Source organism: Synechococcus sp. MU1611 (genome assembly GCF_020514255.1).
GTDB lineage: Bacteria > Cyanobacteriota > Cyanobacteriia > PCC-6307 > Cyanobiaceae > Parasynechococcus.
Genome location: NZ_VTLC01000006.1, coordinates 1 through 111,008 on the forward strand (window position 1 = coordinate 1; position 111,008 = coordinate 111,008).

Genomic DNA, 111,008 nt, shown 5'->3' on the forward strand with positions numbered 1-111,008 from the left:
GCGCCGCCCCCCGCCGGCAAGCCCCCGCCATCGTGGCCGGGATGTCGTGAAATTTGAGGTCGAGGAACACCCGCAGACCCTGATCCCGAAGTTGCGCCACCACCTCAGGGCCGGCCTGCACGAACAGCTCCAGGCCCACCTTCACCCAGCGCAGCCCCGCCACCTGGGCGGCAAAGCGCAGCGCTTGATCAGGCGCCATGCCATCGAGGGCCACGATGATCCGATCGGCGGGGGCAGCGGAGAGCGACGGAGCCAAGGCAAGCGATTGATCCGGAGTCCATCCTGTCGCGCCGGCAGATGCATCTCAACCAGGGTTCAGACTGAGGGAGACAGCGTGAGGCCTGTCGTTTGCTCAATGAAACTCAGATAGTCGCGCTGCGATTCAGGCTTTCGCATGAATTCGAGGCCAACACCAGTGGCACCGGCAATGAAGACTCCGAAGAGGTGAAACACACGAAAGGCCTGGATGTGCTCGTGATTTAGAGGCCTGATGGATTGATAAGCCTTGAGAACCCCATCGATGATCTGATCCCAAAAATGAGGCGACATCGTCGGATCAATCTGGCGCGCGAAAACCAGATAAACATTCATTGTATGAGCCAGATCCACAGCGGGATCAGAAACAGAAAACCACCAGTCCAGAATCCCTGAAACAGAGCCATTATCAAACATCACATTATTCCCGTGATAGTCACCATGAATCACAGCGAGATCCCTCCCATCAAGAGGCAAATGAGTGCGCAACCAACCAATTCAGAAGCCCATGGGTGCGCCTCTTCCAAAGAATCCAACGCCTTTTGATGACTAATTGGACTCAAATACAGCTCATCCGGGACATCAGACTGCCTGCAGGCTTCAACGATGGGCCTCACATCCATCTCGTGCATGGTGGCCATCGACTCACCCAAGACCTTGGCATGAAGCTCTGGAGCCAGCTCAAACACAGTTCGGCCGGGCAAGAGATCCATGACCGCAAAGACCCCACCCAAAATAGATTTATCTCCACAAACATGATGAATCACAGGAGTCTTGAGACCCTGCTGATTCAGGGTCTGATACACAAACTGTTGATATAGAAGCCCCTCCTCTTTTCGCTCAGGACGCTCAATGCGGAGGACCCGTGGCTCCTGATCAACAAGCTGGTAGCGATACAACCGAGCATCGAAGCCTCCAGTCAGTCGCGTCGGCTCCACCTCATACGCGACAGGATCCTCAAATTGCGATTGCAGGTAAGATAAGAAATCAGCAGCAATTTGCTGATCGGATTTGCATTCAGCCTCAAGACATGGCGCTGTCATTGTTCGTCGCTCGGATGAACTCACCATCGCGCCAGTTCTCTCTTGGCGGATCCCCCAAAAGGGGGATTACTGGCAGCTCAAGCCGTCAGCCTCCGGAAGGTTTTCTTGCCCAGCTGCAGCACCTTGCCCTCCAGCTCCGCTGCCGACGCAAACTCCTGGTTGGGGTCGGTGATCTTCTCCCCATCCAGGCGCGCCGCACCCCCTTTGATCTGACGGCGGGCCTCACTGCTGCTGGCGCAGATGCCCACGGCACTGAACAGATAGAAGGCCTTGGCCGGGAAGTTCACCTCTGCAAGCGACGCCTCGGGCACATCGGCACCGGCATCACCGCTTCCGCCCACCAAGGTAGCGGCATCTCTCTGCGCCTTCTCCGCCGCCGCCAGACCATGGCGGCTGGCGGTCACCGCCAGGGCCATCGCCTTCTGCTTCTCGCGCGGGTTCTCCGGCAACGAGGCCAGATCGAGATCGGTGAGCAACGTCACGTAGTCGTTGATCGCCCCATCGCCGACTTTCTCCAGCTTGGAGTACATCGAGAGAGGATCCTCTTCCAGTCCCACCACGTTGCCCAGGCTCTTGCTCATCTTCTGAACCCCGTCGAGCCCCACCAGGATCGGCAGCAGCAGGCCGAACTGGGTGCCCTTGTCGAAATGGCGCTGCAGATCACGGCCCATGGCCACATTGAACTTCTGATCGGTGCCCCCCAGCTCCACATCAGCATTCACCGCCACCGAGTCATAGCCCTGCAGCAGCGGGTAGAGGAATTCATGCAGGGCGATAGGGGTGCCACTGCCATAACGCTTGGAGAAGTCGTCCTTGGCCAGCATCTGGCCCACGGTGCCGGTGCCGAGCAGCCCAATCACAGCCGGCAGGTCCATTCCCTCCAACCACTCGCTGTTGTATCGCACCTCTAGGCGTCCAGGCGTTTCGAAATCGAGCAGTGCCGTCTCCTTGGGCTGGTCCTGCCCAAGCTGGCGCAGATAGGTGGAGGCGTTGGCAGCCACCTGCTCTTTGCTGAGCTGCACCCGGGTGGCGCTCTTGCCCGTGGGATCGCCGATCCGCGCGGTGAAATCGCCGATGATCAACACCGCCGTATGGCCTGCGTCCTGGAAAGCCCGCAACTTGCGGAACAGGATGCTGTGACCGAGATGAATGTTGCTGCCGGTGGGGTCAATGCCCAGCTTCACCCTCAGCGGCCTGCCCTCCTTCTCGGCTTGCACCAGCCGTGCCGCCAGGGCCTGATCAGCATCGCTCGGGTCGCCGGCCGGGAACAAATCGGCCATGCCCCGAGACAGCCAATTCGGCAGCGACGGGGTTGAGTCCGACATGGGGTGCGCAACGAGCGGGCGCTGGCGATCGTACGAGTGCTGGTTCAGCTCGGCGAGGGAGGCTCGATCTGGGCCTTCATCCGCTCGAGGGTGGAATTCATCTGTTCGAACATTTGCTCGGGGGTGATCCCGAACTGACTGAGCTGGGTGCGCAGCTGCTCCACCGTGAGCTTGGCCTGGAAATCTTCCGAGAGCTCGAAGCGCTTCATGAACACCCGGTAGCGGCCCATCAGCTCTTCCATCGTCTCGATGAACTTCTTCTTGCCCTCTCGGTCGAACTTCCCGTACTCACTGCCCAGCTGCATCAGCTGCTGGTAATCGCTGAACAGCCGCTTTGCTTCGTCCTGAACGATGTCGGAATCGAAGAAGGCCATGTCGAGTCGCGCTGGGCACAGGCAATTCTGCCAAGAACAATCGACTTGCTTGAGGGGTAATCGCCGCACCTTGCCGAGGCCTGAGGCGGGATTTTTGTACGGTCTTCCTGACCAGCACCGCCCGCAGGCGGCATGGGATTCATGGTGAGTTTCGGGCTGCATTCAGGATGTGAACTTCACCGCTCAGCTGGCCGCGATGCGTGAGCTGCCCCAGCGCAACCGGCCCCTGCTGGAGGGGCGTCGTCTGGTGGTCGCTTCGGCCGATCGGGTTTTGGTCAGCGGCCTGCTGCACAGCCTCGATGGCATCGGCTCCATCGTGGGGGCTGCCAGCACCGAAGCGGAAGCCCTGGCCTGCCTCAGCAGTACGGCCGCCGATCTGCTGATCTGCAGCGACAGGCTCGAACGTGGCAGCGGCCCCTCCCTGGTGGCAGCAGCCAAGGCCCACCAGCCCTCGCTGCGCTGCCTGATGCTGATCCAACGCCCCTTGCTCAGCACCATTCGTGCCGCTGCAGCGGCTGATTGCGACGGTCTCTGCAGCCATGAGCGCATTGGCGACGGCGGCTTGCTCAGCGTCTTGCGCGCCATGGAAAGCGATGGCAGCCACATGGATCCGGTGATTGCCGGCGTGGCCCATCACGACCGCAGCTTGGCAGGGGTGGGGCATCCGATCAGCGACGTGCTGAGCCTGCGGGAAGAAGACGTACTGCGTGGCCTCTGCCGCGGCCTGAGCAATCAGGAGATTGCGGATCAACTCCACATCTCGATTGAAACCACCAAGCACTGCATCACAGGGCTGCTGCGCAAACTGAATGCCAGGAACCGCACCCAGGCTGTGCTGATGGCCTTTCAACACAATCTGGTGGATCCACCGATGCCGATTCCCCGCTGGACCCCTTAGCCCCAAAGGGACCATCCTGAGAGGAGTTGAACGGTCTTGACGCCATGGTCCGACGCGCCGCCACCGCAGCCCTGGTCGTTCTCAGCGTCAGCAGCCTCGGGATGCCAGCGGTGAATGCCGCAAGCGAGCGCACGACCGCCCTGGTGACCATCGCCGAGGCCAATGCCCGCTGTCTGATTGAAACCAAACGGATGAAAGCTGCCCAGGCCCGCGACATCGCCAACCGGTTTCTGCTCAGCAAAGGGGTCAGCGCCGCCGAGCGCGAGGAGGTGCAAAGCGCTCCCGGTTACGACGACCTGATGCGCCGCTACATCGACGAACAGGGGGGCTGCGAGGGTCTTGTGCGCGCCCTGCGCTGACGCAACCCCACCACCCTCGTTAATGTCGGCCCATCTCTGCTGAGCAGCATGCCCCGCAGCCACTGGTTGGATCCCCTGGCCAGGCGGGTGCTGCAGGCCACCGGGCAGCTGCCAACACCACCCCGTCCAGCGCCACTACAGCCATTAGCGATCGAGGCCGAGCCTCCAGCCTGGGTGATGGATGTGAATCGGGCCAGCCGCGATGAGTGGCTTCAACTGCCCGGCTGCAGCCAGGACATGGCCGATCTGCTGGTGCGCCTGCAACAGGGGGGCGTGCAATTCGCCTGCGCTGATGATTTGTTCCGGCTGCTAGAGCTGCCCATCGATCTGAGCAGGCTCTGGACACCGCATCTCGTCTTCCATTGGCATGGCGATGCTCCGTTGCAGCCGCAGGCCACTCCCCTTGACCTGAACAACGCCAGCGCCGATCAACTCGAGCTGCTCTGCTGGCCAGAGCAACGGCTGGCCAGCCTGCTGCGGGAGCGACGCAGCTGCGGTTTCAAAGATCTGGCTGACCTGCAGGAACGGCTCTGCCTTCCCGCCAGCACCGTGGAAAACCTGATCGGCCGGGTGAGTTTCGGCATCCGCCGCGCCGGACCCAGCCTGCCCCTTCACTGATGCAGGGAGATCTGTTCTCCACCGGTGCGCTGGCCTTCAGCAATGGGCCTGAGCTGCCCCTGCAACGGGAGCAGCTGATCGCCTGGCAACAGCGCCTGCATGACCATCAAGCGCCGCTGTTCCGCGGAGAAACAGCTCAGGCCGCCCAAGGGGATCTGTTCGGCTCCTCCCCTGATGACGCTGCCGCGGCCCTGGATCCGCTGACGCTGACCCCCCTGGCGATGAGTTTCTGGCGATGGCCGGAACCGTCCCATCGGGGTGCCGCGATCTACCTGGTCATGGATCGGCCGACCCAACTGGAGCAGCCGCTTCTGCTCTATGTGGGAGAAACGCTCGCCGCCGAGCGCCGCTGGAAAGGCGATCACGACTGCAAGGCCTACCTCGCCGCCTACGGCGAAGCCCTTCAGCGCTGCGAACTCAGTGCCCAGCTGAGCATCCGCTTCAGCTGCGATGTACCTCAGGCCACCCGCGCACGGAGGGCCCTGGAACAACAGCTGATTCAACGCTGGTGGCCGCCCTTCAATAAGGAAACCCGCCAACGATGGGCCACCCCCTTCAACGCCGACTTGTGACCGCAACCCAAACGGCCCTTGCTCTGCTGCTACTGGCCCTGCCGGCCACCGCTGCCGACCTCGCACAGCTGCAGCGAAGCCTGCTGCGGCATGGCTTCACGCTTGAAGAACGGCAGCCCCCGGGGCAGGCCTACGGACGCTTCATCCCGGCGGAGAAACGACTGGAGATTTCGCCCCTGGTGCGGGAGCTCGGCATCACCCGGGCCGTGCTGCTGCATGAAGCGGTGCATGCCGCCCAGAGCTGTCCCAACGGAGCGCTCTCGCTGATCGGTGTGCAACGCAAGGTTGATCCAGCGGTGGTGAGCCGGATCCGCTATCTGCTGCACAACCACTACAAGTCCAACAACACTGCACTCGAGCAGGAAGCCTTCGTAATCCAGAGCCAACCGGATGCCGAGCAGCTGATCATCACCGCCCTGAACCAGCGCTGTTCGCCCTGATCAGCAAGGTGCAAAGGCGTCGCGCAGGATCGCTACGCTCGTTCTTTGCCGATGCGTCCATCCATGCGCTTCTCCCTGTCCTCCAACGGTCTGCAGGAGTGGAACGGCAATGTGCTGGCGGTGGGGCTACCCCAGGGCGATGCCGATGCAACCGCAACGGCCTTGGAACAGCGCTTTGCGGGGATCACCGACGCCCTGAAACAGCAGGAGTTCAAGGGGAAGCCGGGTGATCAACTGGTGATCACGCCCCTGGGTGCTGGCCCAGAGCGCCTGGTGGTGCTGGGCCTGGGCGACGCCGATGGAATCGACATCGACCGCCTGCGCGGCGCCGCTGCCCGTGCAGCCAAGGCCGCGATCGGCTGTGGAGGCACTCTGGGACTGCAGTTGCCATGGCATGGAACCGATGCCACCGAAGCGGCCCGCATCAGTGCTGAAGCCGTGCGGCTCTGCCTTTACAAAGACCAGCGCTTCCGCAAGGAGGCGGAACCACGCCGGATCCCCGAAGCTCTTGAGCTGATCGACCTCGACCCGGCCGCCGCCAGCGGCTTTATGGCGGTCAACGCCACCTGTGCCGGCGTGGAGCTGGCCAGGGAGCTGGTGGCCGCCCCCCCCAATGTGGTTACCCCGGGCGCCCTGGCGGAAACAGCCGCCGGCATCGCCAGCGACCACGGCCTTGAGCTCAAGGTGCTGGAGCGCAGCGACTGCGAAGCCAAAGGCATGGGCGCCTTTCTGGCCGTGAGCCAGGGCTCCGATCTACCGCCCAAATTCATTCACCTGATTTACCGCCCAGAGGGCGAAGTGAAACGCCGCGTCGCCCTGGTGGGCAAGGGCCTCACCTTCGATTCCGGCGGTTACAACCTCAAGGTGGGCGCGGCGCAGATCGACATGATGAAGTTCGACATGGGCGGCAGCGCCGCTGTGCTGGGCGCCATGCGCAGCATCGCTGAACTCAAGCCAGCCGGCGTTGAGGTGCACATGGTGGTGGCCTCCTGCGAAAACATGGTGAACGGCTCTGCCGTCCACCCCGGTGACATCGTCACGGCCGCCAACGGCATGACGATCGAGATCAACAACACCGACGCTGAAGGCCGGTTGACCCTCGCCGATGCCCTGCTCTACGCCTGTGAGCAGGAGCCCGATGCCGTTGTGGATTTGGCAACCCTCACCGGAGCCTGCGTCATTGCCCTTGGCGATGAGATGGCCGGGTTGTGGTCCAACAACGACGACCTGGCGGAAGCCCTCGATGCCGCCGCCCATTCCGGCGGTGAAGGCCTGTGGCGCATGCCCCTGCGGCAGTCCTACAAGGATGGGCTGAAGTCATTGTTGGCCGACATGAAGAACACCGGTCCGCGGCCAGGGGGCTCGATCACCGCTGCCCTCTTCCTCAAGGAATTCGTGGCCAAGGAGACCGCCTGGGCCCACATCGACATCGCCGGGCCGGTCTGGAGTGACAAGGGCAAAGGCGTCAATCCAGCCGGTGCGACTGGCTACGGCGTGCGCACCCTGGTGAACTGGGTGCTGGCCCAGTCATGAGTCGATCCCCGGTGCGCTGGTACATCAAGGCTCAGCTGGGGGTGCTTCTGCTCCCGGTGGGCCTCTGCCTGTTCGGCGAAGCGCTCAGCCGCAAGGTCGTTCAAATGCTGGGCAATGACGGTGGCCCCTGGTTCTGGTACGGAACCCTCAGCCTGATCTGTATCAATGCCGGTATTGGACTGATGATTGACAGCGGTCTCACCCGTGGCTTTCCAGGGCGACGTCAGGGCTGATCAAGACGCAACTGCTCAAGACGCAACAGCTTGAAGTTCCAGGGAGCGGCTTGGTGTTTCGAGCGCGTGGATCTGCCACCGTGCTCGCTCAGAGCAAGTTTCCAACACACGATCAAGGTCGTCCGACGCATGCTTCGGCGACGGATAGGGACCGATGTGACGGGTGCCAAGACCATCCTTAATGGTCAGCAGATACATACATTCCTCCACTTACCGACTGATCGTAAGCATGGCCGCAAGCCTGGTCGATGGCTGGAAACCCGTCTGTTCACTGAGAACTTGCTGAATCAATCAGGTTGCGGCGCTTAATCTTTTCAACAGGTTGATTGTCTATTTCTTAAGGAAGTTGACCGAATTCAGTGGTTTAACGCCATGGCTGACCGGTTCGCGCCTCAGCACCCCACACCGCATCCAGACGCCGGTCGCGACCGCAACTGAACCGATAAAAGTTGTATTTGAGGGAATTGTTCTCTGCGTAGTTCTGGTGGTAGCCCTCGGCAGGCCAAAACCGAGCCGCTTCCCTGAGCTCCACTTTCAGCGCGGCCCGCGGTTGCGACAGCTCGCGGGCCGCCGCCTCGGCACTGGCTTCAGCAGCCTGGGCCTGATCGGCATCGGCCGTAAAGATCACCGGCCTGTAGGAATCGCCGCGGTCGCAGAACTGACCACCGTCATCGAGGGGGTCCACATTGCGCCAATAGCTGCGCAGTAACTCGGCGTAACTGATTTGCTCAGGATCAAAACGCACCTGCACCGCTTCTTGATGGCCAGTGGTCTCGCTGCTGACCTGGCGGTAGGTGGGTCGCTCCACATGCCCGCCGCTGTAGCCGCTCACGGCATCACGCACCCCGGGCAGGTCCTCCAGGTCGTGCTCCAAACACCAAAAGCAACCACCGGCGAAGACGGCTGTCTCCAGTTCGGCCATGGCGCTCTGGGGCCAGCAGAACAGCATCAAGCAGGTAGAGAGCAGCAGCAGCGTTCGTTTCATCCGATCACCTGATCAAAAATGGCCTTAGCAGCCCGTCCGGTCACTCCGGGTGCACCAAGGGTGGCCCGCAACCGCTCATACCCTTCCAGCATCGCCCGGCGCTGCGGGGTGGCGGTCAACAGGGGTAAAGCCCTCTCCACCAAAGCTTCTGCGGTGAGTTCGTCCTGCAGCAGCTCCGGCACCAACCGCTGCTTGAGCAACAGATTCACCGGCGAGATGTGGTCCACCTGGAACCGCAGAACATGGCGTGCGACCCACGCCGTCAGTCGGCTCACGCGATATCCCACCACCTGCGGAACCCCCTGCAAAGCCAGTTCCAGATTCACCGTGCCGGATTTTCCCAGGGCGAGATCCGCCGCCGCACAAAGGGTGGTCTTAAGAGCATCGGCTTCAGCGGCCGGAATTACCCGGGCATGACACACACCAGCCTCCTCAAGCGCAACAGCTAGGGGGTGTTCGAACTGCTCCAGCCCGGCGGGAAGCAACACCTGAAGATCAGGGTGGCGCTGCTGCAGCAGGGCCGCCGCCTGGGCCAACGGTGGCATCAGGTAGCGCAACTCCTGGGGCCGGGATGCCGGCAGCAGCAACAACACCGGCGCCTCAGGATCCAGGCCCAATTGGCGTCGGGAGCTGGCGCGGTCGGGCAAATTCTGGAAACTGTCCAACAGCGGATGACCCACCCAGCTCACATCCGCACCGCGGGCCGCATAGAACTCGGCCTCCGCCGGGAAGATCGCCAGGATTTTGTTAGTGAACTCCAGCAGACGGGTGGTGCTGCCATCGCCGAAGCGCCAGGCCCATTCCTGGGGGGCGATGTAATACGTGATCGGCAGGTGGGGCCGTTGCTTCCGCAGCCGTGTGCCCAGCCGCACATTGGCTCCGACGTAGTCGATGAGCACCACCCCATCGAGGGGCCGTTCCTCAAGCAGCGCATCCACCCGGGCCTGCAGCCGCAGCGTGGGAAGAATCAACGGGACGGCCTCCCACAGACCGATCGCCCCCATCGGCGCGGTATCAGCGATCAACGAAGCCCCCGCCGCCTCCATGCGCGGTCCACCAAGGGCAAGCACTTCGAGCTCAATGCCCCTCCGTTCCGCCTCCAACCGCAGGGCCCGAATCAACAGGCTGCCCTGAAGATCACCGGAGACTTCACCGGTGCTGATCAGCAGCCGAACCATCAGCGGCCCTGCAGTGGCATCGGACCCCGTCGCCCCTGACCAGTGGATGCCTCGAGGAATCGGCAGAGGTGCTCGGCGGCCGGCAGCAACGCCTGGACTCGAGCCTGCTTGAGCGCATCTGCAATCACCAGATCGGAGCGATACATCAGGGTCCAGATCTCCTGAAGCTGCTTGAGTTCAGCGCCGTCGTGATTGCCGGCCATGCCACTGCGACGCAGGCCCACCCGGTTCAGACCCCGCACACGACCCGGATGGCCTTCCACCAGGCAGTACGGCGGAACATCCCTATCCACGCGGGTCATCCCGCCCACCATCGCCATCCCACCGATATGGACGAACTGGTGAATGCCCAAACAGCCACCAATCACGGCACGGTCTTCGATCACAACGTGGCCCGCCACCTGAATGGCATTGGACATCACGATGTTGTTTCCGAGATCGCAGTTATGCCCCAGATGGCAGTAGGCCATCAACAGGTTGCCGTTGCCGATACGGGTCACCTCGCCCTCTTCGGTGGCCCGGTTGATCGTCACGCATTCCCTCAGCGTGTTTCCATCCCCAATCAGCACCTCGGTTTCGGCACCGCGGTACTTGAGATCCTGCGGCGGCAGTCCGAGGCAGGCACCCGGGAACACCTTGTTGTCACGCCCCAGGGTCAGCCGACCGTCCAACACGGCATGGGGACCGATCCAGGTGTTCTCTCCGATCACCACCTGAGGGCCGACCACTGCACCAGGACCAATGACCACCCCCGAGGCCAGCTCGGCCTTCGGGTCCACCACTGCCGTGGGGTGAATCTGCTGTGACGCCGTTTGCTGCGACATCGCGCTCAATCCACCAGGGAGAACATCAATTCGCCGGAGCAGGCCAGATCTCCGTCCACCGTGGCCTCTGCCTTGACCTTGCCGAAGCGCTTGCGCTTAAGGCTGAGCAGTTCACAGCGGATCACCAGCTGATCTCCAGGAACCACAGGGCGCCGGAAGCGTACCCCGTCGATGCCGGCAAAAACGAACAGTCCTTTGGGCAGATCGGGCATCTGGGTCACGATCAACCCGCCCACCTGCGCCATGGCTTCCACAATCAGCACCCCAGGCATCAGCGGGCGCTCTGGGAAATGCCCCTGGAACTGGGGCTCGTTCATCGTCACGTTCTTGATCGCCGTGGCCGAAACCCCGGGCTCATGGGCAATGACCCGATCCACCAGAGCAAAGGGGTAACGGTGCGGAAGCAAACCGGCGATCTGCTCGCTGGTAAGCACGATGTCTGGGGTGGTGGATTCAGTCACAAAGCGGCTGCGAGATCGGTGTGAAGACCATGGGATCCCCTGTACACAAGAACCTGTGCCTGGGGAAAACCGACGAGGGCCAGGTCGCCGATCAGATCCAAGAGCTTATGGCGCACCGGTTCATCCTCGAACCGCAGCGGAGGATTCATCCACTGATCGCCGTCACAGACCAGGGCGTTGTCCAGGGCTCCGCCCTGGATCAAGCCGGCAGCGCGCAGCTGCTCCACCTGCTCCCGGAAGCCAAAGGTGCGTGCCGGAGCAATCTCATCCACGAACCGCTGGGGCGTGAGGTCCAAGGCGAACTGCTGACGGCCGATGGCCTGCTGAGGAAAATCGATAATTCCCACGACAGCGAAGCGGTCCGCCGGGGTGGCCGTGATCACACTGCTGCCGCGATGACGCATGAGTGGTTGGTCCAACTGGGGTGGAGCCGGCCTGGGGGTTGCCGCAGACACCAAACCCGCCGCAGCGATGGCCTCCACCCAAACCAGCGCTGAGCCATCCAGCAGGGGGACTTCCTGACCGCTGACCACGATCTCGACATGACTGAGGCCGCAACCCGCCAGGGCCGCCAGCAGATGTTCAACGGTGGCCACCTTGCTGGGGCCAAGATCCAGCGTGGTGCACAACTGGCTGTCACGCACCTGATCCGGCCGTAGCTGGATCGATTGCTCCATCCCCGGCAAGCGCATGTGGAATCCCGGCTGATCCGTCGGGCAAAGCTGCACCGTGGCCTCAGCCCCACTGTGGAGACCGACGCCGGAGCATGTTGTCTCAGCCGCCAGGGTCCAGGCAGCTGAGTAGTCCTGAGGCCAGCTGGTCACTAAAACTTCCAGCCCACTCCCAGATTGAAGCGCCAGTCGGAGGCGAAGTCCTTGCTGGCCACCTCAAGTCGGATCGGACCGACCGGCGTGGTGACAATCACGCCGGTACCCAGCGAAACACCGGAGCCATCCTTATCGAGCAGCAGGCCCGGCTTGCCTGGCACATCCTTCTGAGTGCCGAAATCGGTACCGGCATCCATGAACACCTCACCAGAGAAGATGCTGATCAGCGGGAAGCGGTACTCGATTGTGAGTTCACTGAAGGCCTTGGACACAGCAAGGTCGCAGTCGTACCAACCCCGAATCGAGTTGGATCCACCCATGCAGAACGCTTCGTATGGAGGCGCTTCACCCATGATGGCGCCACCCTTGATCTGCACACCGATGGCTTGCGGGCAATCGGCCTCTTCGCCGGGCTTGGGACGGCAACCCTTGTGAAGCTTCAGCCAGTCCACCGGGAAGAACTGGGTGTAGCTGGCCCGTAGCCGGTTGAAGGTGGGCGAATCGTTATTGATGCCGACGAACTGCTCGGTTCCGGCGGTGAAGAAGTTTCCGCTAGTGGGATTGCGAGAATTGTTGAAATTGTTGTAGGTGGTGGCGACACGCACCCCCACAAGGGTGTTGCTGTCAGCGCAGTTGTACGACACGCAAATGATGTCGTCGTTTTTAACTTTCTTGCCCAAGTTATTTGTGGAGACGCCGTAGGGCCTTGAGTCACCGGCAAAGTTGATCGGCCGCACCTCAGCGAAGGACATGCCAGCAAGCACATTCCACTTGGCATCCTTGTAAGGATCACCACCGTTCAGGGGGCGGGCAAAGGAAAAGCTGCCGCCGGTCTTGCGCAGCACCACCGTGTCTCCCTCGTAGTCAAACCAACTGCGGTTGGGATATTCGTCCTCAGCCTTGTTGATGTTGCCCGGAGCATCACCATCAGTGAAGCCGTAATTGCGGCCTGTCCGGTAGGCCTTGTTGGTGTTGTTGTCGACGTAGTGCTTGGCCGTGCGGATGTTGCCGTTGTCTTCGCTCTGGAAGACCTGAGGCACCTGCTGGCTCAAGAACAAAGACGTTCGGAAGCTGGTGCGGTGGTTGTCGCCGTAGATCCAGGGATCCGAGAAGTTGAGGTTGGCCAGACCGCCGTACTGGCCGTAGGTGATGTTCGTACCCAGAGTCCAGGCACGTCCAAAGAGATTGGTCTCCTGGACCTGCACCTGACCGAACACGCCCTGGCTCTGGCTGTAGCCAAGGCCGCCAGAAAGCTGACCGGTGGACTGCTCAACGATGCCGAGAACAATGAACACATCCCCTGGCACCTCGGGCACAGGCCGCAGCGTCACCTTCACATCACTGAAGAGCTGGGTTCCGTATAACCGTTTGATATCCCTCTCAAGCTTGTTTCGGTTGAAGGGATCTCCAGGCTGAATCGAGATCTCCCGGGTGATCACCCACTCTTTGGTCTTACCGCCAATGGGATTTCCATTCTCATCGGTGTCATCCCCCTCCTTGTTGAGGAATTTGACTTCGACGCCAGCCACGCTGCCCTGAAGCAGTTTCAGTGTGACCACCCCATCGGGGCTGACCCGCTCAGGACCAGACACCCGAGCCAGGGAGTAGCCCTCACTGGCCATCCAGCTCTGCAGGGCCTTCATCCGCTGCTGCAGGTCGTTGAGGTTGAGCGTGCGGCCGTAATCCGACGCAAACGTCTCTTCCACCACCGCATCGGGCAGAAGAGCCTCGTCGTCGGCACTGATCTCGACAGCACTAAGGGAGGGGAAGGGAGCGACCTGCACAACCACCTGCACGCCGAGCGGTCCGTTCTGGGGAACGATCCGCACATCCGAGAACCAACCCGTGGCCTGAATTCCATTCAAATCGTTCTGCAGCTCCTCCCGTGTGACACGCATCCCCGGACGCACCTGCATCGCGTCGTAAGTGGAGATCTGAAGGCGTTCCTCCTCCGGGTGACCCTCGATGCCCTCAATCAGCACCTCGGAGATCAGAACCCTGGGCTGCTCGATAACTGTCTCTTCAACAACCGTTTCCTCAACAACCGTCTCCTCCACCTCGACCGTTTCGGCGGCAGACGGCGGAGACTCCTGGGCCAGCACCGGCTGGGCAACCAGGGGCATCCCCAGCATCAGACCCAACACCGTGCGACGAACAGCAACCGAGGAGCGGCGAGACGAACGGCGTGTCATCGAGGCGCAGGCTGGGCCGAAGCCACAAAAAGGTGCGCCGACCTTACAGGCAGTTGCGGGGGTTCGCGCAGGTGCCTTGGACCCGTTTGAGGACCTCCCCGTAGGCCTCCATCACCCCGCCGAGATCCTTGCGGAAGCGATCCTTGTCCAAAATCCGGTCCTCGGCGTTGCTGTTGCGGCGGTCCCAGAGCCTGCAGGTGTCAGGGCTGATCTCATCAGCAAGCAGGAGTGTTCCATCGGACGCGAGCCCCAACTCCAACTTGAAATCCACCAGCTGCAGATCAATTTCTTCAAAAAAAGGCCGCAGCACCCCATTCACCCTGCGGGCAAGTTGTTCAATTGCTGACAGTTGCGCTGGGTCCGCCACACCCAGCAGATGCACGCGGGCCTCGGTCAACAGCGGATCCCCAAGGGCGTCGTCCTTGTAATACAGATCCAACAGGGCTGGATCGATGGGTGTGCCCTCGGCGATTGGGGTCTGACGGCAGAGCGATCCTGTGGCGGTGTTGCGGAGAACCACCTCCAAGGGAATGATCTCCACCCGTCGCACCTGCATCCAGGTCTCCCCGGCCAGACCGCAGTAATGGGTCGGCACCCCCTCGCGCTCCAGCAGCTCGAACAACCTTGCCGAGATCTGACAATTCAGCCGACCTTTGTTCTCCAGCTGGGCTTTTTTCTGGGCATTGAAGGCCGTGGCGTCGTTTTTGAACTCCACCAGCACCCGGTCGGGATCCGCGCTCGCGAACACCCGCTTCGCCTTGCCCTCGTAAAGCAGCTCTCCGTGATCGGGCGTCATGGCGACGGTGCAACGGCAGAAGGACTTACATCAGCATGGCCTCCGGGGTCCCGCGGTGAACGCAGCAGGGGATCGGGGTCGTTCTCCGGCTGCAGTTGCTGGAGGGCATAGCGGTCGTCAAGGACAGTGGCCAACCGTTCCATCCGCTGCCGCGGCCGGGCGCCATCGCCCCCTGCAGCCAGCTGCAGTTGCAGCTGCTGATGCAACAGCTCCATCGCCAATCCCCAGGCCTCTGCCGCCGCCGCCTGATCCAAGGCGGTTTCCAGCAGTTGATCCGCTTGCTCAAACTGATCGGTATCGTGCCATTGCGCCGCTCGCGCCATTCGCCTCGCCCCCTGCACACCCGACAGATCCGCCATCAACTGCACCTCCACAGCCACAGCGTTTCGGCCCTGGGCTGCCTCGTGCAAAGCCAACTGATCCAGGCCATTGACCTGACCCGGCAACAGCGGGGCGTTCAGGGCGGTCAGGTTGCCGACCACCAAACGCCTTAGGGCCAAAGCCGCCTGGCGGTGATCCAGGGCTGCTGCTGCTGCTCGCCAGCGCAGCAACAGCCACCTCCGCCGTTCATCGCCAGCCCTTGGGCTGTAGCGATTGAGCACCACCGCCGCCGCTTCGGGTGCGCCACAGCTCATCAAGGCTTCGGCGTTCTCCAACACCAAGTCCAACGAATCGATGACGGGATGCAGCGCCAAAAGTCGATCGCGCAAGTCCTGGCGACGGCGATCGGTATCAGCGATCAGCGGGTCCAGACAGGCCTGCTCCGCAGCGGCCACATCCATCTCAACGAGAACGGTCTGAAAGCGTTCCTCGCGCATCACCTGCTGATCGGGTGCCGCCGTGACAGCAGCCAGAAGGGTGAGAGCGAAGGGGAAAAGGGGAGTCCCCATGACGGGCTGCGGTCTACAAAGGAAAACCTACGAGGCCCAAACCGTTCCTTCCGAAACCATGGCCATCTCGTCCACCCGTCCCAGCACGCTGCCCACGCTCCAACGTGCCCTCGTCGTCGGCAGCGGCGGCAGGGAACAGTCCCTGGCCTGGGCGCTGAGCCGTTGCCCCGGTCTGGAGACGGTCTGGATCACCCCAGGTAATGGAGGCGATGAAGGCAGCGCCCTGGCCGTGGCCGAAACCGATAGCGCTGGGTTGATTGCCCTCTGCCAGCAGAACGCCGTTGATCTGGTGGTGGTGGGGCCGGAAGCTCCTCTGGCCGCTGGCGTGGCCGATGCCCTGCGCGATGCAGGCTTCTCCGTGTTCGGCCCAGGAGCAGAGGGCGCCCAACTGGAGGCCAGCAAGGCCTGGGCCAAACAGCTGATGCAGGAGGCCGGGGTCCCCACGGCAGGCCACTGGGCGGTGGCCAATGAGGCGGAAGCGCTCGCGGTCTTGCGGGAGGTGCAACGTCCACTGGTGGTCAAAGCTGATGGCTTGGCCGCCGGCAAGGGCGTCACGGTGGCGAACACAGTGGAAGAGTCGGAAGTCGCCATCCGCGAGGCCTTCGAAGGGCGGTTCGGTGCTGCGGGCTCTCAGCTGGTGCTGGAAGAGCGGATGGAGGGTCCTGAAGTGTCGGTGTTCGCCCTGTGCGATGGGGAGCGGATGGTGATGTTGCCACCAGCGCAGGACCACAAGCGGCTCAATGAAGGCGATCGCGGTCCCAACACCGGTGGCATGGGCGCCTATGCCCCCGCCCCGCTTCTGGATGCCGACGGGCTCGACGCCGTGCGCCACCTCGTGCTCGAGCCCACATTGGAGGCCCTACGACGTCGAGGTATCGATTACCGCGGGGTGATCTATGCAGGCCTGATGCTCACGGCCGATGGCCCCCAGGTCATTGAATTCAACTGTCGCTTCGGTGATCCCGAATGCCAGACGTTGATGCCCCTACTGGGCCCCGAGATCGCCGCCGTGCTTCAGGCCTGTGCCCTGGGCCGCCTTGATCTGGCCCCGCAGCTGAGCATCACCGACCGTTGCAGTGCTTGCGTTGTGGCCGCAGCGGAGGGCTACCCAGAAGCACCCCGCAAAGGCGATGCCATCCGCATCGACCTCCCCCCAAGCCCCGACCATCAGCTGTTCCACGCCGGCACCCGCCGCGAAAGCACCGGGGAACTGCTCACCGCAGGGGGCCGGGTGCTGGCCGTGGTAGCCCAGGGCGATGACTTCGATGCGGCGTTTGCAGGGGCCTACAACGGTCTGAACCAACTGGATTACGCCGGAATCACCTACCGTCGCGATATAGGTCATCAAGTGCGCTCGGGCGGATGAGCAGCAGCAGCGGAGCCACGATCGCTGATTGGGCTCTTCCCCCCCACGGCAAACCCCCGGGGGAAGACCAGAACCTGTGGGACCGCATCACCGCCTGGTGGGCGGAATTCACCCTCCAGACCAAGCTGCTGGCGATCGCCACCCTGGTGGTGAGTTTGATGATGACGGGCATCACATTTTTCGCGCTGAATGGAATTCAGCGCGATGCAGTGATGAGCGACACGCGCTATGCCAGGGATCTTGGCTTGCTGCTGGCAGGAAATGTCACCGAACTGGTGGCCCAGGGCCAGGACCGTGAGCTCGCCAACGTCGCCGAAAAGTTCTGGCGCTCGAGTCGCAGCGTTCGCTACATCTTCTTCGCCGATCCCGAAGGCGTCGTTTATTTGGGGATCCCGATCAGCGCCACCCCCAGCAATGGCGATGGGGAACTGCGTCTGAATCGCCGGTTGGAACTGCCTGACGAGCTGCGCCGACGCCCACAGAACCCCTTGGTTCGGCAACACTTGACGCCCCAAGGGGCCGTCACAGACGTGTTTGTCCCCCTGATTCGGGGAGGTCAGTACTACGGCGTGCTCGGCCTCGGTGTGAACCCGAATGAAACCGCCCTGGCCAGTGCAGCCCTCACCCGCGAAGTCACGGTGGCGGTGTTCATCTCGATCTGGGTGCTGGTGATTCTTGGAGCCGTGTTCAATGCCCTCACCATCACCCGTCCAGTCAAGGAACTGCTGCGGGGGGTGCGCTCCGTCGCCTCAGGCAACTTCGGAACTCGTGTTGACCTGCCGGTGGGAGGGGAACTGGGAGAGTTACTGAACGGCTTCAACGCCATGGCCTCTCAACTCGAGGCCTATGACGAAGCCAACATCGAGGAACTCACGGCCGCCCAGGTCAAGCAGCAATCGTTGATCGCCACCATGGCGGACGGGGCGATGCTGCTGGATGCCGACGGAAGGATCGTGCTGGCGAATCCCACAGCGAGGCGCCTGTTCCGCTGGGAAGGGCGCAGCCTGGAAGGCCAGGAGCTGGTGGGAGAACTACCCGAACTGCTGGCGATCGAATTGCATAGTCCCCTTGATGCACTGCTGGGTGGTGCCTCTGACAGTGAAGATCTGCGCTGCAGCGTGGGGGAACCAGCCCGCACCCTGCGCATCGTTCTGCAGGCCGTGCGTGATGCCAGCGGAGAAAGCCTCAAAGGCATCGCCGTCACCATCCAGGACCTCACCCGCGAGGTGGAGCTGAATGCAGCCCAGAGCCGTTTCATCAGCAACGTCTCCCACGAATTGCGCACCCCGCTGTTCAACATCAAGAGCTACGTCGAAACCCTGCACGACCTCGGCGATCAGCTCAGCCCTGAAGAACACAAGGAGTTTCTCGGGGTTGCCAACGACGAAACCGATCGACTCACCCGATTGGTTAACGATGTGCTGGATCTCTCCCGGTTGGAGTCGGGTCGAACACTGCAGTTCGAACCGATCAGCATGCGCCCGGCCATGGAGCAGACCTTGCGTACCTACAGGCTGAATGCCGAGGATCGCCAGGTTGAGCTGGTGCTGGATGTTCCGGAAGACTTGCCTGAAGTGCTGGGCAACTGGGACCTTCTGCTCCAGGTGCTCGACAACCTGATGGGCAATGCCCTCAAGTTCAGCCGCCCCGGTGGCCCCCTCGCGCTGAGGGCCTATGCCTGGCCCGACACCTGTTCTGTGGAGGGAACAGCGATCACGGGAAGTGATGGACCCACCTGCGCCCTCACCTCACCGCTGCCCAAGCTCAGGGTGGAAATCGCCGACACGGGATGCGGAATCAGTAATGCCGATCAGGAACGCATCTTCGATCGCTTCTTCCGGGTCGAAAATGCCGTTCACACTGAAGTGGGCACCGGGCTGGGCCTCTCAATCGTGCAGGGCATCCTCGAGAAACACGGGGCTCAAATTCAGATGGTGAGTGAGCCTGAAGTCGGAACGACCTTCTGGTTCGAGCTGCCGTTAGCGGTAGCCGACAAAGATGAGTTGCAACTACAAGCAGAGCGTCGCAGTCGCAACTCCATCGCCGAGGCCGTCGAGCTTTAGATCAATCCTCGCTGGAGACGCCCCGGGCGATGCGCGACAACTCGCTGCGCTCATCCGATGTCACCCGATGAGGCACACCGGAGATGATCCGCTCGAAGTTGGAGAAGGAGTCCTTGATCTGTGGACCATTGCCCGTGATCACAAATTCACGGATGCCCTTGTCGTGCCAGGAACCACGCATCTTGAACACGTTCAAGGCACGGGCCATCTCACCGCGGATCTCGACGTACTGCAGCAGCAGGATCGTGTCGGTGATGGTGGAGATGTGGGAATCAGTGATCGAGTGGCTGCCCATGAACTCCTCGGAGGTGTTCGTGAAGAAGCCAGCGATCTCCTCCTGCTTCGCATATCCGGTCACCCCGATCACGAACTGACGGAAGGCGTTATGGCTCACGCCGCGCGCCAGGGCTGAGAGGGAGTCGATCGCCATCCGCGACGGCTTGAACTGACTGATCTCCGTTTTGATGATCTGCAGATGATCTTCAAGACCCGTGGATTCGGGGTAGGCGCAGATGATCTTGAGCAGTCCGTCCTGCTCCATCTGTTCAAAATCGATGCCCCAGCTGGTGCCATTGCGGAGCAACTGAGCGCGCGATTCCTCATAGGCGAAGAGGATGGCGCGTTCCTTGTTTCGGCAGGCGTCTTCAATGAATTTGGAGACGAGCATCGTCTTGCCCGTGCCCGTGGCACCGGTGGCCAAAATGATCGAATCCTTGAAGAAGCCGCCACCGCACATGTCGTCGAGGCGAGGCACACCAGAACTCACCCGCACATTCGACGACCGTTGGGTGAGGCGCATGGCCCCAAGCGGGAAGATGCTGATGCCGTGGGTTCCCATGGTGAAGGGGAACTCACCCTTCATGTGGGTCGTGCCCCGCAGCTTGAGAATTTCAACAGTGCGCCGGCGCCGCTCTCCCTCAAGCACGTTGCGGAGGATCACCACATTGTCGGAGACGAATTCCTCAACGCCATAGCGGGCGATAGGGCCGTACTCGTCGATGCGCTCGGTGGTCATCACCGTGGTGACGCCAATTTCCTTGAGCCGGGCGATCAAGCGAAAAATCTCACGGCGCACCACAAATACTGCGTCGTATTGCTGGAACACCGCCGTGATCGAATCAATAGCAACACGCTTGGCTTTGTACTTACGGATGGCGTAGTTAATCCGCTCGATCAGACCCGAGAGATCAAAACTTCCGGCCACATCCTGACCATCGGGATCCGGTGAGGCATCAAGGATGAACAGCTTGTCCTGCTCGACCATCTCCTGCAGGTTCCAACCGAAGCTGGCGGCATTGCGCAGGATGTCGAGGGGCGACTCCTCGAAGGTGACGAAGATGCCGGGTTCGTCGAAATCCTTGATGCCGTTGTGGAGGAAGTGCAGCGAGAACACCGTCTTCCCGGTGCCGGACGTACCGCTAATCAGCGTGCTACGGCCGATCGGTAGGCCGCCCTGGCAGACATCATCAAAGCCCTCGATCCCTGTCGGGAGCTTTTGAACCTGCATCTGAGGCTGACCGCTGGTCGGAGGGAACTGCATGGCGAACACCTATGACTTGACCGTAGTGAGCAGGAGTTGAACCGTGCTGGAGCGCACCATGTCGCTTAAGGATCCGACGTGATCGTCGTGTCGGTCTCCTCATCGACAGCATCGATCACACTTGAGTTAAGAGCCGTGTCGGACAGCTCGTCGTACAGAAGATCGAGACCGATCAGAACCCGCTCCCGATCAGAGAGATCACCGATGATGCGGCGCACCGGCGGGGGAAGAATCTTGGACAACGTCGGCGTTGCAAGAATTTTGTCCTCCTCCGCCAGTTGCGGATTTTTGAGCACATCAATCACCTTGAGGGCATAGACACCCCTGAATTCGGTTTCAAGGATGTTGCGCAAGGTTTTCAGCGCCCGCATCGAATTGGGCGTGTTGCCCGCCACGTAGAGCTTGAGGATGTAGGTCTTGCGGGGACTCATGACGACTCCTCCGAGGCATCGAGCTGATCCATCGGGCGACGTACACGGCTGGAGGCCGTGCCCGATAAAGGAAGGTCCGGCGGAATGGAACGCCGGTACATCTCACACAGATGGGCCATCACGTCGAGAAGCGCAAGGCGGTAATCCTGAAGAAAGTCATGTTTGTGGCCCTCCAAACTCAGCTGTTTCCAGAATTCATCGATGAGATCCACGTGAATCTCAACGGTTCGCGTGATCGGCAGATCACTGAAAAAAGCTGTATTCACAAAGCTTTCCAGGGCCTGGTTGGACGCTGCCGGATCACTGAAATAACTCGCGAGTAAGTCCCGATAGGTGCGTTGCAGCGAAAGGAGCAAATCCCGGCGCTCTTCAGGAGCCAAGCTCCCTAAAAATCGAGACGGATCACGTTTGTAGAAAACCCCGAGATAACCGAGTCGTTCCTGTAGACGTTCGGAGAGGTTGTCAACGGCTTTGCTTCGGCTGGCGGGGTCTTCTTGGCGGCCATCGGCGCGGCCCTGCCGCAGAAAGCGGGAAATTGCCGCGTCAACGTTGTATCCCAGCTGGGCCAGCTGGTCGTCGGGCAGATGCAGCTCCTCGGGGTGGTAATCCACATGACCCTTCACTTCCCCAACGATCACGGCCGGGAAGAGCAGACCAGCAGAGAGCAGCTGCTCCCTGACCTCAGCGTCCAGAAGAGTCTGCTCAAGCACCACGGCATCGAAGTCGTCCTGCCTGGGCCCGAGGACGGCCGTCAGGGCCTCTCCAGCTTCAACACTTAGGACAACAGACTCATAGCGATTGGACGGCAGCCACTGGAGACAGGATTCCACCAGAGAAGGGCTGTCGAGGACGAGAGCAACAGTGAGGGCCGGCCTGGCCATCCGTTCAGCCGAATCATTGAAGTATCTGAATCTTGACGAGGGGGGGCGTCAGAGACGAAGATCTTTGTTTGTCTTTCGATTGCGGATCAGGCCTGAATCGGTTCGCCGAGCCTGAACGCGTCTTTTCACCCTATGGCCGACACCAAACCAGCCGCGGAACAGAGCGGGACCTACGCCATCGTTGAGGCGTCCGGCACCCAGATCTGGTTGCAGCCCAACCGTTACTACGACCTCGACAGGCTTCAAGCCGAGGTGGACGACACGATCAAGCTCGAGAACGTGCTTCTGGTTAAGGACGGCGGGGGCACCACCCTGGGCCAGCCCTACGTCAAGGACGCCACCGTGTCCCTCAAGGTGATGGCCCATCGCCGCGGGCCCAAGGTGATTGTGTACAAGATGCGCCCCAAAAAGAAAACCCGCCGCAAGAATGGTCATCGGCAGGAACTCACCCGGGTGATGGTTGAGTCCATCTCCGTGGGCGGCAAGGCCATCAGCTGACCTCATCCACCCGCTTCATCGAACGCCCCCACCACCATTCCTTCTCATGGCACATAAAAAAGGCACAGGCTCAACCCGTAACGGCCGCGACTCGAACGCCAAACGTCTTGGCGTGAAGGCCTACGGCGGAGAAACCGTCACCGCCGGATCCATCCTCATCCGCCAGCGCGGCACCTCCGTTCTTCCCGGTGTCAATGTCGGCAAGGGCAAAGACGACACCCTGTTTGCCCTCACCGATGGCGTGGTGAAGTTCGAATCAATCCGCCGCGGCCTGCGCAATCGCAAGCGCATCAACATCACCGCAGCGGTCTGAGTTTCGACGCAAGCAACGATGAAAAGCCCCAATGCCGAATTGGCATTGGGGCTTTTTTTATTGCCTCAGCCTCAGGGACGGCGGTACAGCCGGGCCGTAATCAGCAAGGGATGAAACACCTCCAGGAACTGGGCCTGCAGGGTGCGGAAAAACCCGTCCACCAGCGCCGGATCATCAAAGTGGAAGGGGTACTCCCCCTGATGTCCCTTGAAGAAGTACCAGTTCAGGAGGGCAATGGCCCCAGGGGCCATGCGCTGGTGAAACTCCAGCAACTGCGCCGAGGGATCCGGCAGGTGTTCCAGCACATCGAGGCAGACCACCGCATCGAAACGCACGTCACCCGTGCTGCTGAGGTCCCGATGCACCGAGAGTTTGTCCGCCAGACCCAAGCTTTCAGCCCGTTGCTGCACAAAGGCCTGGTTGTGGGGGTTGAGATCAACAAACCAGACGTGGTCGACCTCCGGAAGCGCCGCCGCCGAAAGGGCATGGGTGCCGATGCCACCACCGAAATCCAGCACCTGGCCTTGCACGGCAATACCTTGCAGCCGCAGGGTGTCCGCGATGTAGTCCGCACTGGAGAGGTGCCAAGCCGCCAGCTCCAGCAGGTGACCGGTACCCACCGTGTCCTCATAAAAGGCGGTGGCGTCCTCCGGTCGAAACGCACCGGGGTGCAGATCCGCCAGGTCGTCGGTGCTGCTGGGCAGACGCTGCTCCAGAAGCTCCGGCGTCAGGTTGAGATAACGGCTCAGATGTTGCTTGATGCCAAGACCGTTCGCCAGAAAAGCAGAGACGTCCACATCCGTGCTGCTGCGGAGCTGGGGCATGAATGGGCGTCAGGGCGCGGCCAACCTACGCAGACGGCGGAATGTAACAGTCAGAGCACCCCGCTCCAGCCCCGGTGAACGGCCCCTTCGGCTTCGTGGTGATCGACAAGCCCGCAGGCCTCACCTCCCATGCCTGCGTCAGCCGCCTGCGCCGCAGCTACGGCCTCAAGCGCGTGGGCCATGGCGGCACCCTCGATCCTGCAGTCACTGGAGTTCTCCCCATCGCTCTGGGCCCGGCAACCCGACTGCTTCCGTACCTCCCCGGAGAAAAGACGTACACCGGCGTCATCCAACTGGGGAAGCGCACCAGCAGCGACGACCTGGAGGGAGAGCTGCTGGACCAACAGGCCTGGCCCTCGCTAAGCGAGGCGGAGCTGGATGCCGCCCTGGAGCCGTTCCGAGGCGCGATTGAACAGCGACCGCCGCAGGTCTCAGCCGTCCATGTGGATGGCGAACGGGCTCATGCCAGGGCCCGGCGTGGCGAAGCGATGGATCTCCCGCCGCGAGCTGTCACGGTGCAGCGGCTGCAGCTTTTGGATTGGGATGAGGCCCAGGGGAGGCTCAGCATCGACGTTCACTGCTCCGCCGGCACCTACATCCGCTCGATCGCTCGGGATCTGGGGGCAAGCATCGGGTGTGGAGGCTGTCTGGCCTCGCTGCGCCGCACCCAGGCCCTGGGATTCCATGCTCACCAGGCCCATCCCCTACCGGAGCGAGACGCTCCGCCACCCGATCCCCTATCTCCGCTGCTGGCCCTAGCAGCCCTGCCCCGGCGGAATCTCACCGAAGCGGAACAGATCGACTGGCGTTGCGGCCGTCGCATCACGATGGAGCCCGGTGCTGGGGACGCTGTGGTGGTGTGCAACGCTGATGGGAGCATGGCTGGCATCGGCCACCGCGAGAACGAGGGTCTGTTGCGACCCAAAGTGGTGTTCGATGCAGCAGGCTGAACACACCCGGTCGGTCAGTACTCTCCGACCGCATTCCGCCCTGCCCTGACGCGATGGCTGGCCACAGCAAATGGTCACAGATCAAACGCACGAAGGCCGTCGTTGATGCCAAACGGGGGGCGGTGTTCACCCGTCTGGGCCGGGAAATCATGGTGGCGGCCCGAGCCGGAGCCGATCCCGCCGGGAATTTCCAGTTGCGTACGGCCATCAGCAAGGCCCGAGCAGCTGGGGTTCCCGCCTCCAACATCGAGCGCGCCATCGCCAAGGGCTCCGGCCAGGCGGGCGATGGGGTTCAGCTGGAGGAAGTGCGCTACGAGGGCTATGGCCCCGGCGGCATGGCCGTGCTGGTGGAGGCGCTTACCGACAACCGCAACCGCACTGCGGCGGATCTACGCCTGGCCTTCAGCAAAAACGGGGGCAACCTCGGTGAACACGGCTGCGTGGCCTATCTGTTTGAACACCGCAGCGAAGTGATCCTCAACGCGGGCCCCGAGGACGAAGAACGGCTGCTGGAAAGCCTCTTGGAGCTGGACGCCGATGGCTATGAGCTGGAAGAGGCGGCCGTTTTGGTGCACGGCCCATTCGAGGCCTTGGAGAGCCTTCAGGACGGCTTGCGCCGGGATGACTGGGATGTGCGGGAGTGGGGGCATCACTGGTCCGCCCAGACCAGCGTCCCTGTAAGTGATCCAGACATTGCCCGCAGCTGCCTAAAGCTGCTGGATGCCCTCGACGGGCTCGATGATGTTCGCAGCCTCAGCGCCAACCTCGATCTCGCCGACGGACTGGAGATCGACTGACCCCTTCTTGAAGTTTGTCGTCAGCAAATCCGCACCAAAGCTTGCGCTCCTGAGCCCCCTACAACCCCAGAGCTAGGCCGAAGGAATCCCTACTGGAGGATCGCCATGTCCATGAAACAGCTGGAGACGTTCATGTCGCGGGTTCAGAGCAACGACTCCCTGCGCGACGAGGTGCAGCGCTGCGGCAAGGACAACTCCTGCGTGGTCAAGGTTGGTGCCAAACATGGCCACAAGTTCTCGCCAGCTCTGCTGACCCGCTGGCAGCGCGAACACTGAGCACCGAAAGACTGCTGGCGGCGGGGTTTCCCTCAGGGGGCGCCTGTCGCCTCCTCCTCTTTGGCATCGGGTTGCTGACGAATCATCCGCGCCAGCATCTCCAACTTGGCATTTTCCGATTCAGACGCCCGGGTAGCCATCCAGACACTGGCCGCCTTCTGCTGGGCCAGCTGCTGCACTAGCGCCAGGGCCGTTTCGCGCAATTGCTCGAGGTCCTGACAGTCCTGGATGAATCGCGTCCAGCGTTCCACCTCAAAACTCTGCTCGAGACGCCGTTCCAAGGGGTCGATGCTCATGGCCTCTGCCATCGGCTGTTCAAGCTAGAGCCGCTGCATCGCACCACAGCCAAACATTGGGATGGGTCAGCAGCCAACTGGCAGGTAGCGAAGGGTCCGGCTCCTTCAGGGCGAGCAAGCGCTTGAGAATGCCTGCCTTAGCGGCGCCAGTCACCACCAGATGAATTTCGGCAGCCTCGAGAATCTCGCGTAGGCCAAGGGTGATGGCCCGCTGCGGCACAGCCTCCACGCTCCCATCAAAAAGGGCAGCGTTCTGATGCCGGGTTGCGGGCGTCAGAACCACTTCATGACAGTGCTGGTCGGGGGGGCAGGGCGGCTCGTTGAAGCCGACATGTCCATTGCTGCCCAGCCCCAGCAGCTGCAGCCCGATGCCCCCGCAGCGTGTCAGCTGCTCGCCGTAGCGGCGCGCAGCCGCCTGTCCGTCAGCGGCGGTGCTGTCGGGCAGGTGCACCGCTGACTGCGGCAACCCCAGTGGCGCAGCAAGGTGCTGGGTCATGTAAGCCCGATAACCCCGGGGATCCTCTGCAGAAAGCCCGAGATACTCGTCCAAGTTGAAACTGCACCAACTGGCGCGTAGCGCTTCCAGCTCATCGGCAGACCACGACAACAGCCGTTCCACCAGGGTCCTGTAGAGCGGCTCCATCGTGCGTCCCGTAGCCAGGCCCAACGGCTTCAGGGAGCGAGGCCCCTGGCCGTAGCCGCTGCGCAGATGGCGCTCCAGATGCGCCGCCAGCACAGCGCAGAGATCCATGTCATTGGAGTGGCGCTGCAAATGACAGGGAAACCGGGCCAAAAGGCGAAACCTGAGCTTCCCTCCAGAGTGGCTTCGTCGGGGGCTTCAGCGCCAGCGATGGGTCGAAGTGCGGTCGGTAGGGAACGACCTCAGCACCGCGGTAGTAGTGCTGGAGGATCGCGCGGAAGTCGGCCCCCTGCTCCGCCAGACCATGGGCCCCCCACTGGCTCATGCCAACACCATGGCCATAGCCCTGGCCCTTCACCAGCAGCTGTAGGCCGCTACCGGACCAACGACCAACTGAGGCTTTGCTGACCAGCACCGGCGGAGGTGCCACCAACAGTGGTGGGCGTCCTGGCCCCTGCCGGGCCACCGCCGCTGTGATCCGATCGATGCGGGATCCACTACTGGCCTGTGTGGTCCCACTCCGCACCGGGAAAGCCGCAGGTGGGCGCTGCCCCCCCGTCACCATCTCGAAGCTCACCAGGGTGCTTTTGAGACCCAACCGTTTGCGCAGCTCACCCCCGCTGAGCACCAACGATCCGCGTGGACCACGTAACCGGGCCTGGCGCACACGACCACTGCCGGACCGGCTGAGCACTTCAACGGCCTGGAGTCCGCCGGTCTCCGGCAACCGCTGGCGCAAACCGGACGGATCAAACCATTGCTTCCAGCGGTGCACCGGACTGTGCTGGTCGTGGTCTGGAACGCTGACCAGATATGGGTGCTGTCGGCGCCAGACCATCCCGCTCGCCTCGGTCACCCCTCCGGAGCTGCTGTGGAACACAGCATCGATCAAGCGCCCCCCATGAACAAGCACCAGCGCACGGGTACTGGCAACCGCCTGCCTGGTGCTCGGAGTTTCGGACTCCACACCGCGGTACACCTGACTCGCGACCGTCGCCTTCACATCCCAGGCCCCACCACGGCTTCGTTGTTTCAGCGCATAGGTCCGGGCCGCCACCGCCTGGGCCTGCAGCGCAGCCAAGGGCCAGCGATGGGGCATTTCGCTACCCACAACGCTGGCGAGATAGGTCTCGATGCCCAGGCTGTTGACCACGCGTAAGCGCCCGCCCCGTCCGCTGATGCGCAGCACACCGCGGTACCGACGGGATCCCAGCCAGATGCCCCGTGGGTCGTCGTTCTGCACCGTCAGCAGGGTGCTGGGCCGCAGCGCCATCGAACGACCATCAACATTGGCACTCAGGCGCGTGCCCTGCAGGCTGAGTTGCAGCCGCTGGGGCCGTCGCTCGCCGCCAGGGAGGCCCTGCACCCGCAACGGCTGTGCACCATCGGAGCGCAGGCTGAGCTGGGTGTTCTCCAGGAGCAGTACGCGCATCTGTGGCTCCCGGCCACGGGCCAGCGCCGCGGGAGCTGGAGCGATCACAGCGACGAGCACCAGCCCGACGACAACGGAGGCGCGGCGCACGCTGGGGATCAACAGGCGTCCCAGTGTGCCGCCTGATCCTCAGTTCAGCCAGATGGCAGCATGAGTCCTGAGGCGCACCGGCCTTGCAGGTCACTTTTCTCGGTACGAGTTCTGGGGTGCCCACCCGGGCCCGCAACGTCTCAGCAGTGGCCCTGCGCTTGCCGCAGCGCTCGGAGATGTGGCTTTTCGACTGTGGGGAAGGAACGCAGCATCAGTTTTTACGCAGTGATTTGCGCCTGTCCCAGCTGCGCAGGGTATTCATCACCCACATGCACGGCGACCATATTTTCGGCCTGCCGGGGCTCCTGGCGAGCCTCGGGCTTGCCGGCAGCAGCCCAGCGGGAGTGGATCTCTACGGACCGGACCCGCTCGAGAGTTACCTCAACGGTGTGCTGAGAACCAGCTCCACCCGCATCGGCTATCCCCTGGAGGTGCATCGGGTGAGGTCAGCGGCAGAGCAGGGCTCGCTGCTGTTCGAGGACGACGACTTCACCGTGCGCTGCACCCCACTCACCCACCGCGTGCCGGCCTACGCCTATCGCATTGAACAGAAGCCCCTGGCCGGTCGGTTCGATATTCAGAAAGCACGGGAGCTCAACATCCCGCCCGGCCCCGTCTACGCCAGGCTGAAGCGGGGCGAAACGGTGAAGTTGGAGGACGGTCGCACCATCGACGGCACCAGCCTTTGCGGTGAGGAACGACCGGGAGTAAGCGTTGTTTATTGCACCGACACCGTGTTCTGCGATGCCGCCGTGGAGCTTGCCCAGGGCGCGGACCTCTTGATCCATGAATCCACCTTTGCCCATGGAGAGGCGGAGATGGCCTTCCAGAAACAGCACTCCACCAGCACGATGGCAGCCCAAACGGCCGCTGAAGCAGGGGTAGGGCAACTGGTGCTGACCCACCTCAGCCCGCGTTATGCACCAGGCAATCCTGTGACCCCCCAAAACCTGCTGGACGAGGCCAAGGCGATCTTTCCCAACACGCTGCTGGCCAAGGACTTTCTCAGCATTGACGTCAAACCACGCTGCAACAGTTTGTGATCCGGCCTCAGAGGGTCACTTCCCCGTGATACAAGAGCTGGGTGCGGTGAATGCGTCACGCCCCCCCAACCTTCATGGCCTCTGTGTTCTCTTCCTTGCGACGGTCCCTGAAGGGCCTTCTGGTCCTCATCCCGGTGCTGTTCGGCCTTGCCGTCATCTCGCCGGCTCAGGCGGCCCAGTGGGACGCTGAGACCCTGACGGTTCCAGCCAACCCTTCCGGTTCAGAGGTGACCTTCAGCGATCGGGAAATCGATGCTGGCCGCAAGGTGTTCAACACCAGCTGCGGAACCTGCCACGCTGGCGGCATCACCAAGACCAACCACAACGTGGGCTTGGATCCGGAAACTCTTGCCCTGGCCACCCCGGCCCGCGACAACGTCGAGGCCCTGGTCGACTACATGAAGGACCCGACCTCTTACGACGGCGAATACAGCATTGCCGACGTGCACCCCAGCATGCGCGACGCCGAGCTCTACCCCGCCATGCGTGACCTTGATGATGAGGATCTGCGCCTGATGGCCGGTTACATCCTTGTGTCACCCAAAGTTCAGGGAACTGCCTGGGGCGGCGGCAAGATCTACTTCTGATCGATCCCGATCGAAATTTTGCTCGTCCCCGGCGCCCTCAGGTCGTCGGGGTTTTTTGTTGGGGACTTACACAGTCCGGAGCCATGGATTTGGGGTAGCGGCTGTACCACCACTCCTGCAGATCTCGGGTGAAGCGCACAGAGAACAGGGTCAGCACCGTGGGCGTAGGCCGACCCCCCGGCTGTAGAAGTTCCACCGCATAGGACGGGCAACGCCGGGCAGCCAGGTCTGGCACAAACCTTCGTCCGATCCGCCGCCAACTCGGCTCCTTGCTGCGCCAAGCGAGGCGACAGCAGGGCCATGGCAGCTCTTCACGATCAAACAATCGGCAACAGGGGCCAATAACACGGAAGCTGTACTGACCGCCAGGGCTGGTGTGGACACTGCCGGGCTCCAGAAGATCGTCAACTTCGGGGCGGCTCACGGCAGATGAAGGCAAGGGACTTGCATGGAAGGCGACCAGACCAAAAAAAACCACCCCCGAAGGGGTGGTTGAAGACACGTCCTGTTGAAGGACAGAAGCTCAATAGAGCTCTTCTTCGGCGTGGGTCTTGATGGTGCAGTCGGAGGTGGGGTAGGCGACGCAGGTCAGCACGAAACCAGCTTCGATCTGGTCATCGTCCAGGAAGCTCTGGTCGGACTGGTCGACGGTGCCAGCGGTGATTTTGCCGGCGCAAGTGGAGCAAGCGCCCGCACGGCAGGAGTAGGGGAGGTCGATGCCCTGCTCTTCAGCAGCGTCGAGAATGTACTGGTCGTCGGGCACTTCGATGGTCTTGTTGAGACCTTCGCTCTCGGAGACCAGGGTGACCTTGTAGGAAGCCATGACTTAGTGAATGCGTACAGGGCTCCGGAAAATCCGGTCCTGCAGGACAGCACTTTTTTACTTCAATTAGGTGCCTAACCAAACGATTCCTGGCTGACTAGGGAGGAGGTCCAATCGGAGACCCCACTCCGATAAGCGTGGCTTATGGGGCTACGGCTGCTGGCGACGGATTTCCAGGAGCCCCCAGCGGCCTTGTTCCGCTTCCTTGGTGACCACCCAGCCCAACGCCCCAAGAACGTCCTTCAGGCGTGGTGCTTGATCCACCAGGAGCCCGCTGAGCAGAGCACGACCATCCGGCTGAAGCAGCCCCTCGAAGCCAGGCGACAGGGCTTCGATCACCGGGGCCAGGATGTTGCAGAGCAGCAGATCAGCGCGGCGGGGCTCAAGCAGCTCCTTCAGTCGCTCCACGGATCCGAGGGCCACCTCAAGCTCAGCCTCCGATCGGTCGTTCAGGCCACGGTTGGCGGCTGTGGCACGCACAGCCAGGGAATCGGTGTCGGCGGCCACCACTGCCTCCGCTCCCAATCCCAGTGCAGCAAGCCCCAACACACCACTGCCGCAGCCCAGGTCGGCCACCAGCCCCCCCACGGGAGGCGACTGCTCCAACGCTTCCAGGCAGAGCCGAGTGGTGGGGTGGCTTCCAGTGCCAAAGGCACTGCCCGGATCCATGCGGATCACCAGGCGGTCCGCATGCTCCGGCGGAATCTCCAGCCAGGCCGGCAGGATCAGCAGCCCCATGCCGACAGGATCCGCCTGCCAGTGCTGTTTCCAGCTGAGGCTCCAATCCTCGTCGGCCACATCGTCCCAGCGTCCTTCGGGCAGGCTGAGACCAAAGGGCTCTGCCAGCGGCTGCAGGCTGGCGATCAGCTCACGACGCTGGGGCTCCGGCCACTCTGGCTGCGGCAACCAGACCAGCAGCGTCTTGCGATCAGGCGTTTCCGGCGCATGCTGCACCGCATGGCGATGCAGCCCGAGATCCGTCAGCTTCCACACCAGCGATTCCTCCATTTCTGGAGGGCACGGCAGTGTCAGACGCCACCACATCAGAGCGTGACCGGGTGAGCTTCCTGGATGCCCTCGATCGCCGTGATCGTCTGCAGCAGGTCGGCAGGGATCGGATCATCGATGCTGAGCACCATCACCGCGTCCCCTCGCACGATCTTGCGACCCACCTGCATCGAGGCGATGTTGACGTTGTGTTCACCCAGCAGGGACCCCAGATGACCAATGATTCCGGGCATGTCCCGGTGTCGGGTGAACAGCATGTGGCTGCTCGGCGTCACATTGACCGGGAAGGCATCAATGCTGGTGATGCGTAGATCGCCATCGGCGAAGACGGCTCCAGTGACACTGCGGCTGCCCTGATCCCCGCGCGTGGTGATCTGTAGCGAGCCACCGGCGAAGTCGCGGCTGCTCTCATCCTTCACCTCCAGCACCTGAATACCGCGAGCTTTGGCCTCCAGGGAGGCATTCACGAAGTTGATGCTGTCGCCCAGCCCCGCACTGAGCAGTCCCTTCAGAGCCGCGATCACCAGAGGCTGAGACGGATGGCTGGCGAATTCACCCTGAAGCCGCAGTTCCATCTCCTTCACATGGCCACCGGCCAGCTGACTGACGAGCAGACCAACGGTCTCTGCGAGCTGCAGATGGGGCTTGAGGCGCTCCATGATCTCAGCGCTGAGGCCAGGGATGTTGACGGCACTACGGGCCGGCAGACCCAGCAGCACATCACGGATCTGCTCCGCCACGTCAATCGCCACATTCTCCTGGGCCTCCTCCGTCGAAGCGCCGAGGTGGGGGGTCAGCACGAGCCCACGCACAACCGCCCGCAGAGGGGAGTCTTCCGCGAGAGGCTCACTGGCATACACATCCAGGCCAGCCCCGGCGATCACACCGTTGTTGATGGCTTCGGCGATCGCTGCCTCATCCACAACACCACCGCGAGCACAATTAACGATGCGTGCCGTGGGTTTCATCGTGCGCAGCAGCTCCGCATTCACCAGGTTCTCGGTGTCCTTGGTGCGGGGGATGTGCAGGGTGACGTAATCGGCTGTGCGGAACAGCTCATCGAGCTCAGAGAGCTTGACCTGCATCTGCTGGGCACGGTCAGCCGCGATAAACGGGTCGTAGGCGATCACCTCCATCCCCATGGCCTGGGCGACCCGGGCGACGTGGGAGCCGATCTTGCCGAGACCGACGACGCCGAGCGTTTTCTTGTATAGCTCGTTGCCGACGTACTTCTTGCGGTCCCATTTGCCGGCCCGCATGCCGGAATGGGCTTGGGGGATATGACGCGAGAGCGTCAGCATCATGGCCAGAGCATGCTCCGCTGCAGCGATGGTGTTGCCCTCCGGGGAGTTCACCACCAGCACACCCCGCTGGGTTGCAGCAGGAACATCCACGTTGTCGACACCGACGCCCGCGCGGCCAATGATTTTGAGTCGACTCGCAGCGGCGATCACCGCTGCAGTCACCTGGGTGCCGGAACGGATCATCAAACCGTCGTACTCACCGATGATGCCGATCAGCTCGTCCTCGGAGAGACCGGTGCGCTGATCCACCTGCGCCACATGGCCAAGGATGTCGATCCCGGCCTGGTCGATCGGATCAGAGACAAGAACTTTCGTCATCGAAAGGCGCAGAACTGCCGCGCCAAACTGTAGAGATCAACATCCACCACCCCCTCCGGTTCGAAGCACAGGGTTCAGAATTCAGCGCATTGGATCTGAATGCCCCATGCCCGTCTGTGTGATGGTGATGGCCGATGCCCCATCGGCAGAAGGTCTGACCCAGCGGCTCCGCGACACCGATCTGCCGCTGCTGAAGTGTTTGACGATCCCGCCTGATGGGGATGCCATCGACAAAGTTGCTCTGCTGAACCCCAACCTGACCCGTCAGCAGCGGCAGCGCGGCATGGCCCGCTGGCTGATGCCCTTCGGCTTTCTTGCTGGGGTCACCTTTACCAAAATCACCAACCTCTCCACCTTCGCCAGCTTTGCCCCCTGGGCTGAAACCCTGATCAGCGGCCTGCTCGGCATGGGCTCCGGCCTGATGGGGAGCTACGCCGCGGCCGCCAGCGTCGATTCGGACAACGATGCTGGGGTGCGAATTCTTCGCAACCGCCGCGACGAAGGATGCTGGCTGGTGCTCCTGGAAACCCCCAATGGCATCGAGGCGCCCTGGCAGGTGATTCAACGATCGCGCCCGCAACAGGTGGTACGCCTCGACGACCTGTGATGTTGCCCCGAGAGGATCTACTAGCGGGAGCCCAGGACCCCAAAGGACTGACGGTGCTGATCGATCTGGCGGAGCAGGTTCTGCGCACCTGGCAACCGGCCTGGAGCCCCTTCCTCAGTGCACCACTCCGGGAGGAAACCCTTGCTCGGCTGGGCAGCCTGAGTGAATTGACCTGGATGAGTGACGGTGGCTATCCAGGGGCCGAGCGCCAACTGCTGCTCTGCCACCGGCGCGATGACACCCCCGACTCGGCAGCACCCGTTCAAGGTCTGCTGATCGAAGGCAACTTCCTCTTCGACCCCCTCTCCCCCGACGACCTGCGCGAGGCGTTGCAGGCGATGGGCATCGACGAGACCAGCCTTGGTGATCTCTGGGTGCGGGGCGATCGCGGCGGGCAAGGGATCTGCACCCCTAGCGCGGCGGAAGCCCTTCATGGACGCGTGGGTGCCGTCCGCGACGTGGAGATCCGCTGTGAATCGCGTCCCTTGGAACAGCTACAGCCTCCCGTGCAACGCAGCGTCCGCACCCTGCAAACCGTGGAGGCGTCCTGTCGCCTAGATGCGATTGCGTCAGCAGGATTTGGCCTGTCCCGGGCCAAGATCGTGACCCACGTCAAAGCTGGACGTCTGCGCCTCAACTGGGGGAACGTGCGGCAAGCGAGCCGTGAACTGGTGGTTGGGGACCGACTGCAACTGCAGGACCGCGGTTCTGTTGAGGTGCTCTCCCTAACACTCACAAAACGTGAGCGTTGGCGGGTTGAACTGCGCCGCAGTTGAATTGAGCCTCCCCTCCGGCTGCTACTGTTCAGCCTCGATCGAAGGAATCACAAGATTCCAATTCGATCTATTGGCGGGCGATTAGCTCAGGGGTAGAGCACTACATTGACATTGTAGGAGTCACTGGTTCAAATCCAGTATCGCCCACTTCCCTGATCGGGACTGCGTTTTCGAACTTCAGACCTTGCGATGACACGCACGATTGTCGTTGGCTTGGGTCGCTCAGGTTTGGGTGCTGCGCGTCTGCTCAAACAGCAGGATTGCGATGTCGTTGTTTTTGAACGCGGCGACAACGATGCCCTCCAGCACATCGCGGCTGAGCTGGATCAAGAGGGCATTCAGGTGGTCTTAGGGCAGCCCCTCACCCCAGAGAGCTTCCAACCCTGGCGCGAAGGCCTAGAAGCAGTGGTGATCGGACCAGGCATTCCCTGGGATCATCCAACTCTGATCCAACTGCGATCCGAGGGCATCCAGGTGCGTGGCGAGATGGACCTGGCCTGGGATGCCCTCCGCCAGATCCCCTGGATCGGCATCACCGGAACCAACGGCAAGACCACGGTCACGCACCTGCTCAGTCATGTGTTGGAGAGCTCCGGCCTGAAGGCTCCCATGGGCGGAAATATGGGGCTCTCAGCGGCTGAACTGGCTTGTCAGATCGCGGCAGGCGCCTCGCCACGGCCGGATTGGCTCGTGATGGAGCTGAGCAGCTACCAGATTGAAGCAGCACCCGCCATTGCCCCCAAGATCGGCATCTGGACAACGCTGACCCCAGACCATCTCGAGCGCCACGGCAGCCTTGAGGCCTACAGGGCCATCAAGCGTGGGCTACTCGAACGCTCGGACTGCGCCCTTTTCAATGCCGATGATCCGGACCTACGCCAACAGCGAAGCAGTTGGCAGCGCGGCACCTGGGTCAGCAGTGAAGGGGCTAGTCCGGATGGCCAGCCAGCCGATCTCTGGATTGATGCCGAGGGCTTGGTGCGAAACACCGTCACCACGCTGTTTTCTGCTGATGTCCTGGCGATGCCAGGCAGCCACAACCGTCAGAACCTTCTGCTGGTCACAGCTGCTGCATTAGCGGTCGGCCTCCCCCCCCAACAGATCGCAGACGCCCTCAGCACGTTTCCGGGCGTCCCGCATCGCCTCGAGCAACTCGGAACCCTGTCAGGAGCCACCGTGTTCAACGACAGCAAGGCCACCAACTACGACGCGGCTGAGGTGGGATTACGAGCGATGCAGGGACCGGTAGTGGTGCTTGCCGGAGGACAGACCAAACGTGGCGATGCCAGAGGATGGCTGCAGGCACTCAACACCAGGGCCTGCAGCCTGATCCTGTTCGGAGCGGGGGCTGACGAACTGGCCAGCCTGGCCAAAGCCGCGGGTTATCCAGGCGAACTGCTTCAGTGCCCCGATCTCGAAAGTGCTGTGAACGTGGCAGCGGCGGCCGTGCAGCGGAAGCATGCCTCGGCGCTCCTGCTGTCACCGGCCTGCGCCAGTTTTGATCAATACCGGGATTTCGAAGCGCGAGGCGAGCACTTCCGCTCTCTGATTCACCCCTTCTTGGACGCCGCCTGAGACAAAACGAACGCAATGGGATGCATCCGGGCCAGGCGGTCCGATGATGACCTCAAACAAGCCTGTTGACGTGGCCTTCTGGTTGATGAAAAGCGAACCCGACGCTTACGGGATCGAAGATCTTCGTCGTGAAGGCACCACGCTTTGGGACGGCATTAGGAATTACCAGGCCCGCAATTTCATGCGCAGCATGGAGGCTGGCGACCAGGCGTTCTTCTACCACTCGAATTGCAAACCTCCCGGGATCATCGGGCTGATGGAGGTTATGGAAACCGGCTTGGTGGACCCCACCCAGTTTGATCCGGCGGCCAAGTATTACGACCCCAAATCAACCACCGAGAAGCCCCGCTGGGACTGTGCTCGCCTGCGATTTCTCGGCGAGTTTGATGCTCTACTCAGTCTCGACCAGCTGCGGGAGATCTACAGCGAACAGCAGTTGCCCGTGATCAAACGCGGGAACAGGCTTTCGATCCTTCCTGTTCCGGCTGACACTGCCCACGACCTCCTCTCGCGGCTTGGCCAGCTCCACTGAGATCCCACTGGTCACCCTGTTGCCCCGGGCTTGGATCGGCTTCAGCCGCGGGCCTTGGCGTTGCGTGGGCCTGGCTGCACTGGTCCTGATCAGCGCCAGTGGCCCGGCGGTGGTCGGCCACGACCTGCGTCTAGCAGGCTCCCCGTGGCTAAACCGACTGGGGGATCTATCGGTGCTGACCAGCCTGGTGCTTCCCCTGTTGCCCCTCTTGGCCCTGCTGCGGCTGACGGATGGCCTGCTCCCTGATCGACGCGACGACCGGCCCGACCAAACCTGGCGGCAGCTTCTGCATCAAGCTTTCAGCCTGGTGCTGTTTGAGATGCTTCTCGTGCTGGGGGGGCTCGGACTGATTCAGTCGCTGAGCTGGATGCTCGGACGCTGGAGCACCGCCCTGGCCGGACTCAGCGTGGTGCTGGGGGGGCTGGTTCTGATGAGTTGGCTGTTTAGCCAAACCTTGGCCTTCCCCCTGCTGGTGTACGAGCGCTGCCGAGCTCTACAAGCGATGGACCACAGCCGCCAGCTGGTACACCGCAATGGCCTCAAGGTGCTAGCGCTACTTGGGATGCTGCTGGGGATCAATCTGCTGGGGCTGATCGGAGCGACCCTGGGGCTGCTGCTCAGCCTCCCCTTCAGCGCCCTGGTGCTAATGGCCTGCTGCCGACCTCAAACCCCATTCAGCAACGACTCCCGACGGAACATGTTTCCGACGTAAACCCGGGTGATCTCCCGCGAAGGCGTGCCGTTCTGAACCAGGAAACCGGCCAGCGCCGCCTGAACCAAACGGTATTGATCCCAATTCGGATGACCCTCGATGAATTGGGTCATGGCCTGCTGAAGGGGTTGCGGCACTTCCGATTGGAAACTCACAACACTGCTCTCAGCCGTGGAAGCTTGCTCAAGGCCTTCCGGCATCTTTTTTGTTTTTCGAAACGAACACCAGTTCTCCACACCAAAGCTTCACCGTCAAGGGGAGCCAACATGGAGCCATTCTCACGCATCTCCACATGAGATTCCTTGCTGGAAGCCACTCCTGCACTGGCCAGTGCACCAGAGAGGCCAGACCTAAGCACCCCGTCACCAACGTCAAGCGAAAACAACAAAAACCGGAGGATTTCCACAGCAGTCCTCCATAACGGCGCTTACAGCTCATCGCCTGTGGAAAAACTGTGCAGAGCTCGCGACAAAAGGCGGGGGAAATCAATGACTCGAAAATGATTAGCCACGCCAATCAATGCTGCGAGTCCCACAGAGTTCTCATCGCAGCCACCGCGGCCGCCGCCGCGGGGGCCGTCCATTCCCCTTCGGCAGCACGGCCCTCCAGCGGTGTGAGCAGGATGCGCAAGTCCCATTGATTGCGATCACCGCTCAAGCATCCCCACCAGACGCCGCGATCAAGCTCCAGCTCAATCGCTTCCTCAGGCATCAGCTGGTCAACCAGGCCCCGGTGCTGCTGCTCCAGGGTCATCACAAGATCCACCAGATCTCGCCACTCCGACTCGGTCAACTCAAAAGCCCAGCGTTCTCCTCCAACAAGAACGCAGTAGTGACCCCGGGAGGGATCCCGAGACACACGCCAACCGGCTCCCTCCTGCTGAATCACACCCAGCCGATCAACCAGGCAGCAAGTCGGGCTGGTCCTGCTCGTCACTCAATTCCACAATGGCTCGCTGAACCGGCTTGACACTGGACTCCTCCAGCAAGCCATCGAAGTCGTCGAATCGCCGCTGTTTGGCCCGGAAAGCAATCCGTACGGTCGTCAGATAACGGTTGCTTGATTGACGGATCAAGCTTTCGCCACGCTTGGCGAGATCTTTGGAGTCAACTCCGGCCGAAAGCACAGGCTTTTAAGGCAAACAGTCACACACTAATTGGTGACCGTCTCAAGCCAGCTGATCGGTGTGAAAGGGCACGTGCATGGGATAAGCCCGCTGACGAGATCCGGGCACACGCAAAACGATCTGGCGCCCCAAACCCAGAGCGGCCAGAGGCAACCGCAAATAGACGACCAAACCACTCAGCTCCTCGAGGTGAGCATCGTCAACGCACTCGATGCGGATGCTGCCCCAGCTGCGACGCATGCGACAGCTCCGCAGCGGCTCCAGCCTGTCCTGCAGTTCAGGATCTTCCCGGTAGAAGGAGAAGATCAGCTGCTGCAATCGATCCATCGCCTCCAGTCCCCTTAGTCTCATCTTGACTTCACCGTGCCCCGAGCACGGTCACAGATCGCGTGGGCGAAGAAAAGCTTCAGCATTCAGCACAGCGGGGCGGAACACTCGCCATCGATCTGGGCAGCACCACCACGGTGGTGGCGTATCAGAGTTCGACATCAGCCACAGCCGATCTGCTGAACCTGCCAGCCATTTGCAGTCGGGCCGGTGAAATCCCGAGCCTGGTTTGGAACGCGACGCAACGGCCCCTGATTGGTCGGCAGGTGCTCGATTCAGGGCTCAATGACTCCAGTGATATCCGTCTGCATCGGGACTTCAAGGGCCGCATCGGTCAAGCCGACGCCCCAGATCAGGAGGCAGCCCGCTGGGCAGGGGAACAGCTGCTTCAGCAGATCTGGAGTCGGCTCCCCCCTGACCTCGCAATTGAGCGGCTGGTGCTCACCGCCCCGGTGGAGTGCTACAGGGCTTATCGAAGCTGGTTGCTGCAGGCCTGCACCGCGCTGCCGGTGGCCGAAATTGCCCTGGTGGATGAACCCACCGCAGCAGCCATGGGTGCAGGGCTCCCGGCCGGATCCACGCTGCTGGTGGTGGACTTGGGGGGGAGCACCCTCGATCTGGCTTTGGTGGCGCTGGAAGGAGGCGAAGGTCGTGCAGCACCGATCGCACAACTGCTGCGGCTGGGGGGACGCAGCCTGGGGGACAACAGCCGCCAGATGCTGCGCACAGCCAAGGTTCTGGGCAAGGCAGGGCTGCGTCTCGGCGGCCGCGACATCGATCGCTGGATTGTGGATCGCTGTTGCCCGGGTCAACCCGCCAATTCCACCCTGCTCAACGCCGCCGAACGCCTGAAATGCCGTTTGAGCGACACCACGCTGGCCGAACGCGAGCAGCTGATGGAGTTGGCGGTGGATGACCAGGAGCATGTTCTCCGCCTGTCACGCAGCGAGCTCAACACCCTGCTGCTGGAGCGGGGATTCGGGGACGCCCTCGAACAACTTCTGGAGGCCTGTCTGGCCGGTGGTCGCCGCAACAATTGCAGCCTGGAAGATTTGGAAGGCGTCGTAGCCGTCGGAGGAGGTGCCCGGCTGCCTTTCCTGCGCCAGTGGCTCACCGAGAACACAGCACCAGCACGCTTGCTCACCCCGCCACCAGTGGAAGCCGTGGCCCTCGGCGCCCTGCGACTCACACCAGGGGTCGCCATTCGAGATGTGCTTCAACACGGCGTTTCCCTGCGCTTCTGGGATCAGCGCAGCAACAGCCACCGCTGGCATCCCCTATTCATGGCCGGACAACCTTGGCCGAGTCCGGCTCCCCTGGAACTTGTGCTGGCCGCAAGCCAGACAGGGCAAGACAGCCTGGAGGTTGTGCTGGGGGAACCAATCCCGCAGGGCAGCCACAGCGTGGTCTTTATCGATGGATTGCCGACCCTCCAAGAGCAGCCCGCAGGCGAGATCTCCCATCAGCCCTGGCCAGGCGACGCTCTGGTGCTGCCCCTCGAACCGGAAGGCGAAAAGGGCGAAGACTGCTTGAGGCTGCGCTGGAGCATTGATTCTGAAGCGCAGCTTCAGCTGGAAATCATGGATCTGCGCTCTGGAGAAGCGTGGGGCCACCCAATGCTGGGGGCTGTCCGATAACACGTCCGTCCACAGCCCCTTGGAACAGCAGCTGTCAATCCATAAAACAGATTCAGCTTTTGTTCATTCGTTCTTGGCGGCACCGCGCCATCTGCTGCTGCGGCTCTGGGGTCTCGGAACCCTGGGGCTGGTTCTGTCGATCGCAGCAGGCGCCTACTGGTGGGAAAAACAACTGCCTGAACGGCTCCAGAGTGCGCTCAACGCCAACAACTTCGAGGCCTGCATTCGCACCAGTGAGCAACTGGCATCCCTGCGCTGGTTGGGCGATGGGGCACCCAAAGAACAGGCACTCTGCCGCCGGAAGCATGCCGAACAGCTTTGGGAACAAAGTGACCCCATCGCCGCCTTAGCACTGCAGCAACAACTGGTCGCATCGGGCCACGGCGACCTTGACGTCGATCGCGAGACCCTTGAACGCTGGCGACAGGCCCTAAAGGATCAGGCTTTCGCCCTGTTTCGTCAGGGGGAACTTCAGAAAGCGCTCGACCTGCTGGAACCGCTGAAAGGCCACTCCCGCAGTTCGATCAGCCAACTCAGTGCAACGCTGATGGAGATCTGGAACCGCAATCAACTGGAACAGCGTCGGCTGGTGCAACTGGTGGAGCAGGAACGCTGGTGGGAGGCCCTGGACAGCCTCAACAAACTCGACCATCCCTGGTGGCAGCAGCAGGCCCGTGCCACCCGAGAACGGGTGGAGAGTGCGATTCAGGCTCTCGACGATGCCCAGGCGCACCAACAGCATCCAGCGGTGCATGCCGATGTCATCAGTGGTGAGGCGCTAGATGCTGCCGTCCAGGATCAATTGCGCCAAGGCCTGGACCCTTGGACGGCCTTTTCCTCAGGATGCAACCATCTCGGCGGTCGCGTCGAAGAAGACGGGCCAGAAAGTTTCTGTCGACGCGCATCTCCGAGCCCGTGACAAAATGGCTCGGTGGATGATTCAGGTGCGATGCAGGCGGGCGACAGGGTGACGGTTGAGGCATCCGTCGTGGTGTTCAACCATCCCGAACACCGGGGGCAGGCCTTTGACATGAAAGGGCAGAGCGGTGATGTGGTGAACGTCCTCAACGACTGGAAGGGACGGGTGATCAGCCCGACGCTGCCTGTGATCGTTGCCTTCGGCCGCTACAAAGCCCACTTCCGAGCCGACGAACTCAAGTCAGCGGGCTGACGCGGCTGAGGAACACCCCCTCCTCGCCATCCACATCCTGCAAACGCAGTTCGATGCTTTCGCTGCGTCGAGTTGGAACGACGCGCCCACAGAAATCAGGCTGAATAGGCAGTTCGCGATGGCCTCGATCAACCATGGCGAGCAGCATCACCCGTTGCGGACGTCCCCAACTCTGCAGTGCTTCCAGCGCAGCACGCACCGTCCGACCAGTGAAGATCACGTCGTCCACAAGGATCACCAGACGATCCTCAATGCTGTTGGGCAGCGATGTCAGCTGGGGCAAACGGGTCCCGATGCGCTCCAGATCGTCGCGATGGAATGTGGGATCGATCGAACCCTGAGAGATAGCGTGACCCGTCAGCCTTTCCAACTCACCCGCCAGAACCCTGGACAGCTGAACACCTCGTGTTGGGATGCCCAGCAACATGAGCCTGCGGCTGTCTTCGGCACTCTCCAGCACCTGAGACGCCAAGCGCGTCAGGGTGAAACCAAGCTCGCGCTCCGAGAGAATTTCAATCCTGTCAGGGTCAGCCATGGGTGATAAAGCAGTGCAGCGGTGTGGGGATCGGGTGAAACTGCAGCCTGAGGGCTGACGGAGCGTTAGGTTGATTCTGCAAAAGTCCTTAAGAACCGTCGGTCGCGGGTGAACGTGGGGAACAGCACTACCAACGGTTCAGGTCGCTCCGGAACAGTGGCACCTGTTGTCCTCGCCATTCTTGATGGCTGGGGCCACCGGGACGCAAGCGAGCACAACGCGATCCAACAAAGCGGCACACCGGTGATGGATGCCCTGTGGCATGCGTATCCGCACACGCTGATTGAAGCCAGCGGATCCCACGTTGGCCTGCCCGATCAGCAGATGGGCAATTCAGAGGTAGGCCACCTAACCATCGGTGCGGGGCGCATCATCCGCCAAGAGTTGGTGCGGATCAGCGACACCGTGCGCAGCAATCAACTGGGTACGAGACCGGTGCTCAAGGCGCTGGTGGAACGGATCCAACAACGGGGAGGGACCCTGCACCTGCTGGGCCTCTGCTCCGATGGCGGTGTCCACAGCCATGTGAACCACCTCTGTGGACTGATCCAGTGGGCTGCCGATAGCGGCCTCTCCGATGTCGCCGTCCATGCCATCACTGATGGTCGCGACACACCAACCCAGAGCGCACCGAACTACATCAGCCAGGTTGAAGAAGCTCTAAGCAGATGCGGCGTGGGCCAGCTCACCAGCCTCTGTGGCCGTTACTGGGCCATGGACCGGGACCAGCGCTGGGACCGCACCGAAAAGGCCTACAACCTCTACACCGATCCGGAGATCGCCGTTGACAGCCGCAAACCTGATCAGGTGCTGGCTGCCAGTTATGCCGAGGGAATCACCGATGAATTCCTCGAACCAGTGCGCCTGCAGAACAGCGTCATCAAGGACGGCGACAGTGTTCTGGTCTTCAACTTCCGCCCCGATCGCGCTCGTCAAATCGTGCAGGCGCTCTGCCTTGCAGACTTTGAATCGTTCGAGCGCAGCCGCGTTCCCTCATTGGACGTGGTGACCTTCACCCAGGTCGAACAGGATCTGCCCGTCCACGTCGTCTTCCCACCGGAGCCGCTCGACCAGCTGCTGGGCCAAGTGGTGGCTGACGCGGGGCTTAAGCAGTACCGCACAGCCGAGACCGAGAAATATCCCCATGTCACCTACTTCATGAACGGCGGGATCGAACAACCCTTGGATGGAGAAGATCGCCACCTGGTGCCCTCTCCAAGAGTCGCCACCTATGACCTTTCACCGGCGATGTCTGCCGAGCAACTCACCGACAGCTGCGTTGCTGCCATCAAAAAGGCTGAATATTCGCTGATTGTGATCAACTACGCCAACCCCGACATGGTTGGGCATACCGGTGTAATGGATGCCGCGAAGGAGGCGATCCAAACCGTGGATGGCTGCATTGGTCGGCTGTTGGATGCGGTAGGCCGTCAGGGTGGAACCATGCTGATCACGGCCGATCACGGCAATGCAGAATTGATGGAGGGACCGGATGGACAGGCGTGGACAGCCCACACCACCAATCCTGTGCCCGCGATCCTCATCGAGGGAGAACGGCGCAAGCTTCCTGGCCATGGCAATGGGATCACACTCCGCGATAACGGAGGTCTGGCCGATATTGCACCAACCTTGCTTCAGATCCTCGACCTGCCGCAACCGGAGGCCATGACCGGTCTCAGCCTTATTGCGCCAATGTCCAACATGGACCCATCCCCCAAAACCGCTCGCTTGCCTCTCTCTGTCTGATGTTGACCTCAATTCTGTCCTGGAGCTGGATCGGCACCGGCATTCTTCTCATTGTCCTGGTGCTGCTGCACAGCCCTAAAGGTGATGGCATGGGTGGACTGGCTGCCAGCGGCAGCTCAATGTTCAGCAGCGCCAGTAGCGCGGAAGCAACGTTAAATCGGCTGACATGGACCTGTCTCGCGCTGTTCCTGTCCTTGGCCGTGATCCTGAGTGCTGGCTGGTTGACCTAAACAAACCAGCACTCAGGAACTCACAATTTCTGCGCGCATACTCTGCATACATGCATTTTGAATCCTGCGATCGAAATGACCTATATCTTCTGCATTACGACTCTGCTCTGTATCTCTAGCAAGATCCAGTAACTCTTCCTCTAACAAAAGCGAGGCCTCATCAGATGGCTGGAAATAACTAAAATCAACAGACATTAATTCGCAATACTGCTTATTACTCGACGATGCCCTGCAGTCGAGATGACCGATCAGGGAATTCTGAAGACGAGGAGAAAATAATGAATCAAACTCAGCCATTAGATCCTGACCAGCAGACAGACGCTTGCAAACACGAAAGAGCCATCGATTCCCTTCATGGGGGTGCGGAAAAAACGACTGCTGCAATGGCCGCAATGAGCTGAGATAAGCAGACATCCCATGAATCAATACTGGATGAAAGGAAAGATTCTTTCGCACATCAAATGATTCCAGCTCTTCAAGCTCCAAAGGTATCCCTGTCGAAGATAGAAAATGCTCAAGCAATGAGTAAGGATTGGAGCGTGTTGGGATATGGCAACTCACGACCGTGACAGAATCACCAAGACTCTTGACCCCGTCACAAAAACGCCGATAGTTGGAGTGCCAATTGCGATCTTTACCAACAAGAGACAAAGCAAGTAAGCTACGCTCAAGAGCCGTGAATTGACGCCAATTTAAATTATATTTTGACAAAACCTTTAAATCGCTAAGAAGCTTCTTTCGATCTCGAAAAAACCATTGAGAGAACGCAGAAACATGATAATTAGATTGCAATCTGGAATAGCCAGAAACAACAACATGATCGAATGAATGCTTCTCCAATGCCCGCTCCGCTATCGAACACACCAAAGCTGGACGATTACCCAACATTTCATGGCTGACAACAACCTTGGAACTCGATTGGCCGGAAAGAACAAGATCGACATAATGAAAAGCGGTTTTACTATTCTTCTTCAGAGCTTGATCTGCATCACGTAGTTTCTCAGGATTTAAAAAGCAAAATCCAAGGCCACCCTTTGATGCCTGAGCAACAAGCCGCAGAGAGGCTTGAAGGGAGGAAGAAGCACACTTCTGAGCTCCAACATGAATGACCAGCTTTCGCGTCACTTAAAACCTCAGAAGCCCCTATTTCAATAAAGGTTAGAGCAAAATAGCGACTTAATGCAATGCCTAAAATTTTCACTACAGAATGCAAACGATGACGTCAAGGCCAATGCTAAAGTTGTAGGGATAACTGGAGTGCAGTGAAAAAAACAAAGCTTTTCCTGCACATTGGTCATGGCAAAACTGGCACTTCCGCCATCCAGTCATCCCTTGCTATCGCTTCAAACGATTTAGCCGAGCAAGGAATCAGTTATCCCATTCAGCAATCACTCCGGGATCGAGCATCTCGACTGGAAATCACGTCCGGAAATTGGGAGCCCAAATCCGAAGTGAGCTTGAGCGATGAATTGCTCGAAATCGCCGCAAATAATGGAGATAATTTAAAAATTATTTTAAGTTCGGAATCACTTTTTTGGCTGGTTCCAGAATTAATTCAAAACAAAAGCAAGTGGGAGAACAATATTGACATGCACATCATTCTGGCAGTACGAGAGATCGAAGAGATGCTTTCTTCAGAATACCAACAACGCGTTAAGCGACATGGAGACTCTATGCCACTAGAGCAATTCCTTCGAGCAAGACATTTCATATCATCCCATCATGCAAAGGCTGCTGAAATCATTGAATTAATGAATGAGTCAAATATCTCCAATACAATAATTAATTACTCCAGGCACAAACGAGACATCTCACAATTAATTTTCAAATTGGTTGGTGCCGAAGAACTCTATCCCGAAGACCAGATGGCTGGAGCAATCATCAACCGAAGTCTAAGCCGAAAAGAACTTGAGATGCTGATCACGATCAACGCTCTTTACTACAGCAAATTTCCATGGATTAGTACAAGAATTTCAGACGCATTGATCAAAAGTCAACCTCAGATCGAGGCCCAGCAATGCAAACTTATCAAGCCACAGCTGGAGAAAGTCTACGAACAAAACGATGCCTATCTTCAAACAATTAATGCATGCCTTGACCCAAATGAACAATTAACAATGCTCTCAACTCTCAGCCATGAAGTAATACAAGAGAGTTCGCCCGAACAAGTTCAAAAAATTCGTGACGAGGAAACCATATCTATCTGCCTTATCGGAGATACACTCCAACAGACATTGACCAATGAGTCCAAGCGAAAACTCTCCAACGACACCGTAGACGCCATCATCGAATTGAGCCAGTCGGGGAAAGTTTCGAAAACCACGGAGGTTGAACTTTTGGAAGTCGCCAAAGAGAATCGACCCCAAGGATTAAAATTAGGAAAACTATTGGAACGCGCGAGGACAGAACTTTCAAAGCTTTAAACCGCGAGTCGATAAAGCTCGACCACGACATACAGAGAAAATATATTCCACGAAAATCACTGGAAAGAAAATACCACCAAAATAGAGGAATCCAAACTTAACTTAGAAACGATCCAAGCCAGTCACCAATTATCAAATCAAGAGATACAAAACAGGCTTATACCCAGGCTCTCATCTTGACAACTGATGTCAGTATCAATATAAAATTCCCCAGCCAAGAGCTGCTACCAACAACATTGCACATTGAGCGCACTCAATGAATAGCAAGGATGTATAATTTGAAACGAGAGCAAGGTGCTTAAATGAAAAAAAAATTAAACTCAAAAAAGCCAGAGAAATACAATTTTTTCATCCCACCAAAACTATCAAGCTCTCTTGCAGAAGAAGTCTGCAGTCCACTATGGAAAAAAATAATCAGTTCAATTGAAAACCAAGAAGTCGAAATAATCCTCGAAATAGTTAAAGGGATTGACACATGTGAAGGCATATTGCACTTACCTCATCCTTTTATAGATGCTGTGGACACATTCCCAGTTAAAAGCATGCGTCATGGAATGTGCAACTTTATTTTCTTTCATGACTCAACCAATCGGCACCGTTGGATATTGTGTCAATCTACTTCGTTCGTTGATGCTATTTTTTCAGAAACACATTCAGGCAAGCACAAATCTTCGCCCAATGACAATCAAATACTAAACCACATCAATAGAGTTATCAAAAACTATAATAAAGCTGGCCTAACGCAAAGCTGGGCAGAGCAAGCGATATTTTCTGGGTACTTACTTGATCAATTAAGACCATATCATCACTTCTACGACCAACTCAAGTGGCTGGTGCATTTAAAAACTAAAAAGCCAATTATTAGCAATAATTCATTTTTTATCCCAAAAAGTCTAAAAAGGAGAACGCCTTCAACAACAGATCAGCCTACATTTTCTATGTTCCCATTGGTCATTGGATCAACTCAATTGGGGACGAAGCTTGACAAATATACCGACGAAATGGAAAAAGTTGTCCATGACGACAGCTTAAAAGGTCTCCATGGATGGAATACAGCAATTAATAAGCTAAAAAAATTAACGGGTAAAAAAAGAACTCTTACCCTTTGGTTTGGCATTTCTGGGCAAAAAAGAATATGGGTCGAGCAAGAAGACTTTCTACCAACTCTTGTGGAAAACCTAAAACCATGGTTCGATTCGTTTGTATTCTTAATTGATGGATTCACGCAATATGAATACACTGATGGGCAGCCCATCAAGGGCAGCAAGTCAACTCCCATTGGTCAAGACCTTGTGGTTGTCGATTCGATAAGGCATAAACTATTGCCTTATTCAAACGCTTCTATCGTCAACCTTGTTGGTCAAACTTATCGAAAAAAAATTCAATGGTGCCAGTCTGTTGACTTTTTTATTGCAAACGCTGGTGCAGGCCAGCTAGTTCCTCATCGATTTTGCAAAAAGCCAGGTATTTTACATTCCAACGAGAAACATTGTGTTTTTTCTATGGGAATCAACAATACAACCGTGAAACTGGTCGACAAGTCGCTCGTGAGCGATGTCGGAAACTTGTTTGCTAGTGATAGAAGAAAGAAGGCAGATGTATCAGGTTCTGGATTAATTAGCTACAGCATACACATAGAAGTTGTCATAAATATGATCATAACCATGTTGAATTTAAGTGAACGGCTAGTGCCGATCACCACCGATCTTTAGTAATAAGTTAGTCAAAGGCCTGGTGCCTTCAGGCCTGATCCAAAGAAGGCAAGTTCCTTATGAACGCGATCCAACTCATACAACATTTTGGTTTCTTTCTTTTCGAGGATCTCAACACGTTTCAAAAGATCTTCTAACAATTTATTTTGCAGTGATTCAACTTGAACTTGCCTTTTTTGTACGCCTTGTGATGGTGGTGCCGCAGACCCTGCTGTAGAAAGAATTCCTCCATCCGTTTCGACGTACAACAACGCCAGACGCTCCAATACCTTGGAGTAAGCCTTGTCTTGGCGTCGACAGAGATCCTTAAAACGCTGGAGCGTCTCCGGGGCGAACTGAGCGGCAAAGGCACCAAGGCGCTGTGGCATTTGTCCCGACAGAACCAGACGAATCAATACATTAACCCGCGCACTTCTGCACCCCTACTCATTCATGTCTTGCAGCTGAAACCGCACCCCAACCGTTCGATGTCTTGAAGGGTCTAGATCTGACAAGGCAATGACTGAGTCAAAAAAAGAGGCCCCGCAGGACCTCTTGATATGACTGGGATGTGGGTGATTCGGTGGTTTGCGAACCACCCGCACAGACGTCAATAGTCGAAGTCACCGCCGCCCATGCCACCGGCAGGAGCTGCTTCCTTCTTCTCAGGCAAGTCAGCCACGATGCACTCAGTGGTCAACACCATGCCAGCAATCGATGCGGCATTCTGCAGACCGGAGCGGGTCACCTTGGCGGGGTCAACGATGCCGGCAGCCAGCATGTCGACGTACTCGCCGGAAGCTGCGTTGAAGCCCTCGGCACCTGCGCGAGCCTTGACGTTCTCAGCCACAACAGCACCGTTGGCACCTGCGTTTTCAGCGATGCGCATCAGCGGAGCGGTCAGAGCAGCAGCCACGATGTTGGCGCCAATCAGCTCCTCGCCAGAGAGGCTGGAGGCAGCCCACTGCTCCAGGGCCGGAGCCAGGTGAGCCAGGGTGGTGCCACCACCAGGAACAATGCCTTCCTCAACAGCCGCCTTGGTGGCGTTGATGGCGTCCTCGAGACGGAGTTTCTTGTCCTTCATCTCAGTTTCGGTGGCCGCACCCACCTTCACCACAGCGACGCCACCGGCCAGTTTGGCCAGGCGCTCCTGCAGCTTCTCCTTGTCGTAGGTGGAGTCGGTCTCGTCCATCTGCTTCTTGATCTGTTCGCAGCGGGCGCCGACAGCCGCCTCGTTGCCCTCGGCAACGATGGTGGTGGTGTCTTTGTTGATGGTGATGCGGCGGGCGGTGCCCAACATCTCCAGCTTGGCGTTCTCCAGCTTGAGGCCAGCGTCCTCGGTAATCAGCTGACCATTGGTCAGAACAGCCATGTCTTCCAACATGGCCTTGCGGCGATCGCCGAAACCAGGAGCCTTCACAGCAGCAACGTTCAACACGCCCCGCAGACGATTCACCACCAGGGTGGCGAGAGCTTCCTTCTCGATGTCCTCAGCAATGATCAGCAGAGGCTTGCCGGTCCGTGCGATCTGCTCCAGCACAGGCACGAGATCCTGAACCAGGCCGATCTTCTTGTCGGTGAGCAGGATGTAGGGCTCGTCGAGGACGGCTTCCATCCGCTCGGTGTCAGTCGCGAAATAAGGGGAGATGTAGCCCTTGTCGAAACGCATGCCCTCGGTGACCTCGAGCTCGGTCTCCATGGACTTGCCCTCTTCGAGGGAAATCACACCTTCCTTGCCAACCTTGTCCATGGCATCGGCAATCATCTTGCCGACTTCTTCGTCGTTGCCGGCAGAGATGGTGCCGACCTGAGCGATGGCGTTGCTGTCAGCGATGGGCTTGGCCATTTCCTGGATCTTGCTTACCAGGAAATCGGAGGCCTTGTCGATGCCCTTTTTCAGAGTGATCGCATTGGCACCGGCGGCCACGTTGCGCAAACCGGCCTTGACCATGGCGTGAGCCAGGACGGTGGCGGTGGTGGTGCCGTCACCGGCAGCGTCGTTTGTTTTCGAGGCGGCCTGGCGGATCAGAGCAACACCGGTGTTCTCGATGTGATCTTCAAGCTCGATCTCCTTGGCGATGGTGACACCGTCATTGATGATCTGGGGTGCACCGAACTTCTTCTCCAGCACCACGTTGCGGCCCTTGGGACCCAGGGTCACCGCAACGGCTTCAGCCAGGATGTCGATGCCTTTCTCGAGAGCGCGACGGGCGTTCTCGTTGTAAATGATGCGCTTTGCCATGGAAGGCGTTTCCTAATGAAGAGGATGAATGATGAATAGGGATGGCTGAGCCGCAACTCAGCAGAGCTGATCTCAGTTGACGACAGCCAGGATGTCTTTCTCGGACAGCAGCACGTATTCATCGCTGCCGAGCTTGATGTCGGTGCCGGCGTACTTGCTGTAGAGGACCTTGTCGCCCACACCGACTTCGGGAGCCTGACGGCTGCCATCGTCGTTGCGCTTGCCGGGGCCCACTTGAACCACTTCACCCACTTGGGGCTTTTCCTTTGCGGTATCGGGCAGAAGGATGCCGCCGGCGGTCTTCTCTTCGGATTCGGAGACCTTGATGAAGATGCGGTCGCCGAGCGGTTTAACAGTTGAGACGCTGAGAGAAACAGCAGCCATGGGTACTTGCAGGAGCAGGGACAGGGCGCAATGCGCCACGCATCGAACCGAGTTGGCACTCGATGCCGATGAGTGCCAACGTATGCAATCGGGCGGCCCCTTTTCTAGTCCTAGAGCTGTGCGGGTGTCCGAACCGCAGGCTGTGCCGACCCAACCGATGGGAGCGTTGAACTGACAGTGGTATGGTTGCGCCGCTCTGAATGGGTCCGAGCGCGTAGCGCCTGTTCCCGCAACTCTCCTTACCTATGGTCGCTTCTGCTCCTGCATCTGCTGGCACCAAGGGTGTGATCCGTCAGGTGATCGGCCCGGTTCTGGACGTGGAATTTCCCGCAGGGAAATTGCCCAAGATCTATAACGCCCTGCGCATCGAGGGCAAAAACCCCGCAGGTGATGACGTCGCTCTGACGGCTGAAGTTCAACAGCTGCTGGGTGACCACCGTGTTCGCGCCGTTGCCATGAGTGGCACCGACGGACTCGTCCGCGGCATGGAAGCCGTCGACACCGGTGCACCGATCTCAGTGCCCGTCGGCGAAGCCACCCTGGGCAGAATCTTCAACGTTCTCGGCGAGCCCGTTGACGAGCAAGGACCTGTCAACACCACAACCACTGCTCCCATCCACCGCGAGGCGCCCAACCTCACCGAACTGGAAACAAAGCCCAAGGTTTTCGAAACCGGCATCAAGGTGATCGATCTGCTGGCTCCTTACCGCCAAGGCGGAAAGGTGGGCCTGTTCGGCGGTGCCGGCGTGGGTAAAACCGTGCTGATTCAGGAGCTGATCAACAACATCGCCAAAGAGCATGGCGGTGTGTCTGTCTTTGGCGGCGTGGGCGAGCGCACCCGCGAAGGCAACGACCTCTATGAGGAATTCAAAGAGTCTGGCGTGATCAACGCTGACGACCTTTCCAAGTCGAAGGTGGCCCTTTGCTACGGCCAGATGAACGAGCCCCCCGGCGCCCGGATGCGCGTGGGTCTCTCCGCTCTGACCATGGCGGAGCACTTCCGCGACGTGAACAAGCAGGACGTTCTGCTGTTCGTCGACAACATCTTCCGATTCGTGCAGGCCGGTTCCGAAGTGTCCGCACTTCTCGGCCGCATGCCTTCCGCTGTGGGCTACCAGCCCACCCTCGGCACCGACGTGGGTGCTCTCCAAGAGCGTGTTGCCTCAACCGTTGAGGGATCCATCACCTCGATTCAGGCGGTTTACGTCCCTGCTGACGACCTGACCGACCCCGCTCCTGCGACCACCTTTGCTCACCTCGATGCCACCACGGTGCTGAACCGTGCCCTGGCCTCCAAAGGCATCTACCCCGCTGTGGACCCTTTGGATTCCACCAGCACCATGCTGCAGCCAGCAGTGGTGGGTGACGAGCACTACCGCACCGCACGCGCAGTGCAGTCCACCCTGCAGCGCTACAAGGAACTCCAGGACATCATCGCGATTCTGGGTCTCGACGAACTGTCGGAAGACGACCGTCGCACCGTGGATCGTGCCCGCAAGGTGGAGAAATTCCTCTCCCAGCCCTTCTTCGTGGCTGAAATCTTTACCGGCATGCCCGGTAAGTACGTGAAGCTGGACGACACCATCGCCGGTTTCAACCAGATCCTCGCCGGCGAGCTGGACAGCCTCCCCGAAGCCGCCTTCTACCTGGTGGGCAACATCGAGGAAGTGAAAGCCAAGGCCGAGAAGATCGCCGCCGAAACCAAGTGATCCTTGCGGGGGTGTGATTCACACCCCCAATCACGTGTTTCTCGACAGTCCGTTCTCTTTTCGAACCAAGGTTCATGTCCCTCACCCTCCGCGTGCTGGCAACAGACCAGAACGTCTTTGATGGCAGCGCCGACGAGGTGATCCTGCCTAGTACCACCGGTCAACTCGGCATCCTGCCCGGCCACATTTCGCTGCTCACCGCCATCGACATCGGTGTTCTGCGGGTTCGTGCCAACGGAGCCTGGAACTCCATCGCTCTGATGGGTGGTTTCGCCGAAGTCGATGCCGACGAAGTCACCGTTCTGGTGAACAAAGCCGAACTGGGCAGCGCCATCGATGCCGGTACCGCCGAAGCCGCCTTCCAGAAAGCCTCAACCGTCGTGGCTGGCATGGAAGGCCAACCGGCTTCTCCGGAAAAGCTCAAGGCACAGCAACAGCTGAATGAAGCCAGGGCTCGCCTGCAAGCCAGTAAAACTCCCGACTGATTCATCTGCTTCGCAGATTGACTCCAATACGCCAGGGGCTCACGCTCCTGGCTTTTTTGATGGTTCATCCGGATCACCACCTACCTTCGGGCAGACACAAAAAAACCTGCCCGAAGGCAGGTTTGGATGAACAACCTGGAGAAAGGGTTCAGGCGGTACCGCAGAACGTGACGTCGGGGAACTTGACCTTGGCCTCGTCGAGGCTCTTGCCCTTGCCTTCCTCCTGCCAGTAGTTGATCACCTCAGTGGCTTGGTTGAGCACTTCAACCCGCTCGTTATCGGTGATCCAGCTCTTCCCTTCCAGCTCGGTCTTCAAGCTTTCCCAGGCATCCTCACGGGGCCAGAAGAAGTAGGAGGTGAGGGGACTGGGGCCACCGCCGACGATCTGATCAACGGCAAGGGCCACGTTGTCGGGAAGCCAGAGGATCTTCAGCAGGAAGCGGCCCTCGTCGGCCTTAGGGGTGTAGCCGGAGGGAACACCATCGGCGTCGATGGTTGCCGTGGCCAGAGCCGCGGCGGCACCCTTCAGAACAGGACGGCCTTCACCCTCGCTGGCTGCAGGCTTTTCAGTGGTTTCAGCTGCCTGGGTGGCGCCTTCAGCCGCGTCGGCGGACGGAGTCGCGACCTCCTGGTCGGTAGGGGCAGCGCCTTCGGTGACCGGCATGGTGTCAGCGCTCAAGACAGAAATACAAACAACTAACCTACCAGCCGCTCCCCATCAGACGTTCTGGGATCTCCAACCATCCTGCTGTTCGACATTGATGGTGTGATCCGCGATGTCGCTGGCAGTTACCGAAGGGCCCTCCAATGCACTGTCCAGCACTACTGCGGTTGGCAGCCCAGCGCCGATGCCATCGATGCACTGAAGGCTGAAGGGGCCTGGAACAACGACTGGGACGCCAGCCTTGAATTGCTGCGGCGCCACGGCGCTGCTCTGCCGGATCGGACCGCACTGATCGATGTCTTCAGCGACTTTTACTTCGGCGGAGATCCAGAGGGGGACCCCAGTCACTGGACTGGATTCATCGGCGATGAGCCCCTGCTGGTGGACGCCAGCTTTTTCGCCACGCTCTCCCAGAGGAAGATGCGCTGGGGATTCGTGAGCGGTGCTGAGCCGCCCTCAGCACGCTTCGTGCTGCAGCAGCGACTGGGGCTCCAGGATCCACCCTTGATCGCGATGGGAGATGCCCCCGACAAACCAGATCCCACAGGCTTGATCCGCCTGGCCAAGGCTCTGGGGGCGGACATCGAGGGAGCTCGGGTGGCTTATCTCGGCGACACCGTGGCCGATGTGCACACCGTGATTCAAGCCCGAGAACGCTGGCCGGAGCAACGGTTCGTGAGTCTTGCTGTGGTGCCACCTCACCTGCAGACCGCGGGGCAGGCACAGGCGCGAACAATCTATGAACAACGGCTGCAGGAGGCCGGCGCTGATCTGGTGCTGAACAACACCAATGCGCTGCTGAGCTGGGAGGGAGCTATGGCATGAGGGCGGCCGTTCTCCGCGAAACTCCCCTACTCATCGGGATCCTGGCCCTAATCAGCCTGGAAACCACAACAGTGCTCGACTGGCTGCTCCTGCAACCCGCACTGCCCGTCCTCACGGGTCTTGGCCTGCTCAGTGTGCTGGTGCTGCTGATGGCGCGGGGAGTGGCGCACCATGCCGACCAACTGGCGGAGCAACTCGCGGAGCCCCTGGGGACCCTGGTGCTGACCGGATCCGTGATCGTGATTGAGCTAGCCCTGATTGCCTCCACGATGCTGACGGGAGACAGCAACCCGACCCTGGCCCGCGACTCGATGTTCTCGGTGCTGATGATCGTGCTCACGGGGGTGAAGGGCGTGACCTTAATCGTGGCCGCCAGGTTTCAGAGACAGGGCCGAACCCAGCCCATGCAGCTGGAAGACCTGGCAGCTGTAAATCAGAGCGGTTCAAGTGCCTACATCAATCTGATCACCACCATGAGCGTTCTGGCTCTGGTACTTCCAAACTTCAGCCAGGACAGCCTCGAGGCCAACTACTCGCTGCCAATCAATTGGCTGCTGACGTTCGTGTCGATCAGCCTTTACGGAATTTTTCTGGGCGGCCAGGTCGGCCGCTACCGCAACCTCTTCATCGATACCGCTCAGCAACAAGGCTCCGAGCACCTTTCCCTGGCGGAAAGCAGCTCAGCGGAACCAACACCCCATGACGAATCTCAGAGCTCAATCCGGCAAAACGTAGGTCTGATGGCAGCAGGCCTTCTGGTGCTGGTGCTGATCGCAGAATCGATGGGCAGCCTGATCGAAACCGGCATCAACGACCTTGGCCTGCCCAGCTCCCTCGGCGGTTTGCTCGTGGGCTTGCTGGTGGTGGCACCAGAAGCTCTCAATGCCTTCCAGGCCGCAGGGAAAGGGGAGTTGCAGCGGTCGCTCAACACTCTCTACGGCTCGTCCCTGGCGACCCTCTGCCTCACGGTGCCGGCAGTTCTGGCGATCGGTGAATTCACAGGAACCGATGTGATCCTCGGACTGGATCCGATCGAAACGGTGCTGCTGGTGCTGACGCTGATCCTGGTGCGGCCGATCAGCGGCCGCGTCAGCGAAATGGATGGCCTGATGCTGCTCACCGTGGGCGTGGTCTGGGTGGCCCTCCAGGTGGTGAGCTGATCCTGGGTCAGCGTTCCATCGCGGCAACGCTCTTCATGGCACCAGCAGTGAGCACCTCATGGCCGGTCTCGGTAACGGCAACGTCGTCTTCGATGCGGATGCCGATGCCTTTCCAGCGATCGTCGATCTCAGGCTGACCTTCAGGCACGGCGAGCCGATCGCTGACGTAAAGGCCTGGTTCCACCGTGAGCACCATGCCCGACTCCAGCGGAGCGGGTTGCTCCCCGAGCCGATAAGCACCCACGTCATGCACATCCAGACCCAGCCAATGGCCGGTGCGGTGCATGTACAGGTGGCGGTAGTCGCCCCGCTCGATGATCCCGTCCACGTCCCCGATCAGCAGGCCCAGATCCACCAGCCCATCAACAAGCAAGCGTAGGGCTGTGGCGTGCACCGCATCAGCGGTGCCTCCTGGGGCCACGACAGCAACAGCAGCCTCCTGGGCTGCCAACACCAGGCTGTAGAGCTCCCGCTGTTCCGCCGAGAAGCGGCCATTCACAGGGAAGGTTCGGGTGATATCGCCGTTGTAGTAATCCTCCAGCGAACAGCCGGCATCAATCAGCAGCAGGTCTCCGTCCTGGAGGGGTGCCGTGTTGGCGGTGTAGTGCAGCACGCAGGCGTTGTCGCCACCGGCCACGATGGAGCCGTAGGCCGGGCCGCGGGCACCTTGGCTGCGGAAGTGGGCTTCGATCGCCGCCTGCACCTCAGCCTCATTCATACCGGGGCGGGTGATCGAACGGGCCAATTCGTGGGCTTCGGCGGAGATGCGACAAGCCTCCCTTAGCCGTTCCAGCTCGTGGGGCTCCTTGCGCAGGCGCAGGCGCTGCAAGATCGGGGTTGGTGCCACCAAGCCCAAGGCGGCCGTTCCCGTGCGGGCAAAGGTGTCGAGCTGTCGCCCCCAGGCGGAGAGCACCATCGATTCGACAGAAGCGTGACGGCCAACCCGAAAGGCAATGGCTTCGGCACCGGCGAGGTACTCCGGCAGTTTTGCGCTCAACTGATCCAACGGATGGGCTACGTCCGCGCCGTAACGCTCCACAGCTCCCTCAGTGCCCCAACGAATCCCCGTCCACACCTCAGCCGCAGGGTCCTTGGGCTGCACGAACAGCACGTAACGCTCTCCCTCCGGCCGATGCGGCAGCAACAAGGCCACTGCATCGGGCTCATCAAAACCGGTGAGATAGAAAAAATCGCTGTCCTGACGGAAGGGCCATTCGCAGTCGGCGTGGTGGGTGGCCAATGCGGCAGCGGGAATCACCGCAGCGGCTGCGCCCAGTTGCTCCAGGAACAGGGCGCGACGACGCGCATGGATTCCGGAATCGAAGCCGTTCACAGCAGCAGAGAGTTCAGAGGAACAGGATGGCAGTTGGCAAGGCCAAACTGGCCAAGGCCTCTACGATGCAAGGAGTTTCAGACGGCAATGAGCTCCGACCTCCTGGTGCTGTTGCTGATGGTTTTGGTGGTGCTGTTGGGCTCGGCCCTCTGCTCCGGCGTGGAAGCCGCCTTACTCACGGTGAGTCCGATCCGAGTGCACGAACTGGCGGCCCGGGAGCGCCCCGTACCCGGAGCCCGCAGGCTGGCGCAGTTGCGCAAGCGCCTGGGACGCACCTTGTCTGCCCTCGTGATCGCAAACAACGGCTTCAACATTTTCGGGAGCCTGATGCTGGGCGGTTACGCCGCCTGGGTGTTCGAGCAACGCAACATCAGCGGCGCCGCCCTGCCGGTGTTCTCGGTGGGCCTGACCGTGTTGGTGATCCTGTTGGGCGAAATCCTGCCCAAAGCCCTCGGAAGTCGCCTGGCACTGCCAGTGGCCCTGGCCAGCGCACCACTTCTTCACTGGCTTGGCCTGGCGCTCAGGCCGCTTGTGCTGTTGCTGGAGAGAATGCTTCCGGCCATCACCGCAGAAGCGGAGCTCAGCACCAACGAAGAGGAAATCCGTCTGCTGGCTCGCCTGGGCTCACAGAAGGGAGAAATCGAGGCCGACGAAGCCGCGATGATCGGCAAGGTCTTTCAGCTGAACGATCTCACTGCCCGTGACCTGATGACGCCGCGGGTGGCGGCACCAACCCTTGATGGCGGCCTGAGCATCGAAGCCCAGCGGGCCCAGCTGATGAGCAACAACGACCCCTGGTGGGTGGTGCTCGGCGATCAGGTGGACAAAGTGCTTGGGGTGGCCAGCCGCGAACGGGTGCTCACAGCTCTGTTGGAAAACCGTGGCCTGCTGACCCCCGTCGACCTCTGCGAACCGGTGGAGTATGTGCCGGAGATGATCCGGGCCGATCGACTGCTGACGGGGTTCCGGCGCGACAGCAGCGGAGTGCGCGTGGTGGTGGATGAATTCGGAGGATTTGTTGGCGTGATCGGCGCCGAATCGGTTCTGGCGGTGCTGGCCGGGTGGTGGCGCAAGCCGGCAGCATGAGCGGGATGCAACCCACCCCACCCCACACCGTCGAACGCTGCCAGGTGCTGCTGGAGCGCTGGAGGAACCAGCTGCAGCTGAGCGCCAAGGAACGGGGACTGCTGGGGGGTGACTTGCGGCTTCTGGATCGTCAACTGCAACGGCTGCAGCAACGGCGCCTGCGCATTGCGCTGTTTGGTCGGGTGGGGGTTGGCAAATCCAGCCTGATCAATGCATTGATCCAACGCCCGCTGCTGCAGACGGATGTCGCTCACGGCAGCACCCGGCGGCAACAGGCGGTGGATTGGCCCATGGACATTGCTGGGCTGACCAGAGTTGAGCTAGTGGACACCCCTGGAATCGATGAAATCGATGCCGCCGGGCGGGCTCGATTGGCCTCCCGTGTGGCCATGGGAGCCGACCTTGTATTGCTGGTGCTGGACAGCGACTTAACCCGGGCTGACCTGGAGGCCTTGACCACGCTTTTAGCCAGTGGAAAGCCCCTACAAGTGGTTTTGAATCGCAGCGATCGCTGGCCGGAGCAGGAGCGCGCCGCGCTGCTTCGCAGCATTCGCGGGCGTCTGCCGGTGGATCTCCCGATCACGGCCGCTGCGGCTGCACCCCGCAGCCCCCAGATCCAGGCCGATGGCCGGGTGCGCAGCACGATCACAACGCCACAGGTGCATGACCTGCGCGAGCAGCTCACCCAGCAGCTGGAGAGCGAAGGCACCCTGCTGCTGGCGATCCAGTCGCTACGTCAGGCCGACCGCTTCCAAGGAGCATGCCAGCAACTCCGGCTGCAACAGCACCGCCGCACGGCCCAGAGCCTGATCGGTCGCTACGCAGCAGCCAAGGCCACCGGTGTGGCCGTCAACCCAGTGGTGGCACTGGATATGGCGGGAGGCATGGCCTGCGATACCGCCCTGGTACTTCAGCTCAGCCGCCTCTACAACCTGCCGATGACGCCAGCGGCGGCACGACTGCTGCTGACTCGTCTCTCCAGCCATAACGCCCTGCTGGGAGGTGTTCAGCTGGGACTAGCGGCCCTCAAACAGGCACTTCTGCTGCTGGTGCCCGTCAGCAGCGGCGGCAGCCTGGCCCCGGCAGCTCCTGTGGCCCTCGCTCAAGCCGCCCTGGCGGTGCATGCCAGCCGCCGGACGGGAAGGCTTGTTGCGCAGCAATTGCTGCGCCGTCGTGGCGGTCAACCCGGAGCCCTGCTGCGCCGCTTGGCAGAACGAGATCCCGTGGTGCACCACTGGCTGCTGCGCTGGCCGAAAGCTCTGGAGCAGGATCTCCAACCGCTGCTGCCCTGAGATGACCGTTGCTGCCATCGCCTTGCTGGGCACAAGCGCCGATCCACCTACCCGGGGCCATCAAGTGCTGCTGGAAGGGCTGCTGAACCGCTACGGCCAAGTGGCGACCTGGGCCAGCGACAACCCTCTGAAACAACACGATGCCCCCCTGTCCTTGCGGGCGATGCTGCTCAGCCAGCTGGTGGAGCAATTGCAGGATGAACGCCTGGAACTAGCCCAGCACCTGAGCAGCCCTTACACCTTGATCACCCTGCAACGGGCCGCCCAGCACTGGCCGGATCGGGAGCTGGTGTTTGTGGTGGGCAGCGACCTGGCCAGCCAGATCCCCCGCTGGAAACAAAGCGATGGCTGGCTGCCGCAGTGCCGATTGGCGATCGCCCCGCGCAAGGGCTGGCCTCTCCAAGACGCGAATCTGCAAGCGCTGCGGGATCTAGGCGGACGGGTGGAACTGCTGGATCTTGAGGTTCCCGCCACCGCCAGTTCGCAGCTGCGCCGTCAACCCAATGCAGCTGAAATTCCGGAATCGGTGTGGCCGCTGTTACTCCAGCACAATCTGTATGGCCTGTCGGGAAGCCTCTGCTGATGCGAATCGCCCTGGCCCAACTCAACCCCGTGGTCGGCGACTTCGAGGGCAATGCCAAGCAGATTCTGGATGCCGTGCGCAGGGCCGAGGAACAGTCGGCAGAGCTTGTGCTTACCCCTGAACTCTCCCTCTGGGGCTATCCCCCCCGGGACCAGTTGCTCGAGCCCAGCCGCATCCAGCAGCAGGAGGCGATGCTGCAGTGGCTGGTCAACCAACTCAGCAGCAGCATCACCCTGTTGGTGGGTGCAGCGCTGCCGGCAGCGGATAACCGCAGCCCAAGGCTGCTCAATGGTGTCGTGCTGGTGAATCGCCTGGGCTGGCGGCCGATTGCCCACAAACAACTGCTGCCCAGTTACGACGTCTTTGATGAGCGGCGCTATTTCCGCCCTGGCGATGGCCCCTGTTTGCTGACTTTGCCGGGCGGGAAGCGATTGGGACTCACCATCTGCGAAGACCTGTGGGTGGATGACGGCCTGCAACGCGAGCGTCTGGCCGGACCGGATCCCATTGATCAACTGATGCCAGAGCAGCCGGATCTGGTCATCAATCTTGCGGCCTCTCCCTTCGATGCCGCAAAGCCCGCCCTGCGCCAGCAATTAGCAGCTGCAGCGGCGCGGCGCCTGAACTGCCCACTGATCTATCTCAATCAAGTCGGAGGCAACGACGAGCTGGTGTTCGACGGGGCCAGTTTTGTGGTGGGCGCCGATGGCGTCGTACAGCTGGAGCTTCCCGTCTGTGAAGACCATCTCGTGGTCTGGGACAGCGACCAACCCGCTCCTGCTCGGGTCCAACCGATGGATCCCCTGGAGCGACTTTTCCGAGCCCTGGTGCTCGGAGTGCGCGACTACGCACAGAAATGCGGTTTCAAAAAGGCATTGCTGGGGTTGAGCGGCGGCATCGACTCCGCACTGGTGGCGGTGATCGCCACCGCTGCCCTGGGGAAGGAAGCAGTGGCCACGCTGTTGATGCCCTCCCCCTGGAGCTCGGCTGGATCCATTGACGATGCCTTGGCCTTGGCCGAACGACTTGGCCTGCAGGCCAACACGGTGCCCATCGCCGGCCTAATGGAGGGCTACGACAATGCCCTGACAGCACCGTTGGGGGAGGTGCCTCAAGGGGTAACGGCGGAGAATCTGCAATCCCGTATTCGCGGCACCCTGCTGATGGCCGTGGCCAACCAACAGGGGCAATTGCTGCTCACTACCGGCAATAAATCAGAACTGGCCGTGGGCTACTGCACCCTCTACGGCGACATGAACGGCGGGCTGGCGGTGATTGGCGATCTCTACAAAACCAGCGTGTTTGCCCTGTGCGATTGGCTCGACAGCCAAGCAGCCCAGGGCTGCCGGCAGTCGCTGGGGCTACCGAAGCAAGGAGAGCTGGTGGGGGAAGCGATTCGACGCAAACCCCCCAGTGCCGAGCTGCGGCCCAACCAGAAGGACAGCGACTCCCTGCCCGACTACGACGCCCTTGATGCACTGCTCAAAGGACTGATTCAGGAGCGCCACTCCGGCGAGGCCCTGGTGGCAGCCGGCCACGATCCCGCCCTGGTGGAACGTGTGGAACGGCTGCTGAAACGGGCCGAATTTAAACGGCGGCAGGCGGCACCGTTACTAAAGGTGAGTCCCCAGGCCTTCGGCAGCGGCTGGCGCTTGCCAATTGCAGCGGCCTAAAGCAGTCCCACCATTGTGATGTGGCGGGTTGCTCGCAGCGGAGCCACATTGAAGGAATCCCCCTGAAGCCGCCATGGCAGCCTCCGTCCTCTCGGCCCCGATGGCCAGCATCGGTGTGCCGAAGGAGATCAAGCTCGATGAGAAACGGGTCGCGCTGACCCCTGACGCCGTGCGGGAGTTGGTGAGCCAGGGCCTTGAAGTGCTGATTGAAGCGGGGGCCGGAGCCGGAGCAGGAATCGGCGATGACGCGTTTGCCGCGGCGGGAGCGCGCCTGGTGAACCGAGATGAGGCCTGGGGCGCCCATTTAGTGGTGAAGGTGAAGGAACCGCAAGCGGAGGAATTTGCCTTCCTGCGGGAGGACATGGTGCTGTTCACCTACCTCCACCTGGCGGCCTATCCCGGCGTCGGGGAAGCTTTGCTGGAGGCAGGCACCACCGCCATTGCCTACGAAACCGTGCAGCTGGAGAACGGCAGCCTGCCGTTGCTGGCACCAATGAGCGAAATCGCAGGGCGGCTGGCGGGCCAGGTGGGTGCCCACCTGCTGGAAAAACCCCATGGCGGTCGTGGCGTGCTGATGGGGGGCTGCACCGGCGTGCAACCGGCCAGGGTGGTGGTGCTTGGCGCTGGCACCGTGGGCTGGAATGCCGCACGCATTGCTGCCGCAATGGATGCGGAAGTGCTGCTGCTCGACCGATCGCCCCAACGGTTGCGCAGCCTGGAAGCCGACCGGCGCGGCCGACTGATGAGTGTGGTGAGCAGCCGCGGCCTGCTGGAACGGTTGGTGCCAACGGCTGATCTTGTGATCGGAGCCGTTCTCACACCCGGCGGGCGGGCCCCCACCCTGGTGGACGAAGGGATGGTGCAGCAGATGCGGCCTGGTTCGGTGATTGTCGACGTAGCCATTGACCAGGGCGGCTGCATCTCCACCAGCCAGGAAACCACCCATCGCGATCCCACCGTCACCATTCATGGCGTGCAGCACTACGCCGTGGGCAACATGCCGGGTGCTGTGCCCTTCACCTCCACCGAAGCCCTCGTCAGCGTGACGCTCCCCTACATCCTGGGAATCGCCGGCCGGGGCCTGGAAGAGGCCGTGACCGAACGACCCGAACTGCTCTCGGGCCTAAACACGGTGCAGGGCGCTGTCTGTCACCCGGGGGTAGCCAAAGCTCTTGGCCTGCCGCCCCGGCATCCGATGGCCTGCCTGCGTTAGCCCTCCAACTTGAGCGCAGCCACATAGAGCCAAGGGCCATCGGCCGCGCCATCGCGACGCTGAAACAGGGAGGTTTCCTTCAACACCCCACCGCGATAACGCGCCTCAAATTGCACCGTTCCCTCCAGATCCCCTGGGCCGCCGCTGCTGACGGCAAGCACGTTCAAGCCAAGCCAATGGGTCTGGCGACAACTCCGCTGCAGGGCAAGGCGCCGCTGCTGCGCTGCAACATCCGGCTCGGGATGGGTCGCCATCAGGTAGTCCACTTCCCCACGCACAAAGGCTGAATACCTCGAGCGCATCAGCTGTTCAGCCGTTTCAGCACGCTGTTCGCCGCGATGCATGGTCCCACAGCAGCTGCGATAAGCACCACCCCCACAGGGGCAAGGGCTCTGATCGAGGGCTCCACCGAAACCGCCAGGCATCAGTCCAACCGTTGCAACGCTGGCAGTGGGCGGCCCAGAGACGCCGGACTCAATCCTTCCCGCAGAGCCAGCAACAGCCCTGCTGCCTCGCTGTAACTGCTGACATGAAAAATGCTCTGGCTCAAGCCAAGGGCGTCGGCCGTGACCGACAACACCGATGGATTGGCCACGCAAACCACGGGCAGATTGCGCTCCACACAGGCCAACACCGCCTCGCCCCCCAGGGCTCCTTCGGGAACCACAACCGCCCCCAATTGCTCGACACTGAGGTCTCCGGGCCTGTGTCGCCCAGCGGCCACCAGATCCGGTGCCCGGCTCAGCCCCACCAGCACGCATGCCAAAAAGGTGTAACCCAGTTCTTCACCCGCCGCCCTCGGGTCGAGCCTTGGATCCAGGGGCAACGGATCCAAGGCTGGCGCGTGGGCACAGGGGATCTGCAGGTGCTTCACCAATAAATGACTGATCACCGCTTCAGCGCCGGCCAAAGCGTCCACGCCACTGCCCTGGCGATAGGCCGCCAGCTCCTCACTCTCCGGATCCTCCGGGAAGCGGGCCACCACGGCGATCGCCGTCGCCCCTGCTTGCTTCAACCGTTCACCAGCCCGCAACAAGGCATCAGGAGAACCCAATCGTCCCCAGCTAGCACCACTGGCACCGCGCTCCAGCGTCACATCGAGCGGCGCATCCGTTGAAATCACCGGGCCGATATCCAAACCCAAGCTGGCACGGCAGCCCTCGGCCACCTGAATCTGGCGCTGGGCCAGCTCGGGCTCGATCCCGGCATCCAACAACAGCCCAATGCGTTGCCTCCGCACCGGTCGCAAGGCCCACTCGCCCACGGCGAAACGATCGAGGCCATAGCCCTCCACATAGTGAACGCGGGGATCGCTCCAATAGAGCGAAGCCCCATTCATCACATTGGGATGGGTGATCAAACAGCCGCTTGCTGCGGCCAACAACCGTGCTGATGGCAAGGCATCACCGGCATAACCTCCGATGTCACAACCAATGCCCGTCGGCACCAGCATCAGCGTTGGCATCGGAGCCGAGCTCATGCGCTGATCACGGCCTCCACCTGAATGGTTCGACCACCATCGGGGGCAGGACGCACATCAGTGAGGGCCCAACGCAGCACATCACCCTCTGGCGACAACTGCTGACGAATCCAGCTGCGCAGCTCAACCAGCGGCACATCAGCGGGCCAGAAGAATTGGCGTTGCAGGCTGGTCAGCCTCACTTCTGATATTGCCCGAACTGGGCTTCATAGAGCGCATCTTCCTGGCCGGTTTTAAGGGTGAGATCGGCGCGCGGGAAGGCCACGCACAACAGGCTGTAGCCCTGCTCTTGAAGCTCGCCTTTCACGCCCATGGCGTCGGGCTGCTCAACACTGCCCTCGGTGATCACCGCGGCACAGGTGGTGCAAACCCCGGAGCAGCATGAGCTTGGGATCATGACGCCAGCAGCTTCGGCTGCATTGAGCACCGTCTGGTCGGCGCGGCAGGGAAAGGTACGGATCTCGCCTTCGAACTCGGCGCGGACGGTGTAGGTGGCCACGTCGGTCATGCCGGGTGTCAGGGGAGAAGAGGCCGCATTCTCTCAGGCAATGGGCTCATCCAGGGATGTCCAATGACGGGGGTGGGGTGCGAGGTACTCCGGAGATCCACCCTGCTCTTGAGCCGTCAGAACAAAATCAAAACTGATGGAACAGCGCAGCTCATCCGGGTCGGCATTCGGCAAAACACTGTGCTGAAGACTCGAAGGGAAAAGCACGAGCAAACCTGGTCGTGGAGCTTGATCCCAATGGGATTGATTCAAAGGATGGTTTGGTGCAATCGGACCGCCATAACCCACCGCCAAGCCAGCCACCAACTCATTCGGTTGATGGGATGCATGCAGACGTAAAACGCCCTCCTCACCGGAGCCGGTGCCGGTGAGATAGAGGACAGCGCTGAGATGAGCATTGGGGTGATGGTGCCGTCCAACCGCCTGATCCCAGTCACTGATGACAGGCCAGCACCGCTGCAGATGCAGGGCGACTTGGCTTCGGGCGAACCCAATTGAATCGAGGTAGCTCCACACCTGATCATTCACCTGTTGAACCAAGGCCTGAAAGCGTTCGTCTTGATGGAGCTGCCACACACCATGGAGGTCACCCGTCCAGGCGCAACCCTCGCTGGGGTTTCCCTCTGCTTCGCCTCGACCGTCCAGCAGAGCCTGCATGCATGCGGCCAGCTGCAGTGGGTCCAGGGGGAGTTGGGTTGTGCCTACCACTGTGGGAAAGAGCTGATGCAGCTGAACCACGCCGACAACCTCAAACCCCTCAGCTCAACCGTAAACAAGCCTTGAAGTGGTGGCCTCTGTTCAAGCAGAGCCTTGACCAGTAGGAGAGACGGCAGCTTCAAGAAGACACAAAAAAGCCGGCCCAATGGACCGGCTTTCAAGGGTGGATTGATCGGAAAGATCAGCCGACCGCGGCGGCACCACCTGCCACTTCCAGGATCTCCTGGGTGATCGCAGCCTGACGGGCCTTGTTGTAATCCAGCGTCAAGGTCTTCGCCAATTCCTTGGCGTTGTCGCTGGCGTTGTTCATGGCCGTCATCCTGCTGGCCAGCTCAGACGCTGCCGATTCCTGCAGTGAACGCAACATCTGGTTCTGCAGATACAGAGGAAGAAGTGCATTCAGCAACTGTTCAGGGGTCTGCTCAAACACGATGTCCGAAGGAATCTTCGGCTCGGTATTGGCAGGACCAGCACCTGGCTCAACTGTCAACAAACCGTCCTTAGTGGTGAGACGGAAAATCTCGTCCTCCGGATCAGCAATGTCTTGAGGATCCAAAGGCAAGAGGGTCTGAACCACAGGCTTGCAGCTCACCAGGTTGATGAACTTGGTGAAGATCAACTCCACTCGATCGGTGCTCTCAGCCAGGAATTCAGCCAAGAGATCCGTGGAGATCGTGTTGGCCTCATCGGCGGTGGGCACCTGTTCGAGACCGGAGAAGGTGGCCTGGATCGGATAGTTGCGACGGGTGAAATAGCCGATGGCTTTTGTGCCAACCAGCAGAAGCTTCACATCAAAGCCTTTGCCCTTCAGTTCAGCGAAACGCTGTTCCGTGCGCTTAATGATGTTGGCGTTGTAGCCACCACACAGACCGCGATCACCAGTGATCGCTACCAGGGTGATGGTCTCCACATCGCGCTGCTGCATCAGGGGAGATGCAGCATCTTCGAAACGCATGCGGGACTGGAGATTTTCCAGAATTCGCGCCAGCCGATCCGCGAAGGGACGGCTGCGGAGCACTTGCTCCTGGGCGCGGCGCACCTTGGCCGCAGCCACGAGGCGCATGGCCTCGGTGATCTTGCGGGTGTTTTTGACCGACTTAATTCGGTCGCGGATTTCTTTGAGATTCGCCATTTCGGCAGCTCCGTCAGGCCGCAGAAGCGACCATGGTGGACACGACTTCGGTGATGGCATCCTTGAGGATGGCCTCAGCCTCAGGGCTCATCACCTTCTTCTCCTGGATTTCGGAGATGAACTCAGCCTTGTTGGACTTGAGGTACTCACGAAGTTCTCGGGAGAAGTCGACCACCTTGTCGACGGGGACGGCATCGATCAGGCCCTTCACACCCGCATAAACGATGGCGACCTGCTCAGCCAGGATCAGGGGGCTGAACTGAGGCTGCTTGAGCAGTTCACGCAAGCGCTTGCCACGCTCGAGCTGCTGCTGGGTGGAGGCATCCAGGTCAGAGGCGAACTGCGAGAAGGCAGCCAGCTCGTCAAACTGAGCCAGCTCCAGCTTCAGGGTGCCGGCAATCTTTTTGATGGCCTTGGTCTGGGCAGCACCACCCACCCGGCTCACGGAGATACCAACGTTGATAGCTGGGCGTAGACCGGAGTTGAACAGGTCAGAGCTGAGGAAGATCTGTCCGTCCGTGATTGAAATCACGTTGGTGGGGATGTAAGCCGAAACGTCGCCGGCCTGAGTCTCGATGATCGGCAGAGCGGTCATCGAACCCTTGCCCATCGCGTCAGACAACTTGGCAGCGCGCTCCAGCAAACGGCTGTGGCAGTAGAAGACGTCACCGGGGTAAGCCTCACGACCGGGCGGACGACGCAGCAAGAGCGACATCTGGCGATAGGCGGCAGCCTGCTTGGAAAGATCGTCGTAGATCACCAAGGTGGCCTTGCCCTTGTACATGAAGTACTCGGCGATGGTGGCACCTGTGTAAGGAGCCAGGTACTGCAGTGCAGCGGGCTCAGAAGCGTTCGCAGCCACGATCACGGTGTAGTCGAGGGCACCGCGCTCACGCAGCACCTCAACAACGTTGGCCACGGAGGCAGCCTTTTGCCCCACCGCGACGTAGACGCAGATCATGTCCTGATCCGACTGGTTCAGGATCGTGTCGATCGCGATGGCAGTTTTACCGGTCTGACGGTCACCAATGATCAGCTCGCGCTGACCTCGGCCAACGGGGATCATTGCGTCGATCGCGGTGATGCCGGTCTGCATCGGCTCGTGCACCGATTTGCGCTGAATGATGCCGGGCGCCATGGACTCGATCAGGCGCGTTTCGCTGGTGGCGATTTCACCCTTGCCGTCGATGGCGCGACCCAGGGAGTTCACCACGCGGCCCAACAGGGCTTCACCGACAGGAACAGAGGCAATCTTGCCGGTTGCCTTGACCGTGCTGCCTTCCTGAATGCCGTATCCCTCACCCATCAGCACCGCGCCGACGTTGTCGTCTTCGAGGTTCAGGGCGATGCCTTCGGTGCCGTCCTCAAATTCAATGAGTTCGCCAGCCATGGCTTGCTGCAGGCCGTAGACGCGGGCGATGCCGTCGCCCACAGTCAGAACGGTACCGACATTGCTGACGGAAACCGACTTGTCATAGTCCTCAATTTGCTGTTTGAGGATGGCGCTGATCTCGTCAGGACGGATGGAAACCATGGCGTGTGATCCCAGGTGGGAGTTGGGGAGGAAGGAGCGTTGGAGGAAAGAGTGAGGTCAGCTCGCCTTGGCGAGTGCCAGACCAAGGCGACGAACCTGGCCAGACAAGCTGGCGTCGATCACCTGAGATCCGAGACTCACGACGAAGCCGCCAATTAAGGACGGATCCACACTGAGGTCGATGTCGACCTTGTTGGTGCCGGCCATGGCCTGCACCTTCTTGGACAGTGCCGCCTGTTGATCCTCGGTGAGGCTTTGAGCAGAACGGACCTGGGCCAGCGTGATGCCTTGCTGTTCGCGGTAGAGCTCGAGGTAGCGAAGCATGACCGCATCAAAAGCAATGAGACGTTGGCGATCAGCCAGCACCTTCAGCAAATTGAAAACTGAAGGAGTGACATCCTCACCAACAAGAGCTTTGAGAGCTTTCTTTTTGGCGTCGGGCTCAAGAACCGGAGACACCATGGCGTCACGGAAGTCCGCGGAATCGTTCCAGATCTCAAGCAGTTGCTTGCATTGATCCGCAACGGTTTCAGACTCGCCACGGGCCTCTGTGACCTGAAGCAATGCTTCGGCGTAAGGGGTGGCCAGGGAGTTAAGGAGAGGCATCAGGCGTTCTCCAGATTTTTGATGGTGGAATCGATCAACTTGGCCTGAGCTTTGGCATCGAGACGGCCGGGTAGTTCGGCAAGAACCTTGTCGATCGAAGCAAGAGCGGCCTCACGACGAAGGCTGTCTTTGATTCGAGCGGCATCAGCCTCAGCATCAGCATCGGCACCGGCCTTGATGGCAGCCATCACGGAGATGGTCCGCTTCTCGCCTTCGGCACGGATACCTGCGGCGCGGGCCTGACCATCGGCACGAATCTTTTCGGCTTTCTGCTGGGCAGCAGCCAATTCGGACTGGGCCTTGCTCAGGTTTTCGCTGGCAGTCTTCAGGCGGGACTCAGCATCCTGCAGGTCCTGAAGAATGTCAGCGCGGCGGCGTTCCAGGATTCCTCCCAGGAACCCACGTAGGAACCAAACCAGGACACCGATCACAATGACCAGGTTGACCAGATTGGTCTCAAGCGGATTGAAATTGAGAGTCATCACGCGGTCAGCAAACGGTTGATGATCGTGGTGCTCAGCTGATCCACCTGACCCTTCAATTGGGTACGGGCGGATTCACGCTCGGCCTCGATGGCGCGACGGCTTTCCTCTTTCGTGCGGTTGGCTTCAGCTTCCGCCTGGGCCAGTGCTTCGCGGTAAAGCCGATCGACTTCTTGTTCCGCCTCAACGATCACGGCCTGAGCGGCCTGACGGGCACCTTTCAGCTGTTCAGCCAGATCAGCTTCCAGGCGTTCAACCTGGGCAAGCTTCTGCTTGGCGTCAGCACGACTGGTGGAGATGTAGCCCTCACGATCTTCCACGACCTTGCCGACCGGACGGAAGAAGAGAACATTGAGCAGGAAGGTGAGGAGAACCACCTGAACCGCCATTAGCGGAAGTGTGGCATCGAGGTCGAAAAGACCTCCCTCCGGAACACCTGCTTCAGCGAGCAGAAGCCAGGTCATGGAAAGGTGCGCTGGAAAGGAATCGAAACAAGGAGTTCAGAAGGGGGGATCAGAGATCCCCCGGCACTGATCAGCCGGCGAAGGGGTTGGCGAACAAGAGCACCAGAGCCACCACCAGGCCGTAGATGGTCAGCGATTCCATGAACGCCAGGGACAGCAGCAGGGTGCCGCGGATCTTGCCTTCGGCTTCGGGCTGACGGGCGATGCCCTCAACAGCGCCGCCGGACGCGGTGCCCTGACCGATACCAGGGCCGATGGCGGCGAGGCCGACTGCCAGGCCAGCGGCCACAACGGAAGCGGCGGAGGTGATGGAATCCATGTTGAGTGGTGTAAGGGGAAGCGCTGGTAAGCGCTGTACGGAATGGTCTTGGGGATCGGTTCCCCCCGCGCAGGGACATTCCCGAAGGAATGGGCCCGGGTGCATTGCCGGACCTGCGCGCGGATGTGTTTAGCAGATCGCCGATAAAAGGCGAAAGAAAAGGGGGCGTTTAGTGGGCTTCGTGAAGACCTTCACCGATGTAGAAAGCGGTGAGGGTCGCAAAGATCAAAGCCTGAATGGCACTGGTGAACAGGCCAAGCAGCATCACGGGGAGAGGCACTAAAAGCGGAACCAGGTAGACCAGCACACCCACCGCCAATTCGTCGGCGAGGATGTTGCCGAACAAACGGAACGAGAGCGAAAGAGGCTTAGTGAATTCCTCGATGATCTTGAACGGGAGCATGATTGGAGTCGGCTCCACGTACAGCTCGAAGAAACGCAAACCCTTGCGGCTCAAGCCGGCATAGAAGTACGCCAGCGACACCAGCAGAGCCATCGCCACCGTGGTGTTGATGTCTGCCGTGGGAGCGCCGAGTTCACCCTCTGGTAGTTCGAAGATCTTCCAAGGGATCAGGGCACCGCCCCAGTTGCTCACAAAGATGAACAGGAACAAGGTGCCGATGAATGGCAGCCAATCGCGGTAGTACTTCTCGCCGATGTTGTCGCGGGCGATGTCGCGGATGAAGTTCCAGAGGAACTCCATCAGGTTCTGCAGCCCCAAAGGGTCGCGCTGCATGTTGCGGGTGCCAGCCAGCACCAGGGCAAGCAGGATGCCAATCAGGATCCAAGAGCTCAGGAAAACCTGGCCATGGAGGTACAGATCGCCGATCTGCCAATACAGGTGGTGGCCCACTTCCAGTTCAGCGAACGGAAGTGGTAGGGGCAGCAAAGCCATGGGTGCAGAGAAAAGTGCTCAGCTTCAGCGGTCGTCGAAAACGTGCTGAAGAATCAGGGCGGGCTTGTAGAGAAGGAATCCCAGGAAAGCCGGCAACAGATCGAGCTGGGGCAGCTTGGCCGAACCAACCACAAGCAAGGTTGGAACGATGAGCTGAAAACGCCCCAGTCCACGGGACTGGTCACTGAGCCGGGCCACACTGCGGGCAAGCAAGCGCACGTACAAAAGTCCGGCGCAGGAGCCCACAAAAACACTGCCAGCCACCGAAAGGTTCATGGTGAGAGCCACGATCGGAATCGTGACGACGGACACCAGAACGGTGGCCAACAGCAGACGACGCTGAAGACGGTAGAAATCCTCCAAGCGCTGCCTGAAATGGCGCGCGGAATCTATCACGCGTATTTCCTTAAGCCTTCAGCAGCACCAGCCGCCGATCCACCAGGCGGCGAATCACCGTCGGCTGAGCCAGGGTTCCCAGCGGAGCATCGGGCTGTTCCTGCAGCCTCTGCAGCAACTCCCGCTCCTCATTCGAAAGCTGCAGCGGTTCCATATCGGTGCCAAGGATCGGATCCGGCTCGCCCCACAGACAGGGCTGGCGCAACCCATGGGACTGCAGCAAGGCCTCATCGCTCAGCACTGCCGGTTCGATCGGCTGGGCAGAAAGGAAAAACTCGAAGTGGCTGATGTCGGGATCCAGCTGCTCCACAAGCTCCCATTGCTGAGGAAGGGGCAACGCTTGGGCACGCTCCAACAACTCCCCGTTCAACAAGCGTGCCGGATCCCAGACCTCCGGATTCGAGAAGCCGGCGAAATGAAGGCCTGCCGTGGCGATGTATTGGAACAGCCGCTCAAGGTTGTAGCTGGTCTCCTGCGGATGCAGATACATGTCCGCGAAGTTGGCATCCGCAGCACAGTCCACGGCCCAGCGTTCACGGTGATGACGGGCGAGACGATTGGTTTCGGGCAGGGTGTCAAAGAGATCCCTACCAAGGCGCAGCCCCTCCGCCCCGGTACCGGCCTGCAGAAGAGTGAGAGCTTTCTGGGTCCGGTGAATCTCCCAGCGCCCTGCATCGGCATAAAGAAAGAGATGGAGCAAACCATGGGGGGCCAACAAACCGCTTAAAGCGCGCAGGCCCGCTTCCGGCTGATCCAGGTGGTGCAACACCCCCACCGAATTGATGTAGTCGAAGGGTCCTTCGTCAGCGAGATCCAGAAGACTGCGCTGCTCCTGACGCAGGGAGGTCACCTGCTGGGCCGCCCCGGAGCGCTGACACCGTTCCTGCGCCACCGCCAGGGCCCCATCACTGATATCCACCCCGAGCACATCCGCACCCGGATTGAGATGGCAGAGATAGTCAGTGCTGACGCCGGTGCCACAGCCGGCATCAAGAATCCGCGGCCGCTCCATCCCAGATGGGATCAGTCCGTGGACTGCGGCCAGAACGCTGCGGTGACACCACCGCCAGTTGTATCCCGGGGGCGGTCCGTCCTGAAGCGGGTCGCCCGGGAAAGGGAAGCGGTCATAGAACGCACTCACCACGGGGGTCGCAGCATCACTGGGCTTTGGGTGGGCCATGGAGTGCAGATTCGGCGCCTGCGAGCTTTTCACGTCACACCCAGCGAGACACTCCGACACCGCAGGGCCTGCAAACATTTGTTCATGGGGCCGCGGAGCACCATCCCGACAGCCGTAACGTGGCGCGATCCGGCTTGCTTTCGTCGATGACAGTGACCGCCAGCAGCGGCAGCCCGCGCGTGTCTCCCCAACTGTTCGACACGCTGCCGCTCTCCAGCGTCCGTCAGGCAGAGCAGCAGGACCGTTTCCCTGACAACGGGGAACTGAACAGTCTTGTGACCTTCTTCCGAACTGGTCAAGACCGGATCGAGGCGTCCAGGATCATTGCGGCGAATGCCGAGGCCATCGTGGCCCGCGCCGCCAACAGAATTTTTGTGGGGGGCACGCCCCTCTCCTTCCTTGAATCGCCGCTAACAACGGGCGAGACCGGACGCAGTAGTGGTCAGGGGGGCACACCACTGGCAGCAGACCAAGCCGCCTTTGAACAGTCGGTACGCACCTTCACCGGCGACAGCGGCAGCACAAAGAGAGGCAACTTTCTGACCCGTCTTTTGGAAGGAGCCGGTGGGGATGCTGATATTCGTGTGGTGCTTCCGACAGGCTTCAACGCCATCAGTGTGGCCAAGTACGGCCCGGCTTTCATGCGCAAGTCGGTGCGCGATATGGGCTGGTTCCTGCGTTATGTGGGTTACGCCCTGGTGGCTGGTGACCCCAGCATCCTCGCGGTGAACACCCGCGGCCTGCGGGACATTCTTCTGGAGAATTGCTCCCTGGCTGCCACCAACGTGGCCCTTCAGGAGATGCGGGCAGCCTCCGCCGAACTGCTACGGGACCGTCCTGAAGCCCGTCAGATGACCATCGACTGCTTCAACGTGCTGTTGCAGGAGCTGGCCATACCCACCCCCAGCACCAAGCAGCGGCAGGGGAGTGCAGTTCAACAAGGTTTGCAACTCCCGGCGATCTACGCCCTTGCCTCAGAAGGCCGCCAGCTCTTTGAGATGCGGCCGGGCCTCTCCGGAGCAGAAAAAGCAGAAATCATTCGCGCCGCTTACCGCCAGGTGTTTGAGCGCGACATCGCCAAGGGTTATTCCCAGACCCCCTGCGCAGACAAAGCCAGCGCGGTCGCCCAAGGCCAGATCTCGATGCGCGAATTCGTTCGCGCCCTCGGCCGCAGCAAGGAATATCGCCAGCAGTTCCACGACGGTTTCGTCAACAGCCGTGTTGTTGAACTGGCCTATCGCCACTTCCTCGGACGGGGCATCAGCTCCCTCGAGGAATTCCGAAAGTCGTTCGCCATCCTCAGTGACCAGGGCCTCAATGGCCTCGTGGATGTACTGGTGAATTCCTCGGAATACGCCCAGGCCTTTGGTGAAGAAACAGTTCCCTACCTGCGGGATCTCGGCACGGAAGCCCAGGAAAGCGCCGGCTGGGGATCCAACCGAAAGCTCTTCAACTTCAGCGCCCCCTTCGATGGCGCACCGCAATACGTCACCCTCTACGCCTCCTACCGCCAACCGTTTGCCGACCAGCACGTCTACGGCGGTGGCAATGATCCGGTAGCCAACAAATTCGGAGCCATCTTCCCGAGCGGCACAGCTTCAGTGGCCACCCGACCAGCCCCCTACGGCTACGACAGCCGCCGCCTGCTCGTGAGCAATGGGCTCAACAGCCCCGGCCAGCTGGACAGCGACAGTTTCCGCAAGAGCCGCCCACGCAAGAGTGGTCCGCGCGTCATGCGACTTCAGCAGATCGCCACAGGTGGCACTGTGAATCCAGGCCGTGGTGGTCAGCCCAGCGTGCGCACGACTGAGGCCAGCACCCAAGCCGTGATCAAGGCGGTTTACGTGCAAGTGCTAGGCAACGGCGGCTATGCGGGAGAGCGAATGAGCTCTGATGAAGCCCGCCTCGAAAATGGGGATATTCCGCTCAAGGATTTTGTTCGGGCCGTCGCCAAATCCGATGCTTTCCGACGCCGCTACTGGAGCGGCCTCTACATCGTGAAGGCGATCGAAGTGATGCATCGCCGTTTGCTTGGCCGACCCACCTTCGGACGCTGGGAAATCGATGCCCTTTTCGATACAGCCGCACGACACGGTTTCTATGGAGTGGTTGACGCACTGATCGACAGCAAGGAATACAGCCAAGCGTTTGGAGCCGACACAGTCCCCTACGAACGTTTCATCACACCCGGTGATGTGACTGCTCGCCGGGCTCCCGGCTGGTCACGTCCTCTCAAGATTGAAGCTGCCGCTGATCTGACCCTTGGCAGCCGTCCTGAAACCCATCGATCCGAAGCGTTCCGCAGCAGTGGCGATGTAACACCACGCAACCTGCCTGACACGCAAAAAGCAACCAGCCAAGACTTCACGACAACAACCAACGCAAACGCCGCGGGGCCCAGTTGGCTGTCGGTGGTGCGTCGACAAGGTCTTGCATCCAACAAGACTGGCTTCCCAATGCGTCGAGCCAGCAACTCAACGCCAACCAGCATCGGGGGTCGCACCTGGAGCGTTGAGCTCATTTCTTCCAACGCGCGGAGTGGACAGGCACTCCCACGCATGGGAATGGCCCTTGTCACGGAAGGAGCTTCAGGGTTCCGCTTGCGGGGTGGACTTCCCGCGATGCTCGAGCTGAAACAGCCTTGCAGCGAAGATGAGCTACAGACGGTTCTCGATGCGACTTACAAGCAGCTGCTCAACCGTGTCCCCACCGGAAGTGAGCGTCTGATCAGCGCGGAGTCACGTCTGCGCAATCAGGACATCGACCTGGCTGATTTCATCGCTGAAGTGGCGATGAGCGAGGCGTTCCAGAACCGGATCTCCTCGATGGCACCGCTTCGGGCCGCTTCCGCTGCTGGTTTAGCCCTGCTGGGGCGGGCGACCACACCTGCTGAGACCAGCCGCTTCCTGATCACACGAGCCCAGGCAGGCCATGGTGCTGCGGTGACCGAATTGCTAGCAGATCGCATCGGCACAGCGGTGCCTCGCGTTGATGGCATGAACACCAGCTCAGGGGTTCCACAGGCCACAATTCAGCGGACAGCATCGCTGTACAACGGAAACGCCGGCATGAATCCCTCCTCGAGCGAGGCGATCTAAGCCGTACGGCCCATTTCAGTGACTAACAACCGCCACATTCGCGGCGGTTGTTCTCATTCGATCCCGGTGAAGTACAGCTTCCTCGGGATCATTTTGTGCGTCTAAGACGCATCCCGAGCGAAGTCGCAGATCGCAGTTATGCCAGTACTTTTCTGCGCAACAAATCAGCCATGAAGAACTGTTACCCGGGCAAAACTCCCCGGCCATGGTCAGCGCAGAATGCCTCAGCCGAATCCAACGGAGCGAGCTCACAGCGGTCACTGTTGACCGATGTGAACAAGTCTCACTCCCGACGCTTCGACCCCCTGTCCCAGCCTTTAGTCTGAGACTCGATCCCTCGGGATCACCCCTTATTCACCGGATACCGGTCTCCTACGGGCGGCCGCTTGTTTCGAGGCAGAACTGCATGAGCATCGTCTCCAACTCGATCATCAACGCGGACGCCGAAGCCCGCTACCTCAGCCCTGGCGAACTCGACCAGATCAAAGCCTTCGTCACCGGCGGTCAACGCCGTCTGCGCGTGGCTCAGGTCTTGTGCGAGAGCCGCGAGCGCATCGTCAAGCAGGCTGGAGGTCAGCTGTTCCAGAAGCGTCCCGACGTCATCTCCCCTGGCGGTAACGCCTACGGCGAGGAGATGACCGCCACATGTCTGCGCGACATGGATTACTACCTCCGCCTTGTCACCTACGGCATCGTTGCCGGTGACGTAACTCCGATTGAAGAGATCGGTGTGATCGGCGCAAAAGAGCTCTATCGCTCCCTGGGAACCCCTCTGGAAGCTTTGGCTGAATCCGTGCGCGAGATGAAGATCGTCGCCATGGGCCTCCTCACAGGAGCCGACGCAGAGGAAGCCGGCACCTACTTCGACTACGTGGTTGGCGCCCTCGCCTGAACCGCTCGCTGATTTTCTCCCTCGTCTCCTCACGGATCCATGCAAGACGCCATCACCAACGTCATCAACAAGTCGGACGTCCAGGGCCTGTACCTGGATACGTCCTCGATGAGCAGCCTCGAGTCGTATTTCGCCAGTGGTGAACTGCGCGTGCGCGCTGCCGCCACCATCAGCGCCAACGCTTCAGCCATCATCCGTGATGCCGTTGCCAAGGCCCTGCTGTATTCGGACATCACCCGTCCCGGCGGCAACATGTACACCACCCGCCGCTACGCCGCCTGCATCCGCGATCTGGACTACTACCTGCGGTATTCCACCTACGCCATGCTCGCCGGCGACACTTCCATCCTCGATGAGCGGGTGCTTAACGGCCTCAAGGAGACCTACAACTCCTTGGGAGTTCCCATCGGCGCCACTGTTCAGGCAATCCAAGCCATGAAAGAAGTCACCGCTGGACTGGTCGGCCCTGACGCCGGCAAGGAAATGGGCGTCTACTTCGACTACATCTGCTCCGGCCTCGGCAACTGAGCCCCATGCGGTTGTTCAAAGTCACAGCCTGCATCCCCAGCCCTGAAAAGGTTCGGACGCAGCGCGAATTGCAGAACACCTTCTTCACCAAATGGGTTCCCTATGACAGCTGGTTCGCTGAGCAACAGCGCATCCAGAAACAGGGGGGACGCATTATCAAGGTGGAACTCTGCACCGGGGGGCAGCAGGTCAACGTCGGCAACTGAACTCCGTTCCAATTCAAGGCCAAGCCCGGTTCAACACCGGGCTTTTTTATGGCCCATCAACCATTCAGCGTCTTCGCCACCAGAAGCTCTAGATCCGGCAAATCAGCCGCGTCGGCCTCACCCAACCAGAGCACGTACTCGTGGTTGCCGGCGGGGCCTGTGAGCGGCGAGGCCACGAGGCCCTGCGGCTGCCAACCCGACTCCCCAGCGGCTGTGATCACGGATTCGATGGCATCACGGTGGGCCGCCGGATCACGAACCACACCCCCCTTGCCAACCCTGTTCTTACCGACCTCAAACTGCGGCTTCACCAGCACCAGCGCCTCGGTACCTGGACCCTGCAACAGCCGGCGCAAGGCAGGAAGGATCAGACGCAGCGAAATGAACGACACATCGGTGACCGCAAGACTGGGCCAGGGGTCATCCGCCGTATAGAGAACCTCGGGTTGGAGGTGGCGCAGATTGGTACGTTCACGCAGAACCACCCTGGGATCGGTGCGCAGGCTCCAAGCCGTCTGGCCATAGCCCACATCCACGCCATAGACCCGGCTGGCTCCGTGCTGCAGCAGGCAATCGGTGAAGCCACCAGTGGAGATGCCGCCATCCAGGCAGACGCGATCCTCCACCCGTACAGAAAAGGCCTGCAATCCAGCCAACAGTTTTTCGCCGCCACGGGAGACGAAGCGAGGGGGCTGTTCCACCCGCAATTCACGCTCGGCCGTGACTTCCGTGCCGGGTTTGTCCAGCAGCATGCCGGCTCCATCCCGAACCTTGCCAGCACGAATCAGCTGCTGCGCCTGTTGCCGTGAACTGACCAGGCCACGGGTCAGGAGTTCCAGATCCAGACGCTGTTTGGACGCCATTGCGACATAAAAGCAGACCGATCCCGAAGAAAACCGGCGATCCAGAGGCTGAAGCCGGTTCTGCCGTGAGGATTTCCTCCAATCTGCGTCGAGGGACGTGTCCACCCACCGCCCCCAACCCGCCAACGTGGTGCCTCTGTTGAGGCCCGGCAGCTTTGTGCGGCTCGACAACCAGCCGTCCGACCTGCCTCCCTTCCAGGTGCTGCACTGCCGTGGGGGCCGCTGCTGGGTGCGCCAGCAATCTTGGGGGTCCCACGTGCAATGGGAAGTGGAGCACGAGCGCCTCAGTGCCGCCTGAACAACAGCATCTTTGCCTTGGCAAAGCCCAGCTTTCACGGCTCAATGGAGCATCGAGAGTCCCTCTGCCCAGTACCGGTGAACGCCACAGCGCCTAAGTCCATTTCTGCCAGGCGTGAAAAGACCGGGGGACGTAATAACGGAGTGTTTCAAAAGCTGCTGCCCTTGCCCTGGCAGCTCTGGCCGGCAGAGGCCCGCCTACTGATGGGATTGGCCGGGTTTTGGAGTATTGCAGGACTGGTGATCCTGGCCTCGGCCAGCTGGTGGGTAGCCCTGCGGGAAATGGGTGATGGCGCTTTCTACCTGAAACGGCAGGCGATCTGGCTGATGGCGAGCTGGAGCCTGCTCGGCATCACGATCTCCACCAGCCTTCGGCGCTGGCTGCGCTGGTCAGGCCCGGGGCTTTGGATGGGCTGCCTGCTGATCGCCGCCACCCTGGTGATGGGCACCACCGTGAACGGCGCCAGCCGCTGGCTGGTGCTGGGGCCCCTGCAGGTGCAGCCATCAGAACTTGTGAAGCCCTTCGTGGTTCTGCAGGCCGCCAACCTGTTCGCTCCCTGGAGCCGGATGAGTCTCGACCAGAAGCTGCTCTGGCTCGGCAGCTTTGGCGGACTGCTGTTGCTGATCCTCAAGCAGCCCAACCTTTCCACCGCCGCCCTGATGGGACTCACCCTGTGGATGGTGGCCATGGCGGCTGGCCTGCGCTGGCGCAGCCTGGTGGGCACCGCCCTAGCCGGATCGCTTCTGGGCACCGCAAGCATCCTGATTAACGAGTACCAACGCCTGCGGGTGGTGTCATTTCTGGATCCCTGGAACGATCCGATGGGGGATGGCTACCAACTGGTGCAGAGCCTGTTGGCGATCGGATCGGGAGGCTGGATGGGCCAGGGGTACGGCCTCTCCACCCAAAAGCTGCAGTATCTGCCGATCCAGAGCACCGACTTCATTTATGCGGTTTTCGCCGAAGAATTTGGATTTGTCGGCTCGGTGCTGCTGCTGTTGTTCCTCATGCTGGTGGCCTGGGTGGGGCTGCGAGTGGCCCTGCGCTGCCGCAGCAACCAGGCGCGGCTTGTGGCGATCGGTTGCACCACGATCCTTGTGGGCCAATCGATTCTGAACATTGCGGTGGCCTCTGGGGCCATGCCAACGACCGGTCTGCCGCTGCCGTTGATCAGCTATGGAGGCAACTCGCTGATGTCGAGCCTGGTGATCCTGGGGCTGCTGATCCGCTGTTCGCTGGAATCCACCGGCTTGATCGGCGGACGATCGGGCACACGACCACGGCCAGTGCGCCAACGCTGAGCTTGACGAGCCAACCGGCTTGCCTGGATAGGCTTTGAAAACTCGTGGGCTTCTGTGGACCTGCTGCTGCTCTCCGATCTGGCCCAGAGCAGCGAACAGCTGCTGCAGCGTGCCCTGGCGGATCCCGGTCCGCTGACCCTGGCACTGGTGTTTGGTGGCGGCGCACTCACCAGCCTGGGCCCCTGTTCCCTGTCGTTGCTACCGGTGACCCTGGCCTATCTGGCGGGCTTTGAAGATGGCCAACCGGCCTGGCAGCGGAGCCTGGCCTTTTGCGGCGGCATCGTCGGTGCTTTGGTGGTGCTGGGCAGCGTCAGCGGGCTGCTGGGCCGAATTTACGGGCAGGTGCCGGCACTGATTCCCACATTGGTGGCGATCCTGGCGGTGGCAATGGGGCTGAACCTGCTGGGGGTGCTGCGGATTCCGCTGCCCAGTGGGCCGGATCCGGAGCTGTGGCGTCAAAAGGTCCCGGCCCCACTGGCACCCGTTGCGGCGGGACTGGCCTTTGGCCTGGCGGCCTCCCCCTGCACCACACCAGTGTTGGCGGTTCTGCTGGGCTGGATCGCCCAAAGCGGACGTCCCCTGGTGGGAGTGGCCCTGCTCAGCAGCTTCGGCATCGGCCAGGTGCTGCCTCTGCTGCTGGCCGGCACATTTGCAGCAGCTATTCCCAAACTGCTGGCGTTGCGGGGCATCAGCCGCTGGGTGCCGCCGGCCAGTGGCGTCGTACTGCTCACCACCGGCCTGCTCACTCTGCTGGCCCGCTGGAGCTGATGGCCATGGCGATGCTTAAACGCCTGGCGGCCTGGCTCAGCGATCTGCGGCTGGCGATCGTGCTGCTGCTGCTGATCGCCCTGGCCAGTGCCGTGGGAACAGCCATCCCCCAGGGGGATCCCCCCGTTAGCTACATCGATGCTTACGCCACGAGCCCCTGGCTGGGCCTGCTCCACGGCGAGCAAGTACTGCGACTACAGCTCGATCATGTGTATTCCAGCGGTTGGTTTTTGGCCTTGCTGGCCTGGCTCGGCCTCGCCCTGATCCTCTGCAGCTGGAGACGTCAATGGCCAGCCCTGGTGGCAGCCCGGCGCTGGATCGACTACCGAACCACGCGCCAACTGAGCAAATTGGCCATCGCCGAAAGCCAGGCCTGCCCGGACCCCAGCCAGGGGCTGACGCAGCTGGAGACGGTGCTGCGGGCCAGCGGATGGGAGGTGCAACGCAAGTCACAACGGCTGGCGGCCCGGCGCGGCGCCATCGGTCGAGTGGGACCCTTGCTCGTGCACACCGGCCTGGTACTGCTGATGCTGGGCGCGGCCTGGGGGGCACTGGCGGGGAACCGCCTGGAGCGCTTTCTGGCCCCAGGCCGCAGCCTCGATCTGCTGGATCGCGATGGCACCAGTCAGCTGACGATCACCCTGGACCGCTTCGCCATTGATCGAGATCCAGCCGGGCGTACCGAACAGTTCCGATCGGCGCTGCAGCTCAAGGGACCCAACCAAAGCTTGGATGCCGAGATCAGCGTCAATCACCCGCTGCGGCATCGGGGCATCACCATTTATCAGGCAGATTGGTCGCTCGCAACGATCAGCCTGCAGATCGGGCGCAGCCCCGTGCTGGAACTGCCGTTGCAGACCTATCCGGAGCTGGGTGATCAGATCTGGGGACTGGTGCTGCCGACCCGCCCCGATGGGACGGAACCGGTGTTCCTGAGCCTGGACAGTGAACAAGGGCCCGCCACGGTGTTCGATGCGGACGGCCAACAGATCGCTCGGCTGCAGCCTGGCGGTCCAGCCGCTGAGGTGAAGGGATTACCAATGCGGGTGGACTCGGTTCTACCGGCCAGCGGCCTTCTGCTCAAACGGGATCCTGGAGTTCCACTGGTTTACTTGGGCTTCGCGGTGCTGCTGGTAGGAGGTGGTCTGAGCCTTGTAGCCACCCGTCAGCTCTGGGCCATCGCAACCGATGGAACCCTCAGTGTGGGCGGCCTCTGCAACCGCAATCTCGCCGCCTTCGCCAATGAATTACCCCTGCTAGTGCAGCAGGTGGTAGCTCCATCGGCCGACCCTGGACAAAGAGTCGATCAGCAGGGCTGACGGGTGCCGTGACTGACCCTCACCACAGTGTGAACGTTGCCACGGGGATTGAAGTCGGCTTCCAACTGCATCCAAACCGGATCGGTGGCCGCGACCAGATCGTCAAGGATCCGATTGGTCACCTCCTCATGGGAGATCGACTGGTCACGGAAGCTGTTCACGTAAAGCTTGATGGCCTTGAGCTCCACTACACGGGGCCCTGGTTGGTAAATCAAGCGCAGCACGGCGAAATCGGGGTAGCCGGAGAAAGGGCACTTACAGGTGAATTCGGGCAGCTCGATCGATATCTCGTAGGGCCGGCCAGGCCTAGGATTGTCGAAGCAGATCAGCTCGGCGTCGGCGATGGCGCGTTCGCCGTAGAGGGGGGTCTGAGTCAAAGGGATCAACTGGGCCAGTACTGAGCAGTGACCCTAAGAAGTCAAGCTTCAGCAGCGTTCTGTAACAGCGGCCACGCACAGCTCTGAGAACCGCGGCATCCTTTAGACAAGATCAATACTCCCCCCATGAAAAAGGTCGAAGCAATTATTCGTCCTTTCAAGCTGGAAGACGTAAAGGTGGCGTTGGTCGAAGCCGGAATCATCGGCATGACCGTGAGCGAGGTCCGCGGATTCGGTCGCCAAAAAGGGCAGGTAGAGCGCTATCGCGGTTCGGAATTCACCGTTGAGTTTCTGCAGAAACTGAAGATCGAAGTTGTGGTCGAAGACGACCGAGTGGAAGAGGTGGTCAAGTCGATCGCCGATGCCGCCCGTACCGGCGAAATCGGCGACGGCAAGATCTTCATCAGCCCCGTTGAATCGGTGGTGCGCATCCGCACCGGCGACCGTGACAGCACGGCGCTCTGAGCTGCCGAAGCGAAAGAAGCTCCTATCCGCCCCGGCGTTCTCCAAGCCTGAGCGGGTCAAAACTGACGGAATTCCGAATTCTTCGGCGAATTCGACCAGCCGATACCAGGTCATTCGCCACTCGCCCAGGGTGGAAGAATCCCCCTCAGAATTACCGGAGCTGAGCCTCCTTGCGGAGTTTGGTTCTGCTCAAAGGGGGGCGGGCACCCGCTCATACAGGCACAGAAGATGGTGATGCTGTAGCTGTCGCGCAGGGGCGGCCCCATAGATTTGTTGGGTTGTTCAACCGTGCGCGCCGGTGATTGAGCGTTACACCCTCCCTGAGATGGGAGCCGTCTGGAGTGAGCAGGCGAAATTCCAAAGCTGGCTGGATGTGGAGATCGCCGCCACCGAAGCCAACTGCCGGCTCGGCCGGGTGCCCCAGGAGGCCCTCGACACCATCAAGGCCAAGGCCAGCTTTGAGGTGGAACGCATCCTCGAGATCGAAGCCGAGGTTCGTCATGACGTGATCGCCTTCCTCACCAACGTGAACGAACACGTCGGCGATGCCGGTCGCCACATCCATGTGGGCATGACCAGTAGCGATGTGCTCGATACGGGCGTGGCCCTGCAGCTAAAACGCTCCGTAGCCTTGCTGCGGGACGAACTCGATCTGCTGGCTGAGGCCTTGCGCGAACTGGCCCGGGCCCACAAGAGCACGGAGATGATCGGTCGCTCGCATGCCATTCACGGTGAGCCAATCACCTTCGGCTTCAAGGTGGCCGGCTGGCTGGCCGAAACCGAGCGCAACCGCACCCGCCTCGAACGGCTCGAGCAGGATGTAGCCGTGGGCCAGGTCAGCGGCGCCATGGGCACCTATGCCAACACCGATCCTCAGGTGGAGGCAATCACCTGCGAGATCCTCGGGCTCACACCCGACACTGCAAGCACCCAGGTGATCTCACGCGATCGCCATGCCGACTACGTGCAGACCCTCGCCCTTGTGGGCGCCTCCATGGAACGATTCTCCACCGAAATCCGCAACTTGCAGCGCACCGATGTGCTCGAAGTGGAGGAAAACTTCGCCAAGGGCCAGAAGGGCAGCTCCGCCATGCCCCACAAACGAAACCCAATCCGCAGCGAGCGGATCAGCGGTCTGGCCAGGGTCCTGCGGAGTTACACCATTGCTGCCCTGGAGAACGTGGCCCTCTGGCATGAACGCGACATCAGCCACAGTTCCACGGAGCGAATGATGCTCCCCGATTGCTCGGTCACCCTGCACTTCATGCTGCGGGAAATGACCAGCGTCGTGAAGGGGCTCGGGATCTATCCCGAGAACATGCGTCGCAACATGAATGTGTACGGCGGCGTGGTGTTTAGCCAGCGGGTGCTTCTTGCCCTAGTGGGCACCGGCATGAGCCGTGAAGAGGCCTACCGGGTCGTTCAGCGGAATGCCCACACGGCCTGGAACACCGCCGGCGGCGACTTCCGCGCCAACCTCGAAGCGGATGGCGATGTCACCAGCAGGCTCTCCGCAGCCGAGCTGGCCGACTGCTTCAGCACCGCATTGCACCAGGAGCACCTGGGCGTGATCTGGGAGCGATTGGGGATCTAATCAGCGCCTGGGAGAGGATGATCCAAATCCCGTCGGCAGGCCGAGAAGCCGGAAGACCGAGGCCGCATCGACAATCGGCTCGAGCGGCAACATGGCATCAGTCATCGTGTCAGTGACCTTGGTGAAGGTATTGCGGTTCACAACCACAACATCACCATTGCGCAGTGGAGGGTTGTTGGGACTACTGAGCACAGCATTGGGGTCGTAACGCAGTTGCTTGACCGTGTTGCGGCCCTGGCCATCCATGCGGATCAAGTCCACCCGCTTCACACTGCCGCGGCGGGTGACTCCACCGGAAGCCAGGATGGCACCGGACAACGGAGCGTTGGAACGGATTTCAACCACTCCCGGAGAAAAGACCTCACCAATGACCTGAACATTGATCGCCGTCGGGGAAAAGTTTGAGGCAGCAGTCGTCAGCAGGTCCACATTGACTGGCGATTTCGCCTTGTGAACGCGGATGCTGTCGCCGTCATAAATCAACGGGTTGGGAGCAAACCCTCCGTTTTTCAGCACAGTGAGGTAGTCGAAGACATAGCTCCTGGTGGGTCCACCAGGGGTTGCGGAAGGGCGTAGAAGCTCCAAACGGGCCAAATCCCCCGTAGCGCTAATCCCCCCAGCCTTCTGAATCACATCCACCATGGTCGGCCAGCCGCCCCCGTCGCTGCCGACTCCGGTGACCTCGCCACTCGTCCCCAGGGATCCCGAACTGTTGACAGGAAGGGTGAAAACTCCCGAGCGCAGGACCTGGCCCGTCACCGTGACACGGACCGGACGCTGCTCAACCAGGTCGAGATAGACCAGAGGTCGCCGCAGGAATTGGTTGTACCCATCGGTGATCCGCTGACGCGCCTCCTCCAGAGTCAACCCCCACACCTCAACCGTGCCAAGCCGCGGCAGGTTGATGGTGCCGTCGCTCAAGACCTGAACCTGAGCCTCATAACCCTCGATCTTGAACACCGAGGTCACCAGCCTGTCCCCAGGAGCCAGGCGGTAGCGATAGGTCTGGGGCGGCAGCCTGGGAGTGGATGGCAACGGCGGCGGCGCCTGCAGCGGCGTGGTGACCCTCGCCGGTGTTTTCAGCCAGTTGATCCGCTCTTCAGCCTTCAGCCCATCGCCCAGGAACACAGGAGCCATGAGCACAACCGCTGCAGCAACGCCTGCGGAGAGACCGGTCCTTGAGGGCACAACCATGGGTGGAACTGAGACAGCAGCCAATTTGACGCCAATCTTCCCGCATAATGCGATTCAGGGATATGGCCCATGACGCAGACCGGACCAGCAGCGCAGGAAGACGTCCTGCTTCCTCAGGGCTGGAGCGAAACCAACCAGGACAGCAGCCTCCTGTTCCGCCTCGACGGCCTTGAGCTGCATCTGATCCCTGGATCAAGATTTGAGGCCGTCGCCGATGCCGTCGGCACCCTGAGGGAATCCACCTACCGCCAGCAGCTTTCCGGCTCCGGCAGTACGCGGGACCTCGACGGCCGTGACACGGCCTACGACCACTTAATCCTGCTGGAGGCCGGAAGCAGTGCTCTGGCGGGCTCCGCCAGGCTGCAGTTCATTCCTCAGTTCACAGCCGCTGAAGACCTTCCCGGCAGCCAGCAGTCCTACTTGGAGCATGTCTACCCCGGCATCAAGGCGATGCTGGCTGGGCAAACCCACCACGTGGAAATTGGCCGGGTGGCGTTGGCCCGCCGCTTTCAACGCCAACCGCATTCCCTAATGGCCCTCTTCCGCGGAGGGCTCCTAATCGCGGCTCGCTCGGGGTTCAGCATCCTGCATGGATTGGTCTCCTACAACCACTTCGCCCACAGCGATGCCGTCAATACAGCTTTTCTGACTGCATTGATGCGGCCTCCGTACCGCAGGATCAGTCCAGTACTGCCCCCTCCGCGGCACCCGATCAACGAAATCCAGCCCAATGACAGCATCCACCCGATCGGCAATGTTCAGGCCCTTGAAGTAGCGATCCGAGAAGAACACAGTGACGACTTCCGGCTGCCGGTGCTGTTGCGCCAGTACTTCAACCTGATGGAAGCCAAGGTCTGTGACCTGTCTCTGGCGAAGGATTTCAACCAGATCACTGAAATCCTGATGGCCGCCGACCTCTCTCGCCTGCCAAAAGATCGCCTCTCCTTTTTCATCGACGTTGACCACCAACCCGTCTACCAGCAATTCAGCTGGTACCGGGGAGAGTGATAAACGAAGCGACGCTGGTACTTTTACTGGATCAAAAGGGTGCGGGTGTTGACAGAGGGAATCTCCAATAAGCAACAGCTGGAGGGACGCCTTGTCGAGATACTGCATCGCATTTCCGGCGCCGATCCAGCTGTCATCACCCGTGACGCACGCTTGATGGAGGACATCGGGATCGACTCCTTGGGGTTCTACGAAATTTTGATCGAGGCCGACACCTGTTTCGGTATTCGCATTCAAGAGGAGCAGCTGCTGCAATTCAAGACAGTTGGTGATATCCAGAGCCATCTGGAATCTCTCGACATCGATCTGACCAGCTCCAAAACCGCCTAACCGTGGCAGTGCTGCAACAGCTCTCCCAGCGTGTTTCGATCGTGGGCTGGGGGTCAGTCTCACCCCTGGGCTGTGACGCAGGATCAACCTGGGATGGCGTCTTAGCAGAGCGCTCCGGCATCCGCGCCCTGAGCGCAACCTGGAGCGACGATCTGCCGGTACGCATTTCAGGCTGCGTGCCCGATGCCGCCACAGCATCCCTGGAGCCGCTCCTTCTGCGCCGCTCCGATCGCTGCGCCCAGCTCGGACTCCTGGCCGCCCGGGAGGCCTGGGCCATGGCCACCGCAGCCATCGGAGGCATCGATCCAGCGCGCGTGGCTGTGGTGCTGGGCACCGGCATCGGCGGGCTCCACACAATGCATGAACAGCACACCCAGCTGACCGCCGGAGGACCGAGCCGAGTCAATCCCCTCACCGTGCCAATGCTGATCCCCGACGCAGCAGCCGGCCAAGTCGCGATCGACCTGGGCCTGCATGGTGGTGCGCACACCCCCGTCTCGGCCTGCGCATCGGGAGCCGAGGCCATGATGCTGGCCCAGATGCTGCTCAATGATGGGCGGGCCGATCTCGTCCTAGCCGGCGGCACAGAAGCACCAGTGAACCGACTGGGGCTCGTGGGCTTCTCCGCGATGAGGGCCCTGTCCTCCCGTAATGATGCCCCTGAGAAGGCCTCTCGGCCCTACAGCAAAGACCGGGACGGTTTTGTGCTCTCAGAGGGTGCCGGAGTGCTGGCAATGATGCGGGAGGTAGACACCCCGTGCGGTGCTGCACTGGGTTGGCAACTGGCCTGCGGCAGCAGTAGTGACGGCCATCACATCGTGGCTCCTGAACCTCAGGGCACCCAGGCCAGCCTGGCGATCGAGGATGCCCTACGGCGGGCTGGAGTTGAGCCTGGCGATCTATGCGCCGTCCAAGCCCATGCCACCGGTACAAGCTTAGGCGACCTCGCCGAAGCAAGGGCGCTGCGGCGCAGCCTGGGCTCTGCCGCCGATCACATCCCGGTCTTCGCACCCAAGGGCCAGCTCGGGCATCTGCTTGGAGCCGCGGGAGCCGTCGAGGCAATTCTCGGATTGCAGGCACTTCGGCAGGGGACGTTGCCCCGCAGCATCAACTCCGATCCTCTCGACCCTGAAGTGGAGCTCGCCGTGACCAGCCAAGGGCCAATCGAACTTTCTGACTCAGGTGCAGAACGGCTGATGCTCAAGAACGCCTTTGGCTTCGGCGGACACAACATCAGCCTTGTGCTGTCTGCTCCCTGTAGTACTGCTGAACGGCAGCGCTGAAACCCTCCCGGTCGCGGGGGTCAGCGGGCAGCTTGAGATCATCCGCTCGCCCACGGCGGCAGTAAATCGTGCCCAATGGCGCTGTCAAACGACCCAGCAACAGCTGCAGCGGTTTGTAGCGCGCGCCGACGGCCCCCTCCAATCCGTCGTAGCTAAAGAACCAAGGCACCACCCGGCCGCCGTAATGATGGGCAAGCATGAACGCACTCGGCGACACCCTCTCCTCAATCGGCGTCACAAGCGAGCCGTTGGGAGCAATCATGATTTCGCCGTGATCCCTTAACAAGGTTGAGGCATTCATCATCCCGGCGAGGCGGGACTGGGGCTGGCGATGGTCCAGAACAGCCGAGCCTGCGTTGCGCGCAGCAGCGGCATAACCGGGCAGCACCCAGCGCAGGTGCAGCTGCGCAGTGGTCAACCCCGGCAAACGCAGAACCCCTTGAGTCACAAGGCCATCACAGGGACTGCGGTGATTGAAGATGTGCACCAGGGGGATGTCGGCCGGTTCCGAGGGTTGGCTGTCATCCACCACCACCTGTATGCCCAGGGCCCGCAAAGCCACAGAGGAAGCCAGGGCCATCAAGGCTGCTGCCCAGTCCGGTCGCCGCAGCAGCATGGCCGGTAGCTGCAAGCCGTAAAGCGTGAAACCCAGGGCGGCCCATGCCAGCCGTGCCATGAGTCGCCCTAGCAACAGCACAGGATTACCCAGCGGCCCTGATTTCGGGATCGGCAGTCTGGGGCTGGGGGGGAGCTGACGGGCTTCCGGACCGATCGGGAACGTGGTGCGGAAGGGGAAATCTCCATCGAAATTTCCATTCACCTGCGTGGTGAGCACCAAATGGTTGTAGAAGCGATAAAACAGAGCCCGATCACTGGGCTGAGGATCACACCAGAACGCATTGAGCGGCTTCTGATCCGTCAGACCCTCCAAGTTGTAGAAGGTGTTCCCCATCGTTTTGGTGGGCACCGCATGGAACAAAGCCTGCAGACCCACGGTGCTGTTCACCGTGATCACCCCACGGCAAGTCCGCAGGTATCGGCTGAGGGGGCCATCGTGGATGTAATGGACCCGGCCGGAGACGCCGTATTGCTTGGCGAGAAGCCGGATCAGAGAGGCGTAGTTGTTGTAGCCCCGATCCCGAGGATGGTGCTTGAAGGCCAGATGGTCGGAGGCGTGGGCATGGCCGGCGAAAGAGCGGATGACGTCTTCAATGAAGTCATGCATGCCGCGATAAGGCGACCCCATCTGAATCTGCGAATCACTCGAGACCTGCAGAACAGCAAGGAAAAAAGAGAGGTGTTCCAGCAACCGCTGCTTCACCGATCGTTCTTGCCAGCGATAAAGCCAATAACGCCAGGTGCCGCGCACCTGACACCAGAGGAACCCTGGTGAGGGCTGAAGCTTGTGCTCACCCTCAATAATCGGGTAGCGGGTAAAGGCGTGCTGAATAAATGTGGGAGCCTTCCAGGCCTTACGCCAGCGCCAGCCCGGATCCAGCACGATATTTTGCGGCAGCTGGTCGCACTGGGGCAACGCCCTGTAGAAGGCTGCTGGCTGGTTGAGGTTGGAGCGAGCATTCACCCGGTCCCGTTCCAGGGTCACGTAGTTCGGACGCAGGTAACCCAGCTCAAACACCCAGGCCTCAATGCCGAGGTTCTGTGCCTCTTCAATCGCGATCCGGTGGGGAATGGTGAAGTCGCCATACATAAAGATGTGGCGTATTCCCCTCTCTTCGATCAGCCGGCGAAGGAAGGGCCGCCACGACTCCATCCCCTTGCTGTACGGCACACAGACATCGGCCGGGAAGCCGAATTCCTGCAGGGGGAAAGCCACCTTGGTGACCGGAATGCCGCACCCCTGCAGGTAGCTACAGAAGCGAGCGAAGAACAGACCGATGGGGCCCATCAACAGCAGAACCGGTCCGTCGATCCGCACCTGCACTAGAGCTGGCGCCCGTCCCCTGGCCAAACTGCATCCCGCCCATGAATGAGCAAAATCCTGGCACGCCTTAACGGCGCCGGAGCCTGCCCCAGTGGCGGAACAGGGCCTGCACAAGCGTGCGCCGCTGCGGTGGAGCGGCGCGCCAAGCCACCAGTTCGTCGATGGCCTGCTCCGGCGTAATGAACCAGCCGCTGTCGCGGCTGACATAGCGGGGATAGTCGATCAGTGCGGCATGAACCAGCTCATCCAGCAACAAGGGCCGCTGACGGCGGCCGCAATGCTCACGGTCGTGGGTGAGTCCCCAGCCGGCATAAAACGGCAAGCCCCAGCAATGCACCTCCAGGCCGCGCAGCAACGCCTCAAACCCCGCCAGCGATGTGAGCACGTGCAGAGCGTCGATCTGAGTGAACAGCTGCTGAATCGAGCCCTGCGGCAGCACAACATCACAGAGCTCGGCGGCATCTTCCTCGCCAGCACCGGCACGGCAGAGGCCGGCCACAACATCCGGATGAGGTTTGTAAACGAGATAAGCCTCCGGCTCCGCCGCCCGCACCGCCGCCAGCAAGGCACGGTTACTGCGCAGGCCAGGGGCGCCATAGCGGATTGACGCATCGCTTTCCACCTGTCCGATCACCAGCACAACCCGACGCTGACCAGCAGGACGAAGCCAAGGCTCGGCCTGGAGGTTGTATTTGGTGATCGCCTCCTGCACCAACCGCTGACGCAATGCTGAAGCCCTCTGCCGTTGCGCAGAGGTCCACTGCCCCGTTGCCAGGTGTGTTTCCAGATCGCTGGGTCTGGTGGCGTCGTAATAAACGCCCTGGTGATCCACCACCCAGGACACCGGATCCACCAGATCAGCCCCCAGTCCGACCGAGCGGAGAAAACCGTCTTCCACCTGCAGCACAGGCAGCTGCCGACGCGCAGCGGCCTCGAGCAGCCGCGGCCTGGCTCGGCGGCCCCAGACCACCACAGCATCAACGCCCTGCGGAATCCGCCGCCATGGGGCTCGAAACCGCAGCTGACCGCCTGCCATGAAACGACGCAAATTGCGCTGTTTCCAGGGCGTGAAGCCGAAGGCCACACATCGCCTCGGCTGTTGCCTCTGCAGGGTCCGCTGTAAACCAATCGCATCCATCAAGGTTTCGATGCTGCAGGGCTGATGCCGGTGGGGGTCGATGCAGCGGCAGGCACCTACTAGTGCGGCATGCACCAGGGCCTCAAGGCTGGCTCCCTGGCGTCGCCGGGCCGGGGCTTCACATCGGTCATGGGTGAGCCCCCATCCGGCATAGAAGGGCATGCCGAAGCAGTGAACAGGGCGCCCCCACAGCAAAGCCTCAAATCCCATCTGGGAAGTGACCACATACACCGCCCGAGCCCCCTCGAGCAGCTGCGCGGGATGGCCACCATCCGCACTCAAGCGAACGCGGGGCTGGGCCAGATCCCGAGCCTTGAAATGGCCCCGGGCGCGGCCGGAGATCACATCCGGATGCACCTTCAGCACCACCGTGCAGTCGGGATGTTCGACCAAGGCGGCCTGAAGCATCCGCTGAAAACAATTGGCATCGGCCAATCCGAGAGCGATCGATCGATCCCCGGCAGATTGATCTACCACCAGCACATAGGGCTCCTGGGGAGCTTCCGCCTCCACGGGAGGGTTCACCTTGCTGAGCCGCTGCTCGCGCCAGAGCCTCTGCAGTGCGCGGGAACGATCGGCCTCAGCCGCGTTAATCGGCGCCGCAATCAACTGCTCCATTCGGCTGGGGGCCGTTGCATCGAAGTGCACCCCCAGCTCATCCACCAGCAGACCAAGCGGTGGGTGAGCCCGGCCCTTGGCCACGGAGCGCAGCAGACCGTCCTCGAGATGCCACACCGGTAGCCCCCAACGGCGGGCGAGGTGCTCTACCCGCAGCGCACTGGGCCGCCGCCCCCAGGCGAGCAGAACGTCCACATCACGACGACGGCCCGGCACCAAACGATCCGGCGCCATGAGCTGCGGCAGTGAGCGGTGCGCAAGCATGCCCCGGGCAGGAACACCGAGCCGCAGAGCAGCAGGCCTGGTCATCGGGTAAGACAGGACGCACTGAATCCTCACCGATGGCAGTCCCCCGTGGCGCGCTGGCCTTGATCCCCGCCCGCGGTGGATCGAAGGGAATTCCGGGCAAGAACCTGCAAACGGTGGGCGGTGTGCCTCTGGTTTGCCGCAGCATTCGTGCTGCCCAGGCCAGCCAAGGCGTTGGCCGGGTGGTGGTGAGCACAGACGATGACGCCATCGCGGCAGCCGCCGAAGTCGAGGGCGCGGGTGTCATTCGGCGCCCCGCAGCCATCGCCGGCGACACCGCCAGTTCGGAATCGGCACTGTTACATGCTCTCGACCTCCTGGAAGAGCAGGGGCCCTTGGAAACCAAGCTGGTTTTCCTGCAATGCACCTCCCCGTTCACGACTGGGGCGCAAATCGATGCGGTGCTGACTGCCTTGAGCCCAGAACGCTGCAACAGCAGCTTCGCCGTCACCCCATGGCATGGCTTCCTCTGGCGCGCCGATGGGCGGGGCATTAACCACGACCCTGAGCAACCCCGCCAACGCCGCCAGGACCTGGAACCGGCTTTTCTGGAAACCGGCGCGATCTACGCCATGCGCGTCGCCGCCTTCCGGCGCTGCGGCAGCCGCTTTTGCCGTCCGTCAATCCCGGTGGTGCTGGAGCAGATGGGGCCAGAAATCGACACGCCCGACGATCTGGCCCTATGCCGCAGCATCGCGGAACAGAAAGCCGAGTAATTTTGCTCGGCAAAGTGTCGGAGTCGATGGCGCCCGCAGAATCCAAGCGCCTCCTCGGCCGCAAGGTCACAGCTGTTGCCTGCTTCGACTCCTTCGGGAAGCTGGCGATGACCATGCTGGCTGCCTGCCGGCGGGAGGGAGCTGAGACCACTCTGTTGCTCCTGCAGCTGAACAACCGGGCCCTGTCCAGGCGGCAGCGCCTCGAAATTCGGCGGATCGATCCCAAGATCCGCATTGAAAAACACAACTGGAACGATCTGCGCCAGCTCTGTGGCGCCATGGCTGGGGACGTGGATGGATTGATCTTGGGTCTGGATGGCCAGCGCAGCCGCGATGCTCTGCTGCAACTCCAGAACATTTGGGCGCATCAAGAGCAACGGCCACGCCTCATCAGCGCTTACCCGGGAATCCTGTTCCGGTTTGGTCTCGAAGGGATGATGGATCGGTCGGGCGCCGACTTGCTCTGTCTCAACAGTGCTGACGATCTGGCCCTTTATGGGCGAGGTCGCAAGGCCCTCGGCCTCGACAGCAGCAATGCCGTGGTGACGGGCCTGCCGATTCTCTGGCACACAAAACCGCGCACGGCAGTCCCGGAGAACCCATCGATCGTGTTCTTCGAACAGCCCTCGATTCCGGTGCATCCCCTACAGCGCCGGTTCCTTTGTGAGCAGATCAAAGAGCTAGCCGCGGCCTGGCCCGATCACCCCGTGATCTTCAAACCGCGAACGTCGAGCATCGAGAGCACCCTGCACCGGCGCCATGGAGAGATGGCGAGTGTGATCGACAAGATGACGCGCGATCAGCCGAATCTTCGCCTCAGTTTCAAGCCCGCCACCCGACTTCTGCGCCAGTGCGGTTGCGCCATCACCGTCTCATCGACGGCCGCCATGGAATCGATGGCGATGGGCATCAGCACACGCATCGTCGGTGATCTGGGTGTGACCGAAACCCTCGGCAACCACTTCTTCGCCAGTTCGGGCGCCATCGCCAGCTTCGCTGCGATCAAGGCCAACCCCTTCGACATAACCCATGACGCTCAGTGGCTCGAGCAGCAAGGCCTGCAGCGGGACGGTGAGGATCGCTTCATCACGGCCTTAGTCGACCGACTGAACAGACCGGCCACACCCCTTGGAACCTCAAACCATGGTCCCCTGAGCTGGGGCAGCAGTGACTGGCAGAAGGCCGCCTTGCGCAACGGCGGCCGGCGGATGCTGAGCAGTGGTGGCGCACGCTCCAGCCAGCGCAAACGGCACCGCACCCGGCGCATGCTGCGCAGCCTGCGGGACAGTGTGGTGGGGTTCGGCTGGCTCTCGAAACTGCTGCGGGAACGATGACCCTTCTGCTGGTCAGCGACGGAGGGCTGGAGCGTTCCGCCTGCTTGCTGATGGCAGAGGCGCTGGAACACCAGGGTCAGCGCTGCATCACGGCTGGGCCAAAACTTCATGGACACCAGCCCCTGGCCACACCTGCACAGCAGCTGAACATCGATCTGCAGCATCTGCCCGCACACCCTCTGTTGGATCAGGTCTCAGCCATTGGCTTGTTCCTGGAGAAGCCAGAGCAGGTTCAGCACTTCATCGAGACCTATCAAGGCCTCTGTAACGCGCGCGGTCGGCGCGCGGCGAAGCTGTTCAGCGGCCCCCTCGTGCCCTTGGTGGGCGATGCCCTGATCCGCGATCTCACGCTGCGCATGGGCTGTGATCTTCTTGTGGTGAGCGGCGAACACCAGCGCCGTCAACTTCGATCACTCACCTTCAACTGGCCCGCCAGCCTGCCGACGCCGCCCGTGATCAGCACGGGCTTCTGGTTTCCCCAGACCACACCCTGCGCTCCAGCCCAGCAGCCCCTGCTGCTCGCATTGATCCAAGAGAGGATCCCCACCCACATTGGAGCCCGCGATCAACTGCTGCGCCAACTCAACACCTGGGCGCGGCAACGGCCGAAATGGACCGTGATCTTGCAACGCGACCACAGCTGGAGCTCGACGACGGCGCTCATGCCAGGCGACGCACCCCTCGCCGAGAACTTGGTGGAAGCCTCACCAGGCCAGCTACTGCCACTGCTGGGATCCTGCACCGCCTGCCTGACGGTGAGTTCCCCTTGGAGCCTGGCAGCGATGGATTGGGGCCGCATCCCAATCATCGTGGGCGACTACGGCATCCATGATGAACAGAACACGACGGGCTTCTTCGGCTGCGGTGCCATGCATCGCCTGCGCAGCATCCCCAACCTCGATGCCGTGAACGCGCTGCCAACGGCGAACCGAACCTGGCTCGATGGCATGGGCGCTGACATCAAAGACGGACCGAAGCGCCTGATCGAAGCCCTGAGCGAGCTTGCCCGCCAGGACGTGAGATGACAGCGACACCGACCCGGCCCACGCTCAACGTGCTGTTGATCGCTGACAGTGACAGCCAACTGCTGGCCTGCGAGGCCCTCTGCGGCGCTCCGACCGCACTGAACGTGCATTGGACCCTCAACGTGATTCCACGGGATGGAACACCCCAGGGGTTGTTGCAACGCCTCGGTCAGCACGTCACCCTGCGCCATCAGGGCCTGGCTCGGCTGCTGAGCGATCAGCGTCTGCAGAGCTTTGATGCCATCGGCGTGTTCTTGACGGGCAGCAAGCTCAATGACATCCGTCTTGCCCTGCAACGGCATCCCAAACGCCCCTTGCTGTTCTGTGGTTTCAACGGCGTGGTGCTGGACCACTTCATCGAAGGGGTGAGCTGGCGGCTTGGCTACGACCTGATCTGCCTCAGCGGACCGCGTGATCAAGAGGCCCTGGCCCAGCTGGTGGAGGGGACCCCATTTACACATCAGCGCACCGTGCTCACCGGTCTGCGGCGCAACGCCCCCAGCTCAGACCTGGTTCCTGTCGCCCAGCGTCCGCGGCGCCTGGTGTTTGCCGAGCAAGTGATCATGCCCGCATCACCCCCCGAACGGGCCCGGCTGGTGCGTCTGCTCAGCGATCTGGCCATCCGTTCGCCCAACTGGGAGGTGCTGATCAAACCCCGAATCGCGCCGGGAGACGCCACCTTTCATGACGTCGAAACCCACATCAGCACGACCCTGCAGCAGACCCTGGGGGTGCCTCCCGCCAATCTGCGGCTGGACTATCGCCCGCTGCCGGTGTTGCTGAAGCAAGCCAGGCTGCTGGCCACCCTTTCCTCGACAGCTTTTTTCGACGCCCTCGACTTCGGCTGCCGGACGATTGCCATTAGCGATCTGGGCCTGCAACCGGACTACGGAGGCCACGTTTATGCGGGCAGCGGGGTGTGGCGCTCCCTGGAAGCCATCCCCAACCTGGATGCCCTTGATGCCGAAGGGCCATCCCCGGATCCGCGCTGGCTGGAGTGGATGGGCTACGGGCAGCAATTCAGCCCCTCCGCCCTGCTCCAGGCCCTGCAGGAGCAGAAAGGCCAGCCACCGCAATCCCTCCCCAGCACGAGCGGCTACCCGGGCAATGCCCAGTCCAGCTTCAACCAACTGCGGTTGGGAGCGGAAGCCGCCATCGCCACTGGCGACTGGAGCAGTGCTCAGGAACTGCTGTGCCAGGCGGCCCTGATGCGCCCGCTCCACCGCGGCGTCGCCCGTCGATATTGGGCTGTCCGCCAGCCCAACCCACTGCTCCGGCAGATCGCACTAGTGATCTCTTACAGAGATCTGAAGTAAGTTCGACGACTGACTCAACCCAGGTGGCCGACAGAACGGTGAGAGGCATCCTGATTGAGCGAAATTTCACCCAGTTTGTTGTCTTCGCGGAAGACAGCATCCTGTCGGCGCTGAGCAAGATCACGGCCAACCAGTCACGCCTGATCTTTGTTGTCTCGGAAAGCGGCATCCTCCAGGGTGTCCTCACTGATGGCGACTTCCGCCGCTGGATTGCCGGTTGCGGAGAGATCGACCTGAACCGGCCGGTCACCGCCGCCATGAACGCCAACTGCCGCTCGGCTGCCGAGGGCACCAGCGCAGGTGATCTGAGCGCATTACTCAACTCACGCATCATCGCGCTGCCCCTGCTGGACAGCCATGGCCGCATTGTCGCGGTGGCCCGACGTGCCACCGATGGGCTCCAAATTGGCTCCCATCGCATCGGCGATGACGCCCCTTGCTTCCTGATCGCCGAAATCGGCAACAACCACAACGGCGATCTCGACATCGCTCTCCAACTCATTGATGCAGCCCACGCAGCGGGAGCGGACTGCGCCAAGTTCCAGATGCGGGACATGAGTCGGCTGTACCGCAATGCGGGCGACAGCAACGACATGGCTTCAGATCTGGGCACCCAATACACCCTGGATCTGCTTGAGCGCTTTCAGCTCAGCGACGATGAGCTGTTCCGCTGCTTTGATCACGCCGCCAGCAAGGGGCTGGTACCCCTCTGCACCCCATGGGATGAAACCAGCCTCGACAAGCTCAACCGCTGGGGGATGGAAGGCTTCAAGGTGGCGTCGGCAGATTTCACCAACCACGCCCTGCTCTCCAGCCTTGCGGCCACAGGCAAGCCCCTGATCTGCTCCACCGGCATGGCCTCCGAGGTGGAGATCCGCTCCGGCATCCGTCATCTCCAAAATGAGGGGGCTGGCTATGTGCTGCTCCACTGCAATTCCACCTATCCGACCCCGTTCAAGGACGTCAACCTCCGCTATCTCGAGCGTTTGCGTGACCTGGCCGAGGCTCCCGTGGGCTATTCCGGCCATGAGCGGGGCATCGAAGTGCCCATTGCCGCCGCCGCCCTTGGCGCCGTGGTGATTGAGAAACACATCACCCTCGATCGATCCATGGAAGGCAACGATCACAAGGTGAGCCTGCTGCCCGATGAATTCGCCCAGATGATCCACGGCATCCGCCGGGTGGAGGAATCGATGGGCAGCAGCGGCGAACGCAGCATCAGCCAGGGCGAAATGATGAACCGCGAGGTACTCGCCAAGAGCCTGGTCGCCACCTGCGACATCCCCGCCGGTATGGAGATCACCGAAGCGATGGTCGGCATCCAAAGCCCGGGGCAAGGGCTGCAGCCGAACCGTCTGGAGGATCTGATTGGGAAGACGTTGCCGGTGAGCAAAACCTCCGGGGACTTCTTCTTCCCCTCAGACCTCGAGACCCCGGCCGCCGCCCCGCGCGCCTACCGCTTCCAACATCACTTCGGTGTTCCGGTCAGGTATCACGACATTGAGAGTTTTTCCGCCACCAGCAATCTCGACCTCGTTGAAATCCACCTCAGCTACAAGGACCTCGAGGTCAACCTTGATCAGGTGCTGCCGACACAACAACAGCTCGGCCTGGTGGTGCACGCCCCTGAACTCTTTGCAGGCGATCACACCCTCGACCTCTGCAGCGCTGATTACGACTATCGGCGTCACTCGATTGAGGAACTCCAGCGCGTGGTCGACATTTCCCGTGACCTGCGTAGTCGCTTCGACTGCCCCGATCCCGTCCTTCTGGTGACCAACGTCGGTGGCTTCTCAGAGCACCACCATCTCGAGCGCACTGAGTTGCAACCGCTGAGGCAACGCCTGATTGACAGCCTTCAGCAGATCAACACAGCTGGCGAATTAGAGATCATTCCCCAGACCATGCCCCCCTTCCCCTGGCACTTCGGTGGGCAGCGCTATCACAACCTGTTTGTCGACACCGACTTCATCCAGGAGTTCTGCAACGAAACGGGCATGCGCGTCTGCCTGGATGTGTCCCACTCCAAGCTCGCCTGCACCCACCTCAATGCCTCCTTCAGCACCTTCCTCAAGGCGATCCTTCCCTTCACGGCGCACATGCACCTGGCCGATGCGAAAGGTGTCGATGGTGAAGGCCTACAGATCCACGACGGTGAAATCGACTGGGTCCAGTTGTTTGCCCTGATGGACCAGTTCGCCCCCAAGGCAAGCTTCATTCCCGAAATCTGGCAGGGCCACAAAAACAACGGCGAAGGCGCCTGGCTTGCCCTCGAACGCCTTGAAGGCTGTCTTGAGTCCAGCCCACAACGGCAGGTCGCGTGATTCAGCTCAAACCGAGCCGGATTGTTCTGCATTGCGGGCTGCACAAAACCGGCAGCACCTACATCCAGCGAAACCTGCAGACCAACCGAGAGCTGCTACTGGAGCATGGGGTGCTGTATCTCGGACCCAAGACCTTCAAAAAGCGTTGCTCCGAGTTATGGCGTCACCTGCAATGGGGACGTAGAGATCGAAAAACGTCCACAAGACTGACCTCACAGACCAGAACCACTCTGCTCGAGCTGGCAGGGGAGCATCCGGAATCGATCCACACCATTGTTCTGTCTTTCGAGGCCATTTTCGGCACATTGCGCAGCGGCCTTGCGGAGCCACCACGCAGAAAACCTCGCAATAAGGAACACAGGACGGGCTTGTATCGCTATGCCAAGTCGCGCACCAAACGCTTAATGGTCGGGTTGGAAGACAGTCTTGAAGAGCGTTCTATCTCGTGGAGCATCCTGTTCGCCAGCAGAACCCATGAAGCGTTCATCCGCTCATGCCATACCCAGCTGCTCAAGGAAGGGCGACTCAATCCCGAAGCAAGTCACTTCGACACGTTCCGACGAACAGCCGATTTCTCTTACACCGACCCCAACCACCTGGAGCAGACCCTCTCAAAGCTGGGTGGTAAACGCGACCTTAATTTCGTGAGCATCAACTATGAACAAGCCAGCGATCCTCATGAGCCCAGGACCTTTTTGTGGAATGTGCTGAAGCTGGCCCTGCCCGAGCAAGCCGACCGGCTCAGACAGCAGCTGGGAGCGAACACGGACAACGTCAACCTGAACAGAAACACCAATCCAGGGCTGAACGAACGGGGGGTTGAACTGGCCATCCAGGCGCGACCGCTGTTCAGCCGCAGCGAATGGAAGCTATTTCGCAAATTCCTCGAAAAAAATTTCGCCAAAGTCCGTTAATCCATGGCACAACCGCATCACTTCATCCGGATGAAACGCCACAACCTTCTCTATGGGCGGGTTCCAAAGGCGGCAAATTCCTCGATCAAAGCGGCACTATGCCGCTTGCTCAGCGAAAGGCCTCCAAAAGGCACCAAAACGACCTCTGACAAGTTCTGGCAGCACGAAACCAATAAGGAAACGGAGCTGATCACCCTGCGCCGTGCGCGCAAGTACCGGCGCAGCCATTTCAGCTTCAGCTTCGTGCGCAACCCGTTCGACCGACTGATCGCGGCTTACAACAACAAAGTGATCGAAATCGAGGAGCCACCTCTGCCGATGCAGAACATGGGAATCACCCATGGCATGTCGTTTGACGCTTTTCTCGATGTCTTAATCGAGACACCGTTCAAGCACTATGACGTTCACGTTTTGCCCCAGAACCAATTGCTTTGCATCGGCAATCAGATCGTGCCGAAGTTTGTGGGACGCGTTGAACAGATCAACGAACACTGGTCTGAACTGCGCGACATCCTGGCCCGGAATGGGATCGATGTGATGGAATCTTTACCTCAGAAAAATGTGCGACGGAGTGATCGCGGCGGCCTGCAGAGTTACTTCAACAGCGATGCTCTAATCGAAAAAACAATGCAAATTTATGGGGATGATGTGCGTCTTTTTTATAATGATGTGTCTGTGGATCAATTGATCAAAAATTCCCCCCTGCCGACGATCAATCCCTTGCGCAGTACGGGATTGAAGCTGTCGAACTGGCTCCGGACCCATGGCTTCGGGCGCTGATCGAAGAGGTTGGCTGGAGTCCTGGCTTTGCAGGCATCAGATCAATCGCAGCCTGCAGGGATGGCACGACCACATAGCGGCGGTCTACCGCTCTCAATTGCCCTCGTTCATCATTATTGGAGCAGCCAAATCGGCCACAACAAGTCTGGCCACGGCGCTGCGACGCCATCCCCAGATTCAGATCAGTAAGTCGATGGAGCCGAAATTCTTCGGCCGGAACTATCTGCGGGGCTGGGAGTGGTACGCGAATCAGTTTGCGGCGGATCCTCGGCGGCCCCTGCGGGGTGAAGCCAGCACGATGTACACCTCGTCCTATGGCTCCTACGCCAGAACACCGGAGCTAATCCACCACCACCTCGGCCCCATTCCGCTGATCTACCTGGTGCGCCATCCCCTGCGAAGGATTGAATCCCACTGGCGGCACTGGCGCGGACGCATCAAGGACTGCCCGTCATTTGATCAACTCCTCCGCTCGCCTCGCCTGAGGCAACGCGTTGTGGAGGCCTCGCTCTATCACCAGCAATGGCAGCGCTACCGACGCTGGTTTCCGCAGCAGTCGATGCTGAGCGTCACCACCGAAGAACTCAGCGCGCACCCGCAAACCAGCCTGCGACGCATCCTGAGCTTCATTGGCGCAACCCCGGATTGCTCCAGTCTGCTGGAAAAGGGCGACCTGCCGTTGATGAATCTGGCGGGGTCCAAAGGACGACGCGAGGTTGCTGCCCCCAGCTGGAACGACGAGCTCAAACAGCAGACGATTGCCTTGATTCGCCCCGACAGCGAACAGTTCCTGGCCAGCACAGGCCGGCCCAGCAGCACCTGGACCTGGGAGTAACTCCCGCCCTGGATCAACCGAGCTGATCCAACCACTCGCCCAGATTCTGCTGAGGCTGGGCAGGCGAGCTGGTGATTTCGAGGATGCGACCACAGGCACGCGGCTGCTCCAAAGCGTCTAGGCACACCTGGGCCACGAGGCGCCGAGGAATACTGTTGCTCTGCTGTTGATCCGCCTCCGTCACCAGCACGCCCTCCGTGATGGCGCGACTGTCGTCTTCGCTGAGGCCTCCAGGCCGGATCACGGTCCAATCCAGACCGCTCCGTTCCAAGCAGCGCTCACCAACCCGCTTCCAAATCAGGATCAAGCCAAACAGGTTGAGGGGATGCAGCCAACGGCCGGCACAGAGGGAACTCACCAGCACAACACGCTGCAACCCCAGGGAGCAGCAGGCCTGCAGCTGGTCCTGCACCCCCCAGGCATCCACCCGCAAGGGGCCCGCCAGGTTGATCGAAGGGCGAGCACCGGTGGCGATCACCAACTCCGTACAGCCCTGCAGCGCATGAAGCAGTGCTTCCGCCGTGTCCAGCTCCAGCCGACGCACATCAAGGCGCCCCTCCTGCTCGGCTTGGGCAAGGGCAGGGGGCAGCACGGAAGCGGGCCGAACAATGGCTCTGACAGATCGACCCCGCTTGAGCGCCTCGTCTACAACCCGCCATCCGGTTTTTCCAGAGGCGCCTGACACCGCCAGTTGAGTCATCCCACCAAAACTCGTCTCCGCACCAGTCAACAGACCAGCGTCAAGACCAGACCGGTCAGAATCAGCGCGAAAGCCCTAGCCGCATGAGTACGGATCAACTCCGGCAATTTTTTGCTCACATCTCCAGGGATCCATCCCTTAAGGAGCAGGTGCTGCAGGCCGTGAGTGCCGATGCTGCCGCCCTTATCGCCCAAAAGCTGGGCTACGAAGTCTCTGGCGATGAACTGCTGCGGTTCTCCGGCAAGAGCGCGTCGGGCGTCAGCGTCAACAAGATTCAGCACCCCGGTGAATACCACTAGAACAGCTGCAGCAGTAAAAGCCATCCCGTGGGGCATCACCGCGACCAACTGGTGCACCTGCTGCAGAAGAGACCCAGCGATCCAGACCTCCAGAGGCTGATCAACCGGGTGGAACAGGAGGATCCCGCCGACCTCACAACCTCAGCGAGCTTGCTGCGGGGGGTCTGGGAATTGCGCTGGAGCAGTTCCAAACAACCATGGCTGAAACAGGCCGCCGGGCTGGAGAACCTGCAGGCGCTGGATCCAGAGCAGGGGCGCGGCTGCAATCTGCTGCGGCTTCGCGCCCCCTTCGGCGCACTCGGCGGCATCAATCTGCAAGCCGAGCTGCAAATCGCCGACAACAAGAGGGTCGAGGTGCGGTTTCGCCGGGGAGGCTGGATGGGGCCATTCCTGCCTAACCGGCAACAGTTGAGCCTGATGCGACAGGTTCAGCAGAGCACTCCGGCCTGGCTCGACATCACCGTGCTGGATCAAAAGCTGCGGATCTGCCGCGGTAACGCAGGAACAACATTCGCGCTGCTGAGACGTAACGACTTGAACCTGAGTGAACTCTTGGGCGTATGAGGAGTCGCAAACAAGGCTGGAATTTGCCAACCAACTGAGCCAGAACCGAAGGGCTTGAATTCGTCCTGATGGCACGCCTTCTTCAGATTCTGCAGGGATCCAGCAACAGTGCCGATCTGGCGGCATGGACTGCCGTGATCTTTGCCTCGATCACCGCACTTGTGATCTGGGGTCTTTTCAACGCTTACCCCAACATGCTTTAGGCGGTGCCAACTAGCGAAATTGGTCCTGCTCGTAAACATTCGAACGCAAGGTGGGGCCTACATAACGGACGGGATCCTCACCATCTGCCAGGAGTTCCGTGGACCATTGATAAATACTGGAGTCGGGATTAAAGCCACGGAAGACAACATTCACAGTCTGCCCCGGCTGAACCGCCGGAGTGAGTTGGATGTTCAAAACCCCTTCGGAATCTGAGACAACAGCAGAGGCCAAACCGGTTACTCCTTTCCCGCGAAGTGAGTAGTCGCCAAAATAAACCCGAGGTTCTAAGCGCCCCCAGTCCCACTGATCAATGTTGGGCAACTGACGTAAAACAATCGATCTCAAAGCATTGCCTGCATCCTCAGGAACTACAACAGTGATTGTGGTGCGATTGCGTAATCCTTCTGTGGCTTCAGGGTTATGAATCCTGACCCGCGTTGGGGGTCGATCAAACAACGATTGCGCGAGCGACGGCGCCTCCAGCAACAGCATCGGAGCCACTAAAAGCATCGCCATCCACTGTCGCTTCACCCGATTAACCCGACGAATGAAACAAGATTAGCCAGGGTGATCAGGTCAACATTGCAGGCCGAAGTGTCAGCCATCGACCGACTTCAGCAATGCCTGGCCAACAAGGATTCGACCATGCCGGTGTGGCCTTGAAGGGCATAGGCCTCGACTTCACGGCGGCGCTGCAGCGGCCCCAGCGACTGAGTCACCCGCAGCACATGGTCGGCCGTGGACGAGTCGAGATGGTGGGCAAAAAACTTGTCGACCTGAACACGGCTGAAACCACCCTGCGACTGCAACATCAAGCTGATGGTGGACGAGGACGGCGTGCCCAAACCAGCCAGACAGTCCTGAACCACATGGATGGCCTCATGGGTCAATACATCCAACTGAAGCCCTGGCTCATCGCGCAGCCCCTGCGACAAACACAGTCGGTTCACGCCCATGTTGTAAGCAGCTCGTTCGGCTCCGGGGCCACAACGATCAAGGCGATCAATAACAACAACAAGCTGCTGAAGCCTATCGATCAAACGATCCGTCCGAGCTGAAAGCGAAACCGCATGGGCAGGAGCGCCCCAGGCAACCAGCAACGCAATGGGGAGCAGCAGACGGAGGCCTAGCAAGCAAGACGCATCAGACGCACGCTGAGCCTAGGCCTGCGCTCAAGCCCGCTTCCAGTCAGATCGCCACCCAAGAGCCGCCTGAATTGCAATGCAGACCTATGGTTCTGAGGTGAGAGGGAGACCTCTTCGGGCGTGGTTGCTTGATTTGGTGGGTGGTGTCACGACCTACCGCCTCTCTCACACCTCATTTGACCAGGGGCGATCCACACAACAACAGGATGAGAGTGGGTCTTGAGGCTCTAGAACCCCACCATCAAGCCGTCATAAGAATCGAATCATCAGCCCAGAGGAGGCTGCAATGTTCGAGGTATTCAAGGAACACACGGGCCGCTGCCAACGCAGAACTTGCCTGACGCAGGAGATCGCCGGATAGCTGTCAGCTCTCGATCATCAGAACTTGATGCAGCTGTTGTGCCAGGTGGAGAAGCAAGCCTATATCGACGATGTCGGCATTAACCCGGAGGCAGGCATTGAGGGCAATTGATTGAGCATTGGCTCTCAACTTGCATTTGGCTGTCCATCAATGCGCCATGCAGAGCCAGCTCATAAATCCATCTGAACACTGAAGCCACAACTAAGGAGCCAATGGAATGAGCTCAGGCCAAGCCTCAGTGCACTTTGAATGCGTCAACCGGTCCGAGGGGGCCGGTTTTTGTGCGACTTGGGCTTGTGGAGCCCCCCGCATGAGCGAGGGGCAGCCTTCCACGCTGATGATCAGCTGTATGCCTTGGCGATCAGGGGGCCCGCCTGCTCGTCTGCCAGCACGGGGGTGACGTCCCAATCGAGGCACTCTGCCCACTCCGCAGCGTGCTCATAACAAGCATCAGCGTTGTCAGACTCCACCAGAATCCACCCCTCTACGGAGCCAGGCGCATGAAAACGCTTCCATGACTTGCACTCGGGAAAGGGCGCACCCGTCGCCAGGAACTTCTTGGCAGCAATTTCGTGGTAGCCGGTCTTGAACGACCAGTGCATCAAAAAAGTCATTGAAATGGTTGAAGCCGACGAAGATTCCCACACATCCGAAATCTTGTCTGCAAGTCAAATCACGTCACCACAGGGGTAGTGAACAGCGCAGCCAGCCAAACGTCACAGCCCGGTTTCTCCGGCAGGGGATTCATGCCCACGTCCGTGCGTGGCAAGGCAAAGAGTCTGGAGACATCAATCGGCGGATCGCTGCACAGACGAAGCTTGATCGGTGGGCATCGGCATCATGCCGTTCTGTTGTAAGTGGAGTGCCACGAAACCTGGTCCCCATACGACCCCCGCTGCAAACAGCCATGACCAAAAGGGAGATCTCACGAGAAGGTCTTGCAAAGCTGCTTTTTGAACTCAGCAAGGTTGTTCTACGGATTGAAATTCAAGGCCTGATTACGTCCTGATTAAGAAAAGCGGCCTGTTGGGTGCCTAGGAGTCAATTGACTGAATTGGGGGGATGAAAAGAGAACACAGCTCTAAAAACCAGCTGCCACAGGAACAGTGCAATGCGGGCATCAAGGGTCAGGGTTCAGACGTGACGGCCTGAGGTGTGTCCTCTTTGCATATTTAACTGAATCTTTGCTACGACGCGATCAACTCAAGCCAAAACAGTGCGGTTAGCGCGGTGGCCCCAACTGCCAAAGCGAACCATTGGTCTTTCAGGGTGCGAACCACGTTGCCTTAGCTGCTGCCCCAATAAACCAAGCTTTCAGAAATAAGACAGCCCCACCACCCAGTGGATTGAACCTATGAATGTTTTTTCTGCAGGTTGTGACTAGCTTTCTCGTAAGAAAGTCACTCCCTGAGGTTTATGAAACTCTCCTGGATCGCCGCCACAGCCTTGATGGTTTCGGGAGCAACAGTGCAACCCGGCTTGGCTCAGATTTCAGGAATGTCGTCAGGCCCTGTCACCGTTGCGGTGAAGGAGATCACCAACACGGCCACAGGAGCCTGGTGGTGGAGCCCTGCGGTCTCCAGCAAACTCACAGGAATGCTCGCCAATGAGCTGAAAAGCACCGGGCATTTCACTGTTGTCGAACGCCAAGGGCTGAAAAAAGTGCTCGGCGAGCAGGAACTAGCTGAGCTGGGCATCACCCGACAAGCCACGGCTCCCAAGAAGGGAATCATGACCGGTGCGAAGTACTACATCCTGGGCAGTGTCAGCGATTACCGCGAGAACACCGAAACCAAAAGTGGTGGCGGTGGCTTCAACATCATGGGCTTCGGCCAGCGCAAGTCGTCATCCTCCAGCTCGGCCTATGTCGCTGTGGATGTGCGCGTCGTGGACACCACCACCGGTGAAATCGCTTACGTCCGAACGATTGAAGGCAAAGCGACCTCCAAATCGGAATCAAAGTCAACTTCTGGAGGCTTGTATGGGGTCGGCTTCAGTGACAACCAGTCCTCGAGCAAGAAAGTACCCGCCTCCAAAGCTGTGCGGGCTGCGATGATCGAAATCAGCGAATATTTGAACTGTGTTCTGTATCTGAAGAACAGCTGCATCGCTGAATACGACGCGAAGGAGCAGCGGCGGCGGGAAGCGACAAAAGATGTGCTGGATTTCTGAACAGGGCCACTGACCATGCGTCTTCCCGTACTGATTGCAGGGTTGCTTCTTTGTTCAGCTCACCCTGCTTTGGCGGTTGAGCAATCCAGCTCAGCGCTGGTTGCCCAGCTCCCTCCCAAGGATTCTGCCGGCCAGATGGAGTTCTTCAGCAGGGAACTGGACCGGGCCGAACAGCTCTACGACAACCTGATGTTCGAAGAAGCGGATCGGATTGCTGACCTGACGATCGCGAGGATCAATGCCTTCCTCAGCAAAAACCGCGGCATTGAAGGCGTGAATGAAATCGAGGCTGTCTACAGCGCAAGAGTGAATCAGCTCAGGCAACTCAAATCCTTTAAAGCTGTTGCCAGAGAACAAATGGAGCGTGAAGGAGCCGCCAACTACGACCAAAAAAGAGAAACCCGGGAACGAAAACTGCGGGAGCAACGGGAACATCAGTACCGAATGGCCGTGGAGGCACGTCGGATCGCTGAGGCCCGTGCAACCCGTTGGTGGTCACTCTGGGCCGGTCGGTCTTATTCGCCGATCCTGATCTTCAACTAAGCATGCGCCAGGGACCTTGCCTCACCCACCGGACAGGATCCTTTTGGGCAAAGGGAATGCATCAATCGGGATGACAGGATTCGAACCTGCGGCCCCTTCGTCCCGAACGAAGTGCGCTACCAAACTGCGCCACATCCCGGCATGTCAATCTTAGGAGATTGGTGTTTCCGAGAGGCCAGTAGCGCCATCGGCGCAAGGTCTAAGGTCATGGATTGAAGAGACTTCGCCGTGCTTAAGCCGGAGTGGTTGCGCGTTAAGGCTCCGCAGCGCGAACGGATTGGCGCCGTGGCCGACCTGCTGCTGGACTTGAACCTGAACACGGTCTGCCAGGAAGCGAGCTGCCCCAACATCGGGGAATGCTTCGCAGGCGGCACAGCCACGTTTCTGATCATGGGGCCTGGCTGCACCCGCGCATGCCCCTACTGCGACATCGACTTCGACAAAAGCGTGCGCGCGCTGGATCCCACCGAGCCGCAACGACTTGGCGAAGCAGTAGCCCGTCTGGGCCTGAAACATGTGGTGATCACCTCCGTGAACCGTGATGATCTCGCTGATGGCGGCGCCTCCCAGTTCGTGGCCTGCATTGAACAGGTCAAAAAGCGCTCACCGCTCACAACAATCGAGCTGCTGATTCCTGACTTCTGTGGCAACTGGGACGCTTTGGCAAGCGTGATGGGAGCTGCACCCCATGTGCTGAACCACAACATCGAAACGGTGCCGCGGATGTACCGCCTGGCTCGGCCCCAAGGCATCTATGAACGCTCTCTGGAACTGCTGCAACGGGTGCGTGACCAATGGCCCAAGGCTTACAGCAAGTCAGGCCTGATGGTGGGACTAGGAGAAAACGATGAAGAGGTGATCGAGACGCTCCGGGATTTGCGCCAGCACAAGGTCGACATCGTCACCATCGGCCAATACCTTTCTCCCGGTCCGAAACATCTGGCCGTCGACCGCTTTGTGACTCCTGCTCAGTTCGACACCTACAGAAGAGTCGGCGAAGAGGAACTGGGCTTCCTCCAGGTCGTCAGCACACCACTCACCCGCAGCAGCTACCACGCCGGTGAGGTGCAGCGGCTTATGACCAGCCATCCCCGCTGACGGGGATCCATTCGTGCAACTGCCAGTCCACCAGACCGGCTCGAATCATCGGGTCGTTCTGCACCCACGCCCGAGCTTCGGCGTAGGACGAAGCTTCAAACATCAGCAATCCCCCGCCACCAGGCCGCCGGTTGTCATCAACCAGGTAACCGCTCTGAAGACGTCGTCCTGCAGCGGCTTCCTGCACAACCCAGTGGCGGTGAGCCTCCAAGGTGGGCCGCCGCTGCTCGACGGGCAGAGCGGCGGCGACGGCCGTGAAGGTTTCGGTCTTGACGAACCAGGCCACGAGAGACGACGGCGCTAGGCGGCCACAGCCTGCTTAACGGCCAATCCCATGGGTTCCCGCTCGCTTGGTGGGACCAACACCTTGAAGCGATGCTTCGCCTCAGACCAGTTGGCCAAGAGATCGGCAGCCTTTTCGCTGCCCGTTAGATCCACATGCTGTTGCAGCAGGCCCTTCAGCAGCGTCTCCTGCTCATGGGTGGTGATGGTGCAGACCTCAACAATCTCCGGGTTAACCCGAGGCGCGACACGGCCCTCCTCATCCAGCAAGAAGGCCACACCACCGGTCATGCCAGCACCGATATTGCGGCCGGTGCTTCCGAGGACAACCACCACACCACCGGTCATGTACTCACAGCAGTGGTCACCAGCGCCTTCCACCACGGTGCGGGCTCCACTGTTGCGAACGCCGAAGCGCTCGCCAGCCCGGCCATGAGCAAACAGCTCACCACCGGTGGCCCCATAGAGACAGGTGTTGCCGAGGATCACCTGATCCCCTGGAGAGGCAGAACCGTCAGAAGGCACCAGGGTGATGCGACCACTGTTCATGCCCTTGCCGACGTAGTCGTTGGCCTCACCCTCAAGACGAACCTGCATGCCCTGCACCAGGAAAGCCCCAAAGCTCTGGCCCGCGGCACCACGGAACGTCAGATCGAGCTGTCCATTGAATCCGCAGTTGCCATGACGCTGGGCAATTTCACCAGCCAGACGTGCACAGACACTGCGATCGGTATTGATGATCTCGATGCTGCGGCTGACGGCACCGTGGTTCTCCAGCGCTGCCATGAGGTCAACATCGGCGAGCAGCTGATCCTCAAGAATCAGACCATTGCCGTGAGCCTGATCACTGTGACGAAGCCAGGACCGATCCGCAGCGCCACTGATCGGAGCGATCAGGCCAGATAGATCCACACAGTTTGTCTTGGCCAGATCGACGGAACGAGCCTTGAGCAGATCCGTACGGCCAATCAGCTCTTCCAGGCGGGTAACGCCGAGCAGACTCATCAGCTGCCGCACTTCCTCGGCGACATACCAGAAAAAGTTGACGACGTGCTCAGGTACACCGTTGAAGCGCTTGCGCAGGTTCTCCTTCTGCGTGGCAACCCCGACAGGGCAATTGTTGGTGTGGCAGACACGAGCCATGACGCAGCCCTCAGCGATCATGGCGATCGACCCGAACCCGTACTCTTCCGCGCCGAGCAGGGCAGCGATCATGACGTCCCAGCCGGTTTTCAGACCTCCATCAGCACGCAGCAGGACCCGATCGCGCAGACCGTTTTCCACCAGAGAGCGATGCACCTCGGTCAGGCCCAGTTCCCATGGACTGCCGGCGTGCTTAATCGAACTCAGGGGAGATGCTCCCGTGCCCCCGTCGTGACCCGAGATCTGGATCACATCCGCGTTGGCCTTCGCCACGCCCGCAGCGATGGTGCCAATGCCGATCTCGGCCACCAGCTTCACGCTCACAGGAGCAGCAGGATGCACCTGGTGCAGGTCATGAATCAACTGCGCCAGGTCCTCAATGGAATAGATGTCGTGATGCGGCGGCGGCGAAATCAAGGCCACTCCTGGCTTGCTGTTGCGCAGCCAGGCGATGTACTTATCGACCTTCGGCCCAGGCAGTTGGCCCCCTTCACCGGGCTTGGCCCCCTGGGCCACCTTGATCTCCAGTTGTTTGCCACTGCGCAGGTATTCAGCCGTCACACCGAAACGCCCTGAAGCCACCTGCTTGATCGCCGAACAAGCGGTGTCGCCATTGCGAAGCCCGCCGATGCTGGGGAATGCGGCGGACCGTCCTTCCCCATCCACATCCTTGAGGATCTGGAAACGTGCGGGGTCTTCACCACCTTCACCGCTGTTGCTCTTGCCACCGATGCGATTCATCGCCACGGCCAGCACTTCATGGGCTTCCCGGGACAGCGCACCGAGGCTCATCCCCCCCGTACAGAAGCGGGTGCAGATGCTCTCCACACTCTCCACCTGGTCGAGTGGCACCGGGGTGGGCGCCAGCTTGAACTCCAACAGGTCCCGCAGGGCCATCACCGGGCGGTTCTCCAAGAGCGCCTGGTAAGTGGAGAAGTGGTCATAACCAGGGCCCTGGGCCACTGCCTTGTGCAGCGCCTTGGAAAGCTCGG

The 111,008-nt window shown here is 60.7% G+C and carries 125 protein-coding genes and 2 tRNA genes (1 of these 127 running past the window's edge); 65 read left to right on the forward strand and 62 right to left on the reverse strand.

Features of this window, described 5'->3' with window-relative positions; translation table 11 throughout:
* The 5 genes from FZZ92_RS11135 to FZZ92_RS11155 all read right to left on the reverse strand — a co-directional run.
* The coding region (locus FZZ92_RS11135) for an orotidine 5'-phosphate decarboxylase / HUMPS family protein (protein WP_226423242.1) at positions 1-256 on the reverse strand (256 nt) is incomplete at its 3' end.
* A gap of 59 nt (positions 257-315) precedes the next feature.
* On the reverse strand, positions 316-705 hold the full coding sequence (locus FZZ92_RS11140) for a phosphotransferase (protein ID WP_226423243.1): 390 nt from the start codon (positions 703-705) through the stop codon (positions 316-318).
* Positions 702-1,325, reverse strand: coding sequence for a phosphotransferase family protein (locus FZZ92_RS11145; RefSeq protein ID WP_226423244.1), 624 nt, complete (start codon positions 1,323-1,325; stop codon positions 702-704). Before FZZ92_RS11145 ends, FZZ92_RS11140 begins: the two co-directional genes overlap by 4 nt.
* A 50-nt stretch (positions 1,326-1,375) precedes the next feature.
* Positions 1,376-2,623 (reverse strand): tyrosine--tRNA ligase, encoded by a 1,248-nt coding sequence (gene tyrS / locus FZZ92_RS11150; protein WP_226423245.1) that lies wholly within the window; start codon positions 2,621-2,623, stop codon positions 1,376-1,378.
* Between the two features lie 44 nt (positions 2,624-2,667).
* The gene (locus tag FZZ92_RS11155) at positions 2,668-2,997 is read right to left on the reverse strand and encodes a DUF1825 family protein (RefSeq protein WP_115022290.1); all 330 of its coding nucleotides are present in this window, start codon (positions 2,995-2,997) and stop codon (positions 2,668-2,670) included.
* A gap of 196 nt (positions 2,998-3,193) precedes the next feature.
* Between FZZ92_RS11155 and FZZ92_RS11160 the strand changes: the two genes are divergently transcribed.
* The 7 genes from FZZ92_RS11160 to FZZ92_RS11190 all read left to right on the forward strand — a co-directional run bounded on the left by FZZ92_RS11160 (position 3,194) and on the right by FZZ92_RS11190 (position 7,650).
* Entirely contained in the window at positions 3,194-3,895 is a 702-nt protein-coding gene (locus tag FZZ92_RS11160; protein ID WP_115022611.1) for a response regulator transcription factor, read from the forward strand.
* 26 nt (positions 3,896-3,921) lie between these two features.
* A complete protein-coding gene (locus FZZ92_RS11165) occupies positions 3,922-4,254 on the forward strand; it encodes a hypothetical protein (protein WP_226423246.1) in 333 nt (110 codons plus the stop codon).
* Positions 4,255-4,302: 48 nt separating this feature from the next.
* Positions 4,303-4,872, forward strand: a complete 570-nt coding sequence (locus FZZ92_RS11170) for a hypothetical protein (RefSeq protein WP_226398011.1) — start codon at positions 4,303-4,305, stop codon at positions 4,870-4,872.
* Positions 4,872-5,444: a GIY-YIG nuclease family protein gene (locus FZZ92_RS11175; RefSeq protein WP_226398010.1), complete on the forward strand. Its 573-nt coding sequence runs from the start codon at positions 4,872-4,874 to the stop codon at positions 5,442-5,444. Before FZZ92_RS11170 ends, FZZ92_RS11175 begins: the two co-directional genes overlap by 1 nt.
* Positions 5,441-5,884, forward strand: coding sequence for a hypothetical protein (locus FZZ92_RS11180; RefSeq protein WP_226423247.1), 444 nt, complete (start codon positions 5,441-5,443; stop codon positions 5,882-5,884). Before FZZ92_RS11175 ends, FZZ92_RS11180 begins: the two co-directional genes overlap by 4 nt.
* Before the next feature lie 63 nt (positions 5,885-5,947).
* Entirely contained in the window at positions 5,948-7,417 is a 1,470-nt protein-coding gene (locus FZZ92_RS11185) for a leucyl aminopeptidase (protein ID WP_226398008.1), read from the forward strand.
* Positions 7,414-7,650, forward strand: coding sequence for a hypothetical protein (locus tag FZZ92_RS11190; RefSeq protein ID WP_226423248.1), 237 nt, complete (start codon positions 7,414-7,416; stop codon positions 7,648-7,650). Before FZZ92_RS11185 ends, FZZ92_RS11190 begins: the two co-directional genes overlap by 4 nt.
* 15 nt (positions 7,651-7,665) lie before the next feature.
* Here the strand turns inward: FZZ92_RS11190 and FZZ92_RS11195 are convergent, their stop codons facing one another.
* The 9 genes from FZZ92_RS11195 to FZZ92_RS11235 form a co-directional block, all read right to left on the reverse strand.
* A complete protein-coding gene (locus FZZ92_RS11195; RefSeq protein ID WP_115022302.1) occupies positions 7,666-7,848 on the reverse strand; it encodes a hypothetical protein in 183 nt (60 codons plus the stop codon).
* Between the two features lie 166 nt (positions 7,849-8,014).
* Positions 8,015-8,635, reverse strand: a complete 621-nt coding sequence (gene msrA, locus FZZ92_RS11200) for a peptide-methionine (S)-S-oxide reductase MsrA (RefSeq protein WP_226398007.1) — start codon at positions 8,633-8,635, stop codon at positions 8,015-8,017.
* The gene (lpxB, locus tag FZZ92_RS11205) at positions 8,632-9,813 is read right to left on the reverse strand and encodes a lipid-A-disaccharide synthase (RefSeq protein WP_226398006.1); all 1,182 of its coding nucleotides are present in this window, start codon (positions 9,811-9,813) and stop codon (positions 8,632-8,634) included. The genes msrA and lpxB overlap by 4 nt, the downstream gene beginning before the upstream one ends.
* On the reverse strand, positions 9,813-10,637 hold the full coding sequence (gene lpxA / locus FZZ92_RS11210) for an acyl-ACP--UDP-N-acetylglucosamine O-acyltransferase (protein WP_115022335.1): 825 nt from the start codon (positions 10,635-10,637) through the stop codon (positions 9,813-9,815). Before lpxA ends, lpxB begins: the two co-directional genes overlap by 1 nt.
* A 5-nt stretch (positions 10,638-10,642) precedes the next feature.
* Entirely contained in the window at positions 10,643-11,098 is a 456-nt protein-coding gene (gene fabZ / locus FZZ92_RS11215) for a 3-hydroxyacyl-ACP dehydratase FabZ (RefSeq protein ID WP_115022337.1), read from the reverse strand.
* Positions 11,095-11,922 (reverse strand): UDP-3-O-acyl-N-acetylglucosamine deacetylase, encoded by an 828-nt coding sequence (lpxC, locus tag FZZ92_RS11220; protein WP_226398005.1) that lies wholly within the window; start codon positions 11,920-11,922, stop codon positions 11,095-11,097. Before lpxC ends, fabZ begins: the two co-directional genes overlap by 4 nt.
* Entirely contained in the window at positions 11,922-14,117 is a 2,196-nt protein-coding gene (locus FZZ92_RS11225; RefSeq protein ID WP_226398004.1) for a BamA/TamA family outer membrane protein, read from the reverse strand. Before FZZ92_RS11225 ends, lpxC begins: the two co-directional genes overlap by 1 nt.
* Positions 14,118-14,160: 43 nt before the next feature.
* Positions 14,161-14,913, reverse strand: a complete 753-nt coding sequence (gene purC / locus FZZ92_RS11230; RefSeq protein ID WP_115022341.1) for a phosphoribosylaminoimidazolesuccinocarboxamide synthase — start codon at positions 14,911-14,913, stop codon at positions 14,161-14,163.
* Positions 14,910-15,803: a hypothetical protein gene (locus FZZ92_RS11235; protein ID WP_226398003.1), complete on the reverse strand. Its 894-nt coding sequence runs from the start codon at positions 15,801-15,803 to the stop codon at positions 14,910-14,912. Before FZZ92_RS11235 ends, purC begins: the two co-directional genes overlap by 4 nt.
* A 58-nt stretch (positions 15,804-15,861) precedes the next feature.
* On the opposite strand from FZZ92_RS11235, the gene purD reads away from it, so the two are divergent.
* The gene (gene purD, locus FZZ92_RS11240; protein WP_226398002.1) at positions 15,862-17,169 is read left to right on the forward strand and encodes a phosphoribosylamine--glycine ligase; all 1,308 of its coding nucleotides are present in this window, start codon (positions 15,862-15,864) and stop codon (positions 17,167-17,169) included.
* Positions 17,166-19,232, forward strand: a complete 2,067-nt coding sequence (locus FZZ92_RS11245) for an ATP-binding protein (protein ID WP_226398001.1) — start codon at positions 17,166-17,168, stop codon at positions 19,230-19,232. The genes purD and FZZ92_RS11245 overlap by 4 nt, the downstream gene beginning before the upstream one ends.
* 1 nt (position 19,233) lies before the next feature.
* Here the strand turns inward: FZZ92_RS11245 and kaiC are convergent, their stop codons facing one another.
* From kaiC to FZZ92_RS11260, 3 genes are all read right to left on the reverse strand, one after another.
* Entirely contained in the window at positions 19,234-20,772 is a 1,539-nt protein-coding gene (gene kaiC, locus FZZ92_RS11250; protein ID WP_115022615.1) for a circadian clock protein KaiC, read from the reverse strand.
* Between the two features lie 65 nt (positions 20,773-20,837).
* Entirely contained in the window at positions 20,838-21,203 is a 366-nt protein-coding gene (gene kaiB / locus FZZ92_RS11255) for a circadian clock protein KaiB (protein ID WP_115022346.1), read from the reverse strand.
* Positions 21,200-22,084, reverse strand: coding sequence for a circadian clock protein KaiA (locus tag FZZ92_RS11260; protein ID WP_226398000.1), 885 nt, complete (start codon positions 22,082-22,084; stop codon positions 21,200-21,202). Before FZZ92_RS11260 ends, kaiB begins: the two co-directional genes overlap by 4 nt.
* A 132-nt stretch (positions 22,085-22,216) precedes the next feature.
* On the opposite strand from FZZ92_RS11260, the gene rplU reads away from it, so the two are divergent.
* A complete protein-coding gene (gene rplU, locus FZZ92_RS11265; RefSeq protein ID WP_115022350.1) occupies positions 22,217-22,582 on the forward strand; it encodes a 50S ribosomal protein L21 in 366 nt (121 codons plus the stop codon).
* Positions 22,583-22,628: 46 nt separating this feature from the next.
* Complete coding sequence (rpmA, locus tag FZZ92_RS11270) at positions 22,629-22,895, forward strand: 50S ribosomal protein L27 (protein ID WP_115022352.1); 267 nt, start codon at positions 22,629-22,631, stop codon at positions 22,893-22,895.
* Positions 22,896-22,966: 71 nt separating this feature from the next.
* On the opposite strand, the gene FZZ92_RS11275 is transcribed toward rpmA, so the two are convergent.
* Positions 22,967-23,719 (reverse strand): bifunctional 2-polyprenyl-6-hydroxyphenol methylase/3-demethylubiquinol 3-O-methyltransferase UbiG, encoded by a 753-nt coding sequence (locus tag FZZ92_RS11275; RefSeq protein ID WP_226397999.1) that lies wholly within the window; start codon positions 23,717-23,719, stop codon positions 22,967-22,969.
* 74 nt (positions 23,720-23,793) lie between these two features.
* Between FZZ92_RS11275 and truB the strand changes: the two genes are divergently transcribed.
* The 3 genes from truB to FZZ92_RS11290 all read left to right on the forward strand — a co-directional run bounded on the left by truB (position 23,794) and on the right by FZZ92_RS11290 (position 25,742).
* Positions 23,794-24,669 (forward strand): tRNA pseudouridine(55) synthase TruB, encoded by an 876-nt coding sequence (gene truB, locus FZZ92_RS11280; RefSeq protein ID WP_226423249.1) that lies wholly within the window; start codon positions 23,794-23,796, stop codon positions 24,667-24,669.
* Positions 24,670-24,722: 53 nt separating this feature from the next.
* Positions 24,723-25,466 (forward strand): YebC/PmpR family DNA-binding transcriptional regulator, encoded by a 744-nt coding sequence (locus FZZ92_RS11285; protein WP_226423250.1) that lies wholly within the window; start codon positions 24,723-24,725, stop codon positions 25,464-25,466.
* A 105-nt stretch (positions 25,467-25,571) separates the two neighbouring features.
* A complete protein-coding gene (locus tag FZZ92_RS11290) occupies positions 25,572-25,742 on the forward strand; it encodes a Nif11 family protein (RefSeq protein WP_115022356.1) in 171 nt (56 codons plus the stop codon).
* A 32-nt stretch (positions 25,743-25,774) separates the two neighbouring features.
* On the opposite strand, the gene FZZ92_RS11295 is transcribed toward FZZ92_RS11290, so the two are convergent.
* Genes FZZ92_RS11295 through FZZ92_RS11305 form a run of 3 tightly spaced genes read right to left on the reverse strand, consistent with a single transcriptional unit; the run spans position 25,775 to position 28,224 of the window.
* Positions 25,775-26,038 carry a hypothetical protein gene (locus FZZ92_RS11295; RefSeq protein ID WP_226397997.1) on the reverse strand — a complete coding sequence of 88 codons (264 nt, stop codon included), beginning with the start codon at positions 26,036-26,038 and terminating at the stop codon, positions 25,775-25,777.
* Between the two features lie 19 nt (positions 26,039-26,057).
* The gene (locus FZZ92_RS11300) at positions 26,058-26,774 is read right to left on the reverse strand and encodes a glucosamine-6-phosphate deaminase (RefSeq protein ID WP_226423285.1); all 717 of its coding nucleotides are present in this window, start codon (positions 26,772-26,774) and stop codon (positions 26,058-26,060) included.
* 16 nt (positions 26,775-26,790) lie between these two features.
* Positions 26,791-28,224, reverse strand: coding sequence for a SpoIID/LytB domain-containing protein (locus FZZ92_RS11305; RefSeq protein WP_350223187.1), 1,434 nt, complete (start codon positions 28,222-28,224; stop codon positions 26,791-26,793).
* A gap of 59 nt (positions 28,225-28,283) precedes the next feature.
* On the opposite strand from FZZ92_RS11305, the gene rnz reads away from it, so the two are divergent.
* Positions 28,284-29,243: a ribonuclease Z gene (gene rnz, locus FZZ92_RS11310; RefSeq protein ID WP_226397994.1), complete on the forward strand. Its 960-nt coding sequence runs from the start codon at positions 28,284-28,286 to the stop codon at positions 29,241-29,243.
* Positions 29,244-29,317: 74 nt separating this feature from the next.
* Positions 29,318-29,830, forward strand: coding sequence for a photosystem II cytochrome c-550 (gene psbV, locus FZZ92_RS11315; protein ID WP_115022620.1), 513 nt, complete (start codon positions 29,318-29,320; stop codon positions 29,828-29,830).
* A gap of 37 nt (positions 29,831-29,867) precedes the next feature.
* On the opposite strand, the gene FZZ92_RS11320 is transcribed toward psbV, so the two are convergent.
* The 4 genes from FZZ92_RS11320 to serA all read right to left on the reverse strand — a co-directional run bounded on the left by FZZ92_RS11320 (position 29,868) and on the right by serA (position 33,283).
* On the reverse strand, positions 29,868-30,254 hold the full coding sequence (locus FZZ92_RS11320; RefSeq protein WP_226397993.1) for a hypothetical protein: 387 nt from the start codon (positions 30,252-30,254) through the stop codon (positions 29,868-29,870).
* A 99-nt stretch (positions 30,255-30,353) separates the two neighbouring features.
* The gene (locus tag FZZ92_RS11325; RefSeq protein WP_006043345.1) at positions 30,354-30,653 is read right to left on the reverse strand and encodes a ferredoxin; all 300 of its coding nucleotides are present in this window, start codon (positions 30,651-30,653) and stop codon (positions 30,354-30,356) included.
* A 150-nt stretch (positions 30,654-30,803) separates the two neighbouring features.
* The gene (gene prmA, locus FZZ92_RS11330; RefSeq protein ID WP_226397992.1) at positions 30,804-31,697 is read right to left on the reverse strand and encodes a 50S ribosomal protein L11 methyltransferase; all 894 of its coding nucleotides are present in this window, start codon (positions 31,695-31,697) and stop codon (positions 30,804-30,806) included.
* The gene (serA, locus tag FZZ92_RS11335) at positions 31,697-33,283 is read right to left on the reverse strand and encodes a phosphoglycerate dehydrogenase (protein ID WP_226423252.1); all 1,587 of its coding nucleotides are present in this window, start codon (positions 33,281-33,283) and stop codon (positions 31,697-31,699) included. Before serA ends, prmA begins: the two co-directional genes overlap by 1 nt.
* Before the next feature lie 106 nt (positions 33,284-33,389).
* Between serA and FZZ92_RS11340 the strand changes: the two genes are divergently transcribed.
* The 6 genes from FZZ92_RS11340 to FZZ92_RS11365 all read left to right on the forward strand — a co-directional run bounded on the left by FZZ92_RS11340 (position 33,390) and on the right by FZZ92_RS11365 (position 37,485).
* Positions 33,390-33,890 (forward strand): hypothetical protein, encoded by a 501-nt coding sequence (locus FZZ92_RS11340; protein ID WP_226397991.1) that lies wholly within the window; start codon positions 33,390-33,392, stop codon positions 33,888-33,890.
* Positions 33,890-34,666, forward strand: coding sequence for a photosystem II S4 domain protein (locus FZZ92_RS11345; RefSeq protein WP_226397990.1), 777 nt, complete (start codon positions 33,890-33,892; stop codon positions 34,664-34,666). Before FZZ92_RS11340 ends, FZZ92_RS11345 begins: the two co-directional genes overlap by 1 nt.
* Before the next feature lie 75 nt (positions 34,667-34,741).
* Positions 34,742-34,813, forward strand: a tRNA-Val gene (locus FZZ92_RS11350).
* A 42-nt stretch (positions 34,814-34,855) separates the two neighbouring features.
* The gene (gene murD / locus FZZ92_RS11355; protein WP_226397989.1) at positions 34,856-36,241 is read left to right on the forward strand and encodes a UDP-N-acetylmuramoyl-L-alanine--D-glutamate ligase; all 1,386 of its coding nucleotides are present in this window, start codon (positions 34,856-34,858) and stop codon (positions 36,239-36,241) included.
* 46 nt (positions 36,242-36,287) lie between these two features.
* Positions 36,288-36,773, forward strand: a complete 486-nt coding sequence (locus tag FZZ92_RS11360; RefSeq protein ID WP_166017840.1) for an EVE domain-containing protein — start codon at positions 36,288-36,290, stop codon at positions 36,771-36,773.
* Positions 36,757-37,485, forward strand: a complete 729-nt coding sequence (locus FZZ92_RS11365; RefSeq protein WP_226423253.1) for a hypothetical protein — start codon at positions 36,757-36,759, stop codon at positions 37,483-37,485. Before FZZ92_RS11360 ends, FZZ92_RS11365 begins: the two co-directional genes overlap by 17 nt.
* Here FZZ92_RS11365 and FZZ92_RS11370 read toward each other — a convergent pair.
* From FZZ92_RS11370 to FZZ92_RS11385, 4 genes are all read right to left on the reverse strand, one after another.
* On the reverse strand, positions 37,437-37,685 hold the full coding sequence (locus FZZ92_RS11370) for a DUF2811 domain-containing protein (protein ID WP_115093179.1): 249 nt from the start codon (positions 37,683-37,685) through the stop codon (positions 37,437-37,439). The genes FZZ92_RS11365 and FZZ92_RS11370 overlap by 49 nt on opposite strands.
* A gap of 316 nt (positions 37,686-38,001) precedes the next feature.
* The gene (locus FZZ92_RS11375; protein WP_226397987.1) at positions 38,002-38,373 is read right to left on the reverse strand and encodes a DUF1818 family protein; all 372 of its coding nucleotides are present in this window, start codon (positions 38,371-38,373) and stop codon (positions 38,002-38,004) included.
* Between the two features lie 10 nt (positions 38,374-38,383).
* Complete coding sequence (locus FZZ92_RS11380; protein ID WP_025362489.1) at positions 38,384-38,611, reverse strand: DNA-directed RNA polymerase subunit omega; 228 nt, start codon at positions 38,609-38,611, stop codon at positions 38,384-38,386.
* Between the two features lie 42 nt (positions 38,612-38,653).
* The gene (locus FZZ92_RS11385; RefSeq protein WP_115022373.1) at positions 38,654-38,938 is read right to left on the reverse strand and encodes a hypothetical protein; all 285 of its coding nucleotides are present in this window, start codon (positions 38,936-38,938) and stop codon (positions 38,654-38,656) included.
* Positions 38,939-39,000: 62 nt separating this feature from the next.
* On the opposite strand from FZZ92_RS11385, the gene FZZ92_RS11390 reads away from it, so the two are divergent.
* The 3 genes from FZZ92_RS11390 (at position 39,001) to FZZ92_RS11400 (ending at position 41,746) form a co-directional block, all read left to right on the forward strand.
* A complete protein-coding gene (locus tag FZZ92_RS11390; RefSeq protein WP_226397986.1) occupies positions 39,001-40,575 on the forward strand; it encodes an Hsp70 family protein in 1,575 nt (524 codons plus the stop codon).
* Between the two features lie 73 nt (positions 40,576-40,648).
* The gene (locus tag FZZ92_RS11395; protein ID WP_226423254.1) at positions 40,649-41,494 is read left to right on the forward strand and encodes a hypothetical protein; all 846 of its coding nucleotides are present in this window, start codon (positions 40,649-40,651) and stop codon (positions 41,492-41,494) included.
* A 30-nt stretch (positions 41,495-41,524) separates the two neighbouring features.
* Complete coding sequence (locus tag FZZ92_RS11400) at positions 41,525-41,746, forward strand: ferredoxin-thioredoxin reductase variable chain (RefSeq protein ID WP_115022378.1); 222 nt, start codon at positions 41,525-41,527, stop codon at positions 41,744-41,746.
* Here FZZ92_RS11400 and pyrR read toward each other — a convergent pair.
* Positions 41,730-42,281, reverse strand: coding sequence for a bifunctional pyr operon transcriptional regulator/uracil phosphoribosyltransferase PyrR (gene pyrR / locus FZZ92_RS11405; RefSeq protein ID WP_226397984.1), 552 nt, complete (start codon positions 42,279-42,281; stop codon positions 41,730-41,732). The two genes, FZZ92_RS11400 and pyrR, sit on opposite strands and share 17 nt — an antisense overlap.
* A gap of 108 nt (positions 42,282-42,389) precedes the next feature.
* Here pyrR and gpmI point away from each other — a divergent pair, with 108 nt between their 5' ends.
* Together gpmI and secG are read left to right on the forward strand one after the other, a co-directional pair.
* A complete protein-coding gene (gpmI, locus tag FZZ92_RS11410; RefSeq protein ID WP_226397983.1) occupies positions 42,390-44,027 on the forward strand; it encodes a 2,3-bisphosphoglycerate-independent phosphoglycerate mutase in 1,638 nt (545 codons plus the stop codon).
* Positions 44,027-44,257, forward strand: coding sequence for a preprotein translocase subunit SecG (secG, locus tag FZZ92_RS11415; protein ID WP_115022383.1), 231 nt, complete (start codon positions 44,027-44,029; stop codon positions 44,255-44,257). The genes gpmI and secG overlap by 1 nt, the downstream gene beginning before the upstream one ends.
* Before the next feature lie 12 nt (positions 44,258-44,269).
* Here the strand turns inward: secG and FZZ92_RS11420 are convergent, their stop codons facing one another.
* Positions 44,270-45,382, reverse strand: coding sequence for a hypothetical protein (locus FZZ92_RS11420; RefSeq protein WP_226397982.1), 1,113 nt, complete (start codon positions 45,380-45,382; stop codon positions 44,270-44,272).
* A gap of 137 nt (positions 45,383-45,519) precedes the next feature.
* Between FZZ92_RS11420 and FZZ92_RS11425 the strand changes: the two genes are divergently transcribed.
* Both FZZ92_RS11425 and FZZ92_RS11430 read left to right on the forward strand, forming a co-directional pair.
* Positions 45,520-46,680, forward strand: a complete 1,161-nt coding sequence (locus tag FZZ92_RS11425; protein ID WP_226423255.1) for a hypothetical protein — start codon at positions 45,520-45,522, stop codon at positions 46,678-46,680.
* 302 nt (positions 46,681-46,982) lie between these two features.
* The gene (locus FZZ92_RS11430; RefSeq protein WP_226423256.1) at positions 46,983-48,392 is read left to right on the forward strand and encodes a hypothetical protein; all 1,410 of its coding nucleotides are present in this window, start codon (positions 46,983-46,985) and stop codon (positions 48,390-48,392) included.
* A gap of 11 nt (positions 48,393-48,403) precedes the next feature.
* Here the strand turns inward: FZZ92_RS11430 and FZZ92_RS11435 are convergent, their stop codons facing one another.
* From FZZ92_RS11435 to groES, 3 genes are all read right to left on the reverse strand, one after another.
* Positions 48,404-48,760, reverse strand: a complete 357-nt coding sequence (locus FZZ92_RS11435) for a hypothetical protein (RefSeq protein WP_115093302.1) — start codon at positions 48,758-48,760, stop codon at positions 48,404-48,406.
* A 221-nt stretch (positions 48,761-48,981) separates the two neighbouring features.
* Complete coding sequence (gene groL, locus FZZ92_RS11440) at positions 48,982-50,613, reverse strand: chaperonin GroEL (RefSeq protein WP_115022388.1); 1,632 nt, start codon at positions 50,611-50,613, stop codon at positions 48,982-48,984.
* A gap of 72 nt (positions 50,614-50,685) precedes the next feature.
* Entirely contained in the window at positions 50,686-50,997 is a 312-nt protein-coding gene (gene groES / locus FZZ92_RS11445; RefSeq protein ID WP_115022391.1) for a co-chaperone GroES, read from the reverse strand.
* 245 nt (positions 50,998-51,242) lie between these two features.
* On the opposite strand from groES, the gene atpD reads away from it, so the two are divergent.
* Complete coding sequence (gene atpD / locus FZZ92_RS11450; protein WP_115022393.1) at positions 51,243-52,706, forward strand: F0F1 ATP synthase subunit beta; 1,464 nt, start codon at positions 51,243-51,245, stop codon at positions 52,704-52,706.
* A 74-nt stretch (positions 52,707-52,780) separates the two neighbouring features.
* Positions 52,781-53,191, forward strand: a complete 411-nt coding sequence (atpC, locus tag FZZ92_RS11455; RefSeq protein WP_115022395.1) for an ATP synthase F1 subunit epsilon — start codon at positions 52,781-52,783, stop codon at positions 53,189-53,191.
* Positions 53,192-53,339: 148 nt separating this feature from the next.
* Here atpC and FZZ92_RS11460 read toward each other — a convergent pair whose 3' ends face one another.
* Positions 53,340-53,855, reverse strand: a complete 516-nt coding sequence (locus tag FZZ92_RS11460) for a 30S ribosomal protein PSRP-3 (RefSeq protein WP_115093168.1) — start codon at positions 53,853-53,855, stop codon at positions 53,340-53,342.
* Positions 53,856-53,957: 102 nt separating this feature from the next.
* Here FZZ92_RS11460 and FZZ92_RS11465 point away from each other — a divergent pair, with 102 nt between their 5' ends.
* Together FZZ92_RS11465 and FZZ92_RS11470 are read left to right on the forward strand one after the other, a co-directional pair.
* Positions 53,958-54,680 (forward strand): HAD-IA family hydrolase, encoded by a 723-nt coding sequence (locus tag FZZ92_RS11465; protein ID WP_250398803.1) that lies wholly within the window; start codon positions 53,958-53,960, stop codon positions 54,678-54,680.
* The gene (locus tag FZZ92_RS11470; RefSeq protein WP_226423257.1) at positions 54,677-55,840 is read left to right on the forward strand and encodes a calcium:proton antiporter; all 1,164 of its coding nucleotides are present in this window, start codon (positions 54,677-54,679) and stop codon (positions 55,838-55,840) included. The genes FZZ92_RS11465 and FZZ92_RS11470 overlap by 4 nt, the downstream gene beginning before the upstream one ends.
* Before the next feature lie 7 nt (positions 55,841-55,847).
* Here FZZ92_RS11470 and FZZ92_RS11475 read toward each other — a convergent pair whose 3' ends face one another.
* The gene (locus FZZ92_RS11475) at positions 55,848-57,173 is read right to left on the reverse strand and encodes an aminopeptidase P N-terminal domain-containing protein (protein WP_226423258.1); all 1,326 of its coding nucleotides are present in this window, start codon (positions 57,171-57,173) and stop codon (positions 55,848-55,850) included.
* A gap of 87 nt (positions 57,174-57,260) precedes the next feature.
* On the opposite strand from FZZ92_RS11475, the gene FZZ92_RS11480 reads away from it, so the two are divergent.
* From FZZ92_RS11480 to ald, 5 genes are all read left to right on the forward strand, one after another.
* A complete protein-coding gene (locus FZZ92_RS11480; RefSeq protein ID WP_226423259.1) occupies positions 57,261-58,259 on the forward strand; it encodes a CNNM domain-containing protein in 999 nt (332 codons plus the stop codon).
* Positions 58,256-59,551, forward strand: coding sequence for a GTP-binding protein (locus FZZ92_RS11485; RefSeq protein WP_226409446.1), 1,296 nt, complete (start codon positions 58,256-58,258; stop codon positions 59,549-59,551). The genes FZZ92_RS11480 and FZZ92_RS11485 overlap by 4 nt, the downstream gene beginning before the upstream one ends.
* Position 59,552: 1 nt before the next feature.
* Positions 59,553-60,134: a nicotinate-nucleotide adenylyltransferase gene (locus FZZ92_RS11490; RefSeq protein ID WP_115022406.1), complete on the forward strand. Its 582-nt coding sequence runs from the start codon at positions 59,553-59,555 to the stop codon at positions 60,132-60,134.
* Complete coding sequence (locus FZZ92_RS11495; RefSeq protein WP_226423260.1) at positions 60,134-61,807, forward strand: NAD+ synthase; 1,674 nt, start codon at positions 60,134-60,136, stop codon at positions 61,805-61,807. The genes FZZ92_RS11490 and FZZ92_RS11495 overlap by 1 nt, the downstream gene beginning before the upstream one ends.
* A gap of 73 nt (positions 61,808-61,880) precedes the next feature.
* Complete coding sequence (gene ald, locus FZZ92_RS11500) at positions 61,881-63,020, forward strand: alanine dehydrogenase (RefSeq protein ID WP_226423261.1); 1,140 nt, start codon at positions 61,881-61,883, stop codon at positions 63,018-63,020.
* Here ald and FZZ92_RS11505 read toward each other — a convergent pair.
* The 14 genes from FZZ92_RS11505 to FZZ92_RS11570 form a co-directional block, all read right to left on the reverse strand.
* Entirely contained in the window at positions 63,017-63,445 is a 429-nt protein-coding gene (locus FZZ92_RS11505; protein WP_226423262.1) for a YchJ family protein, read from the reverse strand. The genes ald and FZZ92_RS11505 overlap by 4 nt on opposite strands.
* Complete coding sequence (locus FZZ92_RS11510) at positions 63,445-64,500, reverse strand: DUF3326 domain-containing protein (RefSeq protein ID WP_226423263.1); 1,056 nt, start codon at positions 64,498-64,500, stop codon at positions 63,445-63,447. The genes FZZ92_RS11505 and FZZ92_RS11510 overlap by 1 nt, the downstream gene beginning before the upstream one ends.
* Positions 64,497-64,682, reverse strand: coding sequence for a hypothetical protein (locus FZZ92_RS11515; protein ID WP_226423264.1), 186 nt, complete (start codon positions 64,680-64,682; stop codon positions 64,497-64,499). The genes FZZ92_RS11510 and FZZ92_RS11515 overlap by 4 nt, the downstream gene beginning before the upstream one ends.
* Positions 64,679-65,008 (reverse strand): 2Fe-2S iron-sulfur cluster-binding protein, encoded by a 330-nt coding sequence (locus FZZ92_RS11520; RefSeq protein ID WP_115022416.1) that lies wholly within the window; start codon positions 65,006-65,008, stop codon positions 64,679-64,681. The genes FZZ92_RS11515 and FZZ92_RS11520 overlap by 4 nt, the downstream gene beginning before the upstream one ends.
* Before the next feature lie 33 nt (positions 65,009-65,041).
* Positions 65,042-65,746 (reverse strand): TIGR02466 family protein, encoded by a 705-nt coding sequence (locus FZZ92_RS11525; protein WP_226423265.1) that lies wholly within the window; start codon positions 65,744-65,746, stop codon positions 65,042-65,044.
* Positions 65,747-65,906: 160 nt separating this feature from the next.
* Positions 65,907-66,857: a F0F1 ATP synthase subunit gamma gene (locus FZZ92_RS11530; protein ID WP_115022419.1), complete on the reverse strand. Its 951-nt coding sequence runs from the start codon at positions 66,855-66,857 to the stop codon at positions 65,907-65,909.
* Between the two features lie 13 nt (positions 66,858-66,870).
* A complete protein-coding gene (atpA, locus tag FZZ92_RS11535; RefSeq protein WP_115022421.1) occupies positions 66,871-68,391 on the reverse strand; it encodes a F0F1 ATP synthase subunit alpha in 1,521 nt (506 codons plus the stop codon).
* Between the two features lie 57 nt (positions 68,392-68,448).
* The gene (atpH, locus tag FZZ92_RS11540) at positions 68,449-68,997 is read right to left on the reverse strand and encodes an ATP synthase F1 subunit delta (protein WP_115022423.1); all 549 of its coding nucleotides are present in this window, start codon (positions 68,995-68,997) and stop codon (positions 68,449-68,451) included.
* Complete coding sequence (locus FZZ92_RS11545) at positions 68,997-69,479, reverse strand: F0F1 ATP synthase subunit B (protein WP_115022424.1); 483 nt, start codon at positions 69,477-69,479, stop codon at positions 68,997-68,999. The genes atpH and FZZ92_RS11545 overlap by 1 nt, the downstream gene beginning before the upstream one ends.
* Positions 69,479-69,943 (reverse strand): F0F1 ATP synthase subunit B', encoded by a 465-nt coding sequence (locus FZZ92_RS11550; RefSeq protein ID WP_115022426.1) that lies wholly within the window; start codon positions 69,941-69,943, stop codon positions 69,479-69,481. Before FZZ92_RS11550 ends, FZZ92_RS11545 begins: the two co-directional genes overlap by 1 nt.
* A 70-nt stretch (positions 69,944-70,013) precedes the next feature.
* A complete protein-coding gene (gene atpE, locus FZZ92_RS11555) occupies positions 70,014-70,262 on the reverse strand; it encodes an ATP synthase F0 subunit C (RefSeq protein WP_006851467.1) in 249 nt (82 codons plus the stop codon).
* A gap of 169 nt (positions 70,263-70,431) precedes the next feature.
* Positions 70,432-71,157 carry a F0F1 ATP synthase subunit A gene (gene atpB, locus FZZ92_RS11560; RefSeq protein WP_115022428.1) on the reverse strand — a complete coding sequence of 242 codons (726 nt, stop codon included), beginning with the start codon at positions 71,155-71,157 and terminating at the stop codon, positions 70,432-70,434.
* A 24-nt stretch (positions 71,158-71,181) separates the two neighbouring features.
* Positions 71,182-71,520 (reverse strand): hypothetical protein, encoded by a 339-nt coding sequence (locus tag FZZ92_RS11565; protein ID WP_115022430.1) that lies wholly within the window; start codon positions 71,518-71,520, stop codon positions 71,182-71,184.
* 43 nt (positions 71,521-71,563) lie between these two features.
* Positions 71,564-72,733: a bifunctional 2-polyprenyl-6-hydroxyphenol methylase/3-demethylubiquinol 3-O-methyltransferase UbiG gene (locus FZZ92_RS11570; protein ID WP_226423266.1), complete on the reverse strand. Its 1,170-nt coding sequence runs from the start codon at positions 72,731-72,733 to the stop codon at positions 71,564-71,566.
* A 146-nt stretch (positions 72,734-72,879) separates the two neighbouring features.
* On the opposite strand from FZZ92_RS11570, the gene FZZ92_RS11575 reads away from it, so the two are divergent.
* The 4 genes from FZZ92_RS11575 (at position 72,880) to FZZ92_RS11590 (ending at position 77,457) form a co-directional block, all read left to right on the forward strand.
* Positions 72,880-75,831 carry a phycobilisome rod-core linker polypeptide gene (locus FZZ92_RS11575; protein WP_226423267.1) on the forward strand — a complete coding sequence of 984 codons (2,952 nt, stop codon included), beginning with the start codon at positions 72,880-72,882 and terminating at the stop codon, positions 75,829-75,831.
* A gap of 406 nt (positions 75,832-76,237) precedes the next feature.
* Positions 76,238-76,723 carry an allophycocyanin subunit alpha gene (locus FZZ92_RS11580; protein WP_006849995.1) on the forward strand — a complete coding sequence of 162 codons (486 nt, stop codon included), beginning with the start codon at positions 76,238-76,240 and terminating at the stop codon, positions 76,721-76,723.
* A 39-nt stretch (positions 76,724-76,762) separates the two neighbouring features.
* Positions 76,763-77,251, forward strand: a complete 489-nt coding sequence (gene apcB, locus FZZ92_RS11585; protein WP_115022433.1) for an allophycocyanin subunit beta — start codon at positions 76,763-76,765, stop codon at positions 77,249-77,251.
* A gap of 5 nt (positions 77,252-77,256) precedes the next feature.
* On the forward strand, positions 77,257-77,457 hold the full coding sequence (locus tag FZZ92_RS11590; RefSeq protein ID WP_006851140.1) for a phycobilisome linker polypeptide: 201 nt from the start codon (positions 77,257-77,259) through the stop codon (positions 77,455-77,457).
* A gap of 56 nt (positions 77,458-77,513) precedes the next feature.
* Here FZZ92_RS11590 and FZZ92_RS11595 read toward each other — a convergent pair whose 3' ends face one another.
* Positions 77,514-78,320: a TlyA family RNA methyltransferase gene (locus FZZ92_RS11595; protein WP_115022435.1), complete on the reverse strand. Its 807-nt coding sequence runs from the start codon at positions 78,318-78,320 to the stop codon at positions 77,514-77,516.
* A gap of 97 nt (positions 78,321-78,417) precedes the next feature.
* Between FZZ92_RS11595 and FZZ92_RS11600 the strand changes: the two genes are divergently transcribed.
* The 4 genes from FZZ92_RS11600 to FZZ92_RS11615 all read left to right on the forward strand — a co-directional run bounded on the left by FZZ92_RS11600 (position 78,418) and on the right by FZZ92_RS11615 (position 82,006).
* Positions 78,418-78,618 (forward strand): hypothetical protein, encoded by a 201-nt coding sequence (locus FZZ92_RS11600; protein ID WP_115022436.1) that lies wholly within the window; start codon positions 78,418-78,420, stop codon positions 78,616-78,618.
* A gap of 203 nt (positions 78,619-78,821) precedes the next feature.
* Positions 78,822-79,919, forward strand: a complete 1,098-nt coding sequence (locus FZZ92_RS11605; RefSeq protein ID WP_370631286.1) for an FtsW/RodA/SpoVE family cell cycle protein — start codon at positions 78,822-78,824, stop codon at positions 79,917-79,919.
* A gap of 54 nt (positions 79,920-79,973) precedes the next feature.
* Positions 79,974-80,687 (forward strand): cytochrome c biogenesis protein CcdA, encoded by a 714-nt coding sequence (locus FZZ92_RS11610; RefSeq protein WP_226397963.1) that lies wholly within the window; start codon positions 79,974-79,976, stop codon positions 80,685-80,687.
* 5 nt (positions 80,688-80,692) lie between these two features.
* Positions 80,693-82,006 carry a cytochrome c biogenesis protein ResB gene (locus tag FZZ92_RS11615; protein WP_226423269.1) on the forward strand — a complete coding sequence of 438 codons (1,314 nt, stop codon included), beginning with the start codon at positions 80,693-80,695 and terminating at the stop codon, positions 82,004-82,006.
* Here FZZ92_RS11615 and queF read toward each other — a convergent pair.
* Positions 81,994-82,383, reverse strand: coding sequence for a preQ(1) synthase (gene queF, locus FZZ92_RS11620; protein ID WP_226397961.1), 390 nt, complete (start codon positions 82,381-82,383; stop codon positions 81,994-81,996). The two genes, FZZ92_RS11615 and queF, sit on opposite strands and share 13 nt — an antisense overlap.
* A gap of 126 nt (positions 82,384-82,509) precedes the next feature.
* Here queF and FZZ92_RS11625 point away from each other — a divergent pair, with 126 nt between their 5' ends.
* Both FZZ92_RS11625 and purB read left to right on the forward strand, forming a co-directional pair.
* Positions 82,510-82,848: a P-II family nitrogen regulator gene (locus FZZ92_RS11625; RefSeq protein WP_006851285.1), complete on the forward strand. Its 339-nt coding sequence runs from the start codon at positions 82,510-82,512 to the stop codon at positions 82,846-82,848.
* A 298-nt stretch (positions 82,849-83,146) separates the two neighbouring features.
* Positions 83,147-84,442 (forward strand): adenylosuccinate lyase, encoded by a 1,296-nt coding sequence (purB, locus tag FZZ92_RS11630; protein WP_226423270.1) that lies wholly within the window; start codon positions 83,147-83,149, stop codon positions 84,440-84,442.
* Here purB and FZZ92_RS11635 read toward each other — a convergent pair whose 3' ends face one another.
* A complete protein-coding gene (locus FZZ92_RS11635) occupies positions 84,443-85,636 on the reverse strand; it encodes a polysaccharide biosynthesis/export family protein (protein WP_226397959.1) in 1,194 nt (397 codons plus the stop codon).
* 69 nt (positions 85,637-85,705) lie between these two features.
* On the opposite strand from FZZ92_RS11635, the gene FZZ92_RS11640 reads away from it, so the two are divergent.
* From FZZ92_RS11640 to FZZ92_RS11650, 3 genes are read left to right on the forward strand one after another with little or no spacing between them, the layout of a single operon-like run.
* Entirely contained in the window at positions 85,706-86,644 is a 939-nt protein-coding gene (locus FZZ92_RS11640) for a GNAT family N-acyltransferase (RefSeq protein ID WP_226423271.1), read from the forward strand.
* A gap of 39 nt (positions 86,645-86,683) precedes the next feature.
* A complete protein-coding gene (locus FZZ92_RS11645) occupies positions 86,684-86,974 on the forward strand; it encodes a phosphopantetheine-binding protein (protein WP_226423272.1) in 291 nt (96 codons plus the stop codon).
* Between the two features lie 2 nt (positions 86,975-86,976).
* Complete coding sequence (locus FZZ92_RS11650; RefSeq protein WP_226397957.1) at positions 86,977-88,257, forward strand: beta-ketoacyl-[acyl-carrier-protein] synthase family protein; 1,281 nt, start codon at positions 86,977-86,979, stop codon at positions 88,255-88,257.
* Here FZZ92_RS11650 and FZZ92_RS11655 read toward each other — a convergent pair.
* Complete coding sequence (locus tag FZZ92_RS11655; protein WP_226397956.1) at positions 88,208-90,226, reverse strand: capsular biosynthesis protein; 2,019 nt, start codon at positions 90,224-90,226, stop codon at positions 88,208-88,210. The genes FZZ92_RS11650 and FZZ92_RS11655 overlap by 50 nt on opposite strands.
* A 40-nt stretch (positions 90,227-90,266) precedes the next feature.
* On the reverse strand, positions 90,267-92,264 hold the full coding sequence (locus FZZ92_RS11660; RefSeq protein ID WP_226397955.1) for a capsular polysaccharide biosynthesis protein: 1,998 nt from the start codon (positions 92,262-92,264) through the stop codon (positions 90,267-90,269).
* A 32-nt stretch (positions 92,265-92,296) separates the two neighbouring features.
* Between FZZ92_RS11660 and FZZ92_RS11665 the strand changes: the two genes are divergently transcribed.
* The 8 genes from FZZ92_RS11665 to FZZ92_RS11700 are packed head-to-tail and all read left to right on the forward strand — an operon-like array spanning position 92,297 to position 101,505.
* Entirely contained in the window at positions 92,297-92,977 is a 681-nt protein-coding gene (locus tag FZZ92_RS11665; protein WP_226397954.1) for an acylneuraminate cytidylyltransferase family protein, read from the forward strand.
* 26 nt (positions 92,978-93,003) lie between these two features.
* Positions 93,004-94,311, forward strand: coding sequence for a DUF6716 putative glycosyltransferase (locus tag FZZ92_RS11670; RefSeq protein ID WP_226397953.1), 1,308 nt, complete (start codon positions 93,004-93,006; stop codon positions 94,309-94,311).
* On the forward strand, positions 94,308-95,336 hold the full coding sequence (locus FZZ92_RS11675; protein ID WP_226423273.1) for a DUF6716 putative glycosyltransferase: 1,029 nt from the start codon (positions 94,308-94,310) through the stop codon (positions 95,334-95,336). The genes FZZ92_RS11670 and FZZ92_RS11675 overlap by 4 nt, the downstream gene beginning before the upstream one ends.
* Positions 95,333-96,652, forward strand: coding sequence for a DUF6716 putative glycosyltransferase (locus FZZ92_RS11680; protein ID WP_226397951.1), 1,320 nt, complete (start codon positions 95,333-95,335; stop codon positions 96,650-96,652). Before FZZ92_RS11675 ends, FZZ92_RS11680 begins: the two co-directional genes overlap by 4 nt.
* A 38-nt stretch (positions 96,653-96,690) precedes the next feature.
* Entirely contained in the window at positions 96,691-98,976 is a 2,286-nt protein-coding gene (locus FZZ92_RS11685) for an N-acetylneuraminate synthase family protein (protein WP_226423287.1), read from the forward strand.
* Positions 98,973-99,890 (forward strand): hypothetical protein, encoded by a 918-nt coding sequence (locus tag FZZ92_RS11690; protein ID WP_226423274.1) that lies wholly within the window; start codon positions 98,973-98,975, stop codon positions 99,888-99,890. The genes FZZ92_RS11685 and FZZ92_RS11690 overlap by 4 nt, the downstream gene beginning before the upstream one ends.
* Before the next feature lie 3 nt (positions 99,891-99,893).
* Entirely contained in the window at positions 99,894-100,670 is a 777-nt protein-coding gene (locus FZZ92_RS11695) for a sulfotransferase family protein (RefSeq protein ID WP_226423275.1), read from the forward strand.
* Positions 100,654-101,505, forward strand: a complete 852-nt coding sequence (locus FZZ92_RS11700) for a sulfotransferase domain-containing protein (RefSeq protein ID WP_226423276.1) — start codon at positions 100,654-100,656, stop codon at positions 101,503-101,505. The genes FZZ92_RS11695 and FZZ92_RS11700 overlap by 17 nt, the downstream gene beginning before the upstream one ends.
* A 13-nt stretch (positions 101,506-101,518) precedes the next feature.
* Here FZZ92_RS11700 and FZZ92_RS11705 read toward each other — a convergent pair whose 3' ends face one another.
* Entirely contained in the window at positions 101,519-102,205 is a 687-nt protein-coding gene (locus FZZ92_RS11705) for an SDR family oxidoreductase (protein WP_226398033.1), read from the reverse strand.
* Between the two features lie 83 nt (positions 102,206-102,288).
* Here FZZ92_RS11705 and FZZ92_RS11710 point away from each other — a divergent pair, with 83 nt between their 5' ends.
* The 3 genes from FZZ92_RS11710 to FZZ92_RS13155 all read left to right on the forward strand — a co-directional run bounded on the left by FZZ92_RS11710 (position 102,289) and on the right by FZZ92_RS13155 (position 103,271).
* Positions 102,289-102,504, forward strand: coding sequence for a Nif11-like leader peptide family natural product precursor (locus FZZ92_RS11710; protein WP_226423277.1), 216 nt, complete (start codon positions 102,289-102,291; stop codon positions 102,502-102,504).
* Positions 102,505-102,531: 27 nt separating this feature from the next.
* Positions 102,532-103,068 carry a PAP/fibrillin family protein gene (locus FZZ92_RS11715; RefSeq protein ID WP_226397947.1) on the forward strand — a complete coding sequence of 179 codons (537 nt, stop codon included), beginning with the start codon at positions 102,532-102,534 and terminating at the stop codon, positions 103,066-103,068.
* A gap of 68 nt (positions 103,069-103,136) precedes the next feature.
* Positions 103,137-103,271 (forward strand): hypothetical protein, encoded by a 135-nt coding sequence (locus FZZ92_RS13155; RefSeq protein ID WP_255453091.1) that lies wholly within the window; start codon positions 103,137-103,139, stop codon positions 103,269-103,271.
* Positions 103,272-103,281: 10 nt separating this feature from the next.
* On the opposite strand, the gene FZZ92_RS11720 is transcribed toward FZZ92_RS13155, so the two are convergent.
* From FZZ92_RS11720 to FZZ92_RS11730, 3 genes are all read right to left on the reverse strand, one after another.
* Positions 103,282-103,788: a DUF2808 domain-containing protein gene (locus tag FZZ92_RS11720; RefSeq protein ID WP_226423278.1), complete on the reverse strand. Its 507-nt coding sequence runs from the start codon at positions 103,786-103,788 to the stop codon at positions 103,282-103,284.
* Positions 103,789-103,886: 98 nt separating this feature from the next.
* Entirely contained in the window at positions 103,887-104,405 is a 519-nt protein-coding gene (locus FZZ92_RS11725; protein ID WP_226423279.1) for a hypothetical protein, read from the reverse strand.
* 714 nt (positions 104,406-105,119) lie between these two features.
* Positions 105,120-105,392 (reverse strand): DUF3303 domain-containing protein, encoded by a 273-nt coding sequence (locus tag FZZ92_RS11730; protein ID WP_115022469.1) that lies wholly within the window; start codon positions 105,390-105,392, stop codon positions 105,120-105,122.
* A gap of 802 nt (positions 105,393-106,194) precedes the next feature.
* Between FZZ92_RS11730 and FZZ92_RS11735 the strand changes: the two genes are divergently transcribed.
* Positions 106,195-106,950 (forward strand): CsgG/HfaB family protein, encoded by a 756-nt coding sequence (locus tag FZZ92_RS11735; RefSeq protein ID WP_226397944.1) that lies wholly within the window; start codon positions 106,195-106,197, stop codon positions 106,948-106,950.
* A gap of 15 nt (positions 106,951-106,965) precedes the next feature.
* Positions 106,966-107,493 carry a hypothetical protein gene (locus FZZ92_RS11740; protein ID WP_226397943.1) on the forward strand — a complete coding sequence of 176 codons (528 nt, stop codon included), beginning with the start codon at positions 106,966-106,968 and terminating at the stop codon, positions 107,491-107,493.
* Between the two features lie 65 nt (positions 107,494-107,558).
* Here the strand turns inward: FZZ92_RS11740 and FZZ92_RS11745 are convergent.
* Positions 107,559-107,632, reverse strand: a tRNA-Pro gene (locus FZZ92_RS11745).
* 89 nt (positions 107,633-107,721) lie between these two features.
* On the opposite strand from FZZ92_RS11745, the gene lipA reads away from it, so the two are divergent.
* The gene (lipA, locus tag FZZ92_RS11750; protein ID WP_226423280.1) at positions 107,722-108,591 is read left to right on the forward strand and encodes a lipoyl synthase; all 870 of its coding nucleotides are present in this window, start codon (positions 107,722-107,724) and stop codon (positions 108,589-108,591) included.
* Here lipA and FZZ92_RS11755 read toward each other — a convergent pair.
* Both FZZ92_RS11755 and gltB read right to left on the reverse strand, forming a co-directional pair.
* Positions 108,569-108,877: a YciI family protein gene (locus tag FZZ92_RS11755; RefSeq protein ID WP_226397941.1), complete on the reverse strand. Its 309-nt coding sequence runs from the start codon at positions 108,875-108,877 to the stop codon at positions 108,569-108,571. The genes lipA and FZZ92_RS11755 overlap by 23 nt on opposite strands.
* Before the next feature lie 14 nt (positions 108,878-108,891).
* On the reverse strand, positions 108,892-111,008 hold the final stretch of the coding sequence (gltB, locus tag FZZ92_RS11760) for a glutamate synthase large subunit (protein ID WP_226397940.1). Its footprint extends 2,485 nt past the window's final position; only the last 2,117 of its 4,602 coding nucleotides appear in the window; its start codon lies beyond the right edge, outside the window — the gene reads right to left on this strand; it ends in the stop codon at positions 108,892-108,894.

Bases quoted from the DNA above. Each gene is read 5' to 3' on its own strand.
- FZZ92_RS11590 (WP_006851140.1), top strand. From the start codon at position 77,257: ATGCGGTTGTTCAAAGTCACAGCCTGCATCCCCAGCCCTGAAAAGGTT.
- FZZ92_RS11520 (WP_115022416.1), bottom strand. From the start codon at position 65,008: ATGACCGACGTGGCCACCTACACCGTCCGCGCCGAGTTCGAAGGCGAG.
- FZZ92_RS11605 (WP_370631286.1), top strand. From the start codon at position 78,822: ATGGGATTGGCCGGGTTTTGGAGTATTGCAGGACTGGTGATCCTGGCC.
- FZZ92_RS11550 (WP_115022426.1), bottom strand. From the start codon at position 69,943: ATGACCTGGCTTCTGCTCGCTGAAGCAGGTGTTCCGGAGGGAGGTCTT.
- FZZ92_RS11700 (WP_226423276.1), top strand. From the start codon at position 100,654: ATGGCTTCGGGCGCTGATCGAAGAGGTTGGCTGGAGTCCTGGCTTTGC.
- FZZ92_RS11575 (WP_226423267.1), top strand. From the start codon at position 72,880: ATGACAGTGACCGCCAGCAGCGGCAGCCCGCGCGTGTCTCCCCAACTG.
- FZZ92_RS11680 (WP_226397951.1), top strand. From the start codon at position 95,333: ATGACAGCGACACCGACCCGGCCCACGCTCAACGTGCTGTTGATCGCT.
- FZZ92_RS11360 (WP_166017840.1), top strand. From the start codon at position 36,288: ATGACCTCAAACAAGCCTGTTGACGTGGCCTTCTGGTTGATGAAAAGC.
- FZZ92_RS11370 (WP_115093179.1), bottom strand. From the start codon at position 37,685: ATGCCGGAAGGCCTTGAGCAAGCTTCCACGGCTGAGAGCAGTGTTGTG.
- FZZ92_RS11635 (WP_226397959.1), bottom strand. From the start codon at position 85,636: ATGGTTGTGCCCTCAAGGACCGGTCTCTCCGCAGGCGTTGCTGCAGCG.
- atpA (WP_115022421.1), bottom strand. From the start codon at position 68,391: ATGGTTTCCATCCGTCCTGACGAGATCAGCGCCATCCTCAAACAGCAA.
- tyrS (WP_226423245.1), bottom strand. From the start codon at position 2,623: ATGTCGGACTCAACCCCGTCGCTGCCGAATTGGCTGTCTCGGGGCATG.
- FZZ92_RS11435 (WP_115093302.1), bottom strand. From the start codon at position 48,760: ATGCCACAGCGCCTTGGTGCCTTTGCCGCTCAGTTCGCCCCGGAGACG.
- murD (WP_226397989.1), top strand. From the start codon at position 34,856: ATGACACGCACGATTGTCGTTGGCTTGGGTCGCTCAGGTTTGGGTGCT.
- FZZ92_RS11705 (WP_226398033.1), bottom strand. From the start codon at position 102,205: ATGACTCAACTGGCGGTGTCAGGCGCCTCTGGAAAAACCGGATGGCGG.
- kaiC (WP_115022615.1), bottom strand. From the start codon at position 20,772: ATGCAGTTCCCTCCGACCAGCGGTCAGCCTCAGATGCAGGTTCAAAAG.
- FZZ92_RS11325 (WP_006043345.1), bottom strand. From the start codon at position 30,653: ATGGCTTCCTACAAGGTCACCCTGGTCTCCGAGAGCGAAGGTCTCAAC.
- groES (WP_115022391.1), bottom strand. From the start codon at position 50,997: ATGGCTGCTGTTTCTCTCAGCGTCTCAACTGTTAAACCGCTCGGCGAC.
- FZZ92_RS11430 (WP_226423256.1), top strand. From the start codon at position 46,983: ATGAAAAAAAAATTAAACTCAAAAAAGCCAGAGAAATACAATTTTTTC.
- FZZ92_RS11740 (WP_226397943.1), top strand. From the start codon at position 106,966: ATGCGTCTTCCCGTACTGATTGCAGGGTTGCTTCTTTGTTCAGCTCAC.
- serA (WP_226423252.1), bottom strand. From the start codon at position 33,283: ATGACGAAAGTTCTTGTCTCTGATCCGATCGACCAGGCCGGGATCGAC.
- FZZ92_RS11480 (WP_226423259.1), top strand. From the start codon at position 57,261: ATGAGCTCCGACCTCCTGGTGCTGTTGCTGATGGTTTTGGTGGTGCTG.
- apcB (WP_115022433.1), top strand. From the start codon at position 76,763: ATGCAAGACGCCATCACCAACGTCATCAACAAGTCGGACGTCCAGGGC.
- FZZ92_RS11570 (WP_226423266.1), bottom strand. From the start codon at position 72,733: ATGGCCCACCCAAAGCCCAGTGATGCTGCGACCCCCGTGGTGAGTGCG.
- FZZ92_RS11640 (WP_226423271.1), top strand. From the start codon at position 85,706: ATGACGCAGACCGGACCAGCAGCGCAGGAAGACGTCCTGCTTCCTCAG.
- FZZ92_RS11505 (WP_226423262.1), bottom strand. From the start codon at position 63,445: ATGCCTGGCGGTTTCGGTGGAGCCCTCGATCAGAGCCCTTGCCCCTGT.
- FZZ92_RS11720 (WP_226423278.1), bottom strand. From the start codon at position 103,788: ATGGCGATGCTTTTAGTGGCTCCGATGCTGTTGCTGGAGGCGCCGTCG.
- FZZ92_RS11385 (WP_115022373.1), bottom strand. From the start codon at position 38,938: ATGGATCGATTGCAGCAGCTGATCTTCTCCTTCTACCGGGAAGATCCT.
- FZZ92_RS11665 (WP_226397954.1), top strand. From the start codon at position 92,297: ATGGCAGTCCCCCGTGGCGCGCTGGCCTTGATCCCCGCCCGCGGTGGA.
- purC (WP_115022341.1), bottom strand. From the start codon at position 14,913: ATGACGCCCGATCACGGAGAGCTGCTTTACGAGGGCAAGGCGAAGCGG.
- FZZ92_RS11290 (WP_115022356.1), top strand. From the start codon at position 25,572: ATGTCCATGAAACAGCTGGAGACGTTCATGTCGCGGGTTCAGAGCAAC.
- FZZ92_RS11235 (WP_226398003.1), bottom strand. From the start codon at position 15,803: ATGGGGACTCCCCTTTTCCCCTTCGCTCTCACCCTTCTGGCTGCTGTC.
- atpC (WP_115022395.1), top strand. From the start codon at position 52,781: ATGTCCCTCACCCTCCGCGTGCTGGCAACAGACCAGAACGTCTTTGAT.
- atpE (WP_006851467.1), bottom strand. From the start codon at position 70,262: ATGGATTCCATCACCTCCGCCGCTTCCGTTGTGGCCGCTGGCCTGGCA.
- msrA (WP_226398007.1), bottom strand. From the start codon at position 8,635: ATGAAACGAACGCTGCTGCTGCTCTCTACCTGCTTGATGCTGTTCTGC.
- FZZ92_RS11340 (WP_226397991.1), top strand. From the start codon at position 33,390: ATGCCCGTCTGTGTGATGGTGATGGCCGATGCCCCATCGGCAGAAGGT.
- FZZ92_RS11615 (WP_226423269.1), top strand. From the start codon at position 80,693: ATGGCGATGCTTAAACGCCTGGCGGCCTGGCTCAGCGATCTGCGGCTG.
- FZZ92_RS11580 (WP_006849995.1), top strand. From the start codon at position 76,238: ATGAGCATCGTCTCCAACTCGATCATCAACGCGGACGCCGAAGCCCGC.
- FZZ92_RS11485 (WP_226409446.1), top strand. From the start codon at position 58,256: ATGAGCGGGATGCAACCCACCCCACCCCACACCGTCGAACGCTGCCAG.
- FZZ92_RS11260 (WP_226398000.1), bottom strand. From the start codon at position 22,084: ATGGCCAGGCCGGCCCTCACTGTTGCTCTCGTCCTCGACAGCCCTTCT.
- rpmA (WP_115022352.1), top strand. From the start codon at position 22,629: ATGGCACATAAAAAAGGCACAGGCTCAACCCGTAACGGCCGCGACTCG.
- rplU (WP_115022350.1), top strand. From the start codon at position 22,217: ATGGCCGACACCAAACCAGCCGCGGAACAGAGCGGGACCTACGCCATC.
- FZZ92_RS11625 (WP_006851285.1), top strand. From the start codon at position 82,510: ATGAAAAAGGTCGAAGCAATTATTCGTCCTTTCAAGCTGGAAGACGTA.
- secG (WP_115022383.1), top strand. From the start codon at position 44,027: ATGTTGACCTCAATTCTGTCCTGGAGCTGGATCGGCACCGGCATTCTT.
- FZZ92_RS11670 (WP_226397953.1), top strand. From the start codon at position 93,004: ATGGCGCCCGCAGAATCCAAGCGCCTCCTCGGCCGCAAGGTCACAGCT.
- FZZ92_RS11170 (WP_226398011.1), top strand. From the start codon at position 4,303: ATGCCCCGCAGCCACTGGTTGGATCCCCTGGCCAGGCGGGTGCTGCAG.
- FZZ92_RS11195 (WP_115022302.1), bottom strand. From the start codon at position 7,848: ATGTATCTGCTGACCATTAAGGATGGTCTTGGCACCCGTCACATCGGT.
- FZZ92_RS11185 (WP_226398008.1), top strand. From the start codon at position 5,948: ATGCGCTTCTCCCTGTCCTCCAACGGTCTGCAGGAGTGGAACGGCAAT.
- FZZ92_RS11695 (WP_226423275.1), top strand. From the start codon at position 99,894: ATGGCACAACCGCATCACTTCATCCGGATGAAACGCCACAACCTTCTC.
- groL (WP_115022388.1), bottom strand. From the start codon at position 50,613: ATGGCAAAGCGCATCATTTACAACGAGAACGCCCGTCGCGCTCTCGAG.
- atpB (WP_115022428.1), bottom strand. From the start codon at position 71,157: ATGGCTTTGCTGCCCCTACCACTTCCGTTCGCTGAACTGGAAGTGGGC.
- FZZ92_RS11175 (WP_226398010.1), top strand. From the start codon at position 4,872: ATGCAGGGAGATCTGTTCTCCACCGGTGCGCTGGCCTTCAGCAATGGG.
- lpxB (WP_226398006.1), bottom strand. From the start codon at position 9,813: ATGGTTCGGCTGCTGATCAGCACCGGTGAAGTCTCCGGTGATCTTCAG.
- FZZ92_RS11400 (WP_115022378.1), top strand. From the start codon at position 41,525: ATGCAGGCGGGCGACAGGGTGACGGTTGAGGCATCCGTCGTGGTGTTC.
- FZZ92_RS11510 (WP_226423263.1), bottom strand. From the start codon at position 64,500: ATGAGCTCGGCTCCGATGCCAACGCTGATGCTGGTGCCGACGGGCATT.
- FZZ92_RS11530 (WP_115022419.1), bottom strand. From the start codon at position 66,857: ATGGCGAATCTCAAAGAAATCCGCGACCGAATTAAGTCGGTCAAAAAC.
- FZZ92_RS11295 (WP_226397997.1), bottom strand. From the start codon at position 26,038: ATGAGCATCGACCCCTTGGAACGGCGTCTCGAGCAGAGTTTTGAGGTG.
- FZZ92_RS11145 (WP_226423244.1), bottom strand. From the start codon at position 1,325: ATGGTGAGTTCATCCGAGCGACGAACAATGACAGCGCCATGTCTTGAG.
- ald (WP_226423261.1), top strand. From the start codon at position 61,881: ATGGCAGCCTCCGTCCTCTCGGCCCCGATGGCCAGCATCGGTGTGCCG.
- FZZ92_RS11460 (WP_115093168.1), bottom strand. From the start codon at position 53,855: ATGCCGGTCACCGAAGGCGCTGCCCCTACCGACCAGGAGGTCGCGACT.
- FZZ92_RS11495 (WP_226423260.1), top strand. From the start codon at position 60,134: ATGCGAATCGCCCTGGCCCAACTCAACCCCGTGGTCGGCGACTTCGAG.
- FZZ92_RS11730 (WP_115022469.1), bottom strand. From the start codon at position 105,392: ATGACTTTTTTGATGCACTGGTCGTTCAAGACCGGCTACCACGAAATT.
- FZZ92_RS13155 (WP_255453091.1), top strand. From the start codon at position 103,137: ATGGCACGCCTTCTTCAGATTCTGCAGGGATCCAGCAACAGTGCCGAT.
- FZZ92_RS11345 (WP_226397990.1), top strand. From the start codon at position 33,890: ATGTTGCCCCGAGAGGATCTACTAGCGGGAGCCCAGGACCCCAAAGGA.
- kaiB (WP_115022346.1), bottom strand. From the start codon at position 21,203: ATGAGTCCCCGCAAGACCTACATCCTCAAGCTCTACGTGGCGGGCAAC.
- FZZ92_RS11225 (WP_226398004.1), bottom strand. From the start codon at position 14,117: ATGACACGCCGTTCGTCTCGCCGCTCCTCGGTTGCTGTTCGTCGCACG.
- FZZ92_RS11190 (WP_226423248.1), top strand. From the start codon at position 7,414: ATGAGTCGATCCCCGGTGCGCTGGTACATCAAGGCTCAGCTGGGGGTG.
- FZZ92_RS11245 (WP_226398001.1), top strand. From the start codon at position 17,166: ATGAGCAGCAGCAGCGGAGCCACGATCGCTGATTGGGCTCTTCCCCCC.
- prmA (WP_226397992.1), bottom strand. From the start codon at position 31,697: ATGTGGTGGCGTCTGACACTGCCGTGCCCTCCAGAAATGGAGGAATCG.
- purD (WP_226398002.1), top strand. From the start codon at position 15,862: ATGGCCATCTCGTCCACCCGTCCCAGCACGCTGCCCACGCTCCAACGT.
- FZZ92_RS11470 (WP_226423257.1), top strand. From the start codon at position 54,677: ATGAGGGCGGCCGTTCTCCGCGAAACTCCCCTACTCATCGGGATCCTG.
- FZZ92_RS11155 (WP_115022290.1), bottom strand. From the start codon at position 2,997: ATGGCCTTCTTCGATTCCGACATCGTTCAGGACGAAGCAAAGCGGCTG.
- pyrR (WP_226397984.1), bottom strand. From the start codon at position 42,281: ATGGCTGACCCTGACAGGATTGAAATTCTCTCGGAGCGCGAGCTTGGT.
- atpD (WP_115022393.1), top strand. From the start codon at position 51,243: ATGGTCGCTTCTGCTCCTGCATCTGCTGGCACCAAGGGTGTGATCCGT.
- FZZ92_RS11275 (WP_226397999.1), bottom strand. From the start codon at position 23,719: ATGCCCCAGCTCCGCAGCAGCACGGATGTGGACGTCTCTGCTTTTCTG.
- FZZ92_RS11675 (WP_226423273.1), top strand. From the start codon at position 94,308: ATGACCCTTCTGCTGGTCAGCGACGGAGGGCTGGAGCGTTCCGCCTGC.
- FZZ92_RS11545 (WP_115022424.1), bottom strand. From the start codon at position 69,479: ATGACTCTCAATTTCAATCCGCTTGAGACCAATCTGGTCAACCTGGTC.
- atpH (WP_115022423.1), bottom strand. From the start codon at position 68,997: ATGCCTCTCCTTAACTCCCTGGCCACCCCTTACGCCGAAGCATTGCTT.
- FZZ92_RS11710 (WP_226423277.1), top strand. From the start codon at position 102,289: ATGAGTACGGATCAACTCCGGCAATTTTTTGCTCACATCTCCAGGGAT.
- FZZ92_RS11490 (WP_115022406.1), top strand. From the start codon at position 59,553: ATGACCGTTGCTGCCATCGCCTTGCTGGGCACAAGCGCCGATCCACCT.
- FZZ92_RS11595 (WP_115022435.1), bottom strand. From the start codon at position 78,320: ATGGCGTCCAAACAGCGTCTGGATCTGGAACTCCTGACCCGTGGCCTG.
- FZZ92_RS11285 (WP_226423250.1), top strand. From the start codon at position 24,723: ATGGCTGGCCACAGCAAATGGTCACAGATCAAACGCACGAAGGCCGTC.
- FZZ92_RS11735 (WP_226397944.1), top strand. From the start codon at position 106,195: ATGAAACTCTCCTGGATCGCCGCCACAGCCTTGATGGTTTCGGGAGCA.
- psbV (WP_115022620.1), top strand. From the start codon at position 29,318: ATGGCCTCTGTGTTCTCTTCCTTGCGACGGTCCCTGAAGGGCCTTCTG.
- lpxA (WP_115022335.1), bottom strand. From the start codon at position 10,637: ATGTCGCAGCAAACGGCGTCACAGCAGATTCACCCCACGGCAGTGGTG.
- FZZ92_RS11160 (WP_115022611.1), top strand. From the start codon at position 3,194: ATGCGTGAGCTGCCCCAGCGCAACCGGCCCCTGCTGGAGGGGCGTCGT.
- FZZ92_RS11660 (WP_226397955.1), bottom strand. From the start codon at position 92,264: ATGACCAGGCCTGCTGCTCTGCGGCTCGGTGTTCCTGCCCGGGGCATG.